This is a genomic window from Deinococcus koreensis (assembly GCF_002901445.1).
Classification (GTDB): Bacteria; Deinococcota; Deinococci; order Deinococcales; family Deinococcaceae; genus Deinococcus; species Deinococcus koreensis.
Map to the genome: position 1 here is coordinate 2806431 of NZ_PPPD01000001.1, position 112613 is coordinate 2919043.

Annotated in this window: 98 protein-coding genes, 11 tRNA genes and 1 pseudogene (2 of these 110 cut by a window edge); 51 read left to right on the forward strand and 59 right to left on the reverse strand. The window is 70.1% G+C overall.

The genetic code is table 11. The features are described 5' to 3' along the window. The 6 genes from CVO96_RS13340 to CVO96_RS20770 all read right to left on the reverse strand — a co-directional run. A protein-coding gene (locus tag CVO96_RS13340; RefSeq protein ID WP_243398356.1) for a secretin N-terminal domain-containing protein crosses the window boundary here: on the reverse strand, nucleotides 1-146 show its start. The gene continues 2080 nt to the left of window position 1, outside the view; only the first 146 of its 2226 coding nucleotides appear in the window; its start codon is at nucleotides 144-146; its stop codon lies off the left edge, out of view. Between the two features lie 3 nt (nucleotides 147-149). Next, nucleotides 150-1451 carry a hypothetical protein gene (locus tag CVO96_RS13345; RefSeq protein ID WP_103312654.1) on the reverse strand — a complete coding sequence of 434 codons (1302 nt, stop codon included), beginning with the start codon at nucleotides 1449-1451 and terminating at the stop codon, nucleotides 150-152. Next, nucleotides 1448-2086, reverse strand: a complete 639-nt coding sequence (locus CVO96_RS13350) for a type IV pilus inner membrane component PilO (RefSeq protein WP_103312655.1) — start codon at nucleotides 2084-2086, stop codon at nucleotides 1448-1450. The genes CVO96_RS13345 and CVO96_RS13350 overlap by 4 nt, the downstream gene beginning before the upstream one ends. Beyond that, a complete protein-coding gene (locus CVO96_RS13355) occupies nucleotides 2076-2837 on the reverse strand; it encodes a fimbrial assembly protein (protein ID WP_165795299.1) in 762 nt (253 codons plus the stop codon). The genes CVO96_RS13350 and CVO96_RS13355 overlap by 11 nt, the downstream gene beginning before the upstream one ends. Then, nucleotides 2830-4008, reverse strand: a complete 1179-nt coding sequence (gene pilM / locus CVO96_RS13360) for a type IV pilus assembly protein PilM (protein WP_165795300.1) — start codon at nucleotides 4006-4008, stop codon at nucleotides 2830-2832. The genes CVO96_RS13355 and pilM overlap by 8 nt, the downstream gene beginning before the upstream one ends. Before the next feature lie 424 nt (nucleotides 4009-4432). Further along, nucleotides 4433-5191 (reverse strand): hypothetical protein, encoded by a 759-nt coding sequence (locus CVO96_RS20770; RefSeq protein WP_133161796.1) that lies wholly within the window; start codon nucleotides 5189-5191, stop codon nucleotides 4433-4435. Between the two features lie 266 nt (nucleotides 5192-5457). Between CVO96_RS20770 and CVO96_RS13375 the strand changes: the two genes are divergently transcribed. After that, nucleotides 5458-5907, forward strand: coding sequence for a hypothetical protein (locus tag CVO96_RS13375; protein WP_103312659.1), 450 nt, complete (start codon nucleotides 5458-5460; stop codon nucleotides 5905-5907). Here the strand turns inward: CVO96_RS13375 and murF are convergent. After that, nucleotides 5871-7190 carry a UDP-N-acetylmuramoyl-tripeptide--D-alanyl-D-alanine ligase gene (gene murF / locus CVO96_RS13380; RefSeq protein ID WP_103312660.1) on the reverse strand — a complete coding sequence of 440 codons (1320 nt, stop codon included), beginning with the start codon at nucleotides 7188-7190 and terminating at the stop codon, nucleotides 5871-5873. The genes CVO96_RS13375 and murF overlap by 37 nt on opposite strands. Before the next feature lie 112 nt (nucleotides 7191-7302). On the opposite strand from murF, the gene CVO96_RS13385 reads away from it, so the two are divergent. Then, nucleotides 7303-9066 (forward strand): bifunctional metallophosphatase/5'-nucleotidase, encoded by a 1764-nt coding sequence (locus CVO96_RS13385; protein WP_103312661.1) that lies wholly within the window; start codon nucleotides 7303-7305, stop codon nucleotides 9064-9066. Nucleotides 9067-9128: 62 nt separating this feature from the next. Here the strand turns inward: CVO96_RS13385 and rsr are convergent, their stop codons facing one another. From rsr to CVO96_RS13450, 13 genes are all read right to left on the reverse strand, one after another. After that, nucleotides 9129-10775, reverse strand: a complete 1647-nt coding sequence (rsr, locus tag CVO96_RS13390) for an RNA-binding protein Rsr (RefSeq protein WP_103312662.1) — start codon at nucleotides 10773-10775, stop codon at nucleotides 9129-9131. A gap of 178 nt (nucleotides 10776-10953) precedes the next feature. Continuing rightward, a tRNA-His gene (locus CVO96_RS13400) sits at nucleotides 10954-11028 on the reverse strand. 56 nt (nucleotides 11029-11084) lie between these two features. Beyond that, nucleotides 11085-11232, reverse strand: a tRNA-OTHER gene (locus CVO96_RS21130). A 3-nt stretch (nucleotides 11233-11235) separates the two neighbouring features. Next, nucleotides 11236-11310, reverse strand: a tRNA-Pro gene (locus CVO96_RS13405). 47 nt (nucleotides 11311-11357) lie between these two features. After that, nucleotides 11358-11432 (reverse strand) — tRNA-Asn (locus tag CVO96_RS13410). Between the two features lie 4 nt (nucleotides 11433-11436). Beyond that, nucleotides 11437-11512: transfer RNA gene (locus CVO96_RS13415), tRNA-Arg, on the reverse strand. Between the two features lie 181 nt (nucleotides 11513-11693). Next, nucleotides 11694-11828: transfer RNA gene (locus CVO96_RS21135), tRNA-OTHER, on the reverse strand. A 3-nt stretch (nucleotides 11829-11831) separates the two neighbouring features. After that, nucleotides 11832-11917, reverse strand: a tRNA-Tyr gene (locus CVO96_RS13425). Nucleotides 11918-12095: 178 nt separating this feature from the next. Continuing rightward, nucleotides 12096-12173: transfer RNA gene (locus CVO96_RS13430), tRNA-Leu, on the reverse strand. A 171-nt stretch (nucleotides 12174-12344) separates the two neighbouring features. Beyond that, nucleotides 12345-12419 (reverse strand) — tRNA-Glu (locus tag CVO96_RS13435). A 234-nt stretch (nucleotides 12420-12653) separates the two neighbouring features. Continuing rightward, nucleotides 12654-14213: a DAK2 domain-containing protein gene (locus tag CVO96_RS13440; protein ID WP_103313491.1), complete on the reverse strand. Its 1560-nt coding sequence runs from the start codon at nucleotides 14211-14213 to the stop codon at nucleotides 12654-12656. A 49-nt stretch (nucleotides 14214-14262) separates the two neighbouring features. Then, a complete protein-coding gene (locus CVO96_RS13445; protein ID WP_103312663.1) occupies nucleotides 14263-14595 on the reverse strand; it encodes an Asp23/Gls24 family envelope stress response protein in 333 nt (110 codons plus the stop codon). A gap of 340 nt (nucleotides 14596-14935) precedes the next feature. Beyond that, nucleotides 14936-15865, reverse strand: a complete 930-nt coding sequence (locus CVO96_RS13450) for a DUF4032 domain-containing protein (RefSeq protein WP_103312664.1) — start codon at nucleotides 15863-15865, stop codon at nucleotides 14936-14938. Between the two features lie 314 nt (nucleotides 15866-16179). Between CVO96_RS13450 and yedA the strand changes: the two genes are divergently transcribed. The 5 genes from yedA to CVO96_RS13475 all read left to right on the forward strand — a co-directional run bounded on the left by yedA (nucleotide 16180) and on the right by CVO96_RS13475 (nucleotide 20929). Next, complete coding sequence (gene yedA, locus CVO96_RS13455) at nucleotides 16180-17085, forward strand: drug/metabolite exporter YedA (protein WP_103312665.1); 906 nt, start codon at nucleotides 16180-16182, stop codon at nucleotides 17083-17085. A gap of 73 nt (nucleotides 17086-17158) precedes the next feature. Next, nucleotides 17159-17758, forward strand: coding sequence for a sulfite oxidase-like oxidoreductase (locus tag CVO96_RS13460; RefSeq protein WP_103313492.1), 600 nt, complete (start codon nucleotides 17159-17161; stop codon nucleotides 17756-17758). Between the two features lie 5 nt (nucleotides 17759-17763). Next, the gene (locus CVO96_RS13465; protein WP_243398357.1) at nucleotides 17764-18348 is read left to right on the forward strand and encodes a mismatch-specific DNA-glycosylase; all 585 of its coding nucleotides are present in this window, start codon (nucleotides 17764-17766) and stop codon (nucleotides 18346-18348) included. 111 nt (nucleotides 18349-18459) lie between these two features. Beyond that, nucleotides 18460-19266, forward strand: a complete 807-nt coding sequence (locus CVO96_RS13470) for a hypothetical protein (RefSeq protein ID WP_103312666.1) — start codon at nucleotides 18460-18462, stop codon at nucleotides 19264-19266. 238 nt (nucleotides 19267-19504) lie between these two features. Continuing rightward, nucleotides 19505-20929, forward strand: coding sequence for an alpha/beta fold hydrolase (locus tag CVO96_RS13475; RefSeq protein ID WP_165795301.1), 1425 nt, complete (start codon nucleotides 19505-19507; stop codon nucleotides 20927-20929). 13 nt (nucleotides 20930-20942) lie between these two features. Here CVO96_RS13475 and CVO96_RS13480 read toward each other — a convergent pair whose 3' ends face one another. The 3 genes from CVO96_RS13480 to CVO96_RS13490 all read right to left on the reverse strand — a co-directional run bounded on the left by CVO96_RS13480 (nucleotide 20943) and on the right by CVO96_RS13490 (nucleotide 24698). Next, nucleotides 20943-21647, reverse strand: a complete 705-nt coding sequence (locus CVO96_RS13480) for an N-acetylmannosamine-6-phosphate 2-epimerase (protein WP_103312667.1) — start codon at nucleotides 21645-21647, stop codon at nucleotides 20943-20945. Nucleotides 21648-21847: 200 nt separating this feature from the next. Continuing rightward, nucleotides 21848-22945, reverse strand: coding sequence for a redox-regulated ATPase YchF (gene ychF / locus CVO96_RS13485; RefSeq protein WP_103312668.1), 1098 nt, complete (start codon nucleotides 22943-22945; stop codon nucleotides 21848-21850). 163 nt (nucleotides 22946-23108) lie between these two features. Beyond that, entirely contained in the window at nucleotides 23109-24698 is a 1590-nt protein-coding gene (locus CVO96_RS13490; protein ID WP_103312669.1) for a GGDEF domain-containing protein, read from the reverse strand. A gap of 284 nt (nucleotides 24699-24982) precedes the next feature. On the opposite strand from CVO96_RS13490, the gene CVO96_RS13495 reads away from it, so the two are divergent. Beyond that, nucleotides 24983-25948 (forward strand): alpha/beta fold hydrolase, encoded by a 966-nt coding sequence (locus CVO96_RS13495; RefSeq protein WP_103312670.1) that lies wholly within the window; start codon nucleotides 24983-24985, stop codon nucleotides 25946-25948. 293 nt (nucleotides 25949-26241) lie between these two features. On the opposite strand, the gene leuS is transcribed toward CVO96_RS13495, so the two are convergent. Next, on the reverse strand, nucleotides 26242-28722 hold the full coding sequence (leuS, locus tag CVO96_RS13500; protein ID WP_103312671.1) for a leucine--tRNA ligase: 2481 nt from the start codon (nucleotides 28720-28722) through the stop codon (nucleotides 26242-26244). Between the two features lie 293 nt (nucleotides 28723-29015). Here leuS and CVO96_RS13505 point away from each other — a divergent pair, with 293 nt between their 5' ends. Continuing rightward, nucleotides 29016-30098 carry an endonuclease/exonuclease/phosphatase family protein gene (locus CVO96_RS13505; RefSeq protein ID WP_165795302.1) on the forward strand — a complete coding sequence of 361 codons (1083 nt, stop codon included), beginning with the start codon at nucleotides 29016-29018 and terminating at the stop codon, nucleotides 30096-30098. 83 nt (nucleotides 30099-30181) lie between these two features. Here CVO96_RS13505 and hpt read toward each other — a convergent pair whose 3' ends face one another. After that, entirely contained in the window at nucleotides 30182-30709 is a 528-nt protein-coding gene (hpt, locus tag CVO96_RS13510) for a hypoxanthine phosphoribosyltransferase (protein ID WP_103312673.1), read from the reverse strand. Nucleotides 30710-30826: 117 nt separating this feature from the next. Between hpt and trpC the strand changes: the two genes are divergently transcribed. The 7 genes from trpC (at nucleotide 30827) to CVO96_RS13545 (ending at nucleotide 36713) form a co-directional block, all read left to right on the forward strand. Continuing rightward, a complete protein-coding gene (gene trpC, locus CVO96_RS13515) occupies nucleotides 30827-31615 on the forward strand; it encodes an indole-3-glycerol phosphate synthase TrpC (protein WP_103312674.1) in 789 nt (262 codons plus the stop codon). Between the two features lie 69 nt (nucleotides 31616-31684). Then, nucleotides 31685-32434: a TVP38/TMEM64 family protein gene (locus tag CVO96_RS13520; RefSeq protein ID WP_103312675.1), complete on the forward strand. Its 750-nt coding sequence runs from the start codon at nucleotides 31685-31687 to the stop codon at nucleotides 32432-32434. Between the two features lie 53 nt (nucleotides 32435-32487). Then, a complete protein-coding gene (gene purM / locus CVO96_RS13525; RefSeq protein ID WP_103312676.1) occupies nucleotides 32488-33546 on the forward strand; it encodes a phosphoribosylformylglycinamidine cyclo-ligase in 1059 nt (352 codons plus the stop codon). Further along, a complete protein-coding gene (locus CVO96_RS13530) occupies nucleotides 33543-34268 on the forward strand; it encodes a histidine phosphatase family protein (RefSeq protein ID WP_103312677.1) in 726 nt (241 codons plus the stop codon). The genes purM and CVO96_RS13530 overlap by 4 nt, the downstream gene beginning before the upstream one ends. 30 nt (nucleotides 34269-34298) lie before the next feature. Further along, complete coding sequence (gene meaB, locus CVO96_RS13535) at nucleotides 34299-35252, forward strand: methylmalonyl Co-A mutase-associated GTPase MeaB (protein ID WP_103312678.1); 954 nt, start codon at nucleotides 34299-34301, stop codon at nucleotides 35250-35252. A 45-nt stretch (nucleotides 35253-35297) separates the two neighbouring features. Further along, nucleotides 35298-36182, forward strand: a complete 885-nt coding sequence (locus CVO96_RS13540) for a hypothetical protein (RefSeq protein WP_103312679.1) — start codon at nucleotides 35298-35300, stop codon at nucleotides 36180-36182. A 9-nt stretch (nucleotides 36183-36191) separates the two neighbouring features. Continuing rightward, nucleotides 36192-36713: an isoprenylcysteine carboxyl methyltransferase family protein gene (locus CVO96_RS13545; protein WP_103312680.1), complete on the forward strand. Its 522-nt coding sequence runs from the start codon at nucleotides 36192-36194 to the stop codon at nucleotides 36711-36713. Between the two features lie 11 nt (nucleotides 36714-36724). Here CVO96_RS13545 and CVO96_RS13550 read toward each other — a convergent pair whose 3' ends face one another. Continuing rightward, nucleotides 36725-37231: a hypothetical protein gene (locus tag CVO96_RS13550; RefSeq protein ID WP_133161797.1), complete on the reverse strand. Its 507-nt coding sequence runs from the start codon at nucleotides 37229-37231 to the stop codon at nucleotides 36725-36727. A gap of 226 nt (nucleotides 37232-37457) precedes the next feature. Between CVO96_RS13550 and CVO96_RS13555 the strand changes: the two genes are divergently transcribed. Then, nucleotides 37458-38636, forward strand: a complete 1179-nt coding sequence (locus CVO96_RS13555) for an MFS transporter (RefSeq protein ID WP_103312682.1) — start codon at nucleotides 37458-37460, stop codon at nucleotides 38634-38636. A gap of 426 nt (nucleotides 38637-39062) precedes the next feature. On the opposite strand, the gene CVO96_RS13560 is transcribed toward CVO96_RS13555, so the two are convergent. The 8 genes from CVO96_RS13560 to CVO96_RS13595 form a co-directional block, all read right to left on the reverse strand. Next, nucleotides 39063-40115, reverse strand: a complete 1053-nt coding sequence (locus tag CVO96_RS13560; protein WP_103312683.1) for an LLM class flavin-dependent oxidoreductase — start codon at nucleotides 40113-40115, stop codon at nucleotides 39063-39065. A 129-nt stretch (nucleotides 40116-40244) separates the two neighbouring features. Next, nucleotides 40245-40985, reverse strand: coding sequence for a class I SAM-dependent methyltransferase (locus CVO96_RS13565; protein ID WP_103312684.1), 741 nt, complete (start codon nucleotides 40983-40985; stop codon nucleotides 40245-40247). An 18-nt stretch (nucleotides 40986-41003) separates the two neighbouring features. Continuing rightward, nucleotides 41004-42200: a polysaccharide deacetylase family protein gene (locus CVO96_RS13570; RefSeq protein WP_103312685.1), complete on the reverse strand. Its 1197-nt coding sequence runs from the start codon at nucleotides 42198-42200 to the stop codon at nucleotides 41004-41006. Then, nucleotides 42197-43333, reverse strand: a complete 1137-nt coding sequence (locus CVO96_RS13575; RefSeq protein WP_243398358.1) for an MGDG synthase family glycosyltransferase — start codon at nucleotides 43331-43333, stop codon at nucleotides 42197-42199. The genes CVO96_RS13570 and CVO96_RS13575 overlap by 4 nt, the downstream gene beginning before the upstream one ends. Next, complete coding sequence (locus CVO96_RS13580; protein WP_103312686.1) at nucleotides 43330-44475, reverse strand: LptF/LptG family permease; 1146 nt, start codon at nucleotides 44473-44475, stop codon at nucleotides 43330-43332. The genes CVO96_RS13575 and CVO96_RS13580 overlap by 4 nt, the downstream gene beginning before the upstream one ends. 81 nt (nucleotides 44476-44556) lie before the next feature. Beyond that, nucleotides 44557-44985, reverse strand: coding sequence for a 3-hydroxyacyl-ACP dehydratase FabZ (gene fabZ / locus CVO96_RS13585; RefSeq protein WP_103312687.1), 429 nt, complete (start codon nucleotides 44983-44985; stop codon nucleotides 44557-44559). 136 nt (nucleotides 44986-45121) lie between these two features. Then, nucleotides 45122-46165, reverse strand: a complete 1044-nt coding sequence (mreB, locus tag CVO96_RS13590; RefSeq protein WP_243398359.1) for a rod shape-determining protein — start codon at nucleotides 46163-46165, stop codon at nucleotides 45122-45124. A gap of 137 nt (nucleotides 46166-46302) precedes the next feature. Continuing rightward, nucleotides 46303-46557, reverse strand: coding sequence for a hypothetical protein (locus CVO96_RS13595; RefSeq protein ID WP_103312689.1), 255 nt, complete (start codon nucleotides 46555-46557; stop codon nucleotides 46303-46305). A gap of 100 nt (nucleotides 46558-46657) precedes the next feature. Here CVO96_RS13595 and CVO96_RS13600 point away from each other — a divergent pair, with 100 nt between their 5' ends. Together CVO96_RS13600 and CVO96_RS13605 are read left to right on the forward strand one after the other, a co-directional pair. Beyond that, nucleotides 46658-46933 carry a hypothetical protein gene (locus CVO96_RS13600; RefSeq protein WP_103313496.1) on the forward strand — a complete coding sequence of 92 codons (276 nt, stop codon included), beginning with the start codon at nucleotides 46658-46660 and terminating at the stop codon, nucleotides 46931-46933. 29 nt (nucleotides 46934-46962) lie between these two features. Next, nucleotides 46963-48135, forward strand: a complete 1173-nt coding sequence (locus CVO96_RS13605; protein WP_103312690.1) for an acyl-CoA dehydrogenase — start codon at nucleotides 46963-46965, stop codon at nucleotides 48133-48135. A gap of 21 nt (nucleotides 48136-48156) precedes the next feature. Here the strand turns inward: CVO96_RS13605 and CVO96_RS13610 are convergent, their stop codons facing one another. Continuing rightward, a complete protein-coding gene (locus tag CVO96_RS13610) occupies nucleotides 48157-50997 on the reverse strand; it encodes a ligand-binding sensor domain-containing diguanylate cyclase (RefSeq protein ID WP_133161798.1) in 2841 nt (946 codons plus the stop codon). Between the two features lie 221 nt (nucleotides 50998-51218). On the opposite strand from CVO96_RS13610, the gene CVO96_RS13615 reads away from it, so the two are divergent. Continuing rightward, nucleotides 51219-51662, forward strand: a complete 444-nt coding sequence (locus tag CVO96_RS13615; protein WP_103312692.1) for a DUF4174 domain-containing protein — start codon at nucleotides 51219-51221, stop codon at nucleotides 51660-51662. Between the two features lies 1 nt (nucleotide 51663). On the opposite strand, the gene CVO96_RS13620 is transcribed toward CVO96_RS13615, so the two are convergent. From CVO96_RS13620 to ilvD, 3 genes are all read right to left on the reverse strand, one after another. After that, complete coding sequence (locus CVO96_RS13620) at nucleotides 51664-52206, reverse strand: GNAT family N-acetyltransferase (protein ID WP_207795350.1); 543 nt, start codon at nucleotides 52204-52206, stop codon at nucleotides 51664-51666. Then, nucleotides 52203-53123, reverse strand: a complete 921-nt coding sequence (locus CVO96_RS13625; protein ID WP_103312694.1) for a restriction endonuclease — start codon at nucleotides 53121-53123, stop codon at nucleotides 52203-52205. Before CVO96_RS13625 ends, CVO96_RS13620 begins: the two co-directional genes overlap by 4 nt. Before the next feature lie 194 nt (nucleotides 53124-53317). Beyond that, a complete protein-coding gene (gene ilvD / locus CVO96_RS13630) occupies nucleotides 53318-55024 on the reverse strand; it encodes a dihydroxy-acid dehydratase (RefSeq protein ID WP_103312695.1) in 1707 nt (568 codons plus the stop codon). 79 nt (nucleotides 55025-55103) lie between these two features. Here ilvD and CVO96_RS13635 point away from each other — a divergent pair, with 79 nt between their 5' ends. After that, nucleotides 55104-55493, forward strand: a complete 390-nt coding sequence (locus CVO96_RS13635) for a hypothetical protein (RefSeq protein ID WP_103312696.1) — start codon at nucleotides 55104-55106, stop codon at nucleotides 55491-55493. A 13-nt stretch (nucleotides 55494-55506) separates the two neighbouring features. On the opposite strand, the gene CVO96_RS13640 is transcribed toward CVO96_RS13635, so the two are convergent. Next, a complete protein-coding gene (locus tag CVO96_RS13640; RefSeq protein ID WP_103312697.1) occupies nucleotides 55507-56310 on the reverse strand; it encodes an intradiol ring-cleavage dioxygenase in 804 nt (267 codons plus the stop codon). A 204-nt stretch (nucleotides 56311-56514) separates the two neighbouring features. Continuing rightward, entirely contained in the window at nucleotides 56515-57546 is a 1032-nt protein-coding gene (locus CVO96_RS13645; protein WP_103312698.1) for a peptidylprolyl isomerase, read from the reverse strand. Nucleotides 57547-57626: 80 nt separating this feature from the next. On the opposite strand from CVO96_RS13645, the gene CVO96_RS13650 reads away from it, so the two are divergent. Further along, nucleotides 57627-58691, forward strand: a complete 1065-nt coding sequence (locus tag CVO96_RS13650; RefSeq protein WP_103312699.1) for a lipid II:glycine glycyltransferase FemX — start codon at nucleotides 57627-57629, stop codon at nucleotides 58689-58691. An 88-nt stretch (nucleotides 58692-58779) separates the two neighbouring features. On the opposite strand, the gene CVO96_RS13655 is transcribed toward CVO96_RS13650, so the two are convergent. Further along, complete coding sequence (locus tag CVO96_RS13655; protein WP_103312700.1) at nucleotides 58780-60240, reverse strand: glycoside hydrolase family 13 protein; 1461 nt, start codon at nucleotides 60238-60240, stop codon at nucleotides 58780-58782. Nucleotides 60241-60277: 37 nt separating this feature from the next. Continuing rightward, on the reverse strand, nucleotides 60278-61573 hold the full coding sequence (locus CVO96_RS13660; protein WP_103312701.1) for an HD domain-containing protein: 1296 nt from the start codon (nucleotides 61571-61573) through the stop codon (nucleotides 60278-60280). An 85-nt stretch (nucleotides 61574-61658) separates the two neighbouring features. On the opposite strand from CVO96_RS13660, the gene CVO96_RS13665 reads away from it, so the two are divergent. Continuing rightward, nucleotides 61659-61733 (forward strand) — tRNA-Ala (locus CVO96_RS13665). A gap of 115 nt (nucleotides 61734-61848) precedes the next feature. Here CVO96_RS13665 and CVO96_RS20775 read toward each other — a convergent pair. Further along, nucleotides 61849-62154 (reverse strand): hypothetical protein, encoded by a 306-nt coding sequence (locus CVO96_RS20775; RefSeq protein ID WP_133161799.1) that lies wholly within the window; start codon nucleotides 62152-62154, stop codon nucleotides 61849-61851. A gap of 568 nt (nucleotides 62155-62722) precedes the next feature. Between CVO96_RS20775 and CVO96_RS13670 the strand changes: the two genes are divergently transcribed. Continuing rightward, a complete protein-coding gene (locus CVO96_RS13670; RefSeq protein WP_103312702.1) occupies nucleotides 62723-63061 on the forward strand; it encodes a DNA-binding protein in 339 nt (112 codons plus the stop codon). A gap of 3 nt (nucleotides 63062-63064) precedes the next feature. Here the strand turns inward: CVO96_RS13670 and CVO96_RS13675 are convergent, their stop codons facing one another. Then, nucleotides 63065-64480, reverse strand: a complete 1416-nt coding sequence (locus tag CVO96_RS13675; RefSeq protein WP_103312703.1) for a LamG-like jellyroll fold domain-containing protein — start codon at nucleotides 64478-64480, stop codon at nucleotides 63065-63067. A 255-nt stretch (nucleotides 64481-64735) separates the two neighbouring features. Between CVO96_RS13675 and CVO96_RS13680 the strand changes: the two genes are divergently transcribed. The 5 genes from CVO96_RS13680 to CVO96_RS13700 all read left to right on the forward strand — a co-directional run bounded on the left by CVO96_RS13680 (nucleotide 64736) and on the right by CVO96_RS13700 (nucleotide 70724). After that, nucleotides 64736-65008, forward strand: a complete 273-nt coding sequence (locus CVO96_RS13680; protein WP_103312704.1) for a hypothetical protein — start codon at nucleotides 64736-64738, stop codon at nucleotides 65006-65008. Between the two features lie 219 nt (nucleotides 65009-65227). Next, nucleotides 65228-68398: an ExeM/NucH family extracellular endonuclease gene (locus tag CVO96_RS13685; protein WP_103312705.1), complete on the forward strand. Its 3171-nt coding sequence runs from the start codon at nucleotides 65228-65230 to the stop codon at nucleotides 68396-68398. A 131-nt stretch (nucleotides 68399-68529) separates the two neighbouring features. Further along, nucleotides 68530-69285 carry a sulfite exporter TauE/SafE family protein gene (locus CVO96_RS13690; protein ID WP_207795315.1) on the forward strand — a complete coding sequence of 252 codons (756 nt, stop codon included), beginning with the start codon at nucleotides 68530-68532 and terminating at the stop codon, nucleotides 69283-69285. After that, entirely contained in the window at nucleotides 69282-69557 is a 276-nt protein-coding gene (locus CVO96_RS13695; RefSeq protein WP_103312707.1) for a hypothetical protein, read from the forward strand. The genes CVO96_RS13690 and CVO96_RS13695 overlap by 4 nt, the downstream gene beginning before the upstream one ends. A 72-nt stretch (nucleotides 69558-69629) precedes the next feature. Continuing rightward, a complete protein-coding gene (locus CVO96_RS13700; RefSeq protein WP_103312708.1) occupies nucleotides 69630-70724 on the forward strand; it encodes a hypothetical protein in 1095 nt (364 codons plus the stop codon). Nucleotides 70725-70727: 3 nt separating this feature from the next. Here CVO96_RS13700 and CVO96_RS13705 read toward each other — a convergent pair whose 3' ends face one another. Then, nucleotides 70728-71369, reverse strand: a complete 642-nt coding sequence (locus tag CVO96_RS13705; RefSeq protein ID WP_103312709.1) for a hypothetical protein — start codon at nucleotides 71367-71369, stop codon at nucleotides 70728-70730. A gap of 229 nt (nucleotides 71370-71598) precedes the next feature. Here CVO96_RS13705 and CVO96_RS13710 point away from each other — a divergent pair, with 229 nt between their 5' ends. The 4 genes from CVO96_RS13710 to CVO96_RS13725 are packed head-to-tail and all read left to right on the forward strand — an operon-like array spanning nucleotide 71599 to nucleotide 76809. Next, nucleotides 71599-73941, forward strand: coding sequence for a 3-hydroxyacyl-CoA dehydrogenase/enoyl-CoA hydratase family protein (locus CVO96_RS13710; RefSeq protein WP_103312710.1), 2343 nt, complete (start codon nucleotides 71599-71601; stop codon nucleotides 73939-73941). A gap of 17 nt (nucleotides 73942-73958) precedes the next feature. Continuing rightward, on the forward strand, nucleotides 73959-74360 hold the full coding sequence (locus CVO96_RS13715) for a four helix bundle protein (protein WP_103312711.1): 402 nt from the start codon (nucleotides 73959-73961) through the stop codon (nucleotides 74358-74360). Beyond that, entirely contained in the window at nucleotides 74357-75562 is a 1206-nt protein-coding gene (locus CVO96_RS13720; RefSeq protein ID WP_103312712.1) for an alpha/beta hydrolase family protein, read from the forward strand. Before CVO96_RS13715 ends, CVO96_RS13720 begins: the two co-directional genes overlap by 4 nt. A gap of 50 nt (nucleotides 75563-75612) precedes the next feature. Continuing rightward, nucleotides 75613-76809, forward strand: a complete 1197-nt coding sequence (locus tag CVO96_RS13725) for a thiolase family protein (RefSeq protein WP_103312713.1) — start codon at nucleotides 75613-75615, stop codon at nucleotides 76807-76809. Nucleotides 76810-76869: 60 nt separating this feature from the next. Here the strand turns inward: CVO96_RS13725 and CVO96_RS13730 are convergent, their stop codons facing one another. After that, on the reverse strand, nucleotides 76870-77496 hold the full coding sequence (locus CVO96_RS13730) for a hypothetical protein (protein ID WP_103312714.1): 627 nt from the start codon (nucleotides 77494-77496) through the stop codon (nucleotides 76870-76872). A gap of 85 nt (nucleotides 77497-77581) precedes the next feature. Next, complete coding sequence (locus CVO96_RS13735) at nucleotides 77582-80368, reverse strand: M16 family metallopeptidase (protein ID WP_103312715.1); 2787 nt, start codon at nucleotides 80366-80368, stop codon at nucleotides 77582-77584. A 359-nt stretch (nucleotides 80369-80727) separates the two neighbouring features. On the opposite strand from CVO96_RS13735, the gene CVO96_RS13740 reads away from it, so the two are divergent. Both CVO96_RS13740 and dinB read left to right on the forward strand, forming a co-directional pair. Then, nucleotides 80728-81930 carry a 23S rRNA (cytosine(2499)-C(5))-methyltransferase gene (locus tag CVO96_RS13740; RefSeq protein ID WP_103312716.1) on the forward strand — a complete coding sequence of 401 codons (1203 nt, stop codon included), beginning with the start codon at nucleotides 80728-80730 and terminating at the stop codon, nucleotides 81928-81930. 41 nt (nucleotides 81931-81971) lie between these two features. After that, nucleotides 81972-83069 carry a DNA polymerase IV gene (dinB, locus tag CVO96_RS13745; RefSeq protein ID WP_103312717.1) on the forward strand — a complete coding sequence of 366 codons (1098 nt, stop codon included), beginning with the start codon at nucleotides 81972-81974 and terminating at the stop codon, nucleotides 83067-83069. A 15-nt stretch (nucleotides 83070-83084) separates the two neighbouring features. On the opposite strand, the gene CVO96_RS13750 is transcribed toward dinB, so the two are convergent. Together CVO96_RS13750 and pgi are read right to left on the reverse strand one after the other, a co-directional pair. Continuing rightward, a complete protein-coding gene (locus CVO96_RS13750) occupies nucleotides 83085-84113 on the reverse strand; it encodes an aminoglycoside phosphotransferase family protein (RefSeq protein ID WP_165795303.1) in 1029 nt (342 codons plus the stop codon). A gap of 59 nt (nucleotides 84114-84172) precedes the next feature. After that, on the reverse strand, nucleotides 84173-85807 hold the full coding sequence (gene pgi / locus CVO96_RS13755) for a glucose-6-phosphate isomerase (RefSeq protein ID WP_103312719.1): 1635 nt from the start codon (nucleotides 85805-85807) through the stop codon (nucleotides 84173-84175). A 134-nt stretch (nucleotides 85808-85941) separates the two neighbouring features. On the opposite strand from pgi, the gene CVO96_RS13760 reads away from it, so the two are divergent. Next, entirely contained in the window at nucleotides 85942-86139 is a 198-nt protein-coding gene (locus CVO96_RS13760; RefSeq protein WP_133161800.1) for a hypothetical protein, read from the forward strand. Between the two features lie 158 nt (nucleotides 86140-86297). Here CVO96_RS13760 and CVO96_RS13765 read toward each other — a convergent pair whose 3' ends face one another. Beyond that, complete coding sequence (locus tag CVO96_RS13765) at nucleotides 86298-87026, reverse strand: TetR/AcrR family transcriptional regulator (protein ID WP_103312721.1); 729 nt, start codon at nucleotides 87024-87026, stop codon at nucleotides 86298-86300. Between the two features lie 279 nt (nucleotides 87027-87305). Between CVO96_RS13765 and hpf the strand changes: the two genes are divergently transcribed. The 8 genes and pseudogenes from hpf to CVO96_RS21615 all read left to right on the forward strand — a co-directional run bounded on the left by hpf (nucleotide 87306) and on the right by CVO96_RS21615 (nucleotide 95530). Next, the gene (gene hpf, locus CVO96_RS13770) at nucleotides 87306-87872 is read left to right on the forward strand and encodes a ribosome hibernation-promoting factor, HPF/YfiA family (RefSeq protein ID WP_103313497.1); all 567 of its coding nucleotides are present in this window, start codon (nucleotides 87306-87308) and stop codon (nucleotides 87870-87872) included. A gap of 220 nt (nucleotides 87873-88092) precedes the next feature. Then, a complete protein-coding gene (locus CVO96_RS13775) occupies nucleotides 88093-89241 on the forward strand; it encodes a butyrate kinase (protein ID WP_103312722.1) in 1149 nt (382 codons plus the stop codon). Next, nucleotides 89242-89613 carry a hypothetical protein gene (locus CVO96_RS13780; RefSeq protein ID WP_103312723.1) on the forward strand — a complete coding sequence of 124 codons (372 nt, stop codon included), beginning with the start codon at nucleotides 89242-89244 and terminating at the stop codon, nucleotides 89611-89613. Nucleotides 89614-89928: 315 nt separating this feature from the next. Next, entirely contained in the window at nucleotides 89929-91941 is a 2013-nt protein-coding gene (locus CVO96_RS13785; protein ID WP_103312724.1) for an elongation factor G, read from the forward strand. Between the two features lie 176 nt (nucleotides 91942-92117). Next, nucleotides 92118-93161, forward strand: a complete 1044-nt coding sequence (locus CVO96_RS13790) for a threonine aldolase family protein (RefSeq protein WP_103312725.1) — start codon at nucleotides 92118-92120, stop codon at nucleotides 93159-93161. 76 nt (nucleotides 93162-93237) lie between these two features. Further along, nucleotides 93238-94260 carry a CPBP family intramembrane glutamic endopeptidase gene (locus CVO96_RS13795; protein WP_103312726.1) on the forward strand — a complete coding sequence of 341 codons (1023 nt, stop codon included), beginning with the start codon at nucleotides 93238-93240 and terminating at the stop codon, nucleotides 94258-94260. A gap of 91 nt (nucleotides 94261-94351) precedes the next feature. Continuing rightward, nucleotides 94352-94499 (forward strand): annotated as a pseudogene (locus CVO96_RS21710) (YkvA family protein); the annotation flags it as partial. Nucleotides 94500-94819: 320 nt separating this feature from the next. After that, on the forward strand, nucleotides 94820-95530 hold the full coding sequence (locus CVO96_RS21615) for a hypothetical protein (protein WP_103313498.1): 711 nt from the start codon (nucleotides 94820-94822) through the stop codon (nucleotides 95528-95530). A gap of 24 nt (nucleotides 95531-95554) precedes the next feature. Here CVO96_RS21615 and CVO96_RS13810 read toward each other — a convergent pair whose 3' ends face one another. Next, nucleotides 95555-96055 (reverse strand): DUF456 domain-containing protein, encoded by a 501-nt coding sequence (locus CVO96_RS13810; RefSeq protein ID WP_103312728.1) that lies wholly within the window; start codon nucleotides 96053-96055, stop codon nucleotides 95555-95557. A gap of 95 nt (nucleotides 96056-96150) precedes the next feature. Next, a tRNA-Met gene (locus CVO96_RS13815) sits at nucleotides 96151-96227 on the reverse strand. A 204-nt stretch (nucleotides 96228-96431) separates the two neighbouring features. Between CVO96_RS13815 and fni the strand changes: the two genes are divergently transcribed. After that, nucleotides 96432-97466, forward strand: coding sequence for a type 2 isopentenyl-diphosphate Delta-isomerase (gene fni / locus CVO96_RS13820; RefSeq protein WP_207795351.1), 1035 nt, complete (start codon nucleotides 96432-96434; stop codon nucleotides 97464-97466). On the opposite strand, the gene CVO96_RS13825 is transcribed toward fni, so the two are convergent. The 3 genes from CVO96_RS13825 to CVO96_RS13835 form a co-directional block, all read right to left on the reverse strand. Continuing rightward, nucleotides 97373-98776 (reverse strand): low temperature requirement protein A, encoded by a 1404-nt coding sequence (locus CVO96_RS13825; RefSeq protein ID WP_103312730.1) that lies wholly within the window; start codon nucleotides 98774-98776, stop codon nucleotides 97373-97375. The genes fni and CVO96_RS13825 overlap by 94 nt on opposite strands. Then, a complete protein-coding gene (gene ruvA, locus CVO96_RS13830) occupies nucleotides 98773-99375 on the reverse strand; it encodes a Holliday junction branch migration protein RuvA (RefSeq protein WP_103312731.1) in 603 nt (200 codons plus the stop codon). Before ruvA ends, CVO96_RS13825 begins: the two co-directional genes overlap by 4 nt. A gap of 72 nt (nucleotides 99376-99447) precedes the next feature. Further along, nucleotides 99448-100680, reverse strand: coding sequence for an MFS transporter (locus CVO96_RS13835; protein ID WP_243398361.1), 1233 nt, complete (start codon nucleotides 100678-100680; stop codon nucleotides 99448-99450). A 105-nt stretch (nucleotides 100681-100785) separates the two neighbouring features. Between CVO96_RS13835 and CVO96_RS13840 the strand changes: the two genes are divergently transcribed. The 6 genes from CVO96_RS13840 (at nucleotide 100786) to CVO96_RS13865 (ending at nucleotide 107996) form a co-directional block, all read left to right on the forward strand. Beyond that, a complete protein-coding gene (locus CVO96_RS13840) occupies nucleotides 100786-101391 on the forward strand; it encodes a GNAT family N-acetyltransferase (protein ID WP_103312732.1) in 606 nt (201 codons plus the stop codon). 396 nt (nucleotides 101392-101787) lie between these two features. Beyond that, nucleotides 101788-103827 (forward strand): methionine--tRNA ligase, encoded by a 2040-nt coding sequence (gene metG, locus CVO96_RS13845; RefSeq protein WP_103312733.1) that lies wholly within the window; start codon nucleotides 101788-101790, stop codon nucleotides 103825-103827. 65 nt (nucleotides 103828-103892) lie between these two features. Then, complete coding sequence (gene rapZ / locus CVO96_RS13850; RefSeq protein ID WP_103312734.1) at nucleotides 103893-104735, forward strand: RNase adapter RapZ; 843 nt, start codon at nucleotides 103893-103895, stop codon at nucleotides 104733-104735. Continuing rightward, entirely contained in the window at nucleotides 104732-106081 is a 1350-nt protein-coding gene (locus CVO96_RS13855) for a gluconeogenesis factor YvcK family protein (protein WP_103312735.1), read from the forward strand. The genes rapZ and CVO96_RS13855 overlap by 4 nt, the downstream gene beginning before the upstream one ends. A 44-nt stretch (nucleotides 106082-106125) precedes the next feature. Continuing rightward, on the forward strand, nucleotides 106126-107421 hold the full coding sequence (locus CVO96_RS13860; protein WP_103312736.1) for a glutamate-5-semialdehyde dehydrogenase: 1296 nt from the start codon (nucleotides 106126-106128) through the stop codon (nucleotides 107419-107421). An 83-nt stretch (nucleotides 107422-107504) separates the two neighbouring features. Then, complete coding sequence (locus CVO96_RS13865) at nucleotides 107505-107996, forward strand: DinB family protein (protein ID WP_165795304.1); 492 nt, start codon at nucleotides 107505-107507, stop codon at nucleotides 107994-107996. Nucleotides 107997-108007: 11 nt separating this feature from the next. Here the strand turns inward: CVO96_RS13865 and dxs are convergent, their stop codons facing one another. The 4 genes from dxs to CVO96_RS13885 form a co-directional block, all read right to left on the reverse strand. Further along, nucleotides 108008-109903, reverse strand: coding sequence for a 1-deoxy-D-xylulose-5-phosphate synthase (gene dxs, locus CVO96_RS13870; RefSeq protein ID WP_103312738.1), 1896 nt, complete (start codon nucleotides 109901-109903; stop codon nucleotides 108008-108010). Beyond that, nucleotides 109900-110619, reverse strand: a complete 720-nt coding sequence (locus tag CVO96_RS13875) for a hypothetical protein (RefSeq protein ID WP_243398362.1) — start codon at nucleotides 110617-110619, stop codon at nucleotides 109900-109902. Before CVO96_RS13875 ends, dxs begins: the two co-directional genes overlap by 4 nt. Nucleotides 110620-110893: 274 nt before the next feature. Next, nucleotides 110894-111574, reverse strand: coding sequence for a PspA/IM30 family protein (locus CVO96_RS13880; protein WP_103312739.1), 681 nt, complete (start codon nucleotides 111572-111574; stop codon nucleotides 110894-110896). Nucleotides 111575-111995: 421 nt separating this feature from the next. Continuing rightward, nucleotides 111996-112613: the 3' portion of a hypothetical protein gene (locus CVO96_RS13885; RefSeq protein ID WP_103312740.1), read on the reverse strand. The gene runs 243 nt beyond the window's last position; 618 of the gene's 861 nt are visible here — the last part of the coding sequence; the start codon falls outside the window, past its right edge; its stop codon occupies nucleotides 111996-111998.

Genomic DNA, 112613 nt, shown 5'->3' on the forward strand with positions numbered 1-112613 from the left:
CGGATCTCGAAGGTCACGGCGGCGCTGGACAGGCCACGGTCGGCCACGGCTGTGCCCGCTGCCGGAGCGGCGGCCGGGGTGGAGGTCTGCGCGGCGGCCATGCCGAGCGCGGCGGTCAGCAGGAGAATTGCGTAGCGTCTAGTCATGGCTCACCTTTTATCCAGTTCGAGAATTTTCGAGTCGGTACCTAAGTTCAGCGTGGCGCTGGTCGGGGTGATGGCGCTCACGACCACCTTCGAGTCGGGCAGGGCCTGACCGCTGGACACCACCACGTAGCCGGATCTGCCCCGGAAGATCGCGGTGTTCACCGGGCCGAGCACCACGGCGTTGAACACCAGTTCCTGACCCTGCACGAACTGATCGAGGGGGCTGGCGGCCTGCGCCTCGGCGCTTCCCGCGTCGCCGCGTCCGAGTTCGGTGATCACCTGTGGCGTGCCCGGGGTGGGCAGCGCCGTGGACAGTGGGGTGGTCGGCGGGGTGGTCTGGGGGTTGCCGGTCTGGGCACCGCCGGTCTGCGCCGCCGGGGCGCTCGCCAGGTCGGGCAGGCGGGTCACGCTGGGCACGCTGACCCCGGCGATGGGAGGGGGAACCGGCTTGGGTTCGGAGAGCGTGACCGTACCCCCGGTCTGGGCACCGCCGTCCGGGGTGGGCAGCGGCGTGGGCCGGGGCACCACGACCGGCGTGGCTCCGCTGCCGGTGCCGCCGTCTCCGCCGGGAATCACCGGGATGGGCAGGGCGCCGCCACTGACCGCGCCGGAATCGACATTCACGCTGCCGTCGGCGCCGGGGATCGGGCTCAGGCCCAGCGGGCCGCCGTTGCTTCCCAGGGAATCGACCGGTTCAGGCGGGCTGGAGGGCACCACCGCCGTGACCGGGCCGGTGCTGGTAGAGCCGCCGTTGGAGGGGCCGCTGCTCACCGGGTTCGCCGGCGTGGTGGAGGGCACGGTGCCGGTCGCCGCGTCCAGGCTCAGCGGCCGGAAGGGGTTGCGGCCGGGAGCCGCGGCGATCACGCCGTCGGGGTTGATGCCGCTGGGCACTGCGGGCTCGGCGGGGGCGGGGGCCGGGGTGACGGCCGCCTCGTCGGTCGGGAAGGGCGGAATCACCTCGACGTCCACCTGGGCGTCGGGCTGCACCGTGAGGGGCGGCGTGGTGGCCGTGTCGCCGCCGGTGGTGCCGCCCGCCTGGCCGCCGGGCCTGGCGCCGGCCGAGGCGGTCGGCGCGCTGCCGGGGGTCACCGGCACGGCGTCGGGGTTGCTGCCGGCCGCGCTCCCGGAGGCGCTGCCTGATCCGCTGCCGGTGGTCTGGCCGGAGGGCTGGGCCGCCTGCTGGGCGAGTTCGCTAGCCGAGCGGTTGTTCGTCCACACGTACCACAGGCCGATCAGGCCGACCATCAGCAGAAGCATCAGCAGGAGCTTCATCTCGCGGGAGAGTTTCACGGGCGCGCGGGTCACTGGGTGCCTCCTGGGGCGGCCGGGGCGGCTGGAGCGGCGGGCGCCCCCTCGGTTCCTCCGGCCTGCGCGGCGGCCTGCGACGCATCGAAGGTGTAGACCGTCATGCCGAGAGAACCTTCCAGTTCCGGATCGAAGGAGCTGGCCGCCGGCAGCTGCAGGGCCACGTTGCTGACCGTGGTGAAGCGGCTCATGGTCTCCACGCTGCGCAGGGTCTGGAACATCTGGGTGAACTTGCCGCGCACGCCGATGGTCAGGTTCAGGGGCCGCACGCCGCCGGGGAGGTTGGCCACGGCGCCCGGCTGCACGGCGAAGTTGGTCATGCGGGCGCCGCTGGCGGCGGTGGTCAGGCGCAGCTCGTCCAGCACGGCGCCGAAGTTGGCGGCGCTGGGCAGGGCGGCCAGGAACTTCTCGCGCTCGACCCGCAGGGTGTCGACTTCCTCCCGCAGGGCGGGCAGGCGGCTGGCGGCCGATCTCAGGCTGGTGACCTGGGTGTTGAGCGATTCGAGCTGGCCGCTCAGCTCGCCGATCCGCTGCTGGCGGGGCTGGAAGCGCAGCGTGAACCACCCGCCGATCAGCAGGAGGCACAGCCCCAGCGCCACCAGGAACTGGTTGCGTGGAGAGAGTTTAGTCAACATGGCGCCCCCCGTTCGCGGAGCTGGTGGCGAGCGGAGCGCCCGGCGTCAGTGTGCTCGGCGGACTGCTGGCCGGGGCGCTGGTCGCCGGGGCGGGAGGCGCTGGCGGCGCCTGTCCGGGCGCGGGCACCACTTCCGGCGGGGCCGCGTCCGGGGCGAGGCCGACCACGCCCACGGTGGCGGTGAAGTTGTATTTGCCGGAGGCTTCGTCGTTCTGCAGGGTCTTGAAATTCACCCCGAAGTTCGGGTTGGTCTCGAAGGTCTTGAGGAAGGTCACCACCGCCTGCTGACTGTTGGCAATGCCGGTCAGGTCGATTTCCCGCACGACGTTCTTGCCCAGATAAATGCCGTTCTGCTGCAGGGTGCTCAGGGCGCCCGACTCCATGGGCCGGATGGTCATGCTCTTGACCGCCACGCCGCTGCCGGCGGGCAACTGCGCGCTGAAGGCGGCCAGATCGTTGATCCAGTAGGTCTTGGTGGCCCGCAGCTGCGTGGCGATGGCCGTGACCTGCTCCAGTTCGCGCTTCTCGGCGTTGAGCTTGTCGTATTCCAGCTTGGCCGGGGTCAGGGCGGTGACCTCGCCGTTCAGGGCGTCGATCTGCCGGTTCAGTTCGCCGATCCGGGTGAAGGTCACGACCTCGGGGATCAGGATCGCGGCGACCGTCACGGGCACCAGGGCGTACATGGCAAAGCGCCAGGCGCTGGGTTCACTCTGCTTGCGGTACTGCTGGGGCAGCAGGTTGATTTCAACCACGGCTGCTCACCCCCCGCAGGGCCAGGCCCAGGGGCACCGTGAACTCGGGGGCGTTGGTCTGCAGGTAGCCGGTATCCACGTTGGCCTGATCGGTCTGAACCGTCAGCCAGGGGCTGGCGACCTCGACCCGGAAGCCCAGCGCGTCGCTGATGGCGGCGGCCAGCCCGCGCAGCTTGGCGCCGCCGCCGGCCAGGAAGGTGCGGTCGATGACCACGTCGCCGCTCTGCACGCGGTAGAACTCCAGCGAGCGGCGGATCTCGGTGATCAGGTCGCCCAGCACCGGCCGCACGACCTCGAAGACGCGGGCCGGGGAATACTGTTCACGCGCCAGATCGAAGTTCAGCAGATCCTCCTCGTCCTCGGTGGGGGTGGTGGCGGTCGCGTAGCCGAGCTTGACCTCCTCGGCGGCGCTGAAGTCCAGATCGAAGGATTTCTGCAGTGCGGTGGTGAAGTCGTCGGCCGCGACGTTGATGTTGCGGGTGAGCAGCACGCGGTCGCCGCGCACCAGGTTGATCACCGAGGAGCTGGCCCCGATCTCCATGACCAGCGCGACCTCGCCGGCCTCGGTGTAGTTGCTGCCGGTCAGGGTGCTCTTGGTCAGGTGCTCGCCCAGCAGGTTGCCGCGCAGGGCCCGCAGCGCCGCGAAGGACTTGAGATCCACCACGGTCGGCTCCAGACCGGCCAGCCGCAGCACCTCGACCTGCCGGGCGATCGCCTCGGTGGGCGCGGCGGCGATCACGATCTCCATCTGGCCGTCGTCGGGGATGGTGCTCGGGTCGTCCAGCAGATCGAAGTCCAGGCTCACGTCGTCGATGGGGTAGGGGATGTAGCGCTCGGCCTCCCACTTGATGGCCTCCTGCAGATCCTTACGATCCATCTTGGGCACCATGATGTTGCGCGTGACCGCCGACTGGTTGGGCACGGCGGTCACGGCGTATTTGGTGGTGATGCGGTGTTCGGCCAGCAGGTTCTTGAGTTCGGTGGCGACGGCCTGCGGTTCGACCACCAGACCGTCGCGCATGGAACCGATCGGCGTCGGCACCATGACGGCGTGCAGGAGGGACGGCGGAGAACCAGGCCGCAAGGACACCACTTTGATGGCGCTGGTTCCGATCTCCACGCCAAGGGCCATGGGACGCGGATTCATGAGGCGTTGCAGGAAACTTGACATTCTCCCTCCAGGGTCAGGCGGATTTTAACATTCACTCATCTGGTGAAAGCCAATCCAGAGGGGGAATGACAGCAAGTCGGGGCAGGCGGGAGGACGGGGGAGCATAACGGCCTCATGGAATCATGTGGGTGCTTACGGAACTCTGACATGTCGGCGACGGCGTTTCTGCACGCCAGCCCCGGAAAATCCGGGCCGCATGTCCCCGGCGCCGGTTCCCCGGATGGAGGGGGGGCTGCCCCTGGAGCATGAACGGCTCCGGACTCGCCCTGCCGGCACTTTCCGGCCTGCGGGCCGGCTCCCGCCGCCGGAGCCTGAGCGCCTCATCCGGCGTTCAGGAAGTCTTAGGGTGGCAGGCGGCCTACGGCCAGCCCCGCTGCTGTGGCCTGCAGCCCGTGATCGCGTGGGGGAGGGCTCCGACCGGGCGCTACCTCGCGAGTTCTGTGAGGTCGCTGCCGAAGACCCGCAGCGTGCCGCCGGGCGTGACGGTCACGAGTTCCTGGCCCACCACGCCGAGCAGCCCCGCCGGGTGCGGCAGGCTGCTCACCAGGCGCCCGGTCTGATCCAGCCGCTCCAGGCGGCCTCCGCTCAGGCGGTAGGTGCCGGCGGGCGTGACCACGCTGGGCACGGCGAAAGCCTGCGCGCCGCCGGGCGTGGCGCCCAGGTATGGCCCGGCCCGCTCGGCCAGCCGCGCGCCGTCGGCCACCCGGATCAGCCGGCCGGCCACCAGCACGTAGTCCTCGCCGTCTCCGCCGGTGATCGCGGCCGAGGGAGCCCCCAGCACCCGGCGCAGGGGCTCGCCCGCGTAGCCCACGGCGCTGCCGTCCTCGCGGTAGGCGCGGGTGGCACTCAGCGCCACGACCCGGCCCACGCCCACGCTGCGGGCCGCCCGGTCCAGCGTGACGGCCACGCCCAGCCCCGGCACGGCCGCCCAGGCGTCGGCCCCGTTCCAGGCCACGTCCACGGCGGCCGGCAGCCTGGGACACAGGGGCGTGTACGACGGAGCGCGCGCCACGCAGGCCCGCCCGCCCGAGACCCACGCCACGCCCTGTTCGCTGAAGGCCGCCCGGAAACCCGCCGGAGTCGTGGGCCCGGAGGCGGGCTGGGCGGCTGGAGCGGCGGCCGGGGCCGGAGCGCAGGCGGCCAGAATCAGCGGAACCAGAACAGCGGAGAGCAGGCGGCGCATGGTCGTCAGTTTGGGCGGCGGGCGGCTGAGTGGCGTGAGCCCGGACGGTGTGAACCAGGCCTGATGGATGTAACCACAGGAATTACTGGTCTTGATCGTCGATTCTTATGGGGCGAGTGGAACGAGTCACTGCGGCAGACAGCGGTTGGGGTGGAGTCGAGGGGGGTGCCTTCGACCCGGAGGCGGAACGGATGAGCGCTGTGAGTCGCCCCGGCCTGAACCCCTGCACGCTCTGGTGAGGCCCTGTGGCTCGTTAGACTGTCCGGATGCGCGTGCCCATCACCACCCTGCGCCGCACCCCGGCCGAACGCGCCGATGTGCGGCTGAGCTGGGCGCGCCCGGACTTGAACTTCTTCGCGGCCGGGGCCTGCCATATCCTGGCCTTCGCCTTCCTGGAGCGCTGGCCCCTCTCCAGCTTCCGGCCGCGCTTGCTGCGCCCCGCGCCCGGGCAGGGCGGGTCACACGTGTACGTTTCGGATGGACAGACTGCCTTCGATGCCCAGGGCTACCTCCCGGAGGCCGAACTGCTGGCCGCCCACCGCGCCGCGTTCCTGGCCCTTTCCCCAGGCTGGACGGCCGAGGTGCTGGACGTGGATGTGCCGCTGGCCGAGTTGTGTGCCGCCCACCAGCTCCGCGCTCCCTGGGACTTCCCGCCGGGGGTCTGGGCGCGGGCCCACGCCTATCTGGCTGCGTTCCCCAAACCGCCGGGCCGCTGAGCCTGCAGCTCCAGCAGGGCTTCCACCACCGTGTCCAGCCCCACGCCTTCCTGGGCGCGCTGTTCCGGTGTCCACGAGATGCCCCGGCTGGCCTTGACGAGGATCACGTCGCCGTCCTGCACCGTGGCCAGCAGGTCGGCGGTCAGCTCGGGCACGGTGCGGAAGGCGCGCTCCCCCAGTTCGGCGGCGAAGGCTCCCACGCCGTAGCTGAGGTCGGCCGCCTGCCGGGCCAGTGCGCCGACCTCGGCGTGCAGTGAGCGCTCGGTCTCACCCAGCTCCAGCATCCGGCCCAGCACGCTGATGCGGCGGCCCGCGAAGCTGCCCAGCGCCTCCAGCGCGGCCCGCACCGCGACCGGCGAGGCATTGTAGGCGTCGTCGATCACGGTGAAGCGCCCCGGATGCACCCGGTAGCGGCCGCCCGGCACCTGCACGCCCGAGAGCCGGTGCGCCGCCCCGGCCAGCTCGAGCCCGGCCTCCTGGGCCAGCCCCAGCGCCAGCACGGCCGCCTCGGCCTGCACGCGCGACGCCAGGGGCAGCTGCACCGGAACGCCGGCGAAGTTGAAACGGGCGCCCCCCGGGGTCAGCTCCAGGTCGCGGCCGGCCACGGTCACGTCCCCGAAGCCGTAGCTGTCCACGCCGGGATAATCCGCACCGGGGTAATAGGGGGCCGCCTGCGCCCCGACCAGCCCGCGCACGCCCCGCAGGATCATGCCCTTTTCCCGCACGATGTTCTCCAGGCTGCCCAGCTGTTCCAGATGCGCCGGGCCGATGGCAGTCACCACTCCCACGTCCGGCCGCACCAGACCCACCAGCTCGGCCATCTCGCCCAGGCGGTCGATGCCCATCTCGACCACCAGCGGCCGGGCGCTGCGGCCGTGTTCGATCAGGAAGCAGGCGATGGCCGGCATGGTGTTGAACACCGGCATGAAGTGAGCGTGCAGGGCCGCAGCCGCGTAGGCCTTGGCCGTGGTTTTCCCGGCGCTGCCGGTGATGCCCACCACATGCGGGTTGTGGGCCCGCTCCGAGCGTGCCCAGGCGAAGAGTGCGGCCTGGGCGTCCGCGACCCGCACGGCGCGCGGCACGTCCAGATCGGTGAGGACGAAGGGAGCCCCGGCGTCCAGCGCTCCCTGAACGAACTGGTTGCCGTGCATCTTCTCGCCCGGCAGGGCCACGAAGGCCACCTCGGGCGACGCCGTCCGCGAGTCCCAGGTCAGGCGCGTGGCGGGCCGGGCCTCGGGGTGGACGGCCGCTTCGAACGGCAGGGGCGCGTGGGGGTCGGGCATGGACAGAAGCGTAGCAAACGGGCGCAGACCGTCCGCCCCAGGGAGCTGTCCAGCAAGGCGGAACGGCGCCCCATCACAGAGCTGACAGTTGGCGACTACTCTGGTGAGGTCTATGAAAAGAATGCCCCTTGCGCTGATGACCGTGTCTCTGCTGCTGGCTGCCTGCAGCACCACCCCCACCCGCCCCGCCGCGTCTCCGGTCGACGTGACCGTGCTCGGCCTGAACGACTTCCACGGCTACTTGGAACCCACCTCGTTCCCCACCAACCAGCCCGATCCCAAGGACGCCACGAAAAAGCTCGCCATCAATGCGGGCGGTATCGAGGCGATTTCCGCCGAACTCATCGACGCCCGCAAGGCCAATCCCAACACCATCTTCGTGGGCGGCGGCGACCTGATCGGCGCCAGCCCCATCAATTCCGGCCTGCTGCGCGACGAGCCCGCCGTGTACGCCCTGAACGGCATGGGCATGAAGGTCAGCGCGCTGGGCAACCACGAGTTCGACCAGGGCCTGGACGAGCTGTTCCGGATGCAGAACGGCGGCTGCGAGAGCAACGACAAGGCCAAGGCCTGCAAGTTCGACCCGAACTACAAGGGCGCGACCTTCAAGTGGATCGGTGCGAACGTCAAGTACAACACGGCCTCCGGCAAGACCGGCACGCCCTTCGCCCCCTACTCCATCCAGGAGATCGGCGGCGCGAAGATCGCTTTCGTGGGCGCCGTGACTAAGACCACCCCCGGTATCGTCTCGCCCGAAGGCGTTTCGATGCTGGAATTCACGGACGAGGCCGACGCCGTGAACGCCGTGATTCCCGAGCTGAAGGCGAAGAAGGTGGACGCCATCATCATGCTGATCCACGAGGGTGGCGAGATTTCAGCCGGCAGCACCGACGACTACAGCACAGTGGGCTGCAAGACCCTGAACGACCAGAGCCCTATCGTGCAGATCGCCAAGCGGGTCGACGTGGCGGTCACCGCCATCATCAGCGGCCACAGCCACCAGGGCTACAACTGCCTGGTGCCCGATCCTAAGGGTAAAGACCGCATCGTGATCCAGGGTCAGCAGTACGGTCATCTGCTGCAGCGGCTGGATCTGAAAGTCGACAAGGCCAACCACGAGGTCATGACGGTGAGGGCCGCCAATCTGGTGGTGAACTACGACACGCGCAAGGCAAACAACACCCTGGACTTCGCCATGACCCAGATTGTCGGCACCGCCAACAACAAGGTCGCGGCCATCAAGAACCAGTTCGTGGCCACCCTGGGTGACCCGCAGATCCAGCGTGGCATCGGCAACGCGCGCAACACCGAGACGGCGCTGGGCGACATCATCGCCGACGCGCAGCTGGCCGCCACCCAGGCCCAGGGCAGCCAGATCGCCCTGATGAACCCCGGCGGCATCCGTGCCGACCTCCCCGACACCACCCAGATCAAGGCAGACAAGTCCGTCAACTTCGGCGACGTGTTCGCGGTGCAGCCCTTCGGCAACACCATGACCGTCATGACCCTGACCGGCCAGCAGATCAAGGACGTGCTGGAGCAGCAGTTCAGCGGCGCAAACGCGGGCACGGCCAACAAGCTGTTGCAGGTCTCGGCCGGCTTCAGCTACAAGTACACCCTGGCCAATCCCGACGGCCAGCGCATCAACATCGCGGATATCACCTTCAAGGGGGCGCCGATCAACCCGGCCGGCAGCTACCGCGTGGCCATGAACTCCTTCCTGGGAGCCGGCGGCGACAACTTCACGGTTCTGAAGGGCGGCACGAACGTCGTCCAGCTGCCCAACCTGGCCGACGTGGATGTGCTCGCTGCCTACCTGAAGGCCAACGGCCCGAGCCTGAAGAACGTCGTACAGGGCCGCATCACCAAGCTGTAAAACTCCACGCGACACGTGCCCCGGACAGTCCATCGTCCGGGGCACGTTCCTGTCTTCGCTGCCTACAGCTCTCCCCGCGCGAAGCCCGCCATCACGCCCGGCGCGGCCGAGTCGAAGCCCACGACGTCCAGCATGTCGGCCCGGTCGGGGTCAGCGATGGTGAACCCGGTGGCGGTCATGCCCACCACGATCAGGCGTGCGCCTATGCCCATCGTCTGGCGGTACCGATCCAGCGCCACCGTCGGGTGGACATCCCCGGCCCAGGTCTCGTTGTCGGTGTAGACCACGAAGGTATCGACCGCAAGCCCGTGCTTCGCCGCCCAGAGCATCGGCAGGGCGCAGTCGGTGCCGCCCATCGGGATCTTCTGCATGGCGCCCACCACATCGTCCAGGCGCTGCCGGGGGCTGATGGTCAGCGGGGTCAGGCCGGGGGTGCCGCCGCCCCAGCGTCCGCCGTAGCCCCCGCCCGCCGCGCTGAAAGCCAGCGCCGAATAGGCGCTCTCCGTGCGGGCCGTGACCAGCGCCATCGCGGCCGTGCCCAGCAGCGGGGTCAGCCCCGGCACGCCGCCCACCGTGCCCACCCCCATGCTGCCCGAGACGTCCAGTCCCAGCAGGAAGCGCTTCCCGGCCGGCTGCACCGCCCCGAAGGCCAGGTAGAAGGCGTCCTGCAGCGCATCGACCACCTGAGGCACGGGCACCCACTCGCCCTTTCCCTTCACGCCGCGTCCTTGCGCGTACACCAGATGGGCCTTCAGGGCGTCCAGCGGGTGTACGCGCCCACGCTTCAGCGCGTCGGGGTCGGTCACCCGCTCCACGACCGCGCGCACGACCTCGCGGTCATTCGTGCTGAGCACGCCCACGCGCCCCAGGTTGCCCAGGTTCCGCAGCAGCCAGGTCAGGCCGTTCGTCTCCATGGCGGCGCGGTAGACCTCAGCCCCGCGCAGGTGGGTCGGCACAGCCTCGATGGGCAGGCCATAGCCGCGCATCAGGGTCGCCGCGCCTCTATCGGTGGTCACGCTCTGCGCCAGCAGGTGACCCTCGATCACGCGCAGGGCGGGCTCGGTCAGCTCGCCCACGTCTGGCAGCACGCCGTCCACCATGAACTTCAGCACCGCGTTGCGGCCCGCGTCCGTGGTCTTCGGGTGGGCCTTGCGAAGCGCGTCGGCTTGAGCCCAGCCGTCACGGGCCTTGAACTTCACGGCCCACAGCGCCAGCCTGTCCAGCGGCGCGTTCTCGTACACGCGCGCCACGCCCTGACGGGTCAGGCGACCCCAGCCGCCCAGCGCGTCCGCGAAGGCCAGGAAGTGCAGCAGCATGGTGCCGGTGCGCGCGACCTCGGGCAGGGCGTCCCAGGCGGCCTTGCGGTGCGTGGCCTCCGGCGCCGTCTTGGCGATCAGCGCCAGCACGAGCAGCGCCGGGTCAGGTCGGGGCGCGCGGCCCATCCGCACGACGTCCAGCGTCACGCGCAGCGCCGCACCCGCGTCGAGGAGCACGAAGGTCTTGACGAACTCCGAGGCCTGCAGGGTGTGCCCCCGCTCGCTCGCGTAGAAGGTGCCGCCGTCGGTGCCCAGAACCAGGAAGCGCGTCAGACGCGCCTCGTCGGACAGCGCATACACATACCCGCCCGCGTGGTTGGCGACCTGGCGCGGGTCGAGCCGCTCGGTCTGGTTGCGCTTCAAAGGCGTGATGGCGTTCAGGTAGTTCTTCATGGGGTCGGCCCTCCTTTTCAACGGGGCGAGTGCATGGCGCTCTGGGCTCACAGCCCTCCCGGAGTCGCCGGGTGCGAAGGGGCGCGAGGGTGCGCCAGGTGGTGAAACGGGCAGGATTCGAACCTGCTCCTGCTGGGCTTCAGCCAGCCGCTCTGCCAATTGAGCTACCGGAACATGATGGGGAGAGTGGCAGAAATCGAACCTATGACCTCCGCCTTCACAGGGCGGCGTGCAGCCTTTACACCACGCTCTCCGTACAGTTGATGTTCTTCCCCGCGCCGGTTTCTGGCCTCCTTGTCGCGGTCTGTGTGGTGGACAAGGGGAGATTCGAACTCCCAATCTTCCCCGTGCAACTCTGAGCGGATCAGCCTACGTGTATGACATGCAAGAGAGGCGAGGGGCCGTCCCCGAGCCTGTGGCCCCGTTGGGGACGCGCTGCCAATTGCGCTACAAGCCCAGGTGGTCTGGACGGCAAGGGTCGAACCTGCGACCTCCTGATCCCACTTCAGGTGTGCATCCGCTGCACTACGTCCAGAGAGTGGTCATGAACAGCCGTGCGGTTCGGCCTTTCATGACTGGGGGTGGCTCCGGGAGCACGGATCGAACGTGCGACGTCCTGCTTAACAGGCAGGCGCTCTGCCACTGAGCTATCCCGGAATAGTGGTGAACCGGACAGGAGTTGAACCTGTGGCCTCCCCGTTCGTAGCAGGGCGCTCCTCCAGCTGAGCTACCGGTTCATGGGGGAACGGGTGGGACTCGAACCCACGACCTCTCGATCCGCAGTCGATAAGCCTTCACCAGCGGCCCTGTACCGTTTAACAGCAGGGCGAAGGATCGGGAAGGCAAAAGTGCTCTCACCACTGAGCTACCGTGCCATGGGGTGTTGAAGGCAGCCAACCGTGCCGACATATCAGAAGAAGCGGCGGGGCGGGAGTCGAACCCGCGTCCTGGCCATTAACAGTGGTAACTTTCGCACTTCGGCCCGCAATGCAGTGCATCAGGACAAGGGACGTGGAAAGCGGTTTCCTGCTCTACCGCTGAGCTACCCGCCGCGTGTGGTGGATGGGGTGAGAATTGAACTCACTTGCCCGCAGGCAAACGATTTACAGTCGTCCGCGACTCGCCGTCTTCGCCGCCCATCCAGAAGTTCGTGTCTGCATGGGAAGGGGATATCGGGCCTGTTTTAAACCTCGCCAGAGGAACGGGCACCGCAGATCACGACCGGCTCGCCTAGCATGGTTCAATTGTGTGCGCTGAGCGGGGGTGGGGTGCTGGAGTGCCTTGTTCATCCGTCTACCTCTGGTCGTAGATTCGTGGAACTGGTACTCCGAGTGAGATTTGAACTCACACTGCCACGCTTCTGAGGGGTGTTCCTCTACCGAGTTGGGATACCGGAGTGTGGAGCAGGCTGGACGGAATTGCACCGCCGTCACCCGACGGTTGCCGGGCATCTTGCTGACTAGAAGAAGCCTGCATGGGGCAGATAAGTGGACTTGCACCACCGTCTTCCCGCAGACAACGGGGCGTCCTGGCCGCTGAACGATGAAATCGTCCTCCATGACGGAGGGGTGGTACTTCCAGCCGGGGTTGAACCGGCGTTACCTGAGTGAAAGTCAGGCGTCCTGACCATTGGACGATGAAAGCGTACGGCGCTGCGGTGAAGAAGGTCGGGCAAGTGTGCCGCTCAGGGAGGTTGACCTTTCCGAGGGTAACCCTGGACGTTCGGCCCGGCCGGCAAGAACGGTGTCGTCCTTACCTGTGCCCGAGTGTAGGGGAGAGGGTGTGCAGGCCACATTCGCCGGATGGCGCATGGGTGCTGTAGGCCAAACGGCGAGGGCCGGAGCGTGTCTCCCCCGGCCCCCGGTGTTCCTCCCGCCCCTACTCCAGCGTCACGAGGTAGTCGTACAAGTCCGGCCCGCCCGCGTGGGCCTCGATCTCGACCATCGGGAACTCGGCGCCGATGCGCCCGGCCAGCGCGTCCAGATCGGCCTGGGTCTTCTGCGGCCCGCCGAAGATGGTGATGATCTCCTGGCCGGAGTAGGCCTTGTTCAGCATCTGCATCACGCTGTCCTCGGGCTTGCCGCCGGCCTGCACCAGTTCGTCGTCGCGCAGGCCGATCACGTCGCCTTCCTGGATCGCCAGCGTGACGCCCTCCCTGGTCGTGATGTTGGTCGTGCGGCTGGCGCGCGTGACCTCGAAGGTGGTCACGTTGTTCGCCCCGACCGTCATGGCGTCCTTCAGCTCCTCGGCGTCGGTGCCCTGCTGGAAGGCGAGCGCCGCGCCGATGCCCTGGCCGAGCGTCTTCGTGGGAATCACGACCGCGCGCCCCTCCATCAGCTCCATGGCCTTCTCGGCGGCCATCAGCACGTTCTTGTTGTTCGGCAGCACGATGACCTTCTCGGCGCTCACGCTCCGCACCGCGTCCACGATGTCCTGCACAGAGGGGTTGGCGGTCTGCCCGCCCGACACGATGCGCGCGCCCAGCGAGCGGAACAGCTTGACCAGCCCGTACCCGTTCGCCACCGCGACCAGCCCCGACGGCGGCACCTCCTCCTCGGCTTTCGCGGCGGCGCCGGCCATGCCCAGGATTTCGGTGTGCTGCTCGGACATGTCCTCGACCTTGGTCTTGAGCATCTTGCCGTAGCGGCCCACAGTGGCGAGCAACTGGTCGGGCTCGTTGGTGTGGATGTGGCCCTTCACGTAGCCTTCGGCGCCCACGACCAGCAGGCTGTCCCCGAAGGGCGTGACCAGCTCGCGGATTTCCTCGATGGGCCGGGTCGCCCCCGACATCAGGAACTCGGTGCAGAAACCGAATTCCTCGGTCTCGAACTGCTGCTGGGCGTAGGCCGTGATCTCGGGCGCGGGCGGCAGCGCCTCGCCGCGCAGCTGCGCCAGCATCCCCTGCACGATGTACAGGTAGCCCTGCCCGCCGGAGTCGATCACGCCGGCCTGCTTGAGTGCCGGCAGCATGTCCGGAGTTTTATCCAGATACTCCTGGCCTTTAAAGAGCGCCGCCTCCAGCACGGCCTCCACCGTCTCGCCCCGGGCGCCCTCGGCCACGCCGCGCGCCACGGTCAGGATGGTGCCCTCGACCGGCTTCATGACCGCGCCGTAGCCGGACTTCTGCGCCGCCTGGAAGGCCCGGATCAGCCCGGCCGCGTCCACCTCGGCGGCGTCGCGGATCGTTTCCGCGAAGCCCTTGAGGAGCTGCGAGAGGATCACGCCGGAGTTGCCCCGCGCGCCCAGCAGCGCGCCGTAGGAGATCGCGCGGGCCACGCTGGGCATGGAGGTCTGCTCGCAGGTGTCCAGCTCGCGGCGCACCGACTGCATGGTCAGGTGCATGTTGGTGCCGGTGTCGCCGTCGGGCACCGGGTAGACGTTCAGGGCGTTGACCTGCTCGCGGTACACGCCCAGCCAGTCGGTGGCGTAGCGGAGCATGCCGGCCAGATCGGCGGGCTTGAGGTTGCCGTGCGCGGAGGGTCTGGGATCAGACACGCTGTACCCCCACCGCGTGGATGCGCGTGGCGCTGAGTTCGATGCCCGCCTGGGTCTTCACGGTATGCGTGACCCGGTCGACGATGTTCTGCGCCACGGTGGGAATGCTGACCCCGTAGGCGGCCACGATGTACAGGTCGGCGGTGTACCTGCCGCCCTCCCGGCCGATCACCACGCCGTCGCTGGCGTTCGCACGCCCCAGCACCCGGCTGATGCCTTCCTTGAGGTTCGCGGGGGCCATGCCCACCACGCCAGGAATTTCGTGGGCGCTCAGCCCGATAAGCGAGGCCAGGGCCGCCTCGGTGATTTGAATGGAGCCAGTCACAGTAAAGGTGAGTATAAGGGAGCGGTCGGCAGGTTCACGGGCAGGGGGCCGGTGGGGGAGGGAATCCGGCCTGTTCCTGGCACCGGCAGAGGGGTTGGCGCTGCAGGCGGCCCCTCTCCATCGGCGCCAGCTTTCCCCGGTGAAAGATGGCAAGGGCGTTCCGGACGTGCTTTCCCCTCTCAGACGGCTCGTGGAGTGGCTCGGCACAGAGGTCATCCCTGTGCGGGTCGCTCGCCCCTGCCCAACCAGCCGTAGATCGTCTGGGGCCTCTTCCCCCGATCACGATCCACGCGGCCCTACTCGTCTCTCTGCTTGTCCGGCGCTGTGCCCCGCTCGCCCTTCACATCGCCGGATCCAATTTTCCCTTGAGCATCAGCTGTACCCGCTGCCCGATGCGTTTGTAGAGCGGTGGGGCGTAGTGGGCCCGGAAGTCCTTGGTGGCCTCCTCGCTGCCCACGTCGTGGCCGTACTTCTGGGTCAGGAAGTAGCGGTGATCCATGATCCACAGGTACAGGTCGGCCTCGGTGCGCCCCGGGAAGCGGAACATGACGTTGTGCAGTTCCAGGTTCTCCACGATCCGCAGGTACAGGCGGCAGTACCAGCTCTCGACCGCCTCCTCCCAGGTCACGGGCTCCCTGCCCTCCTGGAAGCGCTTCTGATCCAGAAAATACTGCCGGGTGCGGATGTGCTCCAGCAGCTTCTCGTAGCGGCCGGGCGTGGTGAAGAGGATCTGGCGGTGGTGCGGCAGGATGCGGTCGAGGTTGGTGGCCTTCAGGAACTGCGCGTACTCGCCCTTGATGATCAGATCCTTGAGGGTGTCGTTCTCGTCCGGAGGCACCACGACGTTCAGTTCGATCACGTGGGCGTCGATGTACATCTGGCCCTGCCGGCGCGCCACCGAGACGCGGTGGTTGCCGTCCTTGACGAAGTAGAGGTCGCCCACCTTGTAGACCTGAATGGGCGGCAGTTCCTTGCCCTGGAGCTGCGCACTGCGCACGCCGATCCAGCGCTCGTCGAGGTGCGACTCCTTGGGCAGGTAGTGACGGTCGAACTCACGGTAGCGGTCGACGGAACCGATGATGTGGTCGACGGGAATGGTCTGGATGCCCAACTGGTGCTCGCCGTCGGGGGCGAGGTGCTTGACCCAGTCGAAGGGCAGGAGTTCATTGGGTTGACGGCGCAGGATGGCGACCATATCGCGGATATCGCTCATGAAGCGGGCGCGCTCGACTTCTCCACGTGCCGTGTTGCGGTGTTGATTCGCGGACATGCGGCGTACTCCTTGCGCGGAACCTGACTCTCCAGGGGCGCGGATGGGGCCGGGGCATGGTGCGGACAGGGGAAAAGGTGAACGCCCCGGTCTTGCCCTGCACATTACACCAGCCGACTGTCAGGATTCTGACTTCTCTTACGGCGTCTCCACGCTTCCTTAAGGCCGCTGGCCGCTGCTGGGCGAAGCCCGATCGACCACCCTCGCCCGGGGCACGGCGGCCAGTCGGAAAGGTGCCCTGCGCGGATTCGCTCTCGCCCCGGCCATCCCAACAGGCCCCCCACGCTGGCGTAGGCCGCTATGCTGGCGCCCGCATGACCCACGCCACGCCCCGCTCGACCGTCCTGACCCCGCTGGTGCTGGCCAGTCTGGTCACCGTGTACCTCGTGTGGGGCAGCACCTACTACGCCATCAAGGTGGCCATCGAGACCCTGCCGCCCCTGGGGATGCTGGGCGTGCGCTTTCTGGTGGCCGGCGCGCTGCTCATGCTGGTGCTGCGGCTGCGCGGCGCGGCGCTGCCCAGTGCGCGCGGCTGGGGCGCCTCGGCCCTGGTGGGGGCGCTGCTGCTGGGCGGCGGCACGGGGCTGGTGACCCTGGCCGAGCGCGAGGCCAGCAGTTCGGTCGCCGCCATGCTGATCGCGGTCTCGCCCCTGTTTGCGGCGCTGTTCGCCCGGCTGTGGGGCGAGCGCAGCGCCGGGCACGAGTGGCTGGGGATCGGCGTGGGGCTGCTGGGCGTGATCCTGCTCAACGTCTCCGAGCTGCGGGCCACCCCGCTCGCGGCGCTGCTGCTGTTCCTGGCCCCGCTGTGCTGGACCCTGGGCAGCCAGTGGTCGCGCCACCTGCCGCTGCCCCCGGGCCTGATGGGCAGCGCCGCCGAGATGCTGACCGGGGGCGGGCTGCTGCTGCTGGCGGGCGCCGCGATGGGCGAGCGCTGGCAGCCGCCCTCTGGCCCCAGTCTGTGGGCCCTGGCCTACCTGACGGTCTTCGGCAGCCTGCTGGCCTACTCGGCGTACATGTACCTGGTGGCGCACACCCGCCCGGCGCTGGCGACCAGCTACGCCTACGTGAATCCGGTGGTGGCGGTGCTGCTGGGGGTGGGCCTGGGCGGCGAGACCCTGGGCCTGGGCGGCTGGCTGGCGCTGGGGGTGATCCTGGCGGGGGTGGGGCTGGTGGTCTGGCCCAGGGCCGCCCAGACGCCCGCGTCCGAACCGGCGGCCTGAGCAAACCTTAATGCAGGGGTTAATGGTAGCCCGCTCCGTGGCCAGGGTGGGGGTCAGCGTGTCCAATACCCTCATGCTCGGGAAATTCTTCAAGAAGCCGGCCGATGACATGAACGGGCGCGTGCCGCCCGGCCAGACCCTGACCACCCGGTTTCCGGTGCTCACCTACGGCCCGACCCAGCACTACCGCCCCGCAGACGTGGTGGTGCGGATCAGCGGTCTGGCCCAGGAACGCAGCTTCACCTGGGCCGACCTGCTGGCCCTGCCGCAGACCACCCTGACCTACGACATCCACTGCGTGACCCACTGGAGCAAGCTGGAGACGACCTGGACGGGCGTCCGCGCCACCGACCTGCTGGAACTCCTGCAGCTCGACCCGGCCGCCACCCATGTCATGCAGCATTCGGTCGGGGGTTACACCACCAACCTGAGCCTGGAGGACTTCGCCCGGCCGGAGAACCTGCTGGCGCACACCTTTGGCGACCAGCCGCTGGACGCCGAGCACGGCGGCCCCCTGCGGATGGTGGTGCCGCACCTGTACTTCTGGAAGAGCGCCAAGTGGCTGACCGGCCTGGAGTTCATGGACCGGGATCAGGCCGGCTTCTGGGAGCGCAACGGCTACCACATGCGCGGCGACCCCTTCAGGGAGCAGCGCTACGACGACGACGCTTGAGGCAGGTGGCTGAGGGCAGCACTGAAGCGCAGGCCGACCTCACGGGCGGCGGCGAGTACCTCGTGCCGGACGTCCTGCAGCCCGGGCTGACCCTGCTGCTGGTGGGCACCGCGCCCAGCCGGATCAGCGCCGCCCAGCGGGCGTACTACGCCAACCCGACCAACAAGTTCTGGCGGGTGCTGCACGAGGTCGGCCTGACCCCCCGGCGCCTGTCGCCCCACGAGTATCCGGCGCTGCCCGGCTACGGCATCGGCCTGACCGACGTGGCCAAACGCCACAGCGGCGTGGACTCGGCTCTGCCCACAGCGGCGTGGCGACCGGCGGAGCTGCTGGACAAGGTCGGGCGCTACCGGCCGCGCCTGGTGGCCTTCACCTCCAAGCGCGGGGCGTCCGAGACGCTGGGGGTGCCGACCGGCCGGCTGCCGTACGGCCCGCAGCCCCATTCCCTGCAGGGCGCGGAGGTCTGGGTGCTGCCCAGCACCAGCCCGCTGGGCCACACCCATTTCACGCTGGAGCCCTGGAGGGCCCTGGCCCGGCGGGTCGCGGAACTGCAGGCCCTGGAGGGAGCCTCCCCAGCCGCACTGCCGTAGGTTCAGCCTTCTGAGTCTCCTTGCATCGACAGAGAGGTCGGGTCGGCAGTGGAGGGCGACCAGGGTGGCCCGCTGGAACGATTCTCAGCCTGGGCGCGTACCCTGGGGTGTATGGCTCCTCCCGTCACCACTGTCCTGACTGTGGCGCGCACCGGCTCGAAGGTGGTGCGGTATCTCATCCGGCCCGCCGTGAAGCGGGTCTCATTGAGCCGGGAGGTTCGCGGCGCCGGGGGGACGCTCGCGGACTGGGCCGCCGACCCCTGGAGCCCGGCGGCCCGGCTGCAGCGGGGCGCCAGCCTGACCCGCCGCGCCCTGGGGCTGGGGGTGCTGGCCCTGCTGAGCGTGCTGGGGGCGGCGCTGCTGACCCTGTGCGTGGTGCTGCTGGGCCTGGGCGTGGCCTCGGGCAGCGACGTGGCCGGCTGGGTGCTGGGCTTCACGCTGCTGCTGGGGGTGGTGGGGGCCGTCTGGGTCGCCCGGCGGGCGGGGACGCTGCTGCGCGCCGAAGCCCAGGACGCGGGCACCCTGCCCCCACACGCCGACGACGAGACGCAGCTCCGCCAGACCCTGCGGGCGGGCGTGCGGGCGCTGCCGGCCCCGGCGCGGGCGGCCCTGCAGCGCACCGTGCTCGCCACCCGTGACGCCCTGTGGGCCTCGTCCGGCGATTCCACGCTGGAACGCGACACCTACGATGTGCGCCAGACGGTGCGCGAAGACCTGCCGGCCCTGCTGGACGCCTACCGGGCCGTGCCGCGCACCCGGCAGAGCGACGCCGAACTGACCCGGCAGCTGGCCCTGATCGAGACCCGCATGCAGCGCGTGACCCTGGCCCGCGCCGCGCAGCACGAGCGGCAGCTGCAGGCCCACGGCCGGTATCTGGACGACAAGCACAGCCCGGACAGAGACAACCCAGAGCCCTGATCCCGCACGGGACTCCTCCACACCGCTGATTCCGGCTCCCCTGGACGGCTCCCGATCCCAGTCCAGCGTGCGGACACTGAAGCGTCTCCCGCCGGTCGGGCCGCGTCCTGGCCCGCCGGCACCGGGGGCCGGAGCCTCCCTGCACCCTCCGGCAGATGAAGCGGGCTTTCAGGTTGCCGCAAGGCGCGCTGTCTGCGCGCGCACCATCGTCCTGGCGGGGGCCGCGCAGCATGGGGTCATGCCCATACCCCGGCGAGCCGCCGCCTGTGCCCTGCTGACCCTGACGCTGGCGGGGGCCCAGGGCACGCCGGCCGCCCGCCCGGCCGCGACTCCAGTCCCCGAGGCGGCCCTGAACCGGGTCGGCGCCGTGCGGGTCGTCCGGCCGGGGCTGACCGTTCCCGGCACTCCGCGTGAACTGAACGCCAGCATCACCATCCGCTACGGCCCGGCCCGGCCCCGCGCGGTGCTGCTGCTGATGCCCGGTTACCTGGGCGGTGCGGGCAGTTTCGACCGGCTGGCGCGGCAGATCGTGGCCCTCGATGGGGCGGTGGCGGTGTGGGCGGTGGATCGCCGCAGCAACCTGCTGGAGCCCCAGGCCGAACTGGCGAGGGCCACCCCGGCCGACCTGAGCCGCATCGTGCAGCGCGGGCTGCCGGCCCGTCCCCCCGGCAGCGTGGCCTTCATGCAGGACTGGGGGCTGGACGTGGCCCTGCGCGACTGGCGGGTGGCGGTGCAGGAGGCGCGGACGCTGACCCCCAACGTGTTCCTGGGCGGCCACTCGATGGGCGGAAGCCTGAGCGGCCTGTACGCGGCCTACGACTTCGCCGGCCAGCCGGGCGCCGCCGATGTGCGCGGCCTGGTCATGCTCGACGGGGTGCCGGGCCTGCTGGCCGACCGCCCCCTGACGCCCCAGCAGTACCAGCAGGGCGGCCTGAACGTGCTGGGGCCGCTGGCCGGACTGAACCGGCTCGCGGGGCGGCCCTATGTGGACTCGCTGGTCTTCGGCCCCTCGCTGGCGAGCCGCGCCGCCGCGCAGGCCCGGCTGGCGGCCCTGGCCCCGGACGCGCTGGCCCCGGCGGGCGGCCTCACCCCCTTCCCGGCGACCAATCTGGCGGCCGGACTGCTGCAGCTGGAGCGCCGCTACGCCCTGCTCCCGTTCCTGACCCTGCAGACCGGGCGCCCGACCAACGCCATCGAGGCCCCCAGCTTCACCGCGCTGGCCCTGGGCGGCCAGGACAGCCACTGGCTGATCGGGCCGCAGGATCGCAGCCGGCCGGTGGGCTGGCAGGCCGATCCCGCCGCCCCGACCGACGCGCTGGACTTCGTGCGCCGCTTCTGGACGCCGCTGAGCGACTACAGCGAGTGGTACTTTCCCAACCGCCTGCCGCTCGACCTGGCGGCCGCCCGCCTGAACACCCGGGGCACGCCCTTCGAGCAGCGTCTGCGGGTCTGGCATACCGCCGAGGTGACCACGCCCATCCTGGGCATCGCCGCGCAGCACGGCGTGGTCACGGAGGACGGCTTCCGCGCCTACGCCGCCGGCACCCGCGCGCGCCTGACCACCCACACGCTGGCGGGCGCCTCGCACCTGGACATCGTGGCCGCCCGGGGCGATCAGGTGGTGCGCTGGATCCTGGCCTGGATGGCGCCGCTGCGCCGCTAGGCCGGCAGGTCGCTCAGGCCGGGTCTGCGGCTCCCCGTAGCGCCTGGGCGAACCAGCCGGTGACCACGTCCGGGCGGGTGATCGCGCTGCCCACCACCACGAAGTGGGCGCCCAGCCCCAGCGCCTGGGCGGCCTCGGCCGGCGAGTTGATCCGCCCCTCGGCCACGAAGGGCAGGCCCGCCGCCCGCAGCTCGGCCAGCAGCGCCCAGTCGGGGCCTGTGAGCTGCCGGCTGTAGGGCGTGTAGCCGCTCAGGGTGGTGCCGACGATGTCCGCCCCGGCCTCCATCGCCGTCAGCGCCTCGTCCAGCGTGCTGATATCCGCCATGACCTGTGCGCCGGCCCGGTGAACCGCCGCGATCATGTCGGGCAGGGGCTCGGGCCGGGGCCGCCGGGTCGCGTCCAGCGCCACGATTCCGGCGCCCAGTTCGGCCAGGTTCACCGCTTCCGCGCTGGTCGGCGTGATGTACACGTCGGTGTCGTCGCGGTCGGTCTTGGTGAGCCCGATGATCGGCAGGGCCGTGACCGCGCGCACCGCCTGCACGTCCCCGAAGCCCTGAATCCGCAGGCCCCGCGCTCCGCCGGCCTCGGCCGCCAGCGCCAGCCGGCTGATGATGTACGGGTCGCGCAGAGGGCTGCCGGGATTGGCCTGACACGACACGACCAGGCCGCCGCGCAGCCGCTCCAGCGTGGAGGAGGGGGAGGTGTCGGACGGGGGCATGGGGCAGAGGATACCGCGCTGGGCGCGAGTTCCATGGCCTGGAAATCAGGGGGTCTGGAGAACCTCCCCAGGACGCAGATCCTTCACGCCGGTCGGGAGGACAGGGGAGCAGGGCCGACGCAGACCCCACCCCCCACGTCGTCCAGACAGAGACGGCGCCGGAACCGGGGCCCGACGCCGTCTCCAGTGCACACCGTTCTCTACATGTTGTGCAGCACGTTCATGATGTCGCCGTCCTTCATCACGTAGTCCTTGCCTTCCGTGCGAACCCAGCCCTTGCTCTTGGCCCCGGCCCAGCCGCCGGCCTCGACCATCTTGTTCCACTCGATCACCTCGGCCCGGATGAAGCCGCGCTGCAGGTCGGAGTGGATCTCGCCGGCGGCCTCGGGGGCGGTCTCGCCGTCGTGGATCGTCCAGGCGCGCACCTCCTTCTCGCCGGAGGTGATGAAGGTGATCAGGCCCAGCGTCTGGTAGCCGACCTTGACGAGCTGATCCAGGCCGCTCTCCTCGACGCCCAAGTCGTGCAGGAAGGCACGGGCCTCGTCCTCGGGCATCTCGGCCAGCTCGCCCTCGATCTGGGCGCTGATCTTTACGACCTGCGCGCCCTCGGCGGCGGCGAACTCGCGCACCCTGCGCACGTGGTCGTTGTCCTCGGTGAGGTGGTCTTCACCGACGTTCGCCACGTAGATCACGGGCTTGGTCGTGATCAGGCCGAATTCCCTGGGCACCGCGCCCTCGTAGGTTCCGGCGCGCGCGGGCTTGCCTTCGCCCAGCACCTTGAGGATCTGCTCGCCCACGGCCAGCTGCTCCCTGGCCTCGCGGTCGCCGCCCTTGGCCTTCTTCTGCAGGTTCTGCACGCGCTTTTCCAGCCCCGACAGGTCGGCCAGGATCAGTTCGGTGTTGATGGTCTCGATGTCGTCCAGCGGATCGACCCGGTTGGCGACGTGGATCACGTTGCCGTCCTCGAAGCAGCGCACCACGTGGGCGATCGCGTCGACCTCGCGGATGTTGGCCAGGAACTGGTTGCCCAGGCCCTCGCCCTGCGAGGCGCCCCTCACCAGCCCGGCAATGTCCACGAACTCCACGAAGGTGGGGATGATCGGCGGCACGCGCTCGCCCTTGGTGAAGACCTGGCTCAGCGCGCCCAGCCGCTCGTCGGGCACCATGACCCGGCCGACGTTCGGCTCGATGGTGGCGAAGGGGTAGTTGGCGGCCAGCGCCCCCGCGCGTGTGATGGCGTTGAACAGCGTGCTCTTCCCGACGTTCGGCAACCCGACAATTCCGATGGCTAATCCCATGATCCTTGGCTCCTCTACCCGCTCGCCGCCGGAGTGCTCGTTCGCAGCTCTGGCCCCCGGCGGGGCAACCCTGACAGTGTACGGGATGGGCGGGGAGGAGATGCCCTGCTGGCTGTGGGCAAGGAGGCGGGGGGCGGTGAGGTGAGGAACCGGGCGCCCGGCGCTACGGCCTCAGGCCCTGGCGGGGCCGCGACGGGGCCACCTGCACGGCGTTGCGGCCGGCGGCCTTGGCGGCGTACAAGGCGTTGTCTGCGGCCTGCAAGACCGCGACGGTGTCCAGGCGCCCGTCGAGCAGCGCCACCCCGAAACTACCGGAGGTTCGCAGGCCCGGGGCGATGGAGTCCCAGTTGGCGCCCTGCAGGGCGGCGCGCAGCCGTTCGCACACGGTGGCCGCGACCTCCACCCCGACATCGGTCATGAGCACCAGGAATTCCTCGCCGCCCAGCCGGGCCAGCAGATCCTGGTCACGCAGCTCCCGGGTCAGCAGGCGGGTGGCCTGGATCAGCACGGCGTCGCCCACCAGATGGCCGTAGGTGTCGTTCACATGCTTGAAATGGTCGAGATCCACCAGGGCGATGGCGCTGGGAAAGCCCTGCAGTGCGCGCCCGTGCAGGTCGTCGAGCATCTGCATGGCGCGGGTGCGGTTCGGGCCGCCGGTCAGGGGATCGCGCAGGGCGGCCTCGGCCAGGGCCTGGGCGCGCACCTCGGCCTCGCGGGCCTGCTGCTCGATCTGGCCGACCAGGGCGCGCTGCTGGTGGTAGGCGCGGTACAGGCGTTCCTGGCTGCGGGTCACGTCCTGCTGGGTCTCGAAGGCTTCCCGGTACAGACCGGCGCTGGCGTAGGCCCCGGCCAGCGCTTCACGGGCGCGGCCTTCCCAGAGGTCGTCCCCCGCTCCGCCGAAGTGCTCCACCGCCCGCAGCGCGTCGCCGATGGCGGCCGGCCAGTCGCCCGTGGAGGCCCAGACCCGGCTGCGATCCAGCAGCGCCCGGCCGTACAGCAGCGGGCTCTCGGCCTGCTCCGCGAGCCGGACGTGTTCGTCGGCCAGGTGCCGCGCCTCGTCGCGGTCGCCGCGCCACAGGGCGTGGCGGGTGAGCGCGTCCAGCACCAGCGACGCCTCCAGCGGCCCTTCCTCCCGGTCGGCGTCCAGCTGGCGCAGGAGGGCCACGGACGTCTCCAGCTGGCCCGTCACCGCCTCCCGCCGCGAGCCGCGCAGCCGGTCGGCCAGCAGCGCCTCGGAGGCCCCCACCACGAAGTTGATGTGAAAGCTCTCCAGCAACTGGCGAGACTGGGGCAGCTCCAGCCCCCGGGCGTGCCGGGAGGCCAGCAGCCGGGTCAGCAGGGAGATGGCCGCGCTGTGCTGCCCGCGTTCGAGGTGGTAGTGAGAGGCGTTCACCGCGACCAGCGCCACCCCCCGGTCGTCGCCGTGCTCACGCGCCAGGCGGTCGGCGATGCGGAACTGCCTGTCGGCGCCCAGATCGTCGTAGGTCTCGGCCTGCACCAGCGCCAGGGCCACGCGCGCCTTGACCTCCAGCGGCCCGTCGGCGCAGGCGCGGGCGAGTTCCAGACAGCGCAGGGCGTGGGTCATGGCGGCGGCAAGGTCGCCCAGATCGAGCGCGGTGTAGACCGCGTCGCGGTGCAGCAGGGCCAGTTCAGCGGCCGGTGCATCCTGCCGCTGGGCCAGCGTGTCCTCGATGGCCCGCAGTTCGGAGAGCCGCGAGGCCGGGCGCAGGGAGATCGGAGGCTCGCCGCTCATCGCCGCGCCGCCGCGTGCGTCCGGGCAGGGGCGCGCTGGAAAAGCGGCCCGCTCTCCGGCCGCTGAAGCTGGTGATCCTGTCCGGGCCACTCCATTGCCTCCACTCTAGAGGCCCGGGCCTTGCAGCGCTCTGACTCCCCCGCCGCGGCCAGCCTGCGGGGGGGTGCCCCCGCCCGCCCGACTGACGCTGACCCCCGAACAGCCGGGGAGTCCAAATGTCGCTTCTGCCACAGATCGTGCGCCATCGGACAGACGCCGGCCGGAGGGCAGGTCAAGGTCAGGGCATGTTGCCCCGACACAGAGCCGTGATCCTCCTCAGCCTGCTGACCCTGACCCTGGCGGCCTGTGGCCCGGCCCTGACCGGCCCCGGCGCCAACCTGAGCGCCAGCCTGCGTCCCGCGCTGACCGGCGAGCGCCGCGCCCTGCCCCTGAGCGGCTTCGGCACCGTGGGTGTGTACGCCGACCCGCGTGGCGCCGGGCGGCCCCTGATCCTGACCTCCTCGGTGAACGCCGCCGCCAGCGCCTACGAGATGAAGCCGCTGTGGGACGCCTACGCCGGCACCCGGCCGGTCTACGCCCTGGAATGGCCGGGCTTCGGCAGCAGTGATCGCCCCGACATCCGTTACACCCCCGAGTTGATGACCACGGCGCTCACGGCCCTGGTCGCCCAGATCGGTACCGATGTGGACGTGGTCTCGCTCAGCCTGGGCAGTGAGTTCGCCGCCCGCGCCGCGCTCGCTGAGCCCCGTATCCGCTCCCTGGCGCTGATCAGCCCCAGCGGCCTGGGGGCGCCGCGCGCCGGTACCCAGACGGCCAGCGCCCAGGACGGCGGCACCCGCCTGTACCGCACCCTGAGCGCCGTGGGCTCGCCGCTGTACGCTACCCTGCGGCTGCGCCCGGTCATCGAGTCCTTCCTCGACCGCTCCTTCCGGGGGCCGGTCGATCAGGGGCTGGTGGACTACGGTTACGACACGGCGCGCCAGCCGGGGGCCAAATACGCGCCGCTGTACTTCATCGGTGGCGGCCTGTTCACGCCCGACGCCTACGGCGAGCTGTATTCCAAACTCAAGGTGCCTACCCTGGTGCTGTACGACAAAGACGCCTTCGTGGGCTTCGACCGTCTGAACCTCTTCACGGCCCAGCCCGGCGTCCAGGCCGTGCGGATCGCCGAGACCGACGGCCTGCCCCACTTCGAGAAGCCGGCCGAGGTGAAAGCGGCGCTGGACGCCTTCTGGGGCGCGCAGCGCTGAGGTCTGGCCGGCCTGTGGGGGCGTCCATGCCCCCGAAAGCTGTGGTTCCGCTCAATCTCCGCTCCAGGGCGCATAAACCCCGGATCATCCCCCGATCATGGCCCCCCTGGCACACTGCGGGCATGGAACTCCTCCTCGCCCTGGCCGCCATCGCCCTGCCGCTCGTGCTGCTGCCCATGCTGTATGGAACGGGTGGGGGGGAGGACGCCGGCCTGGGCGCCGAGTCCTGAATCGACAGCTATTAGGGACGCGCCCGAGTCACTTTCGACTCGGGCGCGTCTCTGTGACCTGGCTCAGCCCTTCACGACGATGTTGATGATCCGCCCCGGCACGTAGATCTCCTTCACGGTCTCCTTGCCCTCCAGGAAGCGGGACACGTCCGGGTTGGCGCGGGCGGCGGCCATCGCTTCGTCCTGCGTGGCGGTCTTGGAAATGCTGACCTCGCCGCGTACCTTGCCGCCCACCTGCACGCCGATTTTTACGGTGTCGCGGGTGGCGGCGGCCTCGTCCACGGCGGGCCAGGACTGCGTGTGAACGCTGCCCTCGCCGCCCCGCCCCGTCCAGATCTCCTCCGCGATGTGCGGCACGACCGGGGCCAGCAGGCGGTTGAAGATGTCCAGCGCCTCGTCCCAGGCGGGCGTGCCGGCCACCGGGGCACGCCGGGCCTTGACCAGCGTGTTCGTCAGCTCCATCAGCGCGGCGACGATGGTGTTGAAGCTCAATCTCTCGAAGTCGCCGTTCACCTTCTTCAGCGTGGAATGCACGGCGTAGCGCAGCTCGGCCTCGCTGACCGTCTCGGCGGGGCCGGCGGCGTCCCCGAAGTACAGGTTCCAGACGCGGCTCAGCCACTTGGCGGGGCCGTTGATGCCCTGCGGATCCCAGGGGCCGCCCAGTTCCCAGGGCGCGATGAACATCAAATACGTCCGCACGGTGTCCGCGCCGTACTCGCGCACCAGACCGTCGGGATCGACGACGTTGCCGCGCGACTTGCTCATCTTCTCGCCGTCCTCGCCCAGGATCATGCCCTGGTTGCGCAGCCGGGCGAAGGGCTCGTGCTGCTGGGTCAGGCCCATGTCGCGCATGACCTTGATCCAGAAGCGCGAGTACAGCAGGTGCAGGATGGCGTGCTCGATGCCGCCGGTGTACAGGTCGACGGGCAGCAGCCCCGCCTTGCTGGGGTCGAACGGCCCCTGGTGGTAGTCCGGCGACAGGAAGCGGTACATGTACCAGCTCGAGTCCACGAAGGTGTCCATGGTGTCGGTGTCGCGCTCGGCCGGGCCGCCACAGACCGGGCAGGTCGTTTTCACCCATTCCGTGTCCAGTTTCAGGGGGCTCTGGCCGGTGGGCGTGAATTCCACGTTCTCGGGCAGCCGCACGGGCAGCTGATCCTCGGGCACCGGCTGCGCGCCGTGCTCCGGGCAGTACACGAAGGGAATCGGCGTGCCCCAGTAGCGCTGGCGGGCGAACAGCCAGTCGCGCAGGCGGTAGGTGGTTCGGGCCCTGGCGATGCCCAGCCCCTGCAGCGTCTCGATGACCGGCCCGATGTGCGCCTTGCCGCCCTTCATGCCCTGTAGCGGCCCCTCGTTCACGATCAGGCCGTCGCCGGTGTAACCCTCGGTGACCGTGCCCGTGTCCATCGGCTCGCCGCCCTCGGGGCGCACGGTCTCGACCACCTCCAGCCCGAAGGCGCGGGCGAAGTCCAGGTCGCGCTGGTCGCCCGAGGGCACCGCCATGATCGAGCCCGTGCCGTAGGTGACCAGCACGTAGTCCGCGATCCAGATCGGCAGCTGGTGGCCGGAGATCGGGTGGGTGGCGAAGCTGCCGGTGAACACGCCAGTCTTCTCGCCCTCCTGCTGGCGCTCCACGTCGGTCTTGCGGGCGGCGGCGGCCACGTAGGCGTCCACTCCGGCCCTCTGCTCGTCGGTGGTCAGCGCCGCCACCTTGTCGTGCTCGGGGGCCAGCACCAGGAAGGTCGCGCCCATCAGGGTGTCGGGGCGGGTGGTGAAGACGGTCTCCGGGCCGGCGGGCGTGTCGAAGGTCACCTCCGCCCCCACCGACTTGCCGATCCAGTTGACCTGCATCGTCCGCACCTTGTCGGGCATGTCGGTGTGCGTGAAATCCAGCAGCTCGTCGGCGTAGTCGGTGATCTTCATGTACCACTGGCTCAGGTTGCGCTTCTCGACGGCCGTGCCGCAGCGCTCGCAGTGGCCGTTCACGACCTGTTCGTTGGCCAGCACGGTCTGGTCTTTCGGGCACCAGTTCACCAGCCCGCCCTTCTTGTAGGCCAGGCCGCGCTTGTAGAACTGGATGAAGAACCACTGGTTCCAGCGGTAGTACTCGGGGTCGGAGGTGGCAAAGCGGCGGCTCCAGTCGATCATGGTGCCCATGCGCCCGAACTGCCCGACCATGTACTCGATGTTCTTGTACGTCCACTTGGCCGGGTCGGCCCGGTTCTTGATGGCCGCGTTCTCGGCCGGCAGCCCGAAGGCGTCGAAGCCCATCGGGAACAGCACATTAAAGCCGCGCATCCGCATCCAGCGCGCCCGCGCGTCGGGGGCGACCACGGCGTACCAGTGCCCGACGTGCAGGTTGCCGCTGGGGTAAGGGAACATGGTCAGCGCGTAGAACTTCTCGCCGGGAGCGTTCTCGTCGAAGGTGTACAGGCCGGACTTGGCCCAGGCCTCCTGCCACTTGCCCTCGATGGCGTGCGGGTTGTAGCGCTCGGCGCGCGGTTCCTGGATGTTGATGGGGCTGGTGGGGTCGGTCTGGGTCATGGAAAGCTCCTTGGGAGGATGGTGGATGGTCGATAGATGATGGAGACAGATGCTTTTGCCCATGCTGGAGCTGGTCGATCACCCATCGTCCATCAACGAAAAAGCCCCGGCACACAGCCGGGGACGGTCGGACGGGCCCTGTGGGCTAGCCGGGTCGTCCCCATCCTGAAAGCGCAGAGCGGATCATGGAGGCAGTTTAGCGGATGAGGTGCGGAGGATGCATCCGCCACCTTGCCGGGGCTCCGCCTGGGGGCAGCACGGCCAGCGGCGCCCACCCTTTAGACTGCCTTCATATGAGACTCACTCCACGCCGGACGCGCTGGCCCCTGCGAGTGCTGCTGGGCCTGCTGATCCTCGTGCTGGCGCTGACCGGCCTGGTCTACGCCCTGACCGACCACCCCAGGGCCGTGCAGGCGGCCGACGTGACCTGCCCCGCCAGCACGCCGGCCCTGAAAGCCGGGCAGGACGTGCGGGTGATGAGCTGGAACGTGCAGTACCTCGCCGGGCGCGGCTCCGTGTTCTTCTACGACACCCTGGCCGGCGACGGCCCCGACACCCGCCCCAGCCCCCAGTCCATCGCCCGCACGCTGGACGAGGTCGTGGCCGTGATCCGGGCCGAGAACGCCGACGTGGTGATGCTGCAGGAGGTCGACCGCGACAGCAGGCGCACCGACTATCAGGATCAGCTCCAGCTCATCGGGGCGAAACTGGGCGGCGCCTATCCCTGCACGGCCACCACCTACTATCACCGCGCCGCCTTCGTGCCGCACCCGAAGATCATGGGCAAGGTGGGCCTGAGCCTGAGTACCCTGAGCAGAACCAGGATCGAATCGGCCACGCGCTCCCAGCTGCCGCGCATCTGCGGCGACCCGGTCACGGTGGCCTTCAACTTCAAGCGGGCGGTGCTGGGCGTGACCCTGAGCGTGCAGGGCGGCGAACCCCTGAGCGTCCTGCAGACCCACCTGGACGCCTTCGCCCAGGGCTGCGACACCATGCGGCGGCAGGTGGCCGCCGTGCAGGAGGTGCTGGACAAGACCCCGGCCCCCTGGGTCATGGGCGGCGACTTCAACCTGCTGGGCACGCGCGGCGCCTACGACCGCCTGCGGGCGCGCGAGCGGGCCTATTTCAACCCGGATACCGAACTCGCCCCGCTGATGGCGAGATACGCCTCGTTTCCCAGCCCGTCCCAGATCGACTCGGGCGACTCCCGGATGTTCACCCACTTCCCGAACGATCCGGCGGTGGGACGGCCCGACCGCACCATCGACTACTTCTTCTATGCCCCCGGCCTGAGCCACACGGGCGACCGCGTCCGCCAGGACGAGCCCAAGATCAGCGACCACTTCGCGCTGCTGACGACGGTGGAACTGCCCTGAGATGCAGATGGCCCAAGGCAGATGGCAGATGGCTCAGGATCTTTAGGCCATCTGCCATCTGCCTTCAGCCCTCCGCGCCCTGTTCAGTCCTGGCTCGTGATGAACGGCAGGTTGCGGTCGTACTGCGAGCGGTCGAGGCCGTAGCCGTACACGAAGGCGTCGGGGATCGTGAAGCCCAGGTACTCCACGGGCACCTCGACCTTGCGGCGGCTGGGTTTGCTGAGCAGCGCGGCGACTTTCAGGGAGGCCGGGCCACGGCCCTCCAGATAGTGCAGCAGGTAGTTCATGGTGATGCCGGTGTCCACGATGTCCTCGACCAGGATGACGTGGCGATCCGAAAGCGGGAACTGCAGATCCTTGACCAGCCGCACCTCGCCGCTGCTCTGCTTGGCGTCGCCGTAGGAGCTGGCCTGCAGGAAGTCGATGGTGCAGGGCACGCCCAGCGCGCGCACCAGGTCGGCGTGGAACATGAACGCGCCGTTCAGGACGCAGATCAGGTGGGGCTCGCGGCCCCGGTAGTCGTCGCGGATCTTCGCGGCGAGCTCAACGATGCGCGCCTGAAGCTGCTCCTGGGTGATCTGGACGGGGCCGGTGCCTGGGGCGAGACTCATGAAGCTCAGGCTAGCGCATCGGCCGGGGGCGGGGCGGGCGTGGGCGCCGGCGGCACGGCTTCCAACCGTCTGGAACGTCAGTCCGCTCTCCGACGGCCCCCACGTATACTCCTCGGCATGACCCCCCCGCCGACCCTGACCCTGGAGAGCGTCCCCGGTGTGCTGGGCCGCATCGTCGCCGAGCGGGCCGCCGACTACCTGCACGCCGATCCGGAGGTCGGCCCGCCCCGCCCCAAGGCTCGCCGCTTCGAATCGGCCCTCGCCCAGCCGGGCCTGGTTCTGATCGCCGAGGTCAAGCGCGCCAGCCCCAGCCAGGGGGCCATCGCCCCCCTCGACCCGGCCCAGGCGGCGCAGGCGTACCAGGCGGGCGGCGCGGCGGCCATCAGCTGCCTGACCGAGCCGCGCCACTTCGGCGGCAGTCCCCAGGCGCTGCGGGACGTGGTGGCCGGGGTGACGCTGCCGGTGCTGCGCAAGGACTTCGTGATCCACCCCGCCATGCTGCGCGAGGCCGCCGACTGGGGGGCCAGCGCCGCCCTGCTGATGGTCAGCGTGCTGCACGGAGCGACCGGCGAGTATCTGCAACTGGCCCACCACCTCGGGCTGGACGCGCTGGTCGAGGTGCACGACGAACGCGAGCTGGACACCGCGCTGGAGGCCGGCGCCCGCATCATCGGCGTGAACAACCGCGACCTCACCACCCTGCACACCGATCTGCAGGTCAGCCCCCGCCTGATCCGCCGCGCCCGCGAGCAGGGGTTCACCGGCCTGCTGGTGGCCGAGAGCGGCTACCGCACCCCCGCCGACATCGCCAGCATCCGGGAACTGGCCGACGCCGTGCTGGTGGGCACCAGTCTGGCGGGCAGCCCTGATCTGGGCCGGGCCGCCAGGGAGCTGATGACGGGCTGATCCTGCCCCGCCGGATGCTCAACCTTTGGGCAGGCGCAACTCATCTCGGGCGTCCCTAGACTGGGGCGGATGACGACCGCCACGACCTCCTCTCCCCGGTACCTGCGCTGGCTGGTGCTGGGGGGCGCCGCGCTGCTGCTGCTGGGCACCCTGGCGCTGCCCGATGTGCGGGTGTTCCTGGCGCGCGGCTACGCGGCCCTGACCTCCACCGACAGGGCGGTCACGCACGCCTTCGTGGACTCGCTGGGCTGGGCCGGGCCGCTGGCCCTGATCGCGGGCTTCGTGCTGCAGGCGGTGCTGCCGGTGCTGCCCGCGCTGGTCATGATCGCGGTGACCGCCCGCGCCTACGGCCCCGTCGAGGGCTTTTTTATCGTGTACATCGGCACGCTGCTGGGGGCGGCGGCGGGGTACGGTCTGGGCCGGTATGTGGGAGACGCGCTGGTGCGCCTGCTGGCCGGCGAGACCGCCCGGCTCAAAGCCCACGCCTTCGCGGCGAGGTACGGCGTGCAGGGCGTGGTCATGATCCGCCTGATGCCCGTCCTGTCGTCGGACGTGATGAACCTGGTGGCGGGAGCGGCCCGAATGGGCTTCCGGCCCTTCATGCTGGCGACCGCGCTGGGCGCGCTGCCGGTCACGGCGCTGGTGGTGTGGCTGAGCGGCAACAGCCAGCGCATGGTGTGGGGCCTGGGGCTGCTCTCGGTGGCCGTGGCGCTGGTGGCCGGGTCGCGCTGGTGGCTGGCCCGGCGCCGGGCTGGCGCGGCCCCGGCTTCCGCGTCCGGCCAGACCACCCCGGGGAATTCCGAGCCGCCGGTCGGGTAAACTGCCTCCTGAACTCGTCGGGGCCCAGGCCCGCGGCGCCGGGTGGGAGGGTCATGACGGACAGCAAGGCAGCCGCCACAGGGTCGGCATACGAACGGGCGGGCGTGAACATCGAGGCCGGACACCGCGCCGTGGAACTCATGAAGGCGGCCGTGGCCCGCACCCACACGCCGGACGTGCTGGGCGGCCTCGGCGGGTTTGGCGGCCTGTTCCGCGCCGCCTTCGGGCACCTGAGCGACCCGGTGCTGGTCGCCAGTACCGACGGCGTGGGCACCAAGACGAAGGTGGCGGTGCGCCTCGGCCAGCACGGGGGCCTGGGCGCCGATATCGTGAACCACTGCGTGAACGACATTCTGGTGCAGGGCGCCCGCCCGCTGTTCTTCCTCGACTACGTGGCGATGGGCCGCCTGCGCCCCGAGATCGTGGCCGAGGTCGTGACCGGCGCGGCGGGGGCCTGCGAGGCGCTGGGCGTGGCCCTGCTGGGCGGCGAGACCGCCGAGATGCCCGGCGTGTACGTGGAGGGCGAGCTGGACATCGTGGGCACGGTCGTCGGGGTGCTCGACCGTCCGAAGCTGATCGACGGGACGCGCATCGGGGCGGGGGACACCGTGATCGCCCTGCCGAGCACGGGCCTGCACACCAACGGCTTCTCGCTGGCCCGCCTCGCGCTGGACGACCTGGACTGGCACGCGCCCCGCGCCGACCTGCACGGGCAGACCCTGGCCGAAGTGCTGCCGGTGCCCCACCGCGCCTACCTGAGCGCCTTCGATGCCCTGGAGAAGGCGGGCCTGGACGTGCGCGGTATGGCCCACATCACGGGCGGTGGGCTGGTCGACAACCCGCCCCGCGTGTTCCCGGCCGGGATCGGCATGGAGATCGATACCACGTCCTGGACGGTGCCGCAGCTCTTCGAGCTGATCGTGGAGCGCGCCCAGGTGCCGCGCGGGGAAGCCTTCCGCGCCCTGAACATGGGCGTGGGCTTCCTGTTCATCGTGCCGGAGGCCCAGGCGGACGCGGCGCTGGACGCCCTGCGCGCAGCCGGCGAACAGCCCTGGGTGATCGGGCGGATGGTGCCGGGCCGCGGCGTGGCCTTCAGCGGAGTGCCGTCTTGACGCAGCGGCCGTATCCCCGCCTGGCTCCGACCGGCTTCACGGCCCCCGACCGCGCCAGCGCCACCGAGTTCTGGGTGGTGCGCCACGGCGAGAGCACCTGGAACGCCGACGGCCGCTACCAGGGGCAGGCCGACGTGCCGCTGAGCCACATCGGCGTGCTGCAGGCCGCCACGCTGGCCGAGCGCCTGACCGGCCAGAGCTTCGCGGCCGTGTATTCCAGCGACCTCAGGCGCGCCTCGCACACGGCCGCCACCGTGGCCGAGCGGCTGGCCGGCGCCCCGACCGTGCAGCTCGACCCCGGCCTGCGCGAGATCGACGTGGGGGCGCTCTCCGGGCTGGTGATCGCGGACATCCGGGCCCGCCACGCGGACTACCTCCAGGCCCTGCAGACCGATCCCTGGGCCACCCGGCGCCCCGGCGGCGAGAGCATGGAAGACCTGTACGCCCGCTGCGGCGCCGCCTTCCACGCCCTGCGCGCCCGGCATCCGGGGGGGCGGGTGCTGGTGTTCACGCACGGCGGCGTGGTGCGGGTCGCGGTGGGGCTGGCGCTGGGCGGCGTGCCCGCCAACGCCTGGTCGCGCCTGAGCGTCACCAACACGTCCATCACCCGCGTGCTGCTGGGCGAGCAGAGCGGCACCCTGCTGGGCTTCAACGACGATGCCCACCTGGAAAACCTGCTGGAAGCCACCGAGGCCGACGACGTGCTGGGGCAGGCCCCGTGACTGCGGTGAACCCGTGACCCAGGTGAACCCATGACCCAGCCGGCCTCGCTGGAAGCCCGCTACCGCGCCGGCGACCTGCGCGCCCTGGCCCGCGCCGTCACTCTGGCGGAGGCGGGGCTGGACGCCGCCCGGCCGCTGCTGCGCGCCGCGCGTGCCATGACCCTGAACCGGGGGGCCGGGCGCGCCGTGGTGCTGGGCGTGACCGGCAGCCCCGGCAGCGGCAAGAGCACCCTGGTGGACGCCCTGATCGCCCGGCTCCGGGCGCGTGGGCAGCGGGTCGCGGTGCTGGCGGTCGATCCCAGTTCGCCTTACTCGGGCGGCGCCATCCTGGGCGACCGCATCCGGATGCTGCGCCATCACGCCGACTCCGGGGTGTTCGTGCGCTCGCTCGCCAGCCGGGGTGCGCTGGGCGGTCTCTCGGCCCGCACCATGGGTGTGCTGGCGCTGCTGGAGGGGGCCGGCCAGGAGGACGCAGGCTTCGACTGGGTGATCCTCGAAACGGTCGGCGTGGGCCAGTCCGAGGTGGACGTGGCCGCCGCCTGCGACCACACCCTGCTGGTGCTCACCCCGGCCGGCGGCGACGGCGTGCAGGCCTTCAAGGCCGGCATCATGGAGATCGCCGACGTGATCGCCGTCAACAAGGCCGACCTGCCCGCCGCCGACCGCACCGTGCGCGAGCTGATGGCCGCGCAGGGCCTGGGGGCCCACGACGAGCACACCTGGTTCGCGCCCATCCGCAAGACCGTGGCTTCCACGGGCGAGGGCGTGGACGCGCTGATCGCCGCCGTCGAGCAGCATCGCGCCCACCTGGGCGAGGCGGGCCTGCAGGAGCGCCGCGAGGCCCGCGCCGAGTTCGAGGTTCGCTCGCTGGTGCAGGAACGCCTGCAGCGCCGCGCCCGGGAGGTCAGCACGGGGCTGTACGCCCGCGTGGCGAGCGGCGAACTGGACGCCGAGGCCGCCGCCGACGAACTGCTGAGGGGATAGGGAAGATCGACCATCATCGGCGCCAGGGCTGAGGCACACTGGCCTATGGCAACCACCATCCAGCTCCACCCCGAGTTCCTGCGCCGCCTGCTGGGCGAGGGTGGAGACGACGTGGGCGTGCAGGTTTTGCCCGACGCGCTGCCGGACGACCTGCCGCTGACCCTGCCGGAGCTTGCCGGCACGCGGATCTGGGGCAGCACGACGGGCACGGCGACCCGCTGGACGTTCGTGTATCCGGGAAGCGCGCAGCCGCCCACGCCCCGTCCCCTGCGGCAGTGGTACGTCCTGCTGGACGTGCCGGGCACTGCTTCCGGGGTCATGGGGGTATACCGGTCGGTTTTAGGAGAGCAGGGCTGGCAGAGCGGGACGATGTTCGAGCCGGTCTTCGTTGAGGCCGGGCATCAGCAGTGGATGGGTGTCCATCCAGAAGCGTCCCGCACGCTGAGCTTGACTCTCCGGCAGGTCGGGGACGTGAGCCAGCTCGGACTCCGCGTGCAGGACATCGGCCGCGAGGAATTGGGCCACTGGCTGGGGCAGCCGGGCCAGCCGGGCCAGCCCCACTTCGACCACTTCCAGCGCGTCCCCATGCCGACCCTGGCGGCGCCGATGGGCTGGAGGGTGCAGCCCCAGGGCGGGAACGGAGGCACCGAGCGCTCCGAGAACGCCCTCCTGGTGCCGGGCGAGGGGACGGCCACCGACCTCGAAGTCCTGCTGGTGGACTTCGCCGCACACCTGGCCTCACAGGGCTGGGAGGAGATCGAGCAGCAGGCCACGCCTGACCATGTCCGGCTGCTGGCACGCACGGCGCAGGGCTACGGCTTCCTAGGACTCAACAGGTTGGACGGCGTTGTGGAAGCTAAAATCGTACACGTCGCGCTCAACGGTGGATTGCCCGGGAGTCATCTCTCCTTCAACGTCATCTCCTCGTAAGCTCTCCCTATGTCTTCCCGCACCCTCGCCCCGTTCCTGCTGGCCTTCCTGACGTTGCAGCGGCTGCTGGAGCTGCGGCTGGCCCGCGCCAACGAACGTTGGGCACGCGGGCACGGCGCGGTGGAATACGGCCAGGAGCACTACCCGCTGTTCTTCGTGCTGCACCCGGCCTGGATGGTTTCTACGCTGCTGGAGGGCCGGCGCTCTCCCAGACCGGCCAACCTCGCCGCACTGGCGCTGTTCGTCCTCGCCCAGCCGCTGCGGTACTGGGTGATGGGCACGCTGGGACGGTACTGGAACACCCGCATCCTGATCGTGCCGGGCGGAGACCGCGTGACTGGTGGGCCGTTCCGCTACCTCAAGCATCCGAACTACGCGGTGGTGGCGCTGGAACTGGCCGCCGCGCCGCTGGCGGTGGGCGCGTGGCGAACGGCGCTGGCCTTCACGCTGCTGAACGCTGGACTGCTGCTGCTGATCCGCATTCCCGCCGAGGAGCGCGCCCTGCGGGAGTATGCCCGCAGCGCCAGATAAACACCGACCGCTCAGCTCTGCGGAAAGCGCCGTTCCATGACCAGGCCCCTAGGGGTATCCGCGATCTGCACGGCGGCGTTCACTTCCAGCCCCTGCAGTTCCAGGCGCGAGCGGCCCCGGTCGTTGGTCCGCTCGATGGCGCAGGCCACGGCCTCGACCAGATACCCGAGTTTGGACGCCTGCACCACGATTTCCAGCTCAGGCAGGCCATCGGTGAAGTGATCCGTGACGATCACGGCCTTCTGGGTCAGTTCGGCGGGGTCGGCGTCCATGACCCACCAGCCGGAAGCCTCGTCGCGGGAGGCCAGGATCAGCGGCGTGCCGCGCAGTTCCGCCAGGGCCTGCGCCAGCTCGCGCGCGCCCGGGAGGCCGATCACCACATCGAATTCGCGCATGGACACGCTGAAATAGTCCACGATGCTCTGGAGGTCTTTTTCGCTCAGTTCACGCAGGCGCGACAGCAGCCGCTCCTCACTGGGCAGCAAGGACGAAACCACGGAACGGAACGATGACGCCATGTCCTCATGGTACTCAATGCTGGCCCTGTGCAGGGTCTGGCCCCTTTCTGTACACCCCCAGTGGGGGCGGCCGGAGTGGGAGGGGCAGGGGTTCAGGAGTCGCAGCGGACAGAGGCTGGATCGTCCACCGCCGCCTGGCTGTCCATTGGCTGCCGATTGGCGGATTCGTCCGCCCCACCGGGCCGGAATCCGCCCTTCCTGGGGGCAGATACGGTAGCGTGAGCGGATGCAGGCCCCCCTCAGCGCGGCAGCCAGCCAGAGCGCCGCCCGTCATGCCACGGCCATCGCGCTGGCGGTCACCGCCGGCCACTTCATCAACGACGCCTACGGCGCCATGCTCACCCCCCTGACCCCCGCGCTGCAGAGCAAATACGGCGTGAGCATCGCCGCCGTGACCCTGCTGGCCTCGGTCTATTCGCTGACCAGTTCGGTCTTGCAGCCCCTGCTGGGGATCATCGGCGAGCGGCTGGATCGGCGCTACGCCGCCGCACTGGGGCCGCTCATGACCGGCCTGGGCCTGACCCTGATGGGCTTCGTGCCCTGGTTCGGCGCCCTGGTGCTGCTGGTCGCGGTGGCGGGCTTCGGCAGCGGGTTCTTCCACCCGGCCGGCGCGGCGTATGTGGCGCAGCACAGTCCGCCCTCCCGGCGCGGCCTGTGGGCCAGCCTCTTCAGCGCGGGCGGTACGGGCGGCATGGCGCTGGGGCCGGTGTTCGCGGGGGTGGGCCTCACGCACCTGCCCTGGTTCGCCCTGATCGGCGTGGCGGTGGCCGCCCTGACCTTCGCCGTCACGCCGCCCGGCACCCAGAAGGCCCGGCGCGTGGGGCTGGCCGAGTACGTGGGCATCTTCCGGGGGCCGCTGGTGTGGCTGTGGGGCATGGCGGTATTGCGGAGCCTCGCCTCCATGGGCTACAACGCCATGCTGCCCTTCATCCTGCTGGGCCGGGGCTACGGGGCGCGCGAGGTCGGCATCACCCTGGCGGTGTTCGCGGTCGCCAGCGCCGTCGGCGGGATCGTCGGGGGCCGCCTGAGCGACCGCTACGGCCGCACGCCCGTGCTGCGCGGCGCCATCCTGAGCACCATCCCCTTCTTCGCCGCGCTGATCCTGAGCAGTCCGGGCGACTGGTGGTTCTACCCGCTGACTTTCCTGGTCGGCGCCGCCGTGAACGCCAGCATCCCGGTGGGCGTGGTCACGGCCCAGGAATACGCGCCGGGGCACGTCGCGGTGGCCAGTTCGATCATGATGGGCTTCTCGTGGGGTTTCGCGGGTTTGCTGGTGTTCCTGGTGGGCGCCCTGGCCGACGCGACTTCCCCGACCACTGCCGCGCTGGCCGCCCTGGCCCTGCTGATCCCCAGCGCCGTGATCGCCACGCGTCTGCCCGAGCCGAAGCGGGCGGAGTTCGGCTGAAGCTGTAGACGAGTTCCTTCGTCCACCAGGGGCACCAGACCTGAGGACGGCTGATGTGCACAGCCACCGTGCGGTTTCACGTGTGTGCTCGGGGAAGGGCGCGTGAAAAGGTGGGCGCCGGCGGCGGGCTGCCCCACCCCCCAGCCCCCTACCCCAGAGGGGCAGGGGGAGCGAAGCGCTGCGCTCGGCATGTGGTCGCCAGGGATCCCCACTGGCCTTGCCGGGCGGATTCGTTGGCGAGGGATGCAGACTTGCCACCTGCGGTGCAGCGTTGTTGCCCGCGCGCTTCGCGCACGATGGCTTTCGGTAAAGGGGCAGGGTGGGGCGCTTCGGCTTCCCTTGCCCTCCATTCATGTGGAGGAGGGTCGGGAAGTGGAACAGGCCAAGCTGGCGGACATGCTATCTGGGCGGCAATGCTGCTGTCCCTCACCCCACCCCCGCTAACTCCTTGCTCTCCAGCGCCCGCACCGCGTCCATCACCAGCTGGTACGAGCGGCGCCGCAGCTCCGGATCGGGGAGGATGCTCGTCAGGATCAGCTCGTCCGCCGCCGTGTCGCGGGCCAGGGCGTGCAGGCGGGCCGCCACCGTCTGCGGATCACCGATGATCGCCCGGCGGCGCATCCCGTCGGCCAGGGCCCGCTCCTGTGGCGTGTACGGGTAGGCTTTCGCCTCCTCGACGGTGGGGAAGGGGGCAGACTCGCCCCGCGTCAGGCGCAGGAACATCAGGCCCAGGGGCAGGCTCAGCTCCTCGGCCTCGGCCGTGCTGGGGGCACAGACGACGCTGGCGGCGACCATCACCCGCGCCTGCGCGAGACTGCCCGACGGCTCGAATTCGGCGCGGTACACCTCTGCCGCACGCCTTGCCAGGTCGGTATCGGGGTTGATGTGCCACGCGAAAGCCAGCCCCGCGCCGGCCTGGGCCGCCACGCGCGCCCCATAGCCGCTGCTGCTGAGAATCCACAGCGGCGGGAACAGGCCCTCGCCCGCCGGGGCGGCCAGCACGCCCGCGAAGGGGTGTCTGGCCGGAAACTCCCCCGTGCCGAAGGCGATCAGGTCACTGAGCTGCCGCTCGAAGGGTTCTTCCATCATCCCGGAAGCGCCGCGCAGGGCCCGCGCCGTGCGGCCGTCGGTGCCCGGCGCGCGGCCCAGCCCCAGATCGACCCGGCCCGGTGCCAGCGCGCCCAGCAGGCGGTAGCCCTCGGCCACCGAGAGCGGCGAGTGGTTGGGCAGCATGACCCCGCCCGAGCCCAGGCGGATGCGCGAGGTGACCTGCGAGGCCGCCGCCAGCACCGCCAGCGGCACCGAGCCCGCCAGCGCGCCCATGCCGTGGTGTTCGGCCACCCAGTAGCGCTCATAGCCCAGCGCCTCGGCCTCCTGCGCCAGCCGCAGGGCCCCCTGCACGCCCGCCGCCGCGTTCGAGCCACGGGGCACGGGCACCAGATCGAGAACGGACAGCGGTAGGGGAGAGGGGGTGCTCATGAAGAGGAGTGTGCGCCTGGGAGGAGGCGGGAACTCGGATGTGGGTCACGAAGGGTACGAGTTATAGGAAGTGCCGGGCGCCAGAGCCGGTCATTCCGGGACGCGGCTCCCCCCGCTACCGCCCCTCTTTTACAGCGCCCGCGTCTGGAACACCATCACGTCGCTGCCCCGTTCCAGCGGGCCGCCCTGGAACGAGCCGGTCACGCGCGGCGACTCGAAGCCGGCGAAGCGCAGCAGCCACTCGACCTCGTAGCGGGTGTAGTAGCGCTGGGTCAGGGTGTAGAAGCGGCGCCTGAGCGTCCCGTCCGGCGCGGCGGTGTCCACCGTGTACTCGGTGGTGATGTGCTGGCGCACCCGGTCGTGGCGCTGCACCAGGGTGACATCGGTGCGTGAGCCGTCCGGCCCGTGGAAGGTCTCGCCCTCGTGGCGCACAGTGTTGGGTTTGCCGAAGCGCGGCACGTACAGGTCGAAGACGAAGCCGGCGCCGGGCCGCAGGTGCGCGTGGATGTTCTCCAGCGCCTGGAGCTGTTCATTGGGCGTGTACAGGTGCATCAGCGCATTGAAGGGCGCGATGGCCAGCGCGAATTTCGTGTCCAGCCGGAAGGTGCGGGCGTCGCCCTGCTGAAAGTGCAGGTTCAGGCCGTCCCTGGCGGCCCGCTCCAGGCCGCGCCCGATCATGCGGCCGCTGGGCTCCAGGCCGGTCACGTCCACCCCGCGCCGCGCCAGGAAGGCCGTGACCCGCCCGGTGCCCGCCCCGACCTCCAGCACCGGCCCGCCCGCGCGCTCGGCCACGCCCGCGTAGAAGTGCAGGTCGTCCCGGTACAGGTCGTACTGGTGGTCGTAGAGGTCGGCGAACTCGTCGTAATTCACGGCTCTGAATCTACCCTGTCAGCCGTAGAGCTTCAGAAAGGCCTCCCGGCTCAGCACGCTCAGTTTGGGGGCCTTCGCCTGCGGGGCGTTGCCGTAGGCGCGGCGCAGCACGTTCGCCCAGCGCCGCAGGCGGGCGGTGTCGGCCTCCGGGAGGTCGTGGGTCTCGAAGCCCAGCAGCGCCAGCAGCGGCGAGAGCGAACTCAGGCAGTACACCGTCTCCGTGCCCCGCAGATCCGGGCGCTCCTGCAGGTCGCGGGCGACGGCGCGGAAGTCCTCGCGCGCCTGGCGTACCGAGGCCCGTGGCCCGAGATCGACCAGGATGGGGTTGTTGACGTGGAACTCGGTGCCGGGCGTCCCCTTCGTCAGCCGGGTGCCGTCGGCCAGCGTCACGCCGCCCACCGGAAACGCCGCCGGCCCGATGCGGAAGAGGTTGTCGGCCCGCCCGCCGGCCGGCCGGATGTGGCCCAGGCGATCAAACACGCGATCCAGGCCGAGAAACCCCCGCCGGATCAGCGCCGGGCGCCCGACCGGGGCCAGCCCGTCCAGCGCCGAGAGCGTGACGGAGGTGTAGCCCCGCCCCCGCAGCTCCGCCAGCAGGTCCGGCAGCATCGGCGCCGTGACCCGCGCACCCGGCCCGGCGTCGTGCAGGACGATCACGGCGCCGGGAACGAGCCGCCTCAGCAGGGTGTCCTGCACGCCTTGTGGCGTGGCGCCCGCGCGCCAGTCACTGCCCTCCAGACTCCAGTGCGCGCCCCTCAGGCCGGCCCGGCGCTGGCCCAGCACGGTCGCCAGCGTGTAGGCGCCGTGCGGCGGGCGGTGCAGGGTCACGGGCTGACCCGAGAGAGCCGCGATCCGCCGCGCGGCGTGCCCCGGATCGAGGAACGCGCCCCAGGGAGAGCGGAACCAGGCATGGACATGCCGGAGCGCGTGGGCCTGAACCTCGTGCCCCTCGTCCACCATGCGGCGCACCAGCTCGGGGTGGGCCTCGGCCCGCTCGGCGAGCACGAAGAAGGTGGCGTGCATCCCGGCCGCCTGCAGCGCGTCCAGCACGGCGGGAGTGGCCTGCGGGTCGGGGCCGTCGTCGAAGGTCAGGGCGACCTCGCGCCGGGCGCGTTTCCCTTCTCTCAGCAGGCCCAGGTTCGCCCACTGGGCGAGCAGGTAGGGCAGCCCGGCGTAGGCCAGCAGCCCGGCCGCCAGCCACCCCCCGCGTTTCACGCGCGCCCCAGCCTGTCCAGCAGCGCGGCCGCCACGCGGTCGGCGGCGTCGGGGACGCCCACGGCGCGGGCGGCGGCCGACAGGCAGGCGTGCCGATCCGGGTCGAGCGCGGCCAGCACGGCGCCGCGCACGTCGCTCAGCTCGCGCGCCCAGATCGCGGCGCCGCGGCGCTGCAGGTACTCGGCGTTGTATTCCTCCTGCCCCGGAATCGGCTCATGAATCACCAGCGGAACGCCCAGCGCGGTCGCCTCCGCCACGGTCAGGCCGCCCGCCTTGCCCACCACCAGGTCGGACGCCGCCATCAGCTCGGGGAAGTCGCTGGTGAAGCCCAGCGAGTGGACGGTGGCGCCGCCCACCTGCGAGACGCCCGGCCTCTGCGCGCCACTCATCACCAGCACCTGCACGCGGCGCCCCAGGTTGCCCAGCTCGGTCAGCACACGTTCCTGGGCGGTATAGGTGCCGGTGCCGCCGCCCGAGATCAGCAGCAGCGGCAGATCCGGGCGCAGGCCCCGTTCGGCGCGCAGCCGGGCCTTGTCGGCGCCGATCAGGGCCCCGAAGCGCTGGGAGATCGGGATGCCGGTCACCACGACCTTCCCGGCTTCCAGGCCACGGGCGATCATCTGCTCGCGGGTCTCCTCGGCGGCGACCATCACGAGGTCGGCCTCGGGCCGTATCCAGTGCCGGTGCGCGCGGTAGTCGGTCACCACCAGCGCGTTCACGAAGGGCCGGCGGCTCTGCCTGCGAACCCGGTGGGCCAGCGGCACCGACGACCAGTAGCTGCTGAGCACCAGCTCTGGCCGGGTCTGCGCGATGTCGCGCCGCATGCCGCTCAGGCCCACCCAGCGGCAGAAGAACTCGATCAGGCTGAGGGGCCGGTCGTGATCCGTGCCGTGGTAGAACCACTCGTACAGCCACGGGGCGTGGCGCAGTTCGAAGGCGTACAGGTCGACCGTCCAGCTCCGTTCGGCGGCGCTGAGGTAGCCCACCACATCGCTTTCCCGGTCGTCCAGGGCCACGCCCCGCGCCCGCAGGGCCAGTTGCACCGCCATCTGCGCCTGGTGGTGCCCCGCGCCGATGGACGCCGTGACGAACAGCGCCCGCAGCGGAGCTGTTCTGCTGTACGGGGCGCTCACGCCCGCCTCAGCAGCCACAGGCCCCCGGCGGCGAAGACCACGTTCGCCAGCCACACCCCCAGTTCGGGCAGGGCCGGCAGCGCCGCGGCGACCGTCAGGCCCAGGAAGAACAGCAGGTAATACGCCACGGCGATCAGCAGGGCGATGCCCAGGCTGACCCCCAGCGTGCGTCCGAAACGCAGCGCGAAGGGCAGCGCCGAGAGCGCCAGCACGAGGTTGCCGAAGGGCAGCGCCAGCTTGCGGTTCAGGTTCACCCGCGCCGCCTGCCGCTCGGCCGCCTTCACGCCCGGGGCGGTGAGCGCCGTGACCAGTTCCGGCCAGCCCTGCGCGTCGGCGCCGATGGCGTCGGCGTACTGGGCCAGCGTCTGCTTGCGGCTCAGGCCGGTGTCCACGTTCAGGGCGTCGGTGGCGTTCGCGGGCGTGACCACGTTGGGAAACACCGCCTGCACCGCTTCCCGGAAGGCCCGCGGATCGTTCTCGGGCACCCGGCTCAGCCGCGCAGCCGCCGCGTAATCCACCGTGTACACCGCGTAGCCGCGCAGGCTCAGGCGGTTGTTCTCGAAGGTGCCCGTGTCCGCGAAGATCAGGGTGCCCTGTTTCGGCGCGTCCGCTGACCACTTCTCCACCCGCACGCCGCGCAGCTCGCGTTTCGCCGGGTCGTAGCCCCCCATCGCCAGCGTGAGGTTGCCGCCCAGATCGACCGTCTTGCCCACCAGCTGCTGCAGGCCCGCGCCGGTCAGGGCGTCCCAGTACAGGCCGCGCGTTTCCACGTTAGCGCGCGGGGCCACCCACAGGCTCAGCCAGATGCTGAGGGCCGTGACCAGCAGGGCCAGCAGCGCCACCGGCCGCGCCACCCGCCCCAGGCTGATCCCGCCCGACTGCACGGCCACCAGCTCGCGCTCGGTGCTCATGCGCCCGAAGGCCACCACGGTCATCAGCACGACGGCCATGGGGAAGACCTTGACCAGCGTGTCGGGCATCTGGTAGGCGATCCAGCGGGCGATCAGGCCCAGGGGCACGCCACCCAGGAACTGGCTGGAGATGAAGAAGTAGCCGAAACTGAGCACCGCCGTGAACAGCAGCGTCCCCGCCAGCAGCGGGGGGATCAGTTCAGCGGTCACGTAACGGGAAAGCCTGGTCATGCCGCCCTAGACCCTATCCCACCGGGCTGAGAAGTCGGGCCGGTGGGACTGCGGGGGAAACGCCCTGCGCCTCAACCGCGCTTAGCCCTTCCCGACCGCGAACAGGATGGTCGCCTCGGCCGCCAGGGCGCCGTCCACCTCGGCGCGGCAGGTGGTCTTGCCCAGGCCGCGCCGCGCGAATTCCAGCTTGGCGTGCAGGTGGAGCTGATCGCCGGGCACCACCTTGCGCTTGAAGCGGGCGCCCTCGATGCCCGCCAGATACCCGATCATGCCGGGCTCCAGCGCCTCCTGCATGCAGAAGAAGCTCGCCTGCGCCAGCGCCTCGACGATCAGCACGCCGGGCATCACCGGCTCCTGGGGAAAGTGGCCGGGGAAGAAGGGCTCATTGATGCTCACGTTCTTGATGGCGTGCACCACGCCGCCCTCCACACTCAGCACCCGGTCGACCAGCAGGAAGGGGAAGCGGTGGGGCAGGGTCTTGAGGATGTCCTGAATCAGAATGGCGTCCATGGGGGGCTCCTTCGGAGGGGCTCTGGGCTGTGGGCTATGAGGTCTGGGCTCTGAAAAGGAGAAAAGAGGGAGAGGCTGGCTGGGCCGTCTCCCATCTTTCCTCGAAGCTCACAGCTCAGAGCTCATAGCCAGATGTCTAGCGGCGCAGGTAGTTGTCGCTGGACACCAGCGAGTCGCCCAGCACGTGGATCATTTCCAGCGCCATGCCGGTGCCCACCGCCACCGCTTCCACGGCGTTCTCGGCGACCGCCACGGGAATCCCGGTGGTCTGCCGCAGCAGTTCGTCGAAGTTGCGCAGCAGCGAGCCGCCGCCGGTCATCACGATGCCGCGGTCGATGATGTCGCTGACCAGTTCGGGCGGGGTGATTTCCAGCACGCGCTTGACGCCGTCCACGATCTTGGTGACCGGCTCGGACAGGGCCTCCACGACGTCGCGGCTGTCCAGCGAGATGGTCTTGGGCAGGCCGTTCACGAGGTCGCGGCCGCGCACCTCGGCGGTCAGGTTCTCGGCGTCGTCGAGCAGCATGGCGGCGCCCACCTTGACCTTGATCTCCTCGGCGGTGCGCTCCCCGATCAGCACGTTGTGCTTGCGGCGCACGAAGCGGATGATGCTCTCGTCCATCTCGTTGCCGGCGATCCGCATGGACTCGGAGACCACGATGCCGCCCAGCGAGATCACGGCCACGTCAGTGCTGCCCCCGCCGATGTCCACGACCATCGAGCCGATGGGTTCGGCGATCTTGAGGCCTGCCCCGATCGCGGCGGCCAGCGGCTCCTCGATCAGGAAGGCGCGCTTGGCGTTGGAGTTCAGGGCCGCGCGCAGCACCGCGCGCTTCTCCACGTCGCTGACGTTGCTGGGCACCCCGACCATCAGCTGCGGCTTGAAGCCGAAGAGCCGGCCGGCGTTGCCCTGCACTTTCTGCAGGAACATGGTGATCATCTTCTCGGTCAGGCCCTCGTCGGCGATCACCCCGTCCTTGATGGGCCGCACCGCGACGATGCCGCCGGGGGTGCGCCCGATCATGCGGTAGGCTTCCTCGCCCACGGCCTTGACCTGCTTGGAGTCACGGGCCATGGCAATCACGCTGGGTTCCTGCAGCACCAGGCCGCGCGTCTTGCTGTAAATCAGGAACGTCGCCGTTCCCAGATCGATGCCGATATCTTCAGAAAACCTTCCCACACATCCCTCCGGTACAAACCATCCAATCGTAGCACGGTGCATGAGGGGGACTTAAAGCGTGTTTAAAGCCCGCTCAGCCCCCCTTTCCCTGCGCGTGTCCAAGGGCCGGTCGGTCGCCCCCGCTGTCCGGAGAAGCGTCAGGAACGGGGCTTGATATAGGCCGCCAGGGCCGCCACGACACTGGTCAGCAGGGTCAGGGCCAGCGCGCGGGAGAGCGGGCTCAGCCCTTCCAGGCCCAGGCTCTGGCCGAGGGTCGCGCTCAGGGTGCCCACCGAGCGCAGCGCCAGGGGCGCGCCCGCGCTCAGCGACGCGAAGGCCCCGAGCGTGAGCAGGCCCAGCACCAAGGCCAGCAGTCCCAGCCCGATCACGGCCAGCCAAGCGACGACCCTCACGGCCCCCTCACAGCCTGCCCGCTCCCGAGTTCACCGGGGCATTCTAATGATGGCGGCCCCGCCTGCCGTGAAGAACTTCACAGCCGCTATGCTGGGCGCCGTGAGCCTGCCTGCCCGCGTCCGCGTGACCCGCCCGCCCCTGCCCCTGACCCCGGCCCTGCGGGGCGCCGCCGCGCGGCTGTGCCCGGAGGCGCCGGTGGGCGCCCTGCAGGCCGCCGCCCTGGCGATCGCCGGGGGTGCCGTGATCGGCGCCTCGCTGCGCTGGGACGGGGGAGAGGCGCAGCAGATCGAGAGCGGCTGGCGCGGCCGGGGCATCGAACAGGCGCTGGCCGAGGCCCTCGGGGACGCCCTGAAGCCGCAGGCCGCGCCACAGTGAACCTAACGCCCGTTTGGTAAACTCGCGCCATGACCACCACCCAGGCCGAGCCGGGCATGTCGTTCGCCCTGAGCAGCGACCAGCGCATGATCCTGCAGCATGTCCGCGCCTACTGCCGTGAGCGCATCGCGCCGCACGCCGCCGCCTTCGACCGTTCCGGCGAGTACCCGCGCGAGCAGCTGCGCGGCCTGGCGGAACTCGGCCTGATGGGCGCCACGGTGCCTGAAGCGTGGGGCGGCGCGGGCCTGGACTCGGTGACCTACGCCCTGTGCCTGGAGGAGATCGCCGCCGCCGACGCCAGCGTGGCCGTGATCGTGTCGGTGCAGAACGGCCTGCCCGAGCAGATGATCCTGAGGTACGGCACCGACGAGCAGCGGCGCCGGTATCTGGTTCCCCTCGCCAGCGGTGAGCACATCGGCGCCTTCTGCCTGACCGAAGCGGAGGCCGGTTCCGACGCCGCCAGCCTGCGCCTGCGGGCCATGCGCGACGGCGACGACTGGGTGCTGGACGGCACCAAGGCCTGGATCACCTCCGGCGGGCAGGCGCAGACCTACCTGGTCATGGCGCGCACCGGGGGGCCGGGGGCGCGCGGCATCAGCTGCTTTCTCGTCGAGGACGGCCAGCCGGGCCTGTCGTTCGGCAAGCCGGAGGAAAAGATGGGCCTGCACGCGGCCCACACCACGACCGTCTCCTTCGAGGGGGTGCGCGTGCCCCAGGAGCGCATGGTCGGCGCCGAGGGCGAGGGGCTGATCATCGCGCTCGCCTCGCTGGACGCCGGGCGGATCGGGATCGCCATGCAGGCGCTGGGGATCGCCCGCGCCGCGCTGGAGCACGCGGCCCGCTACGCCAACGAGCGCGAGCAGTTCGGCAGGAAGATCCGCGAGTTCGAAGGCGTGTCGTTCAAGATCGCCCGCATGGCGGCCCGCATCGAGAGCGCGCGGCTGGTGGCGCTGAAGGCCGCCTGGCTCAAGGATCAGGGCCAGCCCTACGGCAAGGAGGCGTCCATGGCCAAACTCCTCGCCTCCGAGACGGCCGTGGACTGCGCCCGCGACGCCATCCAGATCTTCGGCGGCAACGGCTACAGCCGCGAGTACCCGGTCGAGCGGCTCTACCGCGACGCCAAGATCACCGAGATCTACGAGGGCACCTCCGAGATCCAGCAGCTCGTGATCAGCCGGGCGGTGTTCGCGGAACTGGCCTGACGCGCCCCCGGTGCGGAGGGTTCAGCCGGGCAGGCCGGCCGCGCTGCGGCTGTCCAGCGCCGCCCGGTACACCACCGCCCGGTTGCGCCCCGACGCCTTGGCCTGATACAGCGCGATGTCGGCCTGCCGGAGCAGGGTGTCGGCCGCCGTGAGCGTCTGCGCGGGGCTCAGGCCACGGGGCGGGATCAGGCTGCCGACTCCGGCGCTGACCGTGACCGAGCACGAGACCGAGGACGCCGGATGGGCGATGGCGGCGTCTTCCAGCGCGCCCTGCAGGCGCCGGAGCAGCCGCACGGCGCCGTCGCCGTCGGTGTGCGGCAGCACCAGCACGAATTCCTCGCCGCCGTAGCGGGCCACCAGATCGACGTCGGCGCGCACCGCCCCGCGCAATACCCCGGCCACGCCCCTCAGGCACAGGTCGCCCTGCTGGTGGCCCAGCTCGTCGTTGTAGCGTTTGAATTCGTCGACGTCGACCAGCACCAGCGACAGCGGCGTGGCGTCGCGGGCGGCCCGGCGCAGCTCGCGGCGCAGGGTGTCGTCGAAGGCGCGGCGGTTGGCCAGGCCGGTCAGGGGGTCGGTGCTCGACAGGGCCTGCAGTTCCTCGTTGAGCTGGCGCAGCTTCAGGTTGGCCCCCTCGACCTCCAGGGTGCGCTCGCGCACGCTCTGCTCCAGCTGCAGGGTGCGTTCCAGCAGCTGACGGTTGGCGCGCGCCGAGACCAGGCTGCTCCAGCTCTGGGCCAGCCGCGATCCCGGCGTGGGCCGCCTCACGCGCAGGGTCAGCACCCGCTCCACGGCCTGACCCTCGGCCGGCAGGCCCAGCAGGCGGGAGCCCACCTGCACCTCCAGCGTGTACTCGCCGGGCGGCAGGGAGGTGAAATGCACGCTCGCCTGCGGGCTCCAGGGCGACCAGTCTCGCTCGAAGCCCAGTAGCCGGTGGCGGTAGCACAGGTCGTCCTGATCGATGAACCAGGGGCAGGCCAGCAGCGCCACGACCCCCCAGCGACCGGGCGCGATGCCGTAGACGCCGGGGCTGGCGCGGTCCGGCCGGGCGCCGCTCCACTCCACCCCGGCCAGCTGCACCGGCGGCAGCGGTGGCAGGGCCCGCACCGCCTGTGGCTCGAGGGCCACCATGCCCCCGTTCACCCCGCACAGCAGCCGGCCGTCGGCCAGCGGGAGCAGGCTGCGGCTGGTGGTGAACTCCCAGGCGTCCAGCCCCAGCCACGCACTCAGTTCACGGCGCAGCCGGCCGTCCGGGCCATACTCCCGCAGTCCGGAGGAAGTGCCCACCCACAGCTGGTCACCCACCCAGCGGGCCGCCCAGCCGGCGACGCCCTGGGCGGCCTCGTCGAGCACCGTCACCTGCCCTTCAGGGCCCAGCAGCAGGGTGCGCTGATCCTGCAGCACCGCCAGCCGCCCGTCCAGGTGGGGGGCCAGCGCATACACATGGGTGCCGTGGGCCAGGGCGCCGCGCCGCTCGGGCCGCAGCTCGCCGGGTCGCTGTGGGTCTTCGTGCCACAGCCCACGCCCCAGGGTGCCCACCAGCACCCCCACGTCGGCCGGGCCGTGCTCCAGCGTGTAGACGTAGCCCAGCGAGACGCCCCCGCCCAACACCTCGCGCAGCCCGCCCGCGATGTCCAGCTCGTACAGGCCGTGGATGGTACCGATCCAGAGCCGCCCGGCCCGGATCAGCAGCGCCCGGCAGGGCTGGGCCGGCGCACTCGCGGCCGGTGGCCGGTAGGGGGCGAAGGTGCCGGCGCGGCGGTGGTACAGGCCCTGCCCGGTGGCGGCCCACAGTTCGCCGTTCCACTCCAGCAGATCCCAGACCTGCAGCCCCTCCAGCCCGGCCAGCTCCTCGGCCTCGCCGCTTTGCAGGTCGAGCTGCCAGCCGCCGCGCCCGCTGCCCAGCCAGACGCGCTGTTCCTGAGCCGCCGATCGGAGCGCCAGCACACCGCTGCCCGGGGCAGACAGACTCAGGCAGCTCCGCAGGCCGCTGATCCGCGCCACCCCCACCTGATCGGTGGACACCCAGAGGGTACCCAGGGCGCCCAGCATCAGCGAATTGACCGCCACGCCGGGCAGCAGATCCCCGTCCGGACGCAAGCCTCCCCCGGCCACCGCGAGCCGCTGCAGGCCCGCCGGGCGGCCGACCCACAGCTCCGGGGCGGCCCACAGCAGCGCGGTGACCGGCCCCGGGGGCACGTCCCCGATCTCCTGCACGTCTCCCCGCTCGCTCAGGAGCCACAGCCCGGTCGAGCTGCCGATCAGCAGGCCGCCATCCGGGCCGGGGCTCAGGCAGCGGATCGTGCCGGCCGCCGGCCAGCCCGGGAAGTCGGGGAGCCGGAACGTTCCGGCGTCCTGCACCAGCAGCCCCAGCTGGGGCCCGGCGACCCACAGCCGTCCCCGCGAGTCGCGCGTGACGGCGCCGACCGTCTGCACCCCCGTCCCCGGCAGCGCCTGGGCCTCGAAGCCCCCCTGGGGTGTCCAGCGCACCAGCCCGTTGGCGCAGCCCAGCCAGACCTCCTCGCCCGCGCCGAACACGATCTGCGCCACCCAGCCGAAGGCCCAGTCGTCCCCGCTGAGCGGCGTCACCGCCCCGGCGGTGTCCAGGCGGTCGACGCCCAGGTCGGAGCCGATCCAGACCGCGCCGTCCGGGGCGCACGCCACCGTCCGCAGCCCCTGGGTTCGCAGACCCTGCGCGCGGCCGAGCACCTGCACCCGCGCGCCGTCCAGGCCGACCAGCCCGCTGGGGCCAGCCAGCCAGACCCGCCCGGAGTGATCCTGGCAGGCGCCGTGGATCTGACCACTGGGCAAGCCATGACGGCGGTCGAGCCACTGGACGGGCAGACTGACAGGAAGGCGCACGGGTGAACGCTGGGAACCGGTCGAATGGGGCAAGGCATCCTCTGGAAGCGCTCTGATCCGCCTCTGTCCCCAGTATCAGCGAAAGCGGGGGCCGTTCATCACCCCTGATTGGCAGGGGGAGTGGGCGGGAAGGCGCCCGGCGCCGACAGGCGGATGATCGGTGTAGACCTGCTTGAGCTGTTTCGGGCGCTGTTCTTAACCGCCCGCGCCAGACTCGCTCCATGCCCATGCTGTCCATCCTGAGTGCCGCGGCGGCGTTGAGCCTCGCCAGCGCGGCCCCCTTTACCCTCCGAACCGGCCAGGGGAAGGACTGGTCGCTGTCCAGCGTGCTGGGCCGCGAACGCCTCCTGATCGTCCGCAACCCGCCCGCCGCGTACCTCGCCGCAATTCGCCGGCAGGACACCGAACTGCAGGTGCGCGACCTGCGCGTGGTGGCCCTGCTGCCCCCCGGCGACGCCCGCCTGAACGGCTCCGGAACCCTGATGCTGACCCTGCTGGCCGACCCCGGCGGCCGGGTGGGCGCCCAGTACGGCCCCGCCGCCCTGATCGGCAAGGATCGGGGCGTCAAGGCGCGTTACCCGGCCCCGCCCCCCCTGACCACCGTCGCCGCGCTGATCGACACCATGCCCATGCGGGCGCAAGAGCGGCGCGAGCGGGGGCGCTGAGTCAGCGCGGGGGGCGAACCAGCAGCGCGGTCGCCGCACTGCCCTCTGCAACACGTTCCCGTTCCACGAAGCCGAGTTTCCCCGCCAGCCGCAGCGACGCCCCGTTCTCCGGACGGATGAGGCAGAAGCTGTCGCCGCCGAGCAGGTTCGCGTCCCGCCACGCCAGCACCGCTGCCATCGCCTCGTGCGCGTAACCTTTCCCATGTGCCCAGGGGAGCAGCACCCAGCCGGCCTCGGGCACGGCGTCCAGTTCCGGGTGCCCACCCAGCAAGTCGCGTTTGAAGTGCCCCAGCCCCACCTCGCCCACGAAGCGGCCGGACGGGCGCTCCTCCAGCACCCAGTACCCGAAGCCCAGTAGCGCCCAGTGCCCCGGATGCCGCAGCAGCCGCGTCCACACGTCCTGGCGGGCCAGGGGTATGCCGGTCGTGTGGCGCGTGACCACAGGATCCTGCCAGAGTTCCACGCAGGCATTGAGGTCGGCGGCGCGGTGCGGGCGCAGGGTCAGGCGGGGGGTGAGGAGGGTAGGGGCAAGCGGAGGAATTATAACCCCTCGAAATACTCGCTATCCATGCGGTGGAGTCGATAAGTTTCGCGAGTTGTTACGCCCACGCCATAGTCGATCATTAGACGAGTTAAAGTGCCTCCGTCAAGAAGGATGATGTTGCCTATTTGAGCAGCTGTTCTCAACGCTCCATCGCTAAATGTTGATGTCGTAATGAACACGCCCTTCGACGCCTTATGGTAAGTTAAACTTCCAGAAAATGTGCGAATTTCCGGGCTATGAACAGTGTTTTGCCATCTTTTCGCCTGCAGATAAATGCGGTCAAGACCAAGAGGATCTTGCTTGATGAGTCCGTCAACACCATTGTCGCCGCTTCGCCCAAGGGCCTGACCCGCGTCCCGTACGGTGCCGCCGTAGCCCATTGCTACCAGCACCTGTACTACCAAACGCTCAAACTGGGTGGGCGTCAGGTCTTGAACCTGTTGCAATAGCTCAGCAGCTAGCGAATCGTTTAACTGAGTATATAGAGTCGCTAGTTGCTCTTCTGGGGACTCACCTTGATCTGAATTCGATGAAGGGGGATTCGGATTGGCCGGGCGGGCTTGCTTCTTGCGATAAGGTGCGCGGAAAGCCAGGAATTCTGGGAACTGATCCAGATCGTCTGACGTTATCCGTGACCCTGCGGTGGTTAATAGTTGGCGTCCACGATCAGTGATTTTGCCATAGCCTCGCTTCGTGCTTTCTAGAGCACCAGCCTTAGATAGGTATGTGATGGCCCAATTGATGCGATTGATGTAGCGAGGTTCGCCCCCACTCGGCACCAGCTCCTCACGATCCGCAGGAGTCAAGTTCAGCAGCACTGCAACGGGCTCTCGTAAGTCCCGCCAGCGAGACTCACGCCCATCTTGCAAGATCTCAAGGACAGGGCGAAAAAATGTTTGGAACTCGGGAACTGCCATGGATTAAGCTAGCTTATTGAGAACGGCACAAGTTCGCACACTTTCAAAAAGCTGGGAGTCCCTCCGATCCGTGTTTCAGAAGTCAGATGCTCAGAAATATCCGTACGGACTTTGGCCGTCATCCATAAGTCGAAGGACTGCCTACCCCCAGCTTGTGTCGCCCCTATCCATCGACCATCACCGACCAAGTATTCTCAATCCGTATATGCGCCCACGCTCGCGCTGCTGACCAGCTTCGCGTACTTCGCCAGCACGCCGCGCTTGTACCTCGGCTCGGGCGCGACCCACGCGGCGCGGCGGCGCTCGATCTCGGCCTCGTCGACGTGCAGGGTCAGGTTCAGCGTCTCGGCGTTCAGCTCGATGGTGTCGCCCTCCTGCACCAGGGCGATGGTGCCGCCCACGTAGGCCTCGGGCGCCACATGCCCCACGACCAGCCCGAAGGTGCCGCCTGAGAAGCGCCCGTCGGTGATCAGGCCCACGGAGTCGCCCAGGCCCTTGCCGATGATCGCGGAGGTGGGGGAGAGCATTTCCCTCATCCCTGGCCCCCCTTTCGGTCCCTCGTAGCGGATCACCAGCACGTCGCCGGCCCGGATCTGATCGGCCATGATGGCGTGCATACACTCCTCTTCGGAGTCGAACACGCGCGCCGGGCCGGTGATCTTGATGCTCTTCAGGCCGCTGATCTTGGCCACCGACCCCTCGGTCGCGAGGTTGCCGCGCAGAATGGCGAGGTGGCCCTCGGCGTAGATGGGCTGCTCGAAGGGCCGGATCACGTCCTGGCCGGCGTCGGGGGTGTCTTTTTCGTCGGTCAGATTCTCCGCGATGGTCTTGCCGGTCACGGTCAGGCAGTCGCCGTGCAGCAGACCCGCCTTCAGCAGCATCTTCATCACGCGCGGAATGCCACCGACCTCGTGCAGATCGGTCGCCACGTACTGCCCGCTGGGCTTGAGGTCGCAGAAGACCGGCGTGGCCTCGCGGATACGCTCGAAGTCGGCCAGCGTCAGGTCGATGTCGCAGGCGTGCGCGATCGCCATCAGGTGCAGCACGGCGTTGGTGGAGCCGCCCACCGCCATGATCACGGTGATGGCGTTCTCGAAGGCCTTCTTGGTCAGGATGTCCAGCGGGCGGATGTCCTGCTCGATGAGTTTCAGCAGCGCGCGGGCGGAGTCGGCGGAGCTGACGGCCTTCTCGGCGTCCACGGCGCTCATGGTGCTGGAAAAGGGCAGGCTCATGCCCATGGCCTCGAAGGCGCTGGACATGGTGTTGGCGGTGTACATGCCGCCGCACGAGCCGTTGCCGGGGCAGGCGCGCTTCTCGATCTCGGTGAAGTCCTCGCGGCTGATCTTGCCGGCGCCGAACGCCCCCACCGCCTCGAACACGCTCACGATGGTCAGGTCACGGCCGTCGTAATGACCGGGCTTGATGGTGCCGCCGTACACGAAGATTGCCGGAATGTTCAGCCGCGCGATGCCGATCATGGCGCCGGGCATGTTCTTGTCGCAGCCGCCGACCACGATCACGCCGTCGTGGCTCTGGCCGCGCGAGACCGTCTCGATGGAGTCCGCGATGACCTCCCGGCTGACCAGCGAGCACTTCATGCCCTCGGTGCCCATGGAGATGCCGTCCGACACGGTGATCGTGCCGTAGACCTGCGGCATCCCGCCGCCCTCCCGGATGGCCCCGGTGATGTGATCGGCCAGCTCGCCCAGCCCGTTGTTGCAGGGCGTGATGTTGCTCTGCGCGTGCGCCACGCCGATGATCGGCTTCTCGAAATCGCCGTCCTCGAAGCCCACGGCGCGCAGCATGGCGCGGTTCGGCGCGCGCTCGTCGCCCTGGGTGACGTGGTGGCTGTTCCAGTTCAGTCGGGTCTGCGGTGGGGTTTTGGGGGCCGTGTCGGTCATGCTTTACCCTACGCCCACACCGGCTCATATCGGGCGCAGAGGCACAGACAGGCTGGGGGCGGCCGACTAGCCTGCCCCCATGAGCTCCCCGCCCCGCCTGCTGTTCGTCTACAACGCGGACGCCGGTCTCCTGAACGGCCTGAAGGACATCTGGCACAAGGTGGTCAGCCCCGAGACCTATCCCTGCTCGCTGTGCGGGGTGACCTACGGCCCGCTGGGCATGAAGCGCGAATGGAAGGAGTTCGTGCGTGGCCTGGGCCGTGAGGTGAAGTTCCTGCACCGCGACGAACTGCGCGCCCAGTACGGCGTGCAGGGGGTGGCCCTGCCCGCCGTCTTCGAGGTGCAGGGCCAGGGGAAGCCGGCGCTGTGGCTCCCGGCCGAGGAGATCGACCGCGCTCGCAGCCTCGATGACCTGATCGCCCTCGTGCGGCGCGCCCAGCAGGCCGGGCGCCCGGAGCGCGCCGCCTGAGCGGCCGCTCGCCCTAGCCCAGGTTCAGGCCCACGTCGAAGGTGCCCCGGTACCCCCTGCCGGGCTCGCCCGTGATCTTGAGCAGAAGCTGGTTGCCCCCGTTGCGGTAGAGGCCGTCCCGCGCGTTGGGCGTGTCGGCCACCGGGCCCTTCTGGCGGTAGGGCGCCTGGGCGAACACGGCCGCGTTCACGCTTTCCGGAAAGAACAGCTGCGAGGTGAACTCGCCGGTGGCCTGGCCCGAGGCGTCCAGCGTCCGCAGCTTGAAGTGGATATGCACCGCGCGCCCCGGATACCAGCCGGGGTAGATGGTCGTGAAGCGGGCCCGGCCTGCCGCGTCCGTGACCTGTGCACCGCGCAGGAAGTCGCCGGTATTGCCCTGCACGCCGGAGTAGACCCCCAGCGCGTCGCAGTGCCAGACGTCGATCAGCACGCCTTCGCGGGGGGTGCAGCCACCGACCGCGACCCGGCTCACCACGAAATCCAGGGTCAGGGGAACGCCGGCACTCCGGGTTCCCGTCTTCGAATCCCCGCGGATATCCGAGCGGCGCGGCTCGCTCTCCACGAAATACGGCCCCTCGCTCAGGGCAGGGCGCACCACGCAGCCCGGCAGCCCGGAGGCGCCGCCGGTGCCCGCCCCCGTGCCCCCTGCGCCCGTGCTGCCCGCCCGCTGGGCCAGCACCCCTCCCGCTGCCAGGGACAGCGCGCCGCCGCCCAGCCCCAGCAGCCGCAGGGCGGCCCTCCGGCTGAGCAGCGTACCGATGGTCTCATCGTCGTCGTTGTCGTCCAGATGCGGAGCGGGGTGGGGGTCGCGCGTCATGGTGGGCCTCCGGGAACGGTGCGAGAAGGTGCTCGGTGAGGTGCCGGACTTCACAGTTCGTGCAGGGAGCATGGGGGTTCCGGGTCAACGCGGGGTGAGAGCCCCCACTCTGCTCTGCTCCGGCTTGAAGGGCAACAGGGCAAAGGGCAACGGGGGACGCGGCCCTGGCGCCGTCCCCCGTTGCCCCGGAATCCTGGCTCCGGCTTACTTCTTCTCGGGAGCCGGAACCACGGTCACGGCCTCGGGGAAGGACTGGGTGTTCAGCTTGGCGATCTGGGTGTTCAGGTACTTCTGCGCGGCCTCGCGGCCGAGCTGCTCGCGGATCAGGGGCGCGGCCTCGGTCAGCGGGGCGGTGCCGGCCTCGGTGCGCTTGCCGACCAGCAGCACGTGCCAGCCGAACTGCGACTGGACGGTCTGCACCTTGTTCAGCGGGCCGGTGAAGCTGGCCTTGTCGAAGCTCTCGACCATCTGGCCCTTGCCGAAGCAGCCCAGGTCGCCGCCCTGCGGGGCGCTGCCGGGATCCTGACTCTTCTCGGCGGCCAGCTTGGCGAAGTCGCCGCCGCCTTCGAGCTGCTTGGCGATGGCCTGCGCGTCGGCCTGCTTGGGCACCAGGATGTGCTTGACGCAGGCCTGGGCCTCGCGGGTGAACCTGGGGCGGTTCAGGCTGTAGTAGCTGGCGACCAGGGCGTCCCCGAACTTGAAGCGGCCCTGGATGCCCTCCAGGAACTTGCCGACCACGGCCTGCCGCTCCAGCTCGGTGCGCAGGTCGGCGCTGTCGGCGTAGCCGGTGCCCTGCAGGGCGTCCTGGAACTCCTCGTCGCTCTCGAAGTCGGCGCGGGCGGTTTCCAGCTGCTTGTCCAGCTCGGCCGTATCGACCGTGTTGTTCACGCGCGCGAGCTGGTAGATGGCCCGGTCGCGCAGGAACTGCTTGAGGAACTCGGGCCGGGCGCTGGCGAACTCGGCCAGGAAGCTGTCCTCGAAGGGCACGCCCTGCGAGTTCACGACCCGCGCGGCGGCCAGCCGGAAGGCGCGCTCGAACTCGCCCAGCGTGACCTTCTCGGCGCCGATCTGGCCCACCAGCGTGTTCGGATCGGCGGCGGGCGTGGCCGGGGCCGCCGCCGGCGCCGGGGCGGCCGGGGTGGCGGCGGGGGCGGGCGTGGCTGGAGTGGGAGCCGGCGCCGTCTGGGCAGAGGCAACGCCGCCCAGCAGGGCGATAGTCAGCAGGAATTGTCTCACGCCGAGTACTGTACCGCCTGCCGGTGGGGCCAGATTGAGGGCGAAGTGAACATCCTGGGAGGGCTGCTACAATCCCCACCGTGCGCCTGACCCTCCTCGAAACCAGCGATCCGCGCGTCTATGACGATGTGGTTGCCCGCCTGCCGCTGACCAGTGCCCTGCAGGGCTGGGGCTACGGTGAGGCCCGGCGTGCCCTGGGGCAGCTTCCCCAGCGCTACCTGATCCAGGAAGGAAGCAAGACCGTGGGCGCGGTGCAGCTGCTCCGGAAGAAACTGGTGCCGGGGCTGAGCACCCTGTACGCCCCGCGCGGCCCGGCGCTGGAGAGTCTGGATCTGCTGCCCGACTTCGCCCAGGCGGTGAGGAAGGTCGCCCGACCCGGCGACGCCATCCTGAAGATCGAGCCGCCCAGCCCGGTGCCCGCCGACGATTCCACTCCCATCCCCGAGAGTTACGGCGAGTTCCGGCGCGCCGAGACCGAGCAGCCCGAGCACACCATCGTGGCCGACCTGCGGGGCAGTGAGGACGAGCTGTTCGCCGGCCTGCACTCCATGGCCCGCCGCAACGTGCGCGCCGCGCAGAAGCTGGGCGTGGTCGCCGGGCGCGACGACGATTTCGACGCCTTCTGGGAGATCTTCACCGCCACCAACGAGCGCGCCAAACTGGGCGCCTTTCCCCGCAAGTACTACGAGACCATGCTGCGCGAGGCCAATGCCCACGGCGGCGAGGCGTACCTCGTGCTCTCGCGCTACCAGGGCCGGGCGCTGGCGGGCGGCTTTTTCGTGGGCATGGGCAAGGGCACGTCCTACCTCTTCGGCGGCTCCGTGCGCGACGACCGCACCGACGAGGCCGGGCAGCCCCTCAAGGACTCCAAGGCCCCCGACGCCTTCTACTGGAACGCCATGCTGGACGCCAAACGGCGCGGCTACGAGCTGTTCGACTTCTGGGGCATCCCGCGCACCCTGGACGAGGAGAAGCACTCCTACGGCGTGTTCAAGATGAAACTGAAGTTCAGCGAGCAGCGCGTGTGGTATCCCGCTTACGACCTGAACCTGAACCCGGCCGCGCCCGCCATCGTGAAGGTGCTGCGCTGGCGCAAGACGCGCAACAACCTCCGCAAGCGCGGCAACGCCGACGACGTGCTGTAGAGCGCCGTGCCGCAGGGGATCCCCTGCAAAAAACCGCGCCCAGCAGCTGCTCCGGGCGCGGTTCTTTGCAGGCGTCTCGAGGCGGGGGTTACGCCGGCACCAGCACCAGCGCGCTGCGGGCGGGCAGTTCCAGTGCCTGCATGGCCTCCAGATCGAAGGTCTCTCCGGTGATTGCGTCGCGGTAGACGCCGGAGGGTGCGCCGGAGAGGGGCAGGCGGGCGCAGCTGCGGGCCGTGTTGAAGGCCACGAGGGCGGTGCCGGAGTCGTGCTCGCGCAGATACACGAGCCCTTCACCCTGGGCGTGCAGCACGCGGAACTCGCCGCGCCGCAGAGCGGGCGTGGCGTGACGGGCGGCGGTCAGGGTGCGGGTCAGGGCCAGGGTCTGCCCATCCCAGTCCGCCTCGTTCCAGGGGAAGGCGCGGCGGCAGTCGGGGTCGGGGCCACCACTCAGGCCGATCTCGTCTCCGTAGTAGATGCAGGGCGCGCCCACGGAGGTCATCAGGAAGGTCAGGGCCAGGCGGTAGGCGCCGCTGTCACCGCCCACGGCGGTCAGGTAACGCGCGGTGTCGTGCGAGTCGAGCAGGTTCAGCTGGGCGCGCACGATGTCCGGGTGGTACATCCGGTTGACTTCGGTCATGCGGCGCGCGAAGGCGGCGGCGTCCATGGGCTCGACCCGCCCGGTGCCCGAGCGCTCGTTCATGGGGTGATCGAGGGTATGGGCGCCGAAGAAGGCCAGACAGGGCCGCGTGAAGTGGTAGTTCATCACGGCGTCGAACTGGTCGCCCTGCAGCCAGCGGTGCGCGTCGCCCCAGATCTCGCCCACGATGTAGGCCTCGGGGTTGATGGCCTTCACGCGCCGGCGGAACTCCTGCCAGAAGGAGTCGTCGTCGATCTCGTTGGGCACGTCCAGCCGCCAGCCGTCGATCCCGAAACGCATCCAGTGCTCGGCCACGCTCCAGAGGAACTCGCGCACGGCGGGATTGGCTGTATTGAACTTGGGCAGGGCGCGGTTGCCCCACCACGCGGCGTAATTGGCGGGGCGGTCATCCTGGTAGGGGTGCAGCGGCCAGGCATCGACGTGGAACCAGTCGCGGTAGGCGCTGCCCTCGCCCTGCTCCAGCAGGTCGTTGAACTGGAAAAAGCCCCGGCTGGAGTGGTTGAACACGCCGTCCAGCACCACCCTGATCCCGCGCGCATGGGCCTGGTCGATCAGCCAGCGCAGCGCCTCGTTGCCGCCCAGCATGGGATCGACCTGGGTGTAGTCGTGGGTGTGGTAGCGGTGGTTGCTGGCCGACTGGAACACCGGGCAGAAGTAGATGGCATTCACGCCCAGGCTGGCGATGTGATCGAGCTTCTCGGCCACGCCCCAGAGGTCGCCGCCCATATAGCCGTTGATGGTCGGCGTGTCGCCCCAGGCCTGCAGGCTGAGGCCCGTCACGCGGCCGCTGCGGGCGAAGCGGTCGGGGAAGATCTGGTAGAAAACGGCGTCCTGCACCCAGTCGGGCGTGACCGGGCGGGTGTCCTGGGAGCGGGAGGGCGTGGGCGTCATCGCGCGGCAGCATACCCGCTGCGGCGTTGCAGTGAACTTACTGAATGCTCCAGTCCTTCAGGAAAGCCCGTGCCCCCTCCGCGTCCGCGACCTCGCCCAGCGCGGCGGCTTCGGCCAGCGCCCGCAGCGCTTCCCCCACACGCGGGCCGGGGGCGAGGCCCAGCAGCGCCATGACCTCCTCGCCTCTCAGCAGGGGCTTCTCGGCGGCGGGCTGTTCCTCCAGCGCCTCCAGCACGCGGTTCATGGCCCGCGCGTAGGCGTGGCGGGTGGCCGGGGAGCTGCTCGGCCCACGCGCCGCCTCGCGGTCGGCCAGCATGACGCTCAGGAGTTCAGGCAGCAGCGCCCGGCGCCGGTGGGCGAAGCGCCGGGCCTCGCGCTCGGTGGCCGGCAGTTGGATCATGTGCGCGCCCACCAGCGCGGCCGCGAACTGCACGTCGTCGCCGGGGAGCCGCAGGCGGCTCAGGATCTGGCCGGTCAGGGCGGCGCCCACCTTGTCGTGGCCGTAGAAGGAGGCGCGGCCGGTCTGGGGGTCGCGGGCCAGGGTGCGCGGCTTGCCCACGTCGTGCAGCAGCGCGGCCCAGCGCAGGGGCAGGGGCGCATCCGGCACGCGGCTGAGCAGCTGGTGCAGCGCCTCGACGCCGTGGTGGAACACGTCCAGATGGTGAAAGCCGCCCTGCGTGAGCCCCAGCCCCTCGCGCAGTTCGGGCACGCTCAGCGCCAGCAGCCTCAGCGCTTCAAGCCGCAGGATGCCGCGCGCCGCCTCCGGGTGAGCCAGCAGGGCGTGCAGTTCGTCCCGCACGCGCTCCAGGGCGGGCATGGGCAGCACACCAGCCTTCAGGTCGGCGGCCACCCGCTTTACGGCTGCCTCCGTGTCCGGCACCATCCGCAGCCCCAGCGTGACCTCGAAGCGTGCCGCCCGCCACGCCCGCAGCGGGTCGCCCTGCAGGTTCGCCTCCGAGACCATCCGCAGCCGCCGCGCCTTCAGGTCGGCCTGCCCGCCCGTGGGGTCGAGCACCTTCCGGTCGGCAGTCAGGGCCAGGGCATTCACGGTAAAGTCGCGCCGGGTCAGGTCGGCGCTCACGTCGGGCGGCAGGGGCACGAAGTCGTGCTGCACGCCGCCGGGGGCATGAACGCGCCAGTACCCGCGTTCCTCGTCCAGCGGGAACACCGAGCCGCCCGATGCGTCGGCCAGGGCCCGCGCCGCGCCTGCCGGGTCGGGCACCGCCCAGTCGAAGTCCTTGGCCTCCACGCCGCGCAGCCAGTCACGGGCCGCGCCGCCCACCAGCATTCCCCCCGGTGGGAACGGAGGGAGCGCGGGGCGGCGGCGGAACATGGGGCCATGCTAGCGGCCCCATACGGGGGCATTGGGCCTGCGCCTTGTCAGCGGCGCCCACCTCTGCTACAGTGCGCGGCGCTGAGGGGGCTTAGCTCAGCGGGAGAGCATCCGCTTTGCAAGCGGAGGGTCTGGGGTTCGAATCCCCAAGCCTCCACCAGAAGAAACACCGCCAGGAGCGGTGTTTTCTGTTTTCTAGATTATTTGACCTGCGCTCTCTTTTGGCTTCGTGACTAACGCGCGACTAACCGGCCCATGTAGGCTGGCCGGAAGCATCAGTTGAAGTCTGAAGGTGGGAAGCGGTAGCAGGTGTGCTTGGTAATCTTATCTGACCTTGGATCGTAAAACACATCCAGGCGGTAAGTGTTGTGGCTGTCGCGTAAATACGTGAAGTTTAATCGAATTATCCATACGTTTAGGGAATCAACCGCCATCTGCCTTACCCCTTCGAAGCCAGGAAGGCGAATGTATTTTCGCGTTTCGCCAGCTTGAAAAAACGCATTTGGAGTTACGTCGATACCAAGGTCTTGGGGTATAGACAGAAAAGGTCGCGGCTCGGAGTCGGTCGGCGCATCAAGCATCTGCCAACTATCTATAATTATAGGGGCAGCACTTGAATTACTTAAATGAACTTCGAACATAGCGGCGTTTGTCTTGACAAGGAATGGGCTTATATGTGGCCGCTCAGCGGATCGGATGGTTTCAACAGCAAGCGCAGTTGTACGCTCCGAATGAGCCACTGCCGCTTGGCTGGCGTCAGCTTGGCGTCGCGTTAACGCTAGGGCCTCTCTAGCAACCCGAACAGCCCAGATCGCGCCGGCACCGGCTGCAATGCTGCCAAGCGCTGAGAGTGCTGACCAGAAGAGGGGCTAGTGCGAGGGTTCCACACCTTGATTCTGATGGATGTCAAAGGTAAAGAATGCCGGATGTGGTGGTTTACCGCATCAGTTCATTACCCTGAACCGCGCCTTGACCAGCTCACTCAGATTCCAACCCGCGCCTTATGCGCGCTCCCGTTCACTGTTCGGATGCGCACTTCCAGCAGTGTCAGGTTTATGCCTGCCCAGCCATGATCCCCACGCCTCAACCCCCTCTTCACAAAGCGAGAAGGCGCACCGAACGATTCCCAACCATTTGGCACCGTGCGGCATGGCGAAGAAATCAGCGGTCGATCTGAGCATTCCCGAGCAGGTGCAGGAGAACGCGCAGCGGGGGCTCAGGCTCCGGGAGGAGCACGGCTTCGGCGGTACGAAGGTGGGCGAGGCCACCGCGAAGTTACTTTCGGGGGGCGGCAGCGTCAGCGCCCGCAAGGTGCGGCACATCTCGCGCTACTTCCCGCGCCATGCCGGCGACAATCTCGACCAGACCGGCAAGTCGGGGAAGCCCTCGCGCGGCTATATCGCGTGGCTGCTGTGGGGCGGCGACGCCGGACGAACCTGGAGCGAGAAGGCCGTGAAGGCGCTGGACGCCGAGGCTGGCGAGAAGTAGCGGCTACGGTTTGGGGAAACGGTCGAGCCTGAACAGGGCGTCCACTTCGTAAGGCGCCAGGGCGCGGCCATAGAAGCGGATGTCGTCGAAGGCGCCGGAGAAGGGCAGGTCGCCCGCGCCGCTGGTCGTGCCGCCCCCCGCCTCGGCCACCGTCCAGAGATTGTCCGTGGAGAAGTTGAAGGTGCCTCCATTCACGGTGCCCAGCCTCTGCCCGTTGCGATAGAAGGTCAGGGCGGTGCCACTGCCCGACGCGGTCACCACGGCGGCGTAGTGCGTCCACTGGCCTCCCGCCAGTGCCTGCGGATCGGTGATCTTCAGATCGCCGCCGCCCGTGCCGGCCCCGGCCAGCGCGAAGCTCACCTTCCCGGCGGCCCCGCTGCGCCCGTGCGCCGAGCCCACGTAGGCCAGCGCGGCGTCGCCCTTCTGCCCCACCAGCCAGGCGTTCTGGCCGACCTTGGCGGCGTCGGGCCTGATCCAGAAGTTCAGGGAAAAGGGCACGCGCAGGGCGAGGTTGCCGGTGGTCATGCCGCCCGCGACCTGGGCACCACACGCCGCGCTACCGGAACTGTTGAACACGGTGGCGCGGTTCGCCAGGGAGTAGCGGTCGGGCGCCCCCGCCGTGCAGCCGCTCCCCGCGAAGGTGCCGCTCAGCTTGTTGCCGCTCAGGTCGGCGCCGGAGTTGTCGAGCACGAAATGCGCCCGCGAGCCGTCCTGAAAGCGTGTGACGGCGTAGGTCTGCGGGAGGGTGGTGCTGCGGCCCCCCGCGTCGGTGGCCGTGACCTTCACCGTGAAGGTGCCGCCCGCCGCGTAGTCGTGGCTGGCGGCGTAGCTGCCGGAGGTCAGCGCCGGGGCCGCGCTGGGCGTGCCGTCGCCCCAGTCCACCGACACGCCTTTCAGGTCGCCGTCCGGGTCGCTGACACTGCCCGTCAGGATCAGGCGTTCAGGGGTACCGGATACGCCCACGGTGGGGGTCGGGGTGGTCAGCACGGGGGCCCCCGGCTGCGGGGCGCCGCCGACGGTCGCCTGAACCTCGAGCGTGTACGGACTCTCGCCAGCAGCGGTGCTGACCTTCAGGCGGTAGACGTAGGCACCTGGGTTCGGCACCGTGTCGGTGGTCGTGGTGGCCGAGCCGTCCAGGGTTCTGACCAGCGAGAAGGCGGCGCTTCCAGATTTCCGCTCCAGCACGTAGCTGAGCGCGCCGCCCACCGGGCTCCAGCTCAACGTGACGCCAGTCGCGCTGATCGACACGACATTGAAGTCTGCCGGGGCGGCCGGCAGGGTGGGGGCCGGCGTGGGGGCCGAGCAGCCGATCAGCAGGCACACGCTCAGGCCGGCCGTCAGCCGCAGGGGGCCCGAGCCCGGCAGGGGGGAACGGCGAAGGGAAGAAGAGAGGACACGGCTCAGCAGGCGACGGTTCATGGATTCCCCCGGGAGGAGACGAGAGACGTCCGCAGGCCAGGAACAGGGCAGGCCACAGGACGGGGCGGAAGGCGGAGAGCATGCACAGGAGGACGGCGAGAGGGCTTCACGCTACCGCCTGCTCCCGCCCCTGGGTAGTGCCGTGATGTTCATGCTCGACGACCCTGCCCCGACTCCCCGGACGCCTCCCGCAGGAGCCCTGAATCGTGCCCCGCCATTCGTGACAAGTCGCAACCGAGGGGCTACTATTCTGTTATGAGCGAAATCCATCTCGCCCCTCTGCTCCTGATCCATGTGCCCGCTGGCCATGAGATCGACCCGCAGGCCCTGGAGGATCTCAAGGCCCACGCCAGCGCGCAGTACGGCGCCTCGGTACTGATCAACCCGCGCCAGACGCCCCTCGCCAGCAGCCGGCCGGTGATCCTGGGCCACTGGGGCCACACCCTGCCCGCCCAGGTGATGGCCGATCTGGAGCCGCGCATCGAGCGGGTGTTCTTCAACCTCGACTGGCTCGCAGACGTCATTTGAGTGGATCGGCAGCCCCCTCCAGGCACGACGGGCTGGAGGTAGGTGTGGGCGGTCTGGACGCCAGCTCAGGGCCGGCCGGGCTGTTCGGTTGCGCGGGACGGTGACTCAGGGAACAATGTGCCCCTCATGACGAGCCCCTGAACTGTCGGGTCTACTGTGGGCCCGATCTACCCGGTTCATCGTCCCGGCGATGAAGATTCCCAGGATCCCAGGAGAACCATGCGTCCATCCCTTGCTCTTTCCATCGCCTGTTCCCTGCTGCTCGCCTCGTGCGGCAGTACCCAGACGGCCCTCTCGCCCTCCGCCGCCATCCTGGCGCAGACCCAGAAGGTCGCTGTCCTGAGCGTGCCGGTGGCCGCCGAGGTCAAGTTCGTCGAGCTGATCCTGACCGACAAGAAGGGTGCCGCCCAGACCTTCAGCGCCGTGCCTGCCGACGGCTCGGCCGTTTTCCAGCTGGGCAAGGTGGGCAACGGTGACTTCCAGGCCGCCGTCCGTGCCTACGACGCCTCCGACAAGAAGGTCGTGCTGTACAAGGGGGCGGCGCCGGTCAACCTCAAGGCGGGCACCGCCGCCACCTTCCCGGCCCTGACCCGCGTGTCGGCCAGCGTGACGGTGAACGCCACGCCCACGCTGGACAAGACCGCGACCTTCACGGCGAAACTCGGTGAGACCAGCCTGCCCATGACGGTGGCCGGTGGCGTGGCCAGCGTGAAATTCGCCGACGTGCCCACCGCCCGCAGCCTGAGCGTGACCGTGCAGGGCAAAGCCAGCGACGGCCAGCCTACCCAGACGGGCTCGGCCACCTTCACGCTGGGTGACGGCGGCGCGACCGTGCCCGTGACCCTGAGCGAGATCGCCAGTTGCCCGGTGGTGGAGGGCGCCGTGACCGCCATCCCTGCCATCCAGGGCAGCGGCGCCGCCAGCCCCCTGGTGGGCCAGAGCGTGACCGTGCGCGGCGTGGTGACCAGCGACCTGCAGAGCGGTCTGGGCGGCTTCTACGTGCAGGACGCGGCCGGCGACAGCGACCCCGCGACCAGCGACGGCGTGTTCGTCTTCACCGGGCTGGGCAGCGCCGCCGCGCCGCAGCCCGTGGCGGTGGGCGACCTCGTGCAGTTCACCGGCACGGTCAAGGAGTTCAAGAGCCCCGCCACCGCCACCGAATCGGCCACCCAGCTCGATACGGTCAGCAACTTCGTCAAGTGCGCCCCTGGCCTGGTCGTCAAGCCTGTGGAGGTCAAGGCGCCCTTCAACGACCTGGAGCGCTACGAGGGGATGCTGGTTACCTTCCCCGAGAAGCTGACGGTCACCGACAACTTCAGCTACGGCCGCTTCGGCGAGCTGGGCCTGTCGGCCGGCGGACGGCTGTTCAACCCCACCAACGGCAACGTGAGCCCGGCCCCCAGCGCGGCCGAGCTGGCCGCCCGCCGCATCATCCTGGACGACCGCAGCAGCCGCCAGAACCCGGCCACCGTGGCCTACCTGGAGGGTGGCACCCGCCGCACCGGCGACACCGTGACCGGCCTGACCGGCGCGCTGCACTTCGCCAACAATGCCTTCAAGGTGCAGCCCACGGCCGACCCGGTGTTCGTGAACGAGAACCCGCGCAGCGCCACCCCCAAAGCGGTGGGCGGCACGCTGACGGTGGCCGGCGCCAACGTCCTGAACTACTTCACCACCTTCGGCGCCTCCACGGATCGCGGGGCCAGCTCGGCCTACGAGTTCGGCCGCCAGAAGACCAAGGTGATCGCGGCCCTGAAGGGTCTGGACGCCGACATCGTGACCCTGATGGAGGTGCAGAACAACGGCGATGCGGCCCTGAATGATCTGGTCGCCGGGCTCAACACTGCCTACGGCGCCGAGACGTACAAGGCCGTGCAGACCGGCGTGATCGGCACCGACGCCATCAAGGTCGCCATCATTTACAAGCCGGCGCGCGTGCGGCCCGTTGGCAGCTTCGCCATCGACCCCAACCCCGTCTACAGCCGCCCCCCGCTGGCCCAGAGCTTCCAGGATCTGGGCAAGGGGGGCGTGCTGACCGTCGTGGCGAACCACTTCAAGAGCAAGGGCTCGTGCCCGACCTCGGGCGACGTGGACACCGGCCAGGGCTGCTGGAACCAGCTGCGAGTGCAGCAGTCGCAGGCGCTGCTGAGCTTCGCCCAGACCCTCAAGACCCGCGTCAATGATCAGGACGTGCTGATCATGGGCGATCTGAACGCCTACGGCCAGGAAGATCCGATCAACACCATCGTCGCGGGCGGGTACGCCAGCTTGAACCTGCGGATTCCCGAAGCAGACCGCTATTCGTACCAGTTCGGCGGGCTGTTCGGCTACCTGGATCACGCGCTGGCCACGACCAACCTGAACTCCCAGGTGACCGGCATCACCGAGTGGCACATCAACGCCGACGAGCCGGTGTTCATCGACTACAACGTGGAGTTCAAGAACAACCCCAACTGCGTGGGCACGAACTGCACGAGCCCCGACCTGTACACCCCGGATGCCTTCCGCGCCTCCGACCACGACCCCGTGCTGGTGGGCCTGAACCTCAGCGCCGACACCGTGACCGAGCCCGTGACGCCGCTGAGCGTGAGCGCGACCGGCCCCGACACCGTGACCGCCGGCCAGCCCTACACCCTGAGCGTCGGCGCGGGCGGCACCCCGGACAGCCTGAAGGTGAACTGGGGCGACGGCAGCGCCGAGGAGACCCTGGCTGCGGGCGCCACCAGCGCGGCCCACACCTACGCCTCAGCCGGCCCCGTGACTATTACTGTGACCGCCACGCGCGGCGCGGAAACCAAGACCGCCACGAAGAGCGTGACCGTGAATTCGGCGCCTGTGACGGGCGCGGGCCGGCTGGTCATCAGCCAGGTCTACGGCGGCGGCGGCAATACTGGCGCGCCCTTCACCAACGACTTCATCGAGATCTTCAACGCGGGGAGCGGCCCGGTCAACCTGAACGGTTACTCCGTGCAGTACGCCAGCGCGACAGGAACGAGCTGGGCGGTGACGCCTCTGGGCACCGTCAACCTTGCGGCCGGTCAGTATTACCTCGTGCAGGGAGCAGCCGGAACGACTGTCACCAACGCCCCCCTGCCCACCCCGGACGTGATCGGAACCACGAACCTGAGCGGCACCAACGGCAAGGTGGCCCTGGCCTCCAGCACGGTGGCGCTCACGGGTATCAATCCTGTAGGCGGAGCCCTGGTTGACCTCGTCGGCTACGGTTCGGCCAATGGCTTTGAAGGGAATGCAGCGCCGGCGCTTTCCAACACCACCGCTGGTCTGCGCGCCGGGAACGGCTGCACCGACACCAACCAGAACGGCGCGGACTTCGCGGCTGGTGCCCCCACGCCGCGCACCACCGCCTCGCCCGCGAACATCTGCCCCTGAGGCTGAGGCCAGACTAAAGAACCACCTTTCCCGTGGGGCAGGCGCAAAAGCAGCCTGCCCCACGCTTTTCGTCGTCCAGATGCCGCCGCCCGTGTTAGCCTCGCGGGCGTGATTCGCTCTTGATCTCCGGGATGATGCTGGCCGTCATCGGTGTGGGCCTGCTGGCCGGTGTGCTAGGCGCGATCCTGGGGCTGGGCGGCGGCGTGGTCGTCGTGCCGGCCCTGGAATTCGTGCTGCCCTATTTCGGCCGCGAGATCACCATCCAGCAGGCGGTGGCCGTGAGCCAGATCGGCGTGCTCGCGGTGGGCCTGAGCGGCGCGGCCAGCTACCTGCAGCAGGGACTGGTGCGCGCCCGCACCGGCTACCTGCTCTCGCCGTACACCATCCTGGGCGGCGCGGTGGGCAGCGGCCTGGGCCTGATCCTGCCCGCTCGCGCCGTGGCGACCGTGTTCTCGCTGCTGCTGCTGTATTCGGCGTATAACCTGCTGCGCGGCCTGAAGCGCGTGGAGGTCGAGCGCACGCCCAGCCGATTAGTGCCGCCCGCCATGACCTTCGCGGGCGTGATGAGCGGCCTGCTGGGCATCGGCGGCGGCACGGTGCAGGTGCCGTTGCTGAACCTGCTGGCGGGCGTGCCGATCCGGCAGGCCATCGCCACGAGCACCTTCATCATGGGCCTGACCGCGGTGGGCAATGCGCTGGTGTATCAGGCGGGGGGCCTGCTGGACGTGAGACTGGCCGCCGGCGTGGCGCTGGGCGTGCTGGTCGGCGCGCGGGCCGGGGCCAGCCTGCAGAGCCGCATTCCCGCCGCACAGCTCAAGTTGTTCTTCAGCCTGCTGCTGATCTTCACGGCCGGGCAACTGCTGTGGAAATACTGGGGGAACGCATGAGCGGCCCACAGCCCGGCGAGAACCCCGAGCTGGCCGGGCTGCCCGCCTGGCTCTATCCGCTGGGCTTCTGGGTGGGCGTGGCCGCGCTGGCGCTGGGCATGCTCGTGCCGGGGCTGGCGGTGGCCGGCGTGGTCTGGGTGGCGGCGGTGCCGGTGCTGGCGGCCCTGTGGGTGGCGCTGGCGGCCTGGAAAGTGGATCGGCGCCTGAGTCTGGCGGCGCTGATGGCGCTGGCCGGGCTGGCCGTGGTGTTCGTGGTCAAGCAGTGGATCTGAGGGGCGGCTGTGGAGGCGGCCGCTTCGTAACGCCGGCACCTCCGCCCGCCCCCAGTCCCGCTAGCCTGCGCTATGCGCCTGCGCTCCTGGCTCCTGCTCGCCGCCCTGCTGGGCTCGCCCGCTGTGGCCCAGCGCACCCCCGAAGCGCTGGTACAGGCGCTCCAGGCGGCGGCGCGGGCGGGCGATGCCCAGGCCTATCAAGCTCTGCTGGGCGGATCGGGCACCTTCCGGATCGAGGGAGCGAATTTCGCGGCCGACCTGAAGCGGGTGCCGCAACCCAGCGTGACCTACCTGCTCTCTGAGGTCAGAATGGCCGGTGACCAAGCCCGCGCCCGCCTGACCCTGAGCTGGGAGCGAGTGAAGGGCGTTCCCTCCCGCGCCACGCTGCCCGTGCGCCTGGAACGGGTGGGCGAGGTCTGGCGCTATGCCGGGGAGGATCTGCAGGCCATTCCCGCCGCGCCCTACGCCCTGTTCGCCGTGAACGAGGCGGGCCTGCCCGAGCGGGCTGCCCCCCTGGCCCCGCTGCTGGGCCGGGCCGCCGGCCGGGTGCGCGAGGCGCTGGGAATCGAGGTGCCGGCCACGGCCACCGTCAAGGTCTACCCGAACATGGACAGCCTCAGCGCCTCGGTGAACCTCTCGCTGCAACCCGTGGGCGGCTGGAACGAGCCCGGCGAGGCCATCAAGCTGATCCTCTCGGACGGCCCCTCCTTCGAGAGCAGTGCCCTGCGCCTGCTCGCCCACGAGTTCACGCATCTGAGCGTGTCGGCGGCGGTGGGGGAGGGCAGCGCCGCTGGTGCAGCGGATAGGCGCGTGCCCTGGTGGCTGCACGAGGGGCTGGCGGATCATGTGTCGCGGGCCTACTGGACACCGTCGGCCGTGACCTCCCGTCAGGAGCGCATGACCGGCTACGCCAGGGCAGGCTGGGTGCCGCTGGAGGAGCTGAGGGACTTTCCGGCTGTTCCCGAGGAGCGCTGGAAATATGTGTACGCGCAGGGGCTGGGGGTCGTGGACTTCCTGGCGGCGACGAAGGGGCAAGGCGCCCCGTTGGCGCTGGCTCGCGCTTTCGCGGCGTCCACCTCTGGGGCCGATGAGGCCGCCCGCTCGCTGGGCTACGCCTCCTTCGCCGCGCTGGAGGAGCAGGCCCGCGCGTGGCTGGCGGCCCGCTGAACCTTATTTCCTGCAGGTCAGATTCACGCGGAAGCTGGGATCTTTCACCGTGTACTTCAGCGGCGTGTTCGCCACCCCCTGCGGGTCGATAGGCACGACCAGTTTCACGGGCTTGCCGCTCTGCCCGTCGGTCTCGAAGTCCAGGGAGACCGTCAGCGCCTCGCCGGGCAGGAAGCCCCGGTCGCGCAGGTCGACCACGGAGCTGTTCACGCCGATGACCCGCCCGCTGTCGAGCTGCAGGTCGTAGCGCCCGCCGCCCGAGCCGCCCGTGCTGACGCCCGCCTGCGCGCTGCCGTTGCGCGTCTCCAGCCGCACGCGCCAGAGGGTACCCTCCTGCTTTACGTCCAGCACGCGCAGCCGCCACACGCCGTTGAAGAGGGGCTGGTTCAGGCAGCCCTCCACCGCGCTGATCTGGTTCGCGCCGCCCTCTGCTCCCTGGGAAGCCAGCAGGAGCACACTGCCCCTGAGAGTCACGCCGATGCCCGCCGCCTTCAGGGCGTCCACGCTCACATAGGTTCTGCCCCCCTGCACGATGGCGCCGCCCGGCACAGCCCGGCCGTTCCACTGCACGGTGTAGGTGGTGGCGGCGAGGGCCACGGCGCTCAGGGTCAGCAGGCTGGCGATCAGGACGGACGTGCGGCGCATGGGAACCTCCGGGGGCAGGGGAGAGGCGGCAGTACCTCGGCTCAGGCAGGCGAGGTGCCCCCAGCATGAAGCCTGGGAAGTGATCGAGCCATGACCGGGGCGTGGCCGTTTGTGGACAAAGCTCCCGCCCTCCCCTAAAATTTGAACCGAGTACAATATTTATGAACGCGGCCCCTCTCCCGAACCCGGCGGGCCGCGCCATACTCGAAGACCGACCGCAGGAGGCCCTATGAAGATTCAGAAAGCTGCCGTACTCGGCGCCGGAGTGATGGGCGCCGCCATCGCCGCGCAACTCGCCAACGCAGGCATTCCCGTGCTCCTCCTGGACATCGTGCTGCCGGACAACCCGGATCGCAATGCCCTGGCCAAGCAGGGCATTCAGCGGGCGCTCAAGGCCCGCCCCGCCGCCTTCATGGATGCCAGCCGCGCCGCGCTGATCACGCCCGGCAACCTGGAAGACGACCTGAAGAAGCTCAAGGATGTGGACTGGGTGCTGGAGGCCGTCGTCGAACGCCTGGACGCCAAGCGCGACCTGTGGGCACGGGTCGAGGCGGTGGCCAAGAAGACCGCCATCCTCTCCAGCAACTCGTCCGGCATTCCCATGCACCTGCAGATCGAGGGCCGCGGCGAGGACTTCCAGCGCCGCTTCGTGGGCGCCCACTTCTTCAACCCGCCGCGCTACCTGCACCTGCTGGAAGTGATCCCCACGCCCAAGACCGACCCCGAGGTGCTGAAGACTTTCAGCGAGTTCGGCGAGAAGGTGCTGGGCAAGGGGATCGTGGTCGCCAACGACGTGCCGGGCTTCGTCGCCAACCGCATCGGCGTGTACGGCATCGTGCGGGCCATGCAGCACATGCAGAAGGCGGGCCTGACGCCCGCGCAGGTCGATCAGCTCACCGGCCCGGCGCTGGGCCGCGCGAACTCGGCCACCTTCCGCACGGCCGACCTCAGCGGCCTGGACATCATTGCGAAAGTCGGCAGCGATCTGGGCAAGGTGACGCCCGCCGACGAGGACTTCACCCTGACGGGCTGGTTCACGGCGATGGTCGAGAAGGGCATCCTGGGCGATAAATCCGGCAGCGGCTTCTACAAGAAGACCAAGGGGGCCGGCGGCAAGACGGTCATCCTGAACCTGAATCTGGACTCCATGGAGTACGAGGATCAGGGCAAGGTGAAAGTGGCCGCCGTGGAGGCCGTGAAGGGGCGGCCCCTGCCCGAGCGGGTGCGCGCCCTGTACGCGGCCGAGGGGCCCGAAGGCGACTTCCTGCGCGGCGTGATGAACGACGGCTTCTGGTACGCCGCCAAGATGGCCGGAAACGTGTCGAACCGCCTGCAGGACATCGACAACGCCCTGAAGTGGGGCTTCGGCTGGGAGCAGGGGCCCTTCGAGACGATGGACACCCTGGGTGTGCAGACCGTCATCGCCAATCTGGACGCCGAGGGCCGCACCCTGCCGCCCCTGCTCGCCGCCATGAAGGCCAGCGGGCGCGAGCGGTTCTACGACGGGAACGAGACCGTCACGCCGGAAGGCCAGCCGACCCCGTACCAGGCGCCCTATTTCATCCTGAGCGACCTGAAGAAGGACGCCACGAAGGTCGTCAAGAAGCGGGCCGGCGCCTCGGTCGTCGATCTGGGCGACGGCGTGCTGCTGGTGGAGTGGCACGCCAAGATGAACGCGCTGGGTGAGGATCAGCTGCGCGCCGTGCAGGACGCCCACAAACTGGTGCAGGACATGGGCTACGCGGGCCTCGTGCTGGGCAACCAGGGCGAGCACTTCAGCGCCGGGGCCAACCTGCCGCTGGTGCTCTCGCAGGCGCAGGCCGACGAGTGGGACGAACTGGACGAGTCCATCAAGCAGTTTCAGCAGGTCACCACGTCCATGCGCTTCAGCCCGCACCCCACCGTGGCGGCCCCCTTCGGCCTGACCCTGGGTGGCGGCGCCGAATTTACGCTGCACGCCGACCACGTGGTTGCCAGCGCGGAACTGTACATGGGTCTGGTCGAGGTCGGCGTGGGTCTGATTCCCGGCGGCGGCGGCACCAAGGAAATGCTGCTGCGCTTCACCGATCAGCTGCACCCCGGCCAGCAGAGCGGCGCCACGCTGCTGCCCGCCGTGCAGCGCGCCTTCGAGCTGATCGGCACCGCCAAGACCTCGACCTCGGCCCTGGAGGCCCGCTCCCTGGGCTTCCTGCGTGACCACGACACGGTCGCCATGAACAGGAACCACATCCTGCAGGAGGCCAAGCGCATGGTGCTGGCCCTGGCGCCGGATTACGTGCAGCCCACGCCCCGCACCGACATCCCCGTGATGGGCGACGCCGCCATCGCCGCCATCAAGAGCGCGCTGTACGGCATGCACCAGGGCGGCTATGTCACCGACTACGACCTCGTGGTCAGCGAGCAGCTCGCCCGCGTGCTGTCGGGCGGCGTCGGCAACAACCGCATGGCGAAGGTCAGCGAACAGCATCTGCTCGACCTGGAGCGCGAAGCCTTCCTGATCCTGCTGGGCAAGAAGGGCACCCAGCAGCGCATCGACCACATGCTCAAGACGGGCAAGCCGCTGAGGAACTGAACGGAGGCCGATAGCAGATGGCGGATGGCAGAAGGCAAAAGACCGTGTTAGATGCAGGCCAGTTTTTTCCATTCGAGAATCTGGAGGTGTACCACCTGTCCGTCGATTTGGCAGCACAGGTCTACGCGCTGACCCAGACGCTGCCTGCGGATGAGCGGTTTGGTCTGACCAATCAGCTACGCCGTGCGGCCACGTCTGTTACGCTCAACATCGCCGAGGGCCGGGGAAGGGGAACGGACAAAGACTGCTGCCGGTTCCTGATGCAGTCTCGCGGCTCTCTCTACGAGGTGGTGAGCGGGCTACATCTCGCCACACGCCTGAAGTTCGTTTCCGTTGAGGCAACAGCTGCACCCAACGAGCAGGCCCGACTGCTCGCAGCAAAGCTCACGGCCCTGATCAACCGGTTGGGCCACCCATGAGCCACCTGCCATCTGCCATTCGCCATCTGCCATCTGCTCTGGCCCGCCTCCAGACCATCCGCAAACGCCGCGCCCTCGCGTGGGGAGCGTTGGCGTATGCCGGGATCGTCTTCGCGGGAGCATTTCTAGGGGCGGAGATCACCCTGCGGTCTAAGACCAAATGGGTGAAGGGCGTCTTCGTGCCCATCGGTCGGCGCGGCAACGACATCTTCCTGCCGGCAGGCGTCGAAACGATGTCACGCGGGGTGGTCGGCATCGTGCCGCTGCTGCCGAACAAGGGCCACGCCGTCCTGGGGCCGCAGAGGCTGGCGGGCACGCTGGTCAGGCGACCCGTCTTGCAGGAGCGCGGCGTGCTGCCCAACGGCGCGCTGGCCTGGGTGTCCACCTTCGTCTACAACGGCACGCCCCAGCAGCTCGGCATCGATTTCGAGCACACGGTGGTTCAGACCCCGGTGGGCGAGATGCCCGCCTGGCACGTCCCGCCGCGCAAAGGTGACAGTGACGCCATCGCCATCGTCATCCACGGGCACGGGGGGCAGCGGGCGCAGGCGCTGCGGATGCTGCCGGCGCTGATGCGCTCGGGTGTGGGCTCGCTGTTCGTCACCTTCCGCAACGCCTTCGGGGCGCCCCGGGTCGGCAAGGGCTACCTCGGCCTGGGCGACGTCGAGGCCGAGGACGTGCTGGCCGCCCTGCACTGGGCCAGGGAGGCCGGCTATAGACGTGCCGTGCTGTACGGCTTCTCGATGGGCGGCAACATCGCCCTGAGCGTGCTGCGCGAGAAGTTCATGCCCTTTCCCATCCCGGTCACGGGCGTCATGCTCGACTGCCCGGCGCTGGAGTGGCGCGACACCATCCGCTGGCAGGCGCAGCGGTTCGGGCTGCCGAAGCTGCTGGCGCGGCACGTCGGCCGCTTTACCGAGTACATCGTGACCCGCCGATCCGGGCAGGACTTCGATGTGGTCGACCAGCTGGCCGCCGCGCCGGGCTTCAAGGTGCCCATTTTGCTGTGGCACGGCACGCGCGACCGTACCATTCCCATACGCCAGTCCGACGCCCTGGCCGCTGCCCGCCCCGACCTGGTGGAGTACCACCGCATTGAAGGTGGCAAGCACATCCGGGTCTGGAACATCGACCCGAAGGGGTACGACCGGGCGCTGGAGGCCTTCATCGAGCGCGTTCTGCCCGGAGTGAACCGTGACTGAACCGACCCCCACCCACCATCAACGATCACCACTCAACAAAGGAGCTTTCCATGCGTGACGCTGTCATCGTATCCGCTGTTCGTACCCCCGTGGGCCGTGGCATCAAAGGCACCCTCGCCAACACCCGCCCCGACGACCTCGCCGCCCTGGTGCTGAACGAGGCCGTGCGCCGCGCGGGCGTGGACGTGAATCTGGTCGAGGACGTCTACTTCGGCTGCGCCATCCCCGAGGCCGAGCAGGGCCTCAACATCGCCCGGCTGGCGGCGCTGCGGGCCGGGATGCCCGACTCGGTGGGCGGCGTGACCGTCAACCGCTTCTGCTCCAGCGGCCTGCAGACCATCGCCATGGCGGCGGCGGCCATCCAGGCGGGGCAGGCCGAGGTAATGCTGGCCGGCGGCGTGGAGTCCATGAGCATGTTGCCCATGAGCGGCCACAACCCCAGCCCCAACGCCGATCTGGTCGATTCGCGCCCCGGCGCCTACATCGGCATGGGCCTGACCGCCGAGAACGTGGCGGCCAAGTACGGCATCTCGCGCGCCGATCAGGACGCCTTCGCCTTCCGCAGCCACCAGCGCGCCGCCGCCGCCCAGGACGCCGGCAAGTTCGACGCCGAGATCGTCGCCGTGCCGGTTCGCCGGGACTCCATGAAGGGCACCAAGCTCAAGTCCGAGTCGATCAACTTCGACAGGGACGAGCTGATCCGCCGCGACGCCAACCTGGACGACATGGGCAAGGTGCGCCCGGCCTTCAAGGCGACCGGCTCGGTGTCGGCCGCCAACTCCAGCCCCTTCTCGGACGGCGCCGCCGCCGTGCTGATCATGAGCAGCGAGAAGGCGCAGGAACTGGGCGTCAAACCCCTGGCGAAGTTCCTGGGCTTCGCGGTGGCGGGCGTGGAACCCGAACTGATGGGCATCGGCCCGGTCAAGGCCGTCCCCAAGGTGCTGGCGCAGACCGGCCTGACCCTGGCGGACATCGACCTGATCGAGCTGAACGAGGCCTTCGCGGCGCAGTCGCTGGCCGTGGCCCGTGAACTGGGGCTGAACGAGGAGATCATGAACGTGAACGGCGGCGCCATCGCGCTTGGGCACCCGCTGGGCTGCTCCGGGGCCAAGCTCGCCACGACCGCCATCTACGAACTGCGGCGGCGGGGCGGTGGCAAGGCGCTGATCACCATGTGCATCGGCGGCGGCATGGGCGCGGCCGGCATCATCGAGGTCTACCCGGAAGAGGCGCTGGCCGCCGACTGAGCGCAGGAATGGGGAGGGGGACGGACATGCACAGTCCGTCCCCCTCCCGGCGTTTGGGGATCAGCGCGTCAGGAACGCCTTTGCCGCCTGCTTCAGCGTCGTAGAGCTGGATTTCATGGCCTGGAGGTTCACCGTCTGCTGGGCCATCGCCTGAGCGGCCATCGTCCGCGCCTGAACCCTGGCCTGTGCCAGCGCTGTAGCGTTGGTCGGCACCACGGCCGAAGTCTGCAGCAGCGCGACCACTACAGCCGTCGTCGGGGTGCCGGCGGCGTCCAGGATGGCGCCGGTGCCTGAGAAAGCCGCCTTGCCCTCATAGGTGCCCATAGTGTTGTCGCTGTCCAGGCCGAGGAAATACAGGGCGACGTTGTTGACATCCGTGTCGACCGTGAAGGCCGTTTCCAGCTTCCCGGCCGCGCTGATCGGCCCCATGATGGAATAGCCCAGTCGCGTCTTGGCTGCATTCTGGTACGTGCCGAAGGCGGCAGTTCGTCCCTCGTTCGTGTCCTGCTCGGAGAAAACAACTGCTCCCGAATCGACGACGTTTCCGGAGGCGTCGCCCAGTGCCCAGCCCCAGACGCCCTGGTACAGCGTGGGCTGTGGTTGCGGCTGTGGCTGGGGCGAGGGGTCGCCACCACAGGCGGCGAGGAACAGGACGCAGGTCAGGGCAGGCAGGAGGAGTTTGCTCACACTTCCACTCTAGGGGTTCCAGCCCGGCGGCAGTGCCCTGACCGGGCACGTTCCCCCCATATGCCCCCAATCGCCATTTCGGGCCTCACTTCGGGAAGGTGCCGGCGCGCACCACCACCAGATTGGCCGGGTCGATGTACTTCTTCAGGGCGGCCTGCGCCAACTGAGGGGTCACCGCCGCGATCTTCGCCTCCAGATCGGCGCTGAAGGCGTAGGTGCGGCCCAGGTAGGCCTGCCGCGCCAGGCTGCCGACCAGCGTGGCGTCCTCGGAGCGGGCCACGCGCGACTCCTGCAGGATGGCCGAGCGGGCCGACGTGATCTCGGCGTCGGTAAAGCCCGTGCCCAGCGCTTTTGCCAGCTCCTCGCGCATGGCGGTCACGACCCTCTCGGTCACGCCCGGATTGAAGATGGCGTAGGCCGTGAAGCTGCCCTTCTCGTCCTCGCTGCTCACGCTGATATTGCCGCCTGCGCCGTAGCTCAGGCCGTCCTGCTGGCGCAGGCGATTGAACAGGCGCGAGTCGGTGCCCGAGCCGAACACGCGCATGGCGACCGCCAGGGCCGCGTAGTCCGGGTGGTCGTCGCGCAGGGGGAAGTTCAGCCGCGCCAGATAGATGGCGTTGGCCTTGTCGGGCACGTTCACGACCAGATCACTGCTCTTCGGCGTGACCAGCGGCAGGTTGATCCGCTCGTAGGGCACGCCGCTGGTGAAGCCGCCCAGGATGCCGGGCAGCGCCGCCGTGACCGTCTGCGGGTCGAAATCCCCGACCGCCGCGACCTGCACGGACGCCGCGCCCCAGACCTTCGCGTAGTAGTCCTTCACCTGCTCCAGGGTCACCGCGCGCACGTCTTCGAGCGACTCGTCCAGCGTGGGCACGTAGCCCAGGTCGCCGCGTTTCGCGCCAGGCTGGGCGAACTGCCGGCTCAGGGCCAGACTCGCCACGCTCTGCGGGTCGTTGCGGCCGTTCTCAGCGCCGTCCAGGGCGGCCTTCTTCAGCTCGTCGAAGTCGGCCTGCGGGAAGACCGGCTCGCGCAGCACACGGCGCACGAGTTCCAGCGCTTCAGGCAGGTTCGTCCGGTCGGTGCTGAGGCGCACCGTGGCCCCCGCCGCCCCGCCGCTCACGCTCAGCTGGGTCTTGATGGCCTCCAGGCGGTCGTTGAGCTGCTGGCGGGTCAGATCCTTGCTCCCGCGCGTCAGCAGCGGCGCGATGAAGTCGGCCGCGTCGTCGCCGCTCCTGACCGTCTCGGGGTTGCCGAAGTTCAGGCTGAGCACCAGCTCGATGCGCCCCCCGCGGGTCTTCTTGGGCAGCAGCGCCACCTTCGCACCGGCAACCACGCTGCGCACGGTGCGGGCCTCCAGCGCCGCCGGCTCGGGCGGGATGGTCTCGCCCGCCGCCTGTGCCGCGCGGGCCTGGAAGCCCCTGAGCACCTCGGCGGCGCTGGGCGCGGCGCCCACGGCCACGCGGTCGGGATCGCCGGTGGGCACGAAGACGCCCAGGGTGCGGTTGCTGGGCTTCAGGTAGGCCTTCGCCACGCGGGTCACGTCGGCGGCGCTGACCTTCTCCAGATCGTCGCGCAGCTTGAACAGCAGCCTCCAGTCGCCGGCCGCGATGTACTCCGAGAGGGTCACGCCGACCTGCTCGGGCTTGGCGAGCAGCTGCTCGAAGCTGCTGACCACGCGGGCGCGCACGCGGGCCACGTCCTCGTCGGTAAAGGCCGTCTGCCCGGCCTCTTCCAGGGTTCTGATCAGGGTCGCCTGGGCGGGCGCGGTGTCGTCGTCCTTGCCCAGCACGGCGGCGTACATCAGCAGCCCCGGGTCAGAGGCCGAGTTCGTCAGGGTGCCGATGGCGGTGGCCTGCTTGCTCTGCACCAGCGCCTTGTAGAGCCGCCCGGCGGGTTCGTCGGCCAGGATCTGGTCGAGCACCAGCAGGGCGGGCATGTCGGGGTGGCGCACGCTGGGCATGTGGTAGGCGGTGAGCAGGATGCGCTGGTCGCCCACCCGCCGCACGGTCACGCTGCGTTCGCCGTCCTGTGGGTTTTCCACGGTGTACTGGGCGGGCAGCGTGCGCCAGGGCCTGCGGATCTTGCCGAAATCGCGGGCGATCTGCGCCAGGGCCGCCGCCGCGTCGAAGTTGCCGGCCAGCGTCAGCACGGCGTTGTCGGGCTGGTAGTAGCGCCGGTAGAAGTCCTGCAGGCGCGTGATGGGCACGTTCTCCACGTCGCTGCGGTTGCCGATGGCGGTGTTGCCGTAGTTGTGCCAGTCGTAGGCCACAGACCTGACCTGTTTGTACAGCAGCGAGAAGGGGTCGTTCTCGCCGGACTCGAACTCGTTGCGAACCACCGTCATTTCCGTCTTCAGGTCGCTGGCGGCGATCTTCGAGTTCACCATGCGGTCGGCCTCCATGCTCAGCGCCCAGGCCAGGTTGTCGCCGGTGTTGGTCATGGTCTCGAAGTAGTTCGTGCGGTCTTCGCTGGTGGTGCCGTTGAAGTCGGCGCCGCGCCTCCCCAGGCTCTCCAGGATGTTGCCGCTGGTCGGCGTGCCCTTGAAGACCATGTGTTCCAGCAGGTGCGCCATGCCGGTCTCGCCGTAGCCCTCGTGGCGGCTGCCCACCAGATAGGTCACGTTCAGGGTGAAGGTCGTGGCCGAGGTGTCCGGGAACAGCAGCACGCGCAGCCCGTTGTTCAGGCGGTACTCGCGGATGCCCTCGGCCTCGGTCACGAACTTCACCCCGGCGGGCAGGGGAGTCGTGGGGGCCGGGGCGGGCGCGGTCTGGGCTGGAGCCGTCTGGGCCCAGGCAGTCTGGGCGGGCGTCCCGAGCAGCAGCAGACCAGACAGCAGCAGGGTGGCGGGAAGGCGCAGAGACGGTGAGCGCATGGAACCTCCAGGGGGCTAAAACGGAAATGTGATGGACGGGATGAGCGAGCTTCAGGGTAACGCCCCCCTGGAGATCTGGTTGAACGTCGGCCCACGATTGTCTGGAGCCGACCCATGGGTTATGAGTGTGAAGTGCGGTTGGGTCGCGTGAACCCCTCCGCCCCTGCGGGGCACCTCCCCTCAAAGGGAGGCAAGGAGAAGCACGGCTGGCACGCCCTTCCTGGCTCCCCTCGAGGGGAGCTGGCGCCGAAGGCGACTGGCTGGTACAGCTGCGAAGCAGAGGGGTCGTCCGCCGCGCAACCGAATCCCCCCCGTCCAGACCCTCCCCCCACCCGCCCAGGTGCGCTAGCCTCGCCCCCATGTCTGCCCCCGTTCCTGCCCGCTCCCGCCTGCGCCTGCGCCTGTCTCCGGCGGCAGAACTGCACGTGCGCGGTGGGCATCCCTGGGTCTACGAATCGAGCGTGCGCGATCAGAACCGCGAGGGCGACGCGGGCGAACTGGCCGTGGTCTACGACCGCCGCGACCGCTTCCTGGCCATCGGCCTGTACGATCCGCATTCACCGCTGCGGGTGCGCGTGCTGCACACCGGAGCGCCCGCCACCCTGGACGACGCGTGGTGGGGGGAGCGTCTGGACGCCGCCCTGCGCCTGCGTGCCCCGCTGTTCGGCGCCGATACCGACGGCTACCGGGTAGTGAACGGCGAGTCCGACGGCTGGCCGGGGCTAGTGATCGACCGCTACGCCCATGTGCTGGTCTTGAAGCTCTACACCGCCGCGTGGTTTCCGCATCTGGAGCGCGTGCTGAAACTACTGGAGGAACGCTTCCTGGACTCCTCGGTGGTGCTGCGCCTGAGCCGCAATATCCAGACCCACGCGGCCCAGGCGGGGCTGCACGACGGTCAGGTGCTGGCGGGGCACGTCGACGACGCGCCCGTGGTCTTCCACGAGACCGGCCTGGCCTTCGAGGCCGAGGTGCGGCGCGGCCAGAAGACCGGGTTTTTTCTGGATCAGCGCGAGAACCGCCGCCGGGTGGAGCGGCTGGCACGCGGGCGGCGCGTGCTCAATGCCTTCTCCTTTTCCGGGGGTTTCTCGCTGTACGCCGCGCGGGGCGGGGCCACCGAGGTTGTCAGTCTCGATCTCAGCGCCCACGCTCTGAACAGTGCCGCGCGCAACTACGCCCTGAATCCTAAGCTCACGGCGCCCCACGAAACCATCCAGGCGGATGTCTTCGACTGGCTGACCCACACCGGGCGGGCGTTCGATCTGATCGTGCTCGATCCGCCCTCGCTGGCACGGCGGGAGACCGAGAGGGCGGGCGCCATCCGGGCCTACGGCAAGCTGGCCGCCGACGCCACCTCGCGCCTCGCGCCCGGCGGCATCCTGGTCAGCGGGTCATGCTCCGCGCATGTCAGCGCCGACGAGTTCTGGGACGCCGTGCGGGACGCGGCCACACAGAGCGGCCGCCCGTGGAAGGAACTGGCGACCACCCGCCACGCGCCGGATCACCACGCCAGTTTCGCGGAGGCGGAGTACCTCAAGGCGATCTATCTCCAGTTGGAGTGAGAGGCCGGCCCGCTGTTACGTCCCTGGCGTAACATGGCCCTGTGTCGGCCCCGACCCGCAAGATCATCCACATCGACATGGACGCCTTCTATGCGTCCGTCGAGCAGCGCGACGATCCTGGGCTGCGCGGCGTGCCACTCGCCGTCGCCTGGGGCGGCAAGCGCAGTGTGGTGCTCACGGCTTCCTACGAGGCGCGGCCCTTCGGCGTGCGCTCGGCCATGCCGCTGCACTGGGCGCTGGAGCGCTGCCCGGGGCTGCGGGTGGTGCCGCCCCGCTTCGAGGCGTACCGCGAGGTCAGCCATCAGATCCGCGCCGTGTTCGCACGGTATACGGGGCTCGTCGAACCGCTCTCGCTGGACGAGGCGTATCTGGACGTCAGCCAGCCGCTCCAGGGCGGCCCCAGCGCGACCCGTATCGCGGGGGCGATCAAGGCGGACATCCGCGCCGAGACCGGCCTGAGCGCCACGGCCGGCGTGAGCGTCAACAAATTCCTCGCCAAGCTCGCCAGCGGCATGAACAAGCCCGACGGCCTGACCGTGCTGCTGCCGGGGCAGGTGGACGCCCTGCTGGCCGGACTGCCGGTGGGCGACTTTCACGGCATCGGCCCCGTGACCGCCGGGAAACTCTCGGCGCTGGGCATCCACACGGGCGCCGACCTGCGGGCCACGCCACCCGCGCAGCTGAGCGCCCTGTTCGGCCGGGTGGGCGAGCATTTCTGGCGCATCGCGCATGGCCTGGATGACCGGCCTGTGGAGGCGAACCGCCCGAACAAGAGCATCGGCGCCGAGGAGACCTACAGCGACGATCTGCGCGAGGTCTCGGCTGTGCAAGGGCGCCTGCCGGTGCTGGCCGAGGCCGTGCAGCGGCGCCTGGAGCGCGCCGGGCTGGCCGGGCATACCTTGGTGCTGAAGCTGAAGTTCGACGACCGCAGGGTCCTCACGCGGCGGGTCACGGTGCCGATGCCCGTCCACGAGGGTGCCGATCTCGTCCGCGCGGTGACGCCCCTGCTGAGCGCCGATCTGCTCGCGGGCCGGGGTGTGCGCCTGGCGGGCATCACGGCGGCAGGCCTGTGCCCGGTGGGGGAGGTGCCCGCCCAGCCGTCGCTGTTTGCGGAACTGGGGGGCCATCCATCGGGCTGAGACTCTGAGTGTTCCTCAACCCCCCGTCAGTCCCGAATGCAGGCGCTCCAGATCGGCCTCGGCACTCAGTAGCGCCGGCAGCGAATACCGCGTCATCATCTCCAGCGCGTGCTCGTCCTGATCCGGGCGGGTGTTCTCGCGCAGCACCCAGCCGATGTCCACGGCGAGGTCTTCCAGCGGGCGGCGGCAGAGGTAGAAGCCCAGCAGGTCGGGGTTAGGCGTGAAGGCCCGGCCCAGACCGTCCCGATACGCGGGCAGCACCTCCGGTAACTGAGCGTGCAACATCCACAGATCATGTTCCGGCGGGGCCAGGCGGGCGGTCTCCCAGTCGACGATCCACAGCTCGCCCGCCGCGTCCTTCATCACGTTGCCCCCGTGGGCGTCGGTGTGGCAGACGACCAGGGGAGCGGGGTGTGAGCGGGCCGCCGCCTGGAAGCGCCGGGCGCGCTCCAGCAGCCCTTCTATCGCGGCTATGTGCGGCCGCAACAGCTCGCGCAGCGCCTGCACGCCGGGCCGTGTGTCGTGCGGCGTCTGGGTGAGATGCTGCAGGTCGCTCTGCAGGGCTGTCTCGAAGGGCAGGCCGAAGTCCTCAGGCGCCACCGGCAGGTGGGGCGCGGCGGCGGTGATGGTCGCCGTGCCCGCGTGCAGGCGCCCGAGCAGCCCCGCGACCTCGTGCCCATATGCGTCCCACTCGCCCGACAGGTTCGCGGCGTCGATGCAGTCGTACGCGAAGACCGCGTGGCCGTCCAGATTGGCCATGAACCCTCCATCTCGTGCGGGAATCGGCCGATTCACCCGTGGCAGGATGGCCGCTCCGCGCAGCACGTTCAGCAGCGGCACCTCGGCGCTTGCCCGAGCGGTGGTCTCTCTTCCGAAGGGGGTGTCGGGCAGGACTTTCAGGAAGGCGCGGCCACTCGGCCCGTCCACCCGGTAGGCGGGCGCCGTGCCGTCCGGGATGAACGTCAGGCTCCGCGCGTCCAGCCCGAACGCTGAGCGCGTCCGCTCCAGCAGGGCGGCGTGGGACAGGGGCGGCTCGGTGCTCATGGGCGTGGATGATCGTTGACGGTGAACAGCTTCCCTCATCTCCCAACGACCATCCAGCACTACCTCCGCTCCCGGTAGCGCCGGATCAGCGCGTTCGTCGAGCTGTCGTGCTCCAGTTCCGGCTCGGCGGCGCCCAGCTCGGGCACGATCCGGCTCGCCAGCACCTTGCCCAGCTCCACCCCCCACTGGTCGAAGGAGTTGATGTTCCACACGGCCCCCTGCACGAAGACCTTGTGCTCGTACAGGGCGATCAGGGCGCCCAGCGTGCGCGGGGTCAGGCGGTCGGCCAGGAGGGTGTTGGTGGGGCGGTTGCCCTCGAAGACCCGGTGCGGGGCCAGTTCGGCGTCCACTCCCTCGGCGAGCACCTGCTCCAGCGTCTTGCCGAAGGCCAGGGCCTCGGTCTGCGCGAAGACGTTCGCCATCAGCAGGTCGTGGTGCGGGGCGCCGCCCTCCAGGGGCAGCGGGTTGAGGGTCTGACAGAAGCCGATGAAGTCGCAGGGGATCAGCTTGGTGCCCTGGTGGATGAGCTGGTAGAAGGCGTGCTGCCCGTTGGTGCCGGGCTGGCCCCAGATGACCGGCCCGGTCTGGTAGTCCACCAGCTGGCCCTCCAACGTGACGTGCTTGCCGTTGCTCTCCATGTCGAGCTGCTGCAGGTAGGCCGGGAAGTACGCGAGGTACTGGTCGTAGGGCAGCACGGCGTGGCTCTGGGCATCAAAGAAGTTGTTGTACCAGATGCCCAGCATTCCCAGCAGCACCGGCAGGTTGCGTTCCAGCGGCGCCGTCCGGAAATGCTCGTCCATGTCGTGGAAGCCGGCCAGCAGCTCGCGGAAGCCCTCCGGCCCCACCGCCAGCATCAGGCTCAGGCCGATGGCAGAGTCCAGCGAGTAGCGCCCCCCCACCCAGTCCCAGAAGCCGAACATGTTGGCGGGGTCGATGCCGAAGGTCTGCACCGCTCCGGCGTTGGTCGAGACGGCCACGAAGTGCCGGGCCACCGCCGCGTCGTCCCCCAGCGCCGCGAGCAGCCAGGCGCGGGCACTCCGGGCGTTCGCCATCGTCTCCTGGGTCGTGAAGGTCTTGGAGGACACGATGAACAGCGTCTCGGCGGGGTCGAGATCGCGGGTCTTCTCGACCAGATCGGTGCCGTCCACGTTCGACACGAAGCGCAGGGTCAGCCCCTGCTGGGCGTAGTGCTTCAGCGCCTCGGAGGCCATCACCGGCCCCAGGTCGCTGCCCCCAATGCCGATGTTCACGATGTTCTTCAGGGGCCGGCCGGTGTGGCCCCGCCACGTGCCGCCGCGTACGCTGTCGGCGAAGGCGGCCATCCGATCCAGCACCTCATGGACATCGGGTACCACGTTTCGGCCGTCCACCATCACCGAAGCGCCGCGGGGCGCGCGCAGGGCCGTGTGCAGCACCGCGCGGCTCTCGGTGACGTTGATCTTCTCGCCCGCGAACATGGCGCCCCGCCGGGTCTCCACACCGGTCTCGCGGGCCAGATCAAGCAGGAGTGTCAGGGTCTGATCCGTCACACGGTTCTTGCTGTAATCCAGATAAAGGCCGGCGCCCTCGGCGTTCAGGCGCTCGCCACGGGCCGGGTCGGCCGCGAACAGGTCTCTCAGGTTCCACTCACGTGCGTTCTGGACGTGACTGAGCAGGGCAGTCCAGGCGGCGGTCTCGGTCAGGTTCACGGGCATCAGGCATTCCTCCCAGGGGGCCGGGTGTGACCCACCCACCCCAAACCCTGCCACCATACCCCCCCAAGATGGCCCTTGGCTTAACTTGTCCACCCGTGAGAAAGGCGTGCCAGCGCGGCCCCTACGCTATGGCCATGCAACGGAAGGTTCCTCTTACGCCCTGGGAGTCTCGGGGCACCCCCGCTCCCCTGAATCCGGTTCGGCGCCCGGCTGGCCAGGGGGCTCAACGCGCCGCCTACACCCCACAGACGCTGACCTCCGCCCTGATCGCCGAGGAACAGCGCCAGGTCTTCGCCATCCTGAACCGGCTGCGGCAGGCCCGGCTGCGCTGAGCCAGGACGACCCACAGGTCAGCGCAGGCAGGTCAGAGCCGCCCGTCACCAGGCCCGGTACCACCACCCCTACCACCCACAGGAGAACCCGGACGAACGAGTGTCCGGGTTCCTTTCTGTCGTGCCGGTGATCCGTGCCGGGTGTGCTGTCCCTGCCGTCACCCTGCCGGGGCGGGGTCGTCCGTGCTCCGGGCCGCAGATTGAGGGGCCATCACGCCGTACATGAGCAGCGAGAAGCGCTCCTGCCAGTCACGCAGCACCTCGCGCTGGTCGCGGTGGCCGCCGTGCAGCAGGGCCAGCAGGCAGGCGTCCACGAACAGCACGCTGAGCATGGACACGTTCGCCTCCGGGCGCAGGCGCCCCTGGGTCTGCATGGCCAGCAGCACCGGCTCGACCAGCGCCGCCAGGGTCAGGGCCGTTCTCAGCGGATCGCCGGGCAGGAGCGAGCGCAGGCCAGGCGCAGAGGACTGGCTGGCGGTGGCGGCCGGCGGAGCCGCTCCGTCGCTTCCGGCGCCGGGCGTCAGGTTCAGTGTCGGCGGCGCCACCAGCACGGCCTGACCCACCGCGCCCACCAGATGGCGGTAACGCACGCCCAGATCGGCCATCCGCAGGGTCACCTGATCCCAGACCAGCTGGGGGCTGGCGCCGGCTCGCAGGCGTTCCAGGGCGTCGTCCCGGCTGGCGGCCACCGCCTTCTCGAAATGGGCCAGTAGCATGTGCACCTTGCTGGGAAAATAGCGGTACAGGTTAGTACGGCTGACGTAAGCCGCCTGCGCGATGTCCTGCGCGCTGATCGCGTCCAGGCCACGCTGGGCGAACAGCTCGAACGCCACCCGCGCAATCCGGTCGCGCCGGGCCTGATCCTGTTCGGAGCGGTCGACCTTCACGCCCCCAGCATACCGTGGGGGCTGCTGTCCACGGCACCGCCCACCCAGAGCGCACATTCATCTCTCGGGGTGATCGCCCGGTTTGTCCGTTTCCGGGAGCGGCCGGTGCCGGTCGGGTTGCGGGCGGGCGTTTCGCCCCTGCACTTCCCACCATACCCCTTTCCTTAAGCAAAGGCTGTGAAGTGTTCGCCTGACAGCGGGTGTGGCCTGGCCTAGAGTGAAATCACCAGCGCCGGACAGGTTCGACTGGGCGGCGCCGGGAAAGGGATGGGTGATGCCGTGCACATCTATAAGCTGTCAGGCCGGAACGTTGAGGTCACCGATGCCATGCGCGTATATGTCGAAGAGAAGCTGACGCGCCTCGACCGGTACCACGATCAGATCACGGACGCCAGGGTGACCCTGACCGTGCGCGATGTGCGGGACTCCACCCGCCGCAACCGGGTCGAAGTACAGCTGAACGTGCCCCACGGCATCATCCGCGCCGAAGAGCACCACGCCGACATGTACGCCGCCATCGACAAGGCCAGTGACGTGCTGGAGCGGCAGCTGCGGAAATTCAAGACCCGCTACATGAAGCAGCGCCACGACGGCGCGCCCCAGCCCGAGCCCGGCCCGGCCGAGGCTGATGTGGACGCCGGTTTCGACGACGTCAGCGATTTCCAGCCCGAAATCGTGCGAACCAAACGCTTCGAGCTGCGGCCCATGAGCCCGGAGGACGCCGTGGCCCAGATGGAAGCCCTGGGGCATGATTTCTACGTGTTCGTGAACATGAAGGGTGGGCAGTCCGGCGTGGTGTACCGCCGCAAGGACGGTCACTACGGCCTGATCGAGCCCAGTGCCTGAATAAGCCCAGTGCCTGAATGAGCCCAGCGCCTGAATAAGCCCAGTGCCTGAATGAGCGCAGTGCCTGAATAAGCCCAGCGCCTGAACGAGCGGGGGACTGAGGACTGGCCGGGCCAGCAGAGGAAGCCAGCAGAGGGGGAAGGGGAGATCAGTCCCTCCCCCCTCTGCTCTGGTGTAGGGGCCGCAGCCCCCGCCCGGCGATCTGCTACCCTGCGGCGTTGTGATCGCGTATGTGATCAATCCCGGAACCAGTGGCGTGAAGCTCGCCTGCGCCGTCATCGAGCCGAGCGCGAATCCGTCGTTGCCCGGCCAGCTGCGCCTGAGCCTGACGCGCGCCGAGTTGCCGCTGGACACGCCGCCCGGCGCCGCCGACGTGCCGGAACTGGCCCGCCGTATTGGGGAGCTGACCGCCGACTGGGCGACCCCGGACGCCATCGTGGGGCGGGGCGGGCTGATCGGGCAGGTGGGCGCCGGCACCTACCCGGTGACGCCGGAACTGGCGGCCTACGCCGTGCAGGGCGACTTCGCGGCGCACCCGGAGAACCTGGGCGGAGCGCTGGCGCTGGCTGTGGCGCAGGCGCGCGGCGTGGACGCCTACATCGTCGATCCGCAGAGTGTGGACGAGCTGCTGCCCGAAGCCCGCGAGACCGGCCTGCGCGGCCTGCGGCGCAGCGCGCAGTTCCACGCCCTGAACGCCCGGGTGGCCGCCCGCCGCGCCGCCCATGAGGTCGGCAGGAGGTTGCAGGACTCCCGCGTGGTCGTGGCCCACCTGGGCGCCACCACCAGCGTCACGGCCTTCGAGCAGGGCCGCGCCATCGACACCACCGGCACTGACGGCGGCCCGATGGGCGCGCTGCAGAGCGGCCCGTTGCCCGCCCGGATGCTGCTGGCCCTGGCGCGCGAACACGGCGAGGCGCGCGCCCTGCAACTGCTGGGCAGCGAGGGCGGCTTCCTCTCGCTGGCCGGCAGTGCCAACCTCCGGGAACTGGAGGCCCGGGCGGTCAGCGATCCCGACGTGCAGGCCGCTACCGCCGCCTTCGTGCATCAGGTCTGTAAGGCGGTGGGCGCGCAGACCGGCGCCCTGAGTGCCCGCCCCGACGCCATCGTGCTCACGGGCGGGATCGCGCGCTGGGACGAGCTGGTCGACCGCATCGAGCGGCGGCTGGCCTGGATCGCCCCCGTGCTGGTGATTCCCGGCGAGCTGGAGCTCGAAGCGCTGGCCGAGGGCGCCGGCCGCGTGCTGCTGGGCCTGGAACCCGCCCGCGAGTGGAAGTCGCCGGGGGCCGTGACCCTTGACGAGACCGCGGCCGAATCACCGGCCGGGTCACCCGAAGGGACGTCCCCCGGAACGCCTGCCGGTGGGCGCTAGATGGCCCGTCGTCCGGCCCGCTCCGCGCCCATGCCGCTCCGCGCCACCAGCATGTGGCGGGTGGATCAGGTCTTCCTGAACCGCAAGGGCCTGCGCGTCGAGGTGGTCTGCTCGCTGGTCAACGATCAGGGCGGGCTGCGGAACCTGAGCGTCACCGCGCCCACGGAAGACCCGGTGGAGGCCGTGCGGCACGCGGCGCGCTTCATCGCCGGGAAGGGCAACGTGAGCGGCGCCCGGCAGGCCCGCGTGCGTTGGACGCGGGAGCAGGCCACCACCGAGCAGGACGCCCTGATCCGCGACCGCGCCCTGGAAGACGAATTCCTGGACGAGTTCGAGGAGACCCTGGCAGCCGTCCGCGATCAGCAGCGCTGATCAGGCTGCCGGGCCCCGAAAGTTCGGTCTGAATCCAGCGGCCCGCCTGCGCTCCTGGGAGACGCCGGGGGCTGCTCGCCCCGCACGGGACGTCCGGGCACCGTCATAAATGGCTGTGAGCCTGATCCGTCCCGGCCACGAACCTGCATCTCAACAGAATCGGCATGGGAGGGCCGCGCCGGATGGACGTGGACGCTGGACGACGGGCCGGGGGTCAGGTGTACACTCGCCACTACACAACGCACCACCCCGCTCTGTGCCCCGGTGTCCGTTCGCACGCCCCTGTTCCCCTTCACAAAGGATCGGTGGTCATCCGTGCCAGTCCGTATTGTCAGTCTCGCCGCGCACAGCGGCGCTGGGAAAACGACGCTCTCTGAAGCCCTGCTGCACCGAAGCGGGGCCACTTCACGTATGGGCCGGGTCGAGGACGGCACCACCCATTCGGATCACACCGACGCCGAGAAGCAGCACGGCTTTTCCATCACGACCGGCGTGGTGCGCCTGAGCCACCGGGACACCGAGATCACCGTGCTGGACACGCCCGGCTACGCCGACTTCGTGCGCGAGATCCGGGGAGCAGTGCGCGCCGCCGACTCCGCGCTGATCCTGGTGAGCGCGGTCAGCGGCGTGGAGGTCGGCACCGAGCGGGTCTGGGCCACCGCCGACCGCTTCGCCATGCCCCGCGTGGTCGCCGTGAACAAGATGGATCGCGAGCGCGCCGATTTCTTCGCCGTGCTGGCCGATATCAGGGCCAGCCTTAGGGGCCACTCGGCGGCGCTGTTCGTGCCGCTGGGCGAGGGGCCGGACTTCATGGGCGTGGTGAACGTGCTGAGCGGCCAGGCGTCTTCGGGCCTGAGCGTGCCCGATTCCATGCGGAGCCTGCTGCGCGAGTCCCGCGAGCACCTGATCGAGGCCATCGTGGAGACCGACGACGACCTGATGACCCGGTACCTGGAGGGCGATCCCATTCCGGATGACGAGCTGCAGGGCGCCCTGATCCGCGCCGTGCAGGCCGGCACGCTGTACCCGGTGTTGCCGGTGAGCGCGCTGACCGGCGCCGGCGTGCCCGAGCTGATGGATCTGCTGGTGGACGGCCTGCGAAGCGCTTCCCTGCGCGGCCCCGTGACCGGCCTGGACGGCCAGACCCGCGAGCCGCGCCCGGACGCCCCCTTCAGCGCGCGGGTGTGGCGCATGAGCATCGATCCCTTCGTGGGAAAGCTGGCGTACGTCCGCGTGTGGAGCGGCACCCTGAAGCCCGGCGACACGGTTCGCAACACCACCCAGGGCGCCGACCTGAAACCGGCCCACCTGTATGTCATGAACGGCAAGGAACTGACCGAGGTGCCGCAGCTCAGCGCCGGCATGATCGGCGTGCTGACCAAGATCCAGGATCTGCACACGGGCGACACCCTGGCCGACCCGGCCCAGCCCATCGAATACGACCCGCTGTGGCTGCCCGACCCGGCCCACACGGTCGCCCTGCACCCGCTCACCCGCCAGGACGAGGACAAGATCGGCGCCGCGCTCTCGCGGCTGATGGAGGAAGACCCCACCCTGCACTTCTCGCGCGATCCGCAGACCGGCGAGCAGCTGCTGAGCGGCATGGGCGACATGCACACCACCATCGCCATCGAGAAGTTGAGCGCGCTGGGCGTAAACGTGAGCACCACCCCGCCGCAGATTCCCTACCGCGAGACCATCCACGCCCCCAGCAAGGCGCAGGGCAAGCACAAGAAGCAGAGCGGCGGGCACGGGCAGTACGGCGACTGCACCATCCAGATCGCGCCCGGCGAGGGCTACAGCTTCCGCTCGGCCGTGGTGGGCGGGGCCATTCCCGGCAAGTACATCCCCAGCATCGAGAAGGGCGTGCAGGACGCCATGCAGAAGGGGTCGCTGGCCGGCTACCCGCTTCAGGACATCCACGTGACCGTACTGGACGGCAGTTACCACGATGTCGACAGCTCGGACATCGCCTTCCGCACCGCCGGCAGCCTGGCCCTGAAGGCCGCGCTGGAGGGCGCCCGGCCGGGGCTGCTGGAACCCGTGATGTTGCTGAGAGTCCGCGCGCCGGGGCAGTTCACGGGCGACCTGATCGGCGACCTGCAGACCCGCCGCGCCCGCGTGCAGGGCATGGAGCCCGAGGGCACCGTGATCACGGTCACGGCCGTCGTGCCGCAGGCGGAGCTGCAGACCTACTCGGCCGACCTGCGGAGCCTGACCGGCGACCGGGGGGCCTTCTCGGTCAAGCCCCACGGCTATCAGGACGTGCCGGAGCACATCGCGAAAAAGGTGATCGAGGAGCGGAAGGCGGCGCTGGCGAACGCCTGATAGCGGTCACCAGATCAATGGAAGGTGCACACCTTCAAGTGATCTGGGGCGAGCGGACTGGGACAGCTCGGAGAGAGCGAGTGACCGCGACCCACAGCGGTTGGAGTGGAGTTGAAGGGGGTGCAGTTCACCCGTAGGCGGAACGGAATACCGCTGTGAACGCTAGCATCCGCCCCATGACCACCCGCCCCAAGACCAGTGACCCCGTGACTCCCCGCGTGATCGCCGACCTGCGCTCCGACACCGTGACCACCCCCACCCCCGAGATGCGCGACGCGATGGCGCACGCAGCCGTGGGGGACGACGTGTACGGCGAAGATCCCAGCGTGAACGAGCTGCAGGCCGAGGTCGCCCGCCTGTGCGGCATGGAGGCGGGGCTGTACATGCCCTCGGGCACCATGACCAATCAGGTGGCCATCGCGCTGCACACGCGCCGGGGCGAGGAGGTGGTCTGCGCCGAGGGCAGCCACATCTACGAGTGGGAGCTGGGCATGATGGCGGCGTTCAGCGGCGTGGTGCCGCGCTTCGTGCCCGCGCCGCTGGGCGTGCCGGCCCCGGAGGAGGTGCGGGCGGCCGTGCGCCACTCGGTTCACCAGTCGCCCACGGGCCTCATCAGCCTGGAAAACACCCACAACAAGGCGGGCGGCACGGTCATTCCGCTGGAGGTGCTCGCGGGCATCCGGGCGGTGGCCGATGCGGAGGGGCTGCCCCTGCATCTGGACGGCGCGCGGGTCTTCAACGCGGCGGCGGCGCTGAGCGTGCCCCTGAGCGAGATCACCCGGCACTTCCATACGGTCAGCGTGTGCCTCAGCAAGGGGCTGGGCGCCCCGGTGGGCAGCGTGCTGGTGGGCAGGGCCGAACACATGCGGCAGGCCCACCGCTACCGCAAGATGATGGGCGGCGGGATGCGGCAGGCCGGGGTGCTGGCGGCGGCGGCGCTGGTGGCCCTGCGGGGTGGCCCGGCGCGGCTGGCCGGGGATCACCGCCGGGCGCGCGTGCTGGCCGAAGCCCTGGTGAATGCCGGCTACGACGTGAACCTCGCCGCCGTGCAGACCAACATCGTCTACGCCACCATTCCCGACGCCGCTGCCCGGAGCGCCGCCTGGGCCCGGAGCGGTGTCCTGGCCAACGCCCTGGGGCCGGACTCCGTGCGCTTCGTGCTGCACCACCAGATCGGCGACGAGGCCCTGGAGGGCGCCCTCCGGGTGCTGACGGCCTGAGCCGGGAGCCGGCGCTGGCGCGGCCCGCCACCTTTCGGGTGAGGCGCCCCCCCCGGGCGCGCGCTACCCTCTGGGCATGACTGCGCCGGACGCTTCCCCGCCCACCCACCCTTCCTGGCCGGAGGGGGCCCCGACCTCGCCGCCGCCAGGAGCCTCGGGCGTGCGCGCGGTGGACGGCAACCGCGCCGCGCTGAGCCTGCTGGTGCTGCAGAACGTGGTGGCCGCGCTGGGCGTGGGGATGGATCTGCCGATCGGCGGGCGCACCGTGCACATCGGCCTGCACCTGTCTCTGGGGAATGCGCTGCTGCTGGCCTTCGCGGTGGTGGTGCTGGTGGCCTTCACCGTGTTCCGGCCGGCCATGCGCTCCCTGCTCCGGGATTCGCGCTGGCGCACGCGGCCCTCGTGGGGGCTGGCCCTGGCGGCCTTCGTGCTGGGGTTCCTGGCCTCACGCGCCTTCGCGCTGGCCTACGTGAGCTTCTTCCCGGACAGCATCAATGCCATGCCCAGGTTCCTGAGCAGCGGCGCCGACCTGATTCCGCTGCTGCTCTCTGCCGGCCTGCTGGTGCCGCTGGCCGAGGAGGTCGCCTTCCGGGGCCTGATGATGCGCGGTCAGGAGCGCGCGGCGGGCTTCACCGTGGCGGCCCTGGCGACCAGTCTGGCCTTCGCCGTGGCGCACGGGGTACCGGCCAGCGTGGCGGGCATCCTGCCGCTGGCCTACGTGCTGGCGCGGCTGGCGCAGCACAGCGGCAGCCTCTGGAATTCGGTGATCGTGCACGCCCTGAACAACTCGCTCTCGATCGGCCTGGGGTCGCTGCTGGCCGGGCAGAACCTGGGCGGCGCGGATCAGGCGGGCGCCCTGCTGGGCAACTCGGGGCTGGCGCTGCCGCTGGCCATCGGCGCGCTGCTGTTCGGCGTGGCGGTGCTGGTCGTGCTGCACCTGTGGCTCGTCCCCCGCGCCGATGCCCAGGTGCGCTCGGCCCCCGGGCCCTGGCTCAGCGGCGCCTACGTGGTCATCGTGGTCTTCGGGGTGCTGACCATGCTCGCCACGCTGCCCGCCGTGCAACAGCTCACGGGCCGGCTTAGCGGCGCCCTGCCCTGAGGGTGGCCCCGACCAGGGTGCGGTGAAGCGGATGCTGGAGCGCCTGAAAACCTTCGCCCGCGCCCTGAAGGCCGACCTGCTGGCCCTCAGCGTGGCGGTGCGCGATCCCCGCACCCCCTGGTACGCGCGGGCCTGGGCGGCGCTGGTGCTGGCCTACGCCCTGAGCCCCATCGACCTGATCCCGGACTTCATCCCGGTGCTGGGCTACCTGGACGACCTGCTGCTGGTGCCCGCCGGACTGTGGCTGGCCCTGCGCCTGCTTGCCCCGGAGGTGCTGGAGGACGCCCGCCGCGAGGCCCGCGAGCGACCGCAGCGACTGGGCCGCAGCGCCTGGGGGCTGGCCCTGGTGATCGGCGTGTATCTGGCGCTGATCGTGCTGGCCGGCTGGTGGTGGACGCAGCGGGGCGGCCCGGCCCGGTAGACCAGCCCGGTCGTCCCCCTCTGCGGCCCCGGCTGATCGAGTCGCCGTCAGCCAGGGAAGATGAAGCAGGAGCCGCCGGCCGTCGTCCCACTTGGCAGGTCACGGCCTCCGGGCCACTGCTCTAGGATGGCGGCGATCATGGCCCGACGTCCCCCTGTCCCCCCAGCCCCCGCGGCCGCTTCGGCGCCGCTGCCCACGACCCTGCTGAGCGGCCCCCGGGTCTTCGCGGGCCAGCTCCAGGCCAGCGAGCCGCGCTGGTGGCGCTACGCGGCCGTGGTGGTGCTCAGCTCCGTGCTCTCCGGGGTGGCCTACGCCCTGCTGGTGCGGCATGTGCCGGGCTCCGGCCCGCTGTCGCCGCTGGTGAACGTTCTGGGCGGCACCTTCCTGGGGGGGCTGAGCTTCGTGCTGATGTGGGGGCTGGGCCACCTGGGCGCCGGGCGGGCCGGGCGCGCCGCCGAGGTCTACGGCGCCACCTTCGCGCTGCTGCCCCCGCTGTGGCTGCTGGTGATCGTCTGGACGCTGCTCACCCCGGCGATCGCCTGGCTGCCCCAGGGCAACTCGGGAGCAGGCCGGGCGCTGGATCAGGCGGCCCTGGCTCAGGCGGCCCCGGCTCAGGCGGCGCTGCGCGCGGCGGGCGGCACGCAGGCGGGCGCGCTGCTGATGCTGGTGACGCTGCTGGGCACCGCCGCGCAGTTCGCTCTGGCGTTTCCGGCGTTCCTGCGCCTGACCGGCCAGCCCGGGCGGGCCCTGCTGGGCGCCCTGTTGCCGCTTCTGCCGGCGCTGCTCGTGCAGTTCGTCGGGATCGCGCCGCTGGTGGTCGCGCTGCTGAGCCGCCCGCCGGGGGCCTGACCCGGAGCGCTCATCCCGGTGGCTTCAGCCGAACACGCTCTTGGCGGGATCCCACAGCCGCCACAGTTCGTACAGGCCGACCAGCGTATGCAGCACCAGTTTCGCCGCGATGCCCGCCAGCAGGCCGATCAGGGTGCCCCAGGCGGACATCAGAGATTCCTGCAGCGACTTGCGAACCACCAGCAGCTCGGCCAGGAAGGCGCCGGCCAGTGGCCCCACGATCAGTCCCAGCGGGATGAATAGCCCCAGCAGGCCGCCGATCAGGGCGCCCCACATGGCCTGCCGGCTGCCGCCGTAGCGCCGCGCGCCCCAGGCCGAGGCCACGTTGTCGATCGACATGATCAGCAGCGTGATCACCCCGAAGGTGAGCAGGAAGGGCACGTCCGGCCAGGGTTGGAAGCCGTCGAGCAGCGTGGCCGCGACCGAGCCCAGAAAGATGATCAGCGTGGCGGGCAGCGCCGGGATGAAGGTGCCGATCATGCCGACGATCCAGGCGACGAGGAAGATCAGGAAAGCGAGGCTCATACGCCTGAAGACTACGCGCCGCCGGGCCGGGCGGTTCCCGCGAGGGCCGGGCCGCAGTCCAAAGAAAAACCCCCGACCTTGCGGTGGGGGGGTGGTGGTTGCAGGGACAGGATTTGAACCTGCGACCTCCGGGTTATGAGCCCGACGAGCTACCAGACTGCTCTACCCTGCGATACTACATTCTGCGTACCAGAAAGCCTTTTTTGTCGAAGCGGCTTCCGAAGCGCTCAGGAATAGTAGCTCGCACTTCCTGAACTGTCAACTGTGCGCTGAGCGGCATTGTGCGTGGCTGGGCCAGAAATCCCACGTTCGCCGACGCCCCAGCGGGTAGGCTGGACGCGTGACCGATCCCGACAGCGGCATCCAGGCCCGCAAGATGCACCACATCGAGGCGTGTCTGCGGCCCGAGAGCCAGTACGCGGGCGTGCAGAGCGGCCTCTCGGCCGTGCCCTGGCCGTACCGGGCGCTGCCCGAGCGCGATCTGGACGACGTGAAGCTGGAGGTCGGTTTCCTGGGCCGCCGCCTGAGCGCCCCGGTCTTGATCGGCGCGATGACCGGCGGCGCCGAGCGGGCCGCGCGGATCAACGCGAACCTGGCCCTGGCCGCGCAGCGCCTGGGCATCGGCATGATGCTGGGGTCGCAGCGCATCATGCTGGAGCGCCCCGAGGTCGCCCCGAGCTTTCAGGTTCGCGGCGTGGCGCCCGACATCCTGCTCATCGGCAACCTGGGCGCGGCGCAGTTCGGGCTGGGCTACGGGGTCGAGGAAGCGGGCCGCGCCGTGCGGGAGGTGGGCGCCGACGCCCTGGCGATCCACGTCAATCCGCTGCAGGAAGCCCTGCAGGCCGGTGGCGACACCCGCTGGCGCGGAGTGGTCGCCCGGCTGGGCGAGGTCGTGCCCGCGCTGCCCTTCCCGGTGGTGCTCAAGGAGGTCGGTCACGGGCTGGACGAACGGACGGTGCGCGCGGTCGCCGGGGTGGGCTTCGCCGCGCTGGACGTGGCCGGGGCCGGCGGCACGAGTTGGGCGCGGGTGGAGCAGCTCGTGCGCTGGGGGCACGTGGTCAGCCCGGAGCTGTGCGAGCTGGGGGTGCCCACCGCCCAGGCCCTGCGAGGCGCCCGCGCCGCCGCGCCGGCCACGCCGCTGATCGCCTCGGGCGGGATCCGCAGCGGGCTGGACGCCGCCCGCGCCCTGCGCCTGGGCGCGCGGGTGGTGGCGGTCGCCCGGCCCCTGCTGGAGCCGGCGCTGGAGAGCGCCGAGGCCGCCGAGGCCTGGCTCTCGACCTTCATCCATGACCTGCGGGTGGCGCTGTTCGTCGGTGGTTACTCGGGCGTGGACGATCCGGCGCTGGGAGCCCTGGCAGAGCTGCCGGCCCCCGTGGAGGCGGGCCGCCCGGCAGATGCCGCCCCCGCCTGAGCGCTGACCGGCTCCTCCAGCGAACGGGGCGCATCTCCCTCCTCCATCTGCTCCGTGACCTTCTCCTCCAGCTGACCCAGGCGGCGGGTGGCGGGGTCGGCGGCGACCACGGCGGCCAGGAGCAGCGTCAGGGCCGCCACACTCAGGTGAAGCTCCGTGGTGTCGAGATCCAGGAAGGCCAGCACCACACATCCGGCGATACCGGCCGCCAGCGCCAGCAGACTGCGGTCTGGCACGCGCCGGCGCGCCACCTGCATGGAATTCAGGCGCAGCATGGCCAGCGTGAACAGCGTGCCCGCCAGCGGCCAGGCCACGAACTGCTGGTTCACGGCGTCCTTCTTGGCGTCCACGGCGCTCAGGCCGTGGCCCAGCCCGACGCCCAGCATGATCACGCTCAGCGTGAAGGGCAGGTGACCGTACAGCCAGGCCAGCAGGCGGCCCACCTGACCCTCCACGTGGGCGGCCAGCAGGGGCAGCGCCCGCGCCTGATCGAAATACAGCCGCCACAGCGCCACCGTGGTCAGAATGGCGCCCAGCGCGGGCAGCAGGGTCGGCAGGGTCAGGGCCTGCTGGCGGCTGCCGTTGACCGTCTCGGTCACGATGGCCCCCAGCGCGATGATCTGCAGCAGCCCGACCCGTTCGGGGAGGTGGCCCTGGTGGGGCAGGACGGCGGTGCTGAGGCCGCGCGCCAGGATCGGCGCCACGATCTCCAGGGCCAGGGCGGCGCACCAGATCAGGAGCTGAGCGGCGCTGCCGGCGGGCAGCAGGGCCGAGCCCAGCCACAGCAGCGCGGCCCCCCCGAAGGTCTGGGCCACCCGCTGGGCGAACGCCGCCGCCTCGGGCCGGGCCCGCGAGACCAGCAGGTACTGGACGCACTGGATCAGCCGGTTGACCCCGAAGGCCAGCGCGACCGCCAGCCCGGTGTCCTTGACGTCTCCGCGCAGCGTCAGGGCGATCAGGCTCATGGACACCAGCTGGGTCAGGGTCGCCCAGCGGTAGATGCGGCTCTCGTTGCCGAAGCGCGCCGCGAACAGCGTGTTGCCGGCCCAGGCCCACCAGACGGCCGTGAACAGCAGCGCGAATTCCGCGATGTTCTCCAGGCCGGGGGAATCGCCCAGGCGCCGGGCGAGCTGATCGAAGGCCACCACGAAGATCAGGTCGAAGAACAGTTCCAGCCAGGAGACCTTCTGCTCGGCCGTCCCCCCCTGCGTGGCCCCATTCTGCGCGCCGTCATTCTGCGGGGACGTGCCCTGCCCGCCCGATGAGATGGTGTCCGGAAGGGTGATGCTGTCGGGTTGTCCGTGCGTCATCGCAGCCGCCCCAGCGCCTTGCGGATCAGGGCGTCGGCCGACTGCTCGGGGTCGCTGGAGAGCAGTTCGGCCACGGCGGCGCGCACGTTCGCCTCGCGGAAGCCCAGGGCCAGCAGGGCGTCCACGGCGTCCCGGCCGGCAGTGGTCGCCACCGGGGCGGCGCGCCCCGTGCCCGAACCGGCGGCGGGCGCGGCCAGATGTTCGGGCACTTTACCCTGAAGCTCCAGCACCAGCCGCTCGGCCGTTTTCTTGCCCACGCCGGACACCGAACTCAGCAGCTTGGCGTCGCCGCTGAGCAGGCCCTGCGCCAGCGCCGAGACCGGCATGGCCGAGAGCAGCGCCAGCGCCAGCTTCGGCCCCACGCCGCTCACGCCGGTCAGCAGGTCGAAGATCCGCACGCTGTCGGCGTCGTGGAAGCCGAACAGCAGCTGGGCGTCCTCGCGCACGATGAAGCGGGTGTTGAGTTCGGCGGCTTCGCCCACTTTCAGTTTGGCCAGCGTCCCGACCGGGCACTGCACCTCGTAACCCACGCCGCCTGCGACGACCACGGCGCTGTTCTCGCGGACTTCTCGCACCACGCCGGAAAGGAAGGCAATCATCAGACCCGGATTCTAATCGGGCCGGCTCTCACACAGCGCGAGCGTTCCCCCGATCTCGGGTTCAGGCCGCGTTCATTTGCCGGGCCGGAGCGTGCCGGGCCGGAGCGTGCCCGGGAGCAGGGGCCGGGTACTCAGGATCAGCAGGGTCGCCGCCATGCCCGCCGCCACCACCGCCCCCCACACGTAGCCCTGCCCTTCATGCCCGGTGGGCGAGGCCAGCAGCAGCGGGCTCAGGAACTGGCCCAGGAACACCGCGCTGCTCATGCCGGCCGTCACGCGGCCCCGCCACGCCGGGGGGGTCAGGTCGGCCAGCCAGGTGTAGAGGTTGGGGAAGACCAGGCCGCCGCCCAGCCCGCCCACGACCAGCCCGGCCAGGGCCACGCCCAGCCCCGGCGCCTGCGAGACGATCAGCCAGCCGGCGGCGACGCCCAGCAGCCCCAGCGCGGCCACCCGCCGGGGATCGAAGCGCCCGGCCAGGCGCGAGTAGGCCAGCGAGGTCAGCGCCGCCATCAGGGTGAAGGTGCCCAGCAGCAGGCCCGTGCTGGCGGCCCGCGCGCCCAGCGAGCCCAGCAGGAACGGCCCCTGCGCCGGCATCAGGTAGAAGACGACCATGTAGCCCAGCGCCAGGGCATACACCAGCCCGATGGCGCCCCAGCGCGGGGGCTGCTCCGGCTCCGGTGTCCGGGCGAGCACCGGCACGCCCCCGGGAAGCCGCAGCACCAGCGGCAGCAGCAGCAGGGCCAGCGCGTACAGGGCGAAGGGAGCGCGCCACGAAAGGCTGGCGAGCAGGCCGCCCAGCGGCAGCAGCACGGCCCCACCGAAACTGGTGAAGGCTGCCTGCTGGCTCAGGAAGCGGCCGCGCTCCGGGCCGCTGAACAGGTCGTTGACCAGGGCACCGGCCGCTGTCATGGTGCCCGCCACCGCCAGGCCCAGCACCACCCGGCCCGCCAGCACCGCGCCCAGCGACCCCGCGACCAGCCCGCTGGCGCCCCCGACGGCGTACAGCGCCAGGGCCCCGATCAGCACCGGGCGGCGGCCGTAGCGGTCGGCCAGCACCCCGCTCAGGGGAGCGCTCACGGCGATGACCAGCCCCAGGATCGTCAGCGCCAGCTTGACCAGCAGTTCCACGTTCGGCGTGTCCGCGAAGTGGCGGCCCATCGCGGGCAGCGCCGGGGCGATGGTGGCGCCCGACATCACGGTCAGGGCGGCGAGCAGCAGCAGGGTCAGCCGGGTGGACGTGTCCGGAGCGCCGGCTGTGTCTGCGGCGGCCGGGGCCGGCGCCGTGGTGGAGGGAGGGGTGGTCACGGCGGGCAGTGTAACTTTGGAATGTCAACCACAACGGGGGATCAAGCACCTACTCCCTCGTCGCGGCCCTCGTCGGGAGCCCCTCGCCCGCGTCATACTCGGCCCATGTTCACCCTGCGCCCCGCCCGCGAGGCCGACCGGGAAGCCCTCTACCGCATCTGCTTACAGACCGGTGACAGCGGCCAGGACGCCACCGGCGTCTACGACGATCCGGCCCTGCTGGGCCACATCTACGCCGCGCCGTACCTGACCTACGCCCCGGCCTTCGCCTTCGTGCTGGAGGACGCGGGAGCGGTGGGGGGCTATGTCCTGGGCACGCCCGACACGCGGGCCTTCGAGGCCACCCTGGAGCGCGAGTGGTGGCCCCACCTGAGGACGCAGTATCCCGATCCATCGGGCGTCCCACGAGAGGCCCGAACGCCGGATCAACGTCTCGCGGCACTCATCCACACGCCGCGCACCGCCCCGGACGCCCTGCTGGCGCAGTATCCGGCCCACCTGCACATCGACCTGCTGCCCTGGGCGCAGGGTGGGGGCCACGGCCGCCGGCTGATGGAACGCCAGTTCGCGGCCTTGCGGGAGGCCGGGGCGCCGGGCGTGCACCTGGGCGTGGGCGAGCGCAACACGCGCGCCGAGGGCTTCTACCGCCATCTGGGGATGGAGGAGCTGGCCCGCTCGCCCGGCGCGATCACCTTCGGGCTGAAGCTGTAGGCCGTCCGGATCGCTGCCCCGACGCTGGAGAAGATCGGCCCCAGTTTTCTCGACATGTCCCCCCGACCCCTGTAAAGGGTCTCTCGACCGCTGAACTGGAGCCGCTTCAGAGGTGTTCGCGGTTCCGAAAAGCCTCCCCCGGCCTCCTGACACTCCCACTCCCCTCCGCCATCTGGCCCAGCCCCCGGCCGCCCCGGAGTCTGTAGACTGCCCCCATGAGCCGGCCCGCCTCCCCCTCCATGCCCATGCGAATGCCCCGGCGGGCCTGAACGTTTCAGGCTGGAGCGGGGGCGCACTGAGCCGGTGCGCCTCCCGTTCATTGACCAGAGTGCGTATCTTGGGACAGCTGCCGGCGTGCCTCCCATCAGGGCAAGGGCCGGAAAGGACGGAACAGACATGAGCGAGCGCTTTTTCATCACCACCGCGATTGATTACGCCAACGGGGCGCCCCATATCGGGCACGTCTACGAGAAGATCCTAGGCGACGCGATCGCCCGCTACCAGCGCTTATCCGGCCGCGAGGTGGTGTTCGTGATGGGCACCGACGAGCACGGCGAGAAGATCTCCAAGGCGGCGGCCAAGGCCGGCCTGACCCCGCAGGAGCTGGTGGACGACCTGAGCGAGCGGGCCTTCCAGGGCCTGTGGAAGCGGCTGGAGATCACGGCCGACCATTTCATCCGCACCACCGACGCGCGCCACAAGAAGTTCGTGCAGACCATCCTGCAGCGGGTGTACGACAGTGGCGACATCTACTTCGCCGAGTACGAGGGCCTGTATTCGGTGGGCGCCGAGCGCTACGTGACCGAGAAGGAACTGGTGGAGGGAGGTGACGGCGTGCGCCGCTACCCCGGCGACAAGGACGCCCCGGAACTGCGCCGCGAGGCGAACTACTTCTTCCGCATGGAGAAGTACCAGGGCTGGCTGCTGAGCTACCTGCAGGAGCATCCGGGCCTGATCCAGCCGGCCGGCTACCGCAACGAGGTGCTGGAGATGCTGCGTGAGCCCATCGGCGACCTGAGCATCAGCCGGCCCAAGAGCCGCGTGCCCTGGGGCATCGAGCTGCCCTGGGATGCCGACCACGTAACCTACGTGTGGTTCGACGCGCTGCTCTCGTACCTGACGCCGCTGGTGAGCCAGGGCCAGGACGCTTCGGTGAGTGCCCAGGCCTGGCACGTGATCGGCAAGGACATCCTCAAGCCGCACGCGGTGTTCTGGCCGACCATGCTGCACGCGGCGGGCCTGCCGGTCTACCGGCGCCTGGTCGTGCACAGCCACATCCTGGCCGAGGACGGCCGCAAGATGGGCAAGTCGCTGGGCAACGCCATCGACCCCGAGGCGCTGGTGCGGAATCACCCGGTCGACGCCATCCGCTACACGCTGCTGCGCGAGGCGTCCCTGAGCGCCGACAGCCCCTACGGCGAGGGCATCCTGGTCTCGCGGCTGAACTCCGACCTGGCGAACGACCTGGGCAACCTGCTCTCGCGCACGGTGAGCATGATCCAGAAGTACCGGGGCGGCGTGATCCCCGCCGCGCACGAGTTGACCGACCGGGAGCGCGAGATCGAGGCCGCCGCGCTGGCGCTGCCGGGACAGATCCTGGCGCTGGTGGACGAGCTGAAGATCAACATGGCTATCGAGGCCGCCATGAACTTCGTGCGCGACCTGAACCGCTACATCGCCGAGAGCGCGCCCTGGAACCTCGCCAAGCAGGAGGAGACCGCCCGGCGGCTGGACACCGTGCTGTACACCGCGGCCGAGGGCCTGCGGGTGGCGAGCGTGGCGCTGGAGGCGGTGATTCCGGTCAAGGCCCGCGAACTGCGCGCCCAGCTGGGACTGGCGGGGCAGTCCTACGTCCTCCAGGGGGCCTGGGGCCTGCTGCCCGCCGGCACGCGCGTGGTGGGCGGCCCGATCCTGTTTCCCAAGCCCGAAGTCCAGAGCGCCGACCCGGACGCCCCCGCACCTGCCCGCAGAGACCAGAAAGCCGGCCAGACCTCCAGAACAGAGACCTCCAGAAAAGAGAGCCCCACCATGACCCAGACTGCTTCTCCCCCTCCCGTCACCGCCGCCCCGACCGTCCCCACCCCCAGCGCCACCCCGGCTGAAACGGCGGCCCTGATCTCCATCGACGACTTCGCCCGCCTCGACCTGCGGGTGGCCGAGGTGGTGGCCGCCGAACGGGTCGAGAAGGCCGACAAGCTGCTCAAGCTGACCGTGAAGCTCGGGGAGGAGACCCGCACCGTGGTGAGCGGTATCCGCCAGTGGTTCGAGCCAGGCGCCCTGGTGGGGCGCAAGGTCATTCTGGTCGCCAACCTGAAGCCGGCCAAATTGCGCGGGATCGAGTCCCAGGGCATGATCCTGGCGGCCGAGGACGACCAGGGCCGGCTCGATCTGGTGGGCCTGACCCTCGACCTGCCCAGCGGCACCAAAGTTCGGTGAAGAAGGCCGTTGCTGGGCCCGTACCTGAGCGTCCCGGCTCCGGGAAGCGGGGGTACACTGGCCGCATGGGGTTCGTGGTGGTCTCCGGTCTGTCCGGCAGCGGCAAGAGCACGGTGCTCCGCACGCTGGAGGACGCCGGGTTCTTCACCACCGACAACCTGCCGCCCGAGCTGTGGGGCACCCTGCACGATCTGGCCCAGGCGCGCGGGCTGCGGCGCATCGCCGTGACCACCGACGCCCGCACCCGCGAGTTCCTGAGCGCCCTGGAAGACAGCTACGTGCGCCTCTCGCGGCGCCAGGAAGACCTGCGGGTGCTGTATCTGGAGGCCAACTCCGAGGTGCTGCTGCGGCGCTACAACCTGACCCGCCGCGAGCACCCGCTGGGCGACACCCTGCTGGTGGACTTCGCGCGGGAGCGCGAGCTGCTCGCCCCGCTGCGGTCGATCGCCGACACGGTGATCGACACGACCAGCATGAGTGCCAAGGAACTGTCGGAGCGCGTGCTGCAGATTTTCCGGCTGGAGCAGGACTTCCACCTGCGGCTGGTGTCCTTCGGCTTCAAGCACACCCCCCCGCGCGACGTGGACATGGTGCTGGACGTCCGGTCGCTGCCCAATCCCTACTACGACCCGGAGCTGCGCCCCAGAACCGGTCTCGACCCGGCGGTGGCCCGCTACGTCTTCCAGGATCAGCCCTCCGAGGACTTTTACGCCGAGCTGCGCGACTTCGTGCGGATGGCGGCCACGCGCGCCAAGACCACGGGGCGGCACGGTTACGCCGTGGGGATCGGCTGCACCGGCGGCCAGCACCGCTCGGTGGCCATCGCCGCCCGGCTGGCCGAGGATCTGAAGGATCTCAACCCCGAGATCGCCGACCACCGGGACATGAAGATCGAGGCCGGGACATGAGCGATCCGCCGCTGCCGCGCGAGACCGGCTTCCGGTCAGAGGCGGTGGCGCGGGGGCGCCACGTGCAGCGCCGCGCAAAGATCTGGCTGGCGCCGGGCATCGGGGTCAAGCGCTGGCTGGTGCTGTTCATGCTCTGCACCTTCATCGGCGCGGTGGGCTTCCTGCACTTCACCTGGACGGGGCCGCTGCACTTCATCGCCACGCGCTGGATCCTGCGGCTCAACGCCCTGACCCGGCCCGAGGTCATGCCGCTGTACGTGGCCGGCATCGGCGTGATGGCGCTGGCGCTGATGGGCGCGCTGTGGAGCATCGCCATGCTCAACCGCTCCATGCTGCGCGGCACCGGCACCGAGCCCAGTCAGGCCGTGGACATCATCTACGAGCAGCGCAACCTGGCGCGCGGGCCTCGCATCGTGGCGGTGGGCGGCGGCACCGGCCTGTCGAACCTGCTCAGCGGGCTGCGGGTCTACACCGGCAACATCACGGCGGTGGTCGCGGTGTCGGACGACGGCGGCTCCTCGGGCCGGCTGCGCGAGTCGCTGGACATGATCGCCCCCGGCGACCTGACCGACTGCTACGCCGCCCTCTCCGACAGCCCGGTGATGGCCCGGCTGATGCTGCACCGCTTCCAGCGCGGCGACGGGCTCTCGGGGCACACCTTCGGCAACCTGATGCTCGCCACGCTCTCCGAGGAGCAGGGCGGGCTGGGCGAGGCCATGAAGGACATCCACGAGGTGCTGCGCATCCGTGGGCGCGTGTACCCGGCCTCGACCTGCCCCACCACGCTGGTCGCCCGCCTCAGCGACGGCCGCGAGATCCGCGGCGAGAGCCGCTTCGCCGAGCAGGTGGGCGAGGCCCGGATCTCGCGCGTGCTGCTCGATCCGCCCGAGCTGCCGGCCCTGCCGGACGTGCTGGAGGCCATCCGGGGCGCCGAACAGATCGTGCTCGGCCCCGGCAGCCTGTTCACCTCGATCATCCCCGCGCTGCTCGTGCCGGACATCGCCCAGGCCATCCGGCAGACGAGCGCGCCGCTGATCTACGTGGCCAGCCTGATGACCGAGCCCGGCGAAACCAGCGGCCTGAGCCTGGACGACCACGTGCAGGCCATCACCCGCCACCTGGGCCGCACCCCGGACTGCGTGCTGGTGAACTCGGCCGACCCGCCCCAGGCCGTGATCCAGCACTACGCCGAGGCCGGCGCCCACCTGCTGACCCTCAACGGCTCCAGCCGCGACCTGCGCGGGCGCGCGACCCTGCTCCCCCTGATCCAGACCGGCCAGGCCCGCCACGACCCCGAGGCGCTGGCCCAGGCCCTGATGGCCTTCCCTCACCGCCAGCAGAATTAGACCTGCTCACTCCGCCCCGGCGCGGGCACTGCTACCCTCGGGGCATGAGAGCCCTGGAGGAACGCCCGCCGCACGCCAGCGTCCGTGACCTGGGGGTGCGGGCCCGGGCGGCGGCCCGCGTGCTGCGCTCCCTGCCCACGGCGAGGAAAGTGGCGGTTCTCCAGGCCATCGCCGCCGAACTGCGCGGGCGCCGGGCCGAGATCCTGGCCGCCAACGCCCGCGATGTGGAGGCCGCTCTGGCCGCCGGTCTCCCTGAGCCGATGGTCGCCCGCCTGCGCCTGGACGGCGGGGCGCTGGAGGGCGTCGCGGCCGATGTGGAGGCCGTGTCGCGTCTGCCCGACCCGGTGGGGGAGAGCACGCCCGAGGATCGGCGGCCCAGCGGCATCCGGGTCTCGCAGCGCCGCGTGCCGCTGGGGGTGCTGGGCGTGATCTACGAGTCGCGCCCGAACGTCACCGTGGACGTGGCCGCCCTGGCCCTGATGAGCGGCAACGCCGTGATCCTGCGCGGTGGCAGGGAGACGGTGCACAGCAACGCGGCGCTGGAGGGCGCCATCCACGCCGCCCTGGCCGCCCAGGGCCTGCCCTCCGGCGCCGTGCAGGTCATCCGCGACCCGGCCCGCGAACGGATGCTCGAACTCCTCAAGCTCGACGATCTGGTGGACGCCATCATTCCGCGCGGCGGGGCGGGTCTGCACCGCTTCTGCGTGGAGCACGCCACCGTGCCCGTGATCGTCGGAGGCATCGGCGTGGTGCATATTTACCTGGACGAATCGTTTACCCGCGAACCAGCCGACGTGCAGATGGCGGCCGAGCTGATCCGCAACGCCAAGGTGCAGAAGCCCAGCGCCTGCAACGCCCTGGACACCCTGCTGATCCACGATCGGGCGCTGGGCGCCCTGCCCGAGGTCGCCCGCGCCCTGATCGAAGGCGGCGTGACGCTGCTGGCCGATGCGAGGTCGCAGGCCTCCCTGGACAGCGCCGGCCTTCCCGCTCAGCCCGCTCAGGACAGTGACTATGGGCAGGAGTTCCTGGCCCTGACCGCCAGCCTCAGGGTCGTGTCCGGCCTGGACGAGGCGCTGGACTTCATCGCCGCGCACGGCAACCACACCGACGTGATCCTGACCCGCGACGGCGCCCAGGCCGCCCGCTTCGTGCAGGACGTGGACTCGGCCGCCGTGATGGTGAACGCCAGCCCCCGTTTCAACGACGGCGCCCAGCTCGGCCTGGGCGCCGAGGTCGCCATCAGCACCCAGAAGCTGCACGCGCGGGGGCCGATGGGCCTGCGGGAACTGACCACGACGAAGTGGGTCGTGATGGGAGACGGGCAGATCCGGGGCTAGGCCAGCCCCCCATCTGCAGGCTCGCCGCCATGGGCAGTAAAGAGCCGACCCCCTGCCCCGCCCCGCCTGTGGAGGAGATCCCCATGCTGCTCGACCATCTGCTGAACCTTTACCTGCGCGAGATCGCCACCCTGGAGCGGGAACTCGAGCTGTACCCCGACGACGACACGGTCTGGGCCGAGCTGACCGGCCTGCCCAATACGGCTGGAACGCTATTCCTGCATCTGGCCGGCAGCCTGCAGCACTTTTTCGGGGCCGTGTACGGCGAGACGGGCTACGTCCGCGACCGCGAGGCGGAATTCAGCCGGCGCGGTGTGCCCCGCAGCGAACTGCGGCGGGAACTGGCCGGGGCCAGGGCCGGGGTGCAGGCCGCCTTCACCCGGCTCCGTGAGGAGGATCTGGCGCGGGTCTTCCCGGTCAGATATGCCGATGAGCCCGTCTCGGTACAGCTCACCCTGCTGCAGTTCCTCAGCCACCTGGCCTTTCACCTGGGCCAGATCGACTACCACCGCCGCGCGGTCACGGGCCACCGGGTGTCGGCCGGCGCGGTCGATCCGGCCCATCTGCGGCCCTGAGCGCCCGAGTCCTACACCCCCAGCGGGACGTCCACCCCCAGTTCGGCCAGCACCGTGCGGATCGCCTGGGCGTCGATGCCCGAGCGGGCGTGGACGCTTTCCACCGTGGCGTGATCCTGGAACTCGTCGGGGATGCCCAGTACGCGTACCGGCGTGTGCAGGCCCCAGGTGTTCAGGGCCTCCAGCACGGCGCTGCCGAAACCTCCGACCACGGTGTTGTCCTCCACGGTGATGATGGCGCGGGCTGTGCCGGCGACCCCGCGCAGCATGGCGTCGTCGAGCGGCTTGACGAAGCGGGCGTTGACCACCCCCACGCCGCCCAGATCGCCCGCCGCCTTCAGGGCGTAGTCGAGGGCCTTGCCGCCGGCCAGGATCACCACGTCGTCGCCGTCTTTCAGGCGTTCCCAGGTGCCCCACTGCAGGGCGGGCCAGGTGCCCTCCGGCACGCGCGCGGTGTTGCCGCGGGGATACCGGATGGCGAAGGGGCCGCTGTGTTCCTGGGCGTACTTGAGCATCCCGCGCAGCTCGGAGGCGTCCCTGGGCAGGCCGATCCGCACGCCCGGAATGGAGCGCAGGTAGCTCAGGTCGAACACGCCGTTGTGCGTGGCGCCGTCCGCGCCGACGATGCCCGCCCGGTCGATGGCGAAGGTGACCCCCAGATTCTCGATGGCCACGTCGTGCAGCACCTGATCGTAGGCACGCTGCAGGAAGGTGGAGTAGATCGCCACGACCGGCCGCAGGCCCTGCAGGGCCATGCCGGCGGCGGCGGTCACCGCGACCTCCTCGGCGATGCCCACGTCCAGATAGCGGTTCGGATGGGCCCTGGAGTAGCCGACCAGGCCGCTGCCCTCGCGCATGGCGGGGGTGATCACGAAGGTGCGCGGGTCGAGCCGGGCCAGCTCGGTCATGGCGTCGCCGAAGGCGTTGCTCCACGAATACGCATTGCTGGGCACGAAGTCACCGGTCTCGGGGTCGAACTTGCCGGGGCCGTGCCAGTAGATGGGATCGGCCTCGGCGTAGCTCAGGCCCTTGCCCTTCTTGGTGACCACGTGCAGGATCGTCGGCCCGTCGAGTTCGACCAGCCGCTCCAGCAGCCACACCAGTTCCTGGACGTTGTGGCCGTCCACCGGCCCCACGTAGCGCACGCCCATGGTGGCGAAGGGGTTCACGGAGGCGGGGTCGAAGAAGTGCCGGGTCGAGGACTTGGCGCGGCTCATGAAGTTGGCGAGCGGCCGGCTCACCGCCTGCATGGCCTTCTTGCCGGCGCCCTCGCCCTCCTGAAACCATTTCTGCACCTGCAGGCCGCGCATGAACTTGTTCATGGCCCCCACGTTCTCCGAGATGCTCATCTCGTTGTCGTTCAGGATGATCAGCATCTTGCGCTGCTTGTCGCCGATGGTGTTCAGGGCGGCCAGCGCCATGCCGCCGGTGAGCGAGCCGTCGCCGATCACGGCGGCCACGTGGTAGTCCTGGCCCAGCGCATCTCTCGCCATCGCCATGCCCAGCGCGTTCGCCAGACTGGTGCTGGCGTGCCCCACGGTGATGGCGTCGTGCTCGGACTCGCTCACCTTGGTAAAGCCGCTCAGGCCGCCCTCCTTCTTCACGGTCGCCATCTGCTCGCGCCGGCCGGTCAGCATCTTGTGGGCGTAGGCCTGGTGGCCCACGTCGAACAGAATGCGGTCGCGCGGCGAGTTCAGCACGTAATGCAGGGCCACGATCAGGTCGGTGGCGCCTAGCGAGGAGGCCAGGTGCAGCCCGCCCACCGAGCAGACCCGCACGATCTCGTCGCGCAGCTCCTGGGCCAGTTGCGGCAGCTGCTCCCGGCGCAGGATCTTGAGGTCGTCCGGGTGGTTCACGCTGTCCAGCAGGCGGGAGGTCAGGGGGGCAGGAAGCTCGGGTGCGTTCATGGTTGACTCCCGGGGCGGGGACTGAAGTTCCGCCCGATCAGCAGCAGGCCCTCGGGCGAGCGAACCTCGCCGACGAAGGGCGTGAACCAGAGTTGCTGGGTGGCCGGGAACAGGCCGCCCACCGTGTCGGTGATCTGCCGCGTGACCACCCACACGTCGAAGGCGCCGGCCGGGGTCTGCACCCGGCGGCGTTCCTGCACCGCGTAGCTGTAGGTCAGCGTGCCCTGGGCCTGCGCCTTGCCGTCGTCCCCGCTCAGGGTGACCTGGCTCTGGCCCTGCCACGTCAGCCCGACCTTCCAGGCGCCCTCGGCCGGGTACTCCAGCCAGGCGGGTTCCAGGCGCACGTTCACGCCGGGTTTGCGCAGGCCGTGCAGCAGCACGCCCGCCGCCGAGTAGCTGCGGAACCAGGTCTGGTCGGCGCCGCGCCCGGTGAGCTGGGTGGCCTGCACCGGCTGGGCGCCGTACAGGGTGGCGCCCCTGGCCTGCACGGTGTACGGCGCGGCGCTGTTCGGCTCGCCCTCGGGCAGGTACGACCACGACAGCCCGACCTCGTGCGGGTAGAACGACACGCCGGTCACGGCCGTGGAACTCTGGACGGTCGGGGCGGTGGTCGGCCGGGGGGCACACGAGCCCAGCCAGGTGGACACCAGTCCGGCGGCCACCAGTCCGGTTGCCAGCGCCAGGGGGCGCGGTCGCAGAGGAGGGGGGCCGGACATACCGGGTAGCTTAGGACGGTGCATCGCCCTCATTCTGTCAGCAATCCTGAAAACGGTTGCCTGTCTAAAGGATGATCATGGAACAGCTGGGCCAGCGAGCGGGGCGTGGCCGCACTCCAGATGCCGGAGCGGGCCGGCGCCCGGCAGAGCCCACGCCCGGCGGCCCGCAGCGGGTGAACCCGGCTGAGGCAGCCCGCCACCATCCACTGCCTGCCGGGCCAGCCAGAAGCCCGACCGACGCCGGGGCGCGGTCGGGCCTGGGGGTGAGCGGACGTCAGCTCTTCGGGCCGGGGGTGTCCTGCACGCGGGCTTTCAGGGCGGCGAAGGCGTCCTCGATGGCCTGGTCGCGGCCCAGATCCTTGAGCTGCTCGTCGAAGTTGCCCTCTTTCCGCAGCTCGCTGGAGGCCCGGTTGCGGTCTTCCATGCCGGCCACCTTCTGCTCCATCTCGTCGAAGGCTTCCATGGCGCCGCCGGCCTTGTCGAAGCCCGAGACCCGGTCGAGGGTCGCGCCGGCCTGCGCGGTCTTCTGGCGGGCCGCCAGCAGCGACTTCTTGGACTCCATCTCGTCGATCTTGGCTTCCAGGGCGCGCAGCTGGGTCTTGAGCTGGTCGATGGTGGAGGTCTGGATGGTGCGCTGCTCGTCGAAGCCGGCGGCCAGATCCTTGGAGTTCTGCGAGCGCTTCAGGGCCTCGCGGGCGAGTTCCTCGTTGCCGCCGCGCAGGGCTTCCTCGGCCTTCTTCTCGTATTCGGCGCTCAGGCGGCGGTTGGTGTTGGCCTCGCGCTCCAGCTTGGCGGCCTGCGCCATGGCCTCGGCCACCTCGCCGCGCGCCTCGGTGTAGGCGCCGCGCATGTCGCGCAGGGCCTGCTCGATGATCAGCTCCGGGTTCTCCGCCTTGCTGATCAGATCGTTCACGTTGGCGCGGAGCAGGCGGGACAGTCGGTCGAGAATGGTCATGGTGGTGCCTCCTTGGGGATCGTGGAGCCTGGGAATCATGGAGAGTCGTGGGCCGCCTGGGGCGAGGCCCGGCCGGTGGGCCCGCTCATGGAGCAGGGCGGCGGCCACTCGGGACAGGTCAGGCTGACCCCCATCATTACGCGAACAGAGGGGCCGGAGTTGCCGGACGGATTGAGCCCACCTCAATCCTCTGCCCGCCGGGGCCCGGACAGGGCACGGAGAACGGCCCCCGGCGCACCTGCTCGCGGGGGCCCTGTCGACACGGCTCGGCCTCGCTGGAGTATCAAAGGAAAGGTCGTTTGGCAGGGGCAGTCAGTCCGTCCCTACGCCCACTCTCTGCCCCGGAATCCGGCCCACCAGCCCCGGCTGCCTGACGACCGTCGGCACGCAGGCGCAGACCACCCTTCCCGGAGTCCGGAGGTCAGAACACGATGGGTTTGAGGCCGACGCTCTCCACGCCACAGGCCACGGTCAGGCCGCTGGCCGCCGGGGTCACCGTGCAGCCCAGGGCGCGCAGACCGGACACCGGGAAGATCAGGTTACGGCCGTCCGTGGCGGGGGCCAGCGGCAGTTCCACCGATCCGCCCTGGGTCTGCGCGCTGCGCTGCCCGACGGTGACGGTGAGCGGCTGCTGATCCTCGGTGCTCAGGCGGAACTTGCCCGCGCCCAGGCTGGTGACCTTCACCACTCCGGCGAGGTCGCTGCCCAGCACGTAGGGCTGGCCCCGGGTGACCCCGGCGGGCACGGCGATCTTGGCGGCCGGAGCGGCGGCGGCCTGCACGGCGTCCACCACGACCAGCGACTCCTGATCGGCCAGACTGCTCAGGAGCACGAAGGCCCCCACCGAGCCGCCGGCCTTCTGGGACACCAGCAGGGTGCTGGACTTGCCCGTGATCTTCCAGTCGCCGGCCGTGCGGCCACTGAGCCGACCCTTGATCAGCGGGCGCAGCGAGGCCGCGCCGCTCTTGACATACAGGCACACGGCCCGCGGGCTGAGCTTCAGGGCGGCCGGGCAGGACACGATCTGTCCGCGCACGGC

Coding starts and splice junctions, on each gene's coding strand:
- CVO96_RS13350 (WP_103312655.1), bottom strand. CDS start 2,086: ATGTTGACTAAACTCTCTCCACGCAACCAGTTCCTGGTGGCGCTGGGG.
- pilM (WP_165795300.1), bottom strand. CDS start 4,008: ATGTCAAGTTTCCTGCAACGCCTCATGAATCCGCGTCCCATGGCCCTT.
- CVO96_RS20770 (WP_133161796.1), bottom strand. CDS start 5,191: ATGCGCCGCCTGCTCTCCGCTGTTCTGGTTCCGCTGATTCTGGCCGCC.
- CVO96_RS13375 (WP_103312659.1), top strand. CDS start 5,458: ATGCGCGTGCCCATCACCACCCTGCGCCGCACCCCGGCCGAACGCGCC.
- murF (WP_103312660.1), bottom strand. CDS start 7,190: ATGCCCGACCCCCACGCGCCCCTGCCGTTCGAAGCGGCCGTCCACCCC.
- CVO96_RS13385 (WP_103312661.1), top strand. CDS start 7,303: ATGAAAAGAATGCCCCTTGCGCTGATGACCGTGTCTCTGCTGCTGGCT.
- rsr (WP_103312662.1), bottom strand. CDS start 10,775: ATGAAGAACTACCTGAACGCCATCACGCCTTTGAAGCGCAACCAGACC.
- CVO96_RS13440 (WP_103313491.1), bottom strand. CDS start 14,213: ATGCTCCGCTACGCCACCGACTGGCTGGGCGTGTACCGCGAGCAGGTC.
- CVO96_RS13450 (WP_103312664.1), bottom strand. CDS start 15,865: ATGTCCGCGAATCAACACCGCAACACGGCACGTGGAGAAGTCGAGCGC.
- yedA (WP_103312665.1), top strand. CDS start 16,180: ATGACCCACGCCACGCCCCGCTCGACCGTCCTGACCCCGCTGGTGCTG.
- CVO96_RS13460 (WP_103313492.1), top strand. CDS start 17,159: ATGCTCGGGAAATTCTTCAAGAAGCCGGCCGATGACATGAACGGGCGC.
- CVO96_RS13470 (WP_103312666.1), top strand. CDS start 18,460: ATGGCTCCTCCCGTCACCACTGTCCTGACTGTGGCGCGCACCGGCTCG.
- CVO96_RS13475 (WP_165795301.1), top strand. CDS start 19,505: ATGCCCATACCCCGGCGAGCCGCCGCCTGTGCCCTGCTGACCCTGACG.
- CVO96_RS13480 (WP_103312667.1), bottom strand. CDS start 21,647: ATGCCCCCGTCCGACACCTCCCCCTCCTCCACGCTGGAGCGGCTGCGC.
- ychF (WP_103312668.1), bottom strand. CDS start 22,945: ATGGGATTAGCCATCGGAATTGTCGGGTTGCCGAACGTCGGGAAGAGC.
- CVO96_RS13490 (WP_103312669.1), bottom strand. CDS start 24,698: ATGAGCGGCGAGCCTCCGATCTCCCTGCGCCCGGCCTCGCGGCTCTCC.
- CVO96_RS13495 (WP_103312670.1), top strand. CDS start 24,983: ATGTTGCCCCGACACAGAGCCGTGATCCTCCTCAGCCTGCTGACCCTG.
- leuS (WP_103312671.1), bottom strand. CDS start 28,722: ATGACCCAGACCGACCCCACCAGCCCCATCAACATCCAGGAACCGCGC.
- CVO96_RS13505 (WP_165795302.1), top strand. CDS start 29,016: ATGAGACTCACTCCACGCCGGACGCGCTGGCCCCTGCGAGTGCTGCTG.
- hpt (WP_103312673.1), bottom strand. CDS start 30,709: ATGAGTCTCGCCCCAGGCACCGGCCCCGTCCAGATCACCCAGGAGCAG.
- trpC (WP_103312674.1), top strand. CDS start 30,827: ATGACCCCCCCGCCGACCCTGACCCTGGAGAGCGTCCCCGGTGTGCTG.
- CVO96_RS13520 (WP_103312675.1), top strand. CDS start 31,685: ATGACGACCGCCACGACCTCCTCTCCCCGGTACCTGCGCTGGCTGGTG.
- purM (WP_103312676.1), top strand. CDS start 32,488: ATGACGGACAGCAAGGCAGCCGCCACAGGGTCGGCATACGAACGGGCG.
- meaB (WP_103312678.1), top strand. CDS start 34,299: ATGACCCAGCCGGCCTCGCTGGAAGCCCGCTACCGCGCCGGCGACCTG.
- CVO96_RS13540 (WP_103312679.1), top strand. CDS start 35,298: ATGGCAACCACCATCCAGCTCCACCCCGAGTTCCTGCGCCGCCTGCTG.
- CVO96_RS13545 (WP_103312680.1), top strand. CDS start 36,192: ATGTCTTCCCGCACCCTCGCCCCGTTCCTGCTGGCCTTCCTGACGTTG.
- CVO96_RS13550 (WP_133161797.1), bottom strand. CDS start 37,231: ATGGCGTCATCGTTCCGTTCCGTGGTTTCGTCCTTGCTGCCCAGTGAG.
- CVO96_RS13555 (WP_103312682.1), top strand. CDS start 37,458: ATGCAGGCCCCCCTCAGCGCGGCAGCCAGCCAGAGCGCCGCCCGTCAT.
- CVO96_RS13560 (WP_103312683.1), bottom strand. CDS start 40,115: ATGAGCACCCCCTCTCCCCTACCGCTGTCCGTTCTCGATCTGGTGCCC.
- CVO96_RS13580 (WP_103312686.1), bottom strand. CDS start 44,475: ATGACCAGGCTTTCCCGTTACGTGACCGCTGAACTGATCCCCCCGCTG.
- fabZ (WP_103312687.1), bottom strand. CDS start 44,985: ATGGACGCCATTCTGATTCAGGACATCCTCAAGACCCTGCCCCACCGC.
- CVO96_RS13605 (WP_103312690.1), top strand. CDS start 46,963: ATGACCACCACCCAGGCCGAGCCGGGCATGTCGTTCGCCCTGAGCAGC.
- CVO96_RS13615 (WP_103312692.1), top strand. CDS start 51,219: ATGCCCATGCTGTCCATCCTGAGTGCCGCGGCGGCGTTGAGCCTCGCC.
- CVO96_RS13625 (WP_103312694.1), bottom strand. CDS start 53,123: ATGGCAGTTCCCGAGTTCCAAACATTTTTTCGCCCTGTCCTTGAGATC.
- ilvD (WP_103312695.1), bottom strand. CDS start 55,024: ATGACCGACACGGCCCCCAAAACCCCACCGCAGACCCGACTGAACTGG.
- CVO96_RS13635 (WP_103312696.1), top strand. CDS start 55,104: ATGAGCTCCCCGCCCCGCCTGCTGTTCGTCTACAACGCGGACGCCGGT.
- CVO96_RS13640 (WP_103312697.1), bottom strand. CDS start 56,310: ATGACGCGCGACCCCCACCCCGCTCCGCATCTGGACGACAACGACGAC.
- CVO96_RS13655 (WP_103312700.1), bottom strand. CDS start 60,240: ATGACGCCCACGCCCTCCCGCTCCCAGGACACCCGCCCGGTCACGCCC.
- CVO96_RS13660 (WP_103312701.1), bottom strand. CDS start 61,573: ATGTTCCGCCGCCGCCCCGCGCTCCCTCCGTTCCCACCGGGGGGAATG.
- CVO96_RS20775 (WP_133161799.1), bottom strand. CDS start 62,154: ATGCTTGATGCGCCGACCGACTCCGAGCCGCGACCTTTTCTGTCTATA.
- CVO96_RS13670 (WP_103312702.1), top strand. CDS start 62,723: ATGGCGAAGAAATCAGCGGTCGATCTGAGCATTCCCGAGCAGGTGCAG.
- CVO96_RS13675 (WP_103312703.1), bottom strand. CDS start 64,480: ATGAACCGTCGCCTGCTGAGCCGTGTCCTCTCTTCTTCCCTTCGCCGT.
- CVO96_RS13680 (WP_103312704.1), top strand. CDS start 64,736: ATGAGCGAAATCCATCTCGCCCCTCTGCTCCTGATCCATGTGCCCGCT.
- CVO96_RS13685 (WP_103312705.1), top strand. CDS start 65,228: ATGCGTCCATCCCTTGCTCTTTCCATCGCCTGTTCCCTGCTGCTCGCC.
- CVO96_RS13690 (WP_207795315.1), top strand. CDS start 68,530: ATGATGCTGGCCGTCATCGGTGTGGGCCTGCTGGCCGGTGTGCTAGGC.
- CVO96_RS13695 (WP_103312707.1), top strand. CDS start 69,282: ATGAGCGGCCCACAGCCCGGCGAGAACCCCGAGCTGGCCGGGCTGCCC.
- CVO96_RS13700 (WP_103312708.1), top strand. CDS start 69,630: ATGCGCCTGCGCTCCTGGCTCCTGCTCGCCGCCCTGCTGGGCTCGCCC.
- CVO96_RS13705 (WP_103312709.1), bottom strand. CDS start 71,369: ATGCGCCGCACGTCCGTCCTGATCGCCAGCCTGCTGACCCTGAGCGCC.
- CVO96_RS13710 (WP_103312710.1), top strand. CDS start 71,599: ATGAAGATTCAGAAAGCTGCCGTACTCGGCGCCGGAGTGATGGGCGCC.
- CVO96_RS13715 (WP_103312711.1), top strand. CDS start 73,959: ATGGCGGATGGCAGAAGGCAAAAGACCGTGTTAGATGCAGGCCAGTTT.
- CVO96_RS13720 (WP_103312712.1), top strand. CDS start 74,357: ATGAGCCACCTGCCATCTGCCATTCGCCATCTGCCATCTGCTCTGGCC.
- CVO96_RS13725 (WP_103312713.1), top strand. CDS start 75,613: ATGCGTGACGCTGTCATCGTATCCGCTGTTCGTACCCCCGTGGGCCGT.
- CVO96_RS13735 (WP_103312715.1), bottom strand. CDS start 80,368: ATGCGCTCACCGTCTCTGCGCCTTCCCGCCACCCTGCTGCTGTCTGGT.
- CVO96_RS13740 (WP_103312716.1), top strand. CDS start 80,728: ATGTCTGCCCCCGTTCCTGCCCGCTCCCGCCTGCGCCTGCGCCTGTCT.
- CVO96_RS13750 (WP_165795303.1), bottom strand. CDS start 84,113: ATGAGCACCGAGCCGCCCCTGTCCCACGCCGCCCTGCTGGAGCGGACG.
- pgi (WP_103312719.1), bottom strand. CDS start 85,807: ATGCCCGTGAACCTGACCGAGACCGCCGCCTGGACTGCCCTGCTCAGT.
- CVO96_RS13760 (WP_133161800.1), top strand. CDS start 85,942: ATGCAACGGAAGGTTCCTCTTACGCCCTGGGAGTCTCGGGGCACCCCC.
- CVO96_RS13780 (WP_103312723.1), top strand. CDS start 89,242: ATGGCCCGTCGTCCGGCCCGCTCCGCGCCCATGCCGCTCCGCGCCACC.
- CVO96_RS13790 (WP_103312725.1), top strand. CDS start 92,118: ATGACCACCCGCCCCAAGACCAGTGACCCCGTGACTCCCCGCGTGATC.
- CVO96_RS13795 (WP_103312726.1), top strand. CDS start 93,238: ATGACTGCGCCGGACGCTTCCCCGCCCACCCACCCTTCCTGGCCGGAG.
- CVO96_RS21615 (WP_103313498.1), top strand. CDS start 94,820: ATGGCCCGACGTCCCCCTGTCCCCCCAGCCCCCGCGGCCGCTTCGGCG.
- CVO96_RS13810 (WP_103312728.1), bottom strand. CDS start 96,055: ATGAGCCTCGCTTTCCTGATCTTCCTCGTCGCCTGGATCGTCGGCATG.
- fni (WP_207795351.1), top strand. CDS start 96,432: ATGCACCACATCGAGGCGTGTCTGCGGCCCGAGAGCCAGTACGCGGGC.
- CVO96_RS13825 (WP_103312730.1), bottom strand. CDS start 98,776: ATGACGCACGGACAACCCGACAGCATCACCCTTCCGGACACCATCTCA.
- ruvA (WP_103312731.1), bottom strand. CDS start 99,375: ATGATTGCCTTCCTTTCCGGCGTGGTGCGAGAAGTCCGCGAGAACAGC.
- CVO96_RS13840 (WP_103312732.1), top strand. CDS start 100,786: ATGTTCACCCTGCGCCCCGCCCGCGAGGCCGACCGGGAAGCCCTCTAC.
- metG (WP_103312733.1), top strand. CDS start 101,788: ATGAGCGAGCGCTTTTTCATCACCACCGCGATTGATTACGCCAACGGG.
- rapZ (WP_103312734.1), top strand. CDS start 103,893: ATGGGGTTCGTGGTGGTCTCCGGTCTGTCCGGCAGCGGCAAGAGCACG.
- CVO96_RS13855 (WP_103312735.1), top strand. CDS start 104,732: ATGAGCGATCCGCCGCTGCCGCGCGAGACCGGCTTCCGGTCAGAGGCG.
- CVO96_RS13860 (WP_103312736.1), top strand. CDS start 106,126: ATGAGAGCCCTGGAGGAACGCCCGCCGCACGCCAGCGTCCGTGACCTG.
- CVO96_RS13865 (WP_165795304.1), top strand. CDS start 107,505: ATGCTGCTCGACCATCTGCTGAACCTTTACCTGCGCGAGATCGCCACC.
- dxs (WP_103312738.1), bottom strand. CDS start 109,903: ATGAACGCACCCGAGCTTCCTGCCCCCCTGACCTCCCGCCTGCTGGAC.
- CVO96_RS13875 (WP_243398362.1), bottom strand. CDS start 110,619: ATGTCCGGCCCCCCTCCTCTGCGACCGCGCCCCCTGGCGCTGGCAACC.
- CVO96_RS13880 (WP_103312739.1), bottom strand. CDS start 111,574: ATGACCATTCTCGACCGACTGTCCCGCCTGCTCCGCGCCAACGTGAAC.